This window comes from Paenibacillus sp. FSL R5-0473 (genome assembly GCF_038004565.1).
GTDB lineage: Bacteria > Bacillota > Bacilli > Paenibacillales > Paenibacillaceae > Paenibacillus > Paenibacillus amylolyticus.
In genome coordinates, this window is record NZ_JBBORL010000001.1 from 3,229,600 (window position 1) to 3,344,942 (window position 115,343).

Genomic DNA, 115,343 nt, shown 5'->3' on the forward strand with positions numbered 1-115,343 from the left:
TCGTCGTTGTTAAGGTTTGGATAATGAGTGCTCCAACGACGGTACCCATTAGATAGAAACGACCACCATTGAGCGAAGTACCCCCGATGACTACAGCAAGAATGGCATCAAGTTCATACCACAGACCTGCGTTATTGCCATCCGCGCTGGATACATTCGAGCTGAGAATAAGCCCGGCAATGCCGGCACACAGACCACAGAAGACATATACCGTGAGAATAACCGTTTTTGAACGAATACCTGCCAGTTGGCTCGCGTTTGCGTTACTTCCGACCGATTCAATAAACAGTCCCAGTGCCGTTTTTCTCGTCAACAGTGAGGCAACAAGCAGCACAGTTAATACGATGAAGATGGAAAAAGGCAATGCTGCAAGCGAACCTGCCCCGATATAGGCATAGTTTGCGTTGGATACAGTAATAATCTGTCCACTCGTAATCAATTGCGCAATCCCACGTCCAGCTACCATCAGAATAAGCGTTGCAATAATGGGTTGGATTCGGGCAACCGAAACCAGCGCCCCATTCCATATGCCCAAGATCAGTGAGAGACCTATAGATAATCCAAGTGCGCCCAACATAAGCCCGAGCGAATTCTGATCCACTCCTCTGCTGATGCTCATACAAGCCACGGCACCGGAGATCGCTACAATGGAGCCCACGGACAAATCGATACCTCCGGTCGCAATCACCAGTGTCATACCGATCGATACCAGAATTAAGGGCGCTCCAAAATTGAGAATATCAATCAAGCTGCCATACAGATTCCCTTCACGCATGACGAGGGAGAAGAAATCCGGAGAGTACAGCAAATTAAAGATTAAAAGTAAACCAAGCATACATAACGGCCAAAACAAATGATGTTTACGCATCTTGCCCGCCATCTCTTTAACCTCCTGCCATTGCTTTCATGATTTGCTGTTGATGGATCTGATCCCCGCTAAGTTCTTGCACTTTTTTGCGGTCCCGGATTACGGCAATCCGGTGGCTGACACGAATCACTTCTTCCAGCTCGGACGAAATGAACAGCACGGCCATGCCCTGCTTCGACAGAGAGAGCACCAGCTTCTGTATTTCAGTCTTGGCACCGATATCAATTCCACGTGTAGGTTCATCGAGAATCAACAGATCGGGGTTCATCAGCAGCCACCGTGCAAGCAACACCTTTTGCTGATTACCGCCGCTCAGATTTTTAATTAAATGCTCCGGGTTTTTCGGATGGATATTTAACAGGTTAATGTACTTTTCGGCGATCTCATCCTGTTTCTTGCGTGAGATTGGTTTGGACCAGCCTCGTGTCGCTTGTAAAGCCAGAATAATGTTCTCCCGAATGGTCAAATCATCGATTATGCCTTCGGTTTTACGGTTCTCGGAGCAAAAAGCAATATTCTGATCAATTGCATGACGCGGCGACTTGACCGTACTTCCTGTATCTACAACGAGCAGCTTGCCTACATCTGAACGATCTGCACCAAAGAAAAGGCGAGCGATCTCGGTACGACCAGACCCCAATAACCCAGCCAAGCCCACGACTTCTCCTTTGCGAATGTCCAGATCAAATGGCTCAATTGCTCCTTTGCGTCCAAGTGCCTTAGCGGTAATTAACAGTTCTCCCGACTCCGCCTGGGCAGCATCCGCTTCCTTCGGAAGCTCCTCAAGCACCTCGAGTTCCTTGCCGATCATCTTGAGAACCAGTTCCATGCGTGGAAGTTCTGCGGCTATGTACTCTCCTTCCAATTCCCCGTTACGGAGCACCGTTAGACGATCCGACATTTCGTATACCTGATCAAGAAAATGAGTAACAAAAAGAATTGCGAGACCTTCACTCTTTAATTTGTGCATAATACGAAACAGTTGCTGAACCTCGTTTTTGTCCAGACTGGATGTGGGTTCATCCAATATGAGCACTTTTGCCGAGATGCTGAGTGCTCTTGCTATTGCAATCAGTTGTTGCATCGCGACCGAGTAGGTCTGTAAAGGAGCCTTAACGTCGATGGACAGATGTAATCTATCTCGCAGAAGGTTCTCCGCATCTTTGTTCATTTGCTTCCAATTGATTTTGCCAAATCGCATCGGCTCCCGACCGATGAAAATATTCTCTGCAACCGTTAAGTTTGGACAGAGATTGACCTCTTGGTAAACGGTACTGATTCCCGCCTTTTGCGCTTCAAGCGGACCGGAGATCGAAAGATCCCGGTTATCCATGGTTACCGTTCCTTCGTCAATGGAATAAACGCCGGTCAGAACTTTAATAAGCGTCGACTTCCCCGCTCCGTTCTCACCCATCAAGGCATGAATCTCGCCCGGAAACAAGCGAAAGCTGACGCTGGATAGCGCTTTAACCCCGGGAAATTGTTTGGTGATGCCTGTCATTTTCAAAATGGGTGCTTGCTCGGCCATATAACCCTCTCCTTTGTTATGGAAAAAAGTCATTTAGCGACAGCCTGGTCGAAAAATGACTTTTCGGTGTTATACGAATCTGCTTTTAATATTCACGTGATGGCAATGCTTCTTTGGCTTGCTCCGATGTGAAGGTCGTCTCATCCGTAACGATTCGGGGTTCGATATCTTTCCCGTCCACTACCGATTGAACCGCTTCCATTAATTGAGGTCCTAACAACGGATTACATTCAACGATAAAGTTGATTTTGCCATCAGCAGCAGCCTGCATACCATCCTTCACGGCATCCACAGAGATAATGGTAATATCTACGCCTGGTTTCAATCCTGCCGCTTCAATGGCCTGGATTGCCCCAAGTGCCATATCGTCATTATGTGCATAGAGAACATCTATTTTTTTATGTGCTTTGAGGAAAGCTTGCATGACTTCTTTGCCTTTGGCACGTGTAAAGTCACCCGATTGTGAAGCAATCACTTTAAGCTTCGAATTGGAAGCAATCAATTCCATAAAGCCCTCTTGACGGTCATTCGCTGGTGCGGAGCCTGTTGTACCCTGCAGCTCAACGATATTGATCTCGTCTTGTGTGTCCTTGTATTGATCACTAAGCCACTGACCTGCTTTGCGTCCTTCTTCTACAAAGTCGGAGCCAATAAAGGTTTTGTAGAGGGTTTTATCCGGGGAATCCACAGCGCGGTCCGTCAAAATCACGGGAATGCCTGCATCCTTCGCTTCCTTCAATACGGTATCCCAACCGGATTCTACAACAGGGGAAAAAGCAATCACCGTCACCTTCTGTTGTATGAAGGATCGCAAAGCTTTAATTTGATTTTCCTGCTTCTGCTGCGCATCGGAGAATTTCAAATCATAACCCGCTTCTTTGGCTGAATCCTGAATCGACTTGGTATTCGCCGAACGCCAGCCACTCTCCGCACCAACCTGCGAAAAACCAAGCGTAATTGTTTTGGCGCTGGCAGGTGTACTGCCATTCCCACTCGTTGAAGTTTCATTATCGGAGCCTGCTCCTCCATTGGTACTGCTACATGCCGTGCTGACCAGCATCACCATAGCCAATGTTATGGCAAGTCCCCACTTTTTTTTGGTTCGCATGTTGTGATCCTCCCTTTTTTCGTTTCACCTTGTGGTGTGACCACATTATAGAACGCTTTCATTCCGAGCTTATATGGAGTCTCATACTTTATTTATGTAATAATTTAGTAATTTCAAGAAATGGAGTTTAAAAAGTGTAATTTCTTTGTTTAATTGTGTAGTATTTAGCGATTCTCTTACATATTAGAAAATCATGTTATACTAATGATACATTTTTGATCCCTTCAGATGGAGTGGAATACGTTGAAACTCATTCAATGGATTGCTTCAAGCCTCAGGCTTAAATTACTCAGCATGTTTATTATCCTCAGTTCAGTGCCACTGATCGTGGTTGGATTGATTTCTTACCACAAATCCTATACGGTCGTATCCAATCATAATAAGGCCTCGACACAGCTGGTTGCCGACCAGCTTGCCAGGAACATTGACATCTTGTTTGAGGATACGGAACGGCTGCTCGAACTGGGCAAGAACCCGCAAGTGCTTCAATACTTGTATTCTCAATCGGAGTCCTACCCAGAAGCCAAAGCCATCCTTCAGACATACAATCTTTATCGGGAAACCTACAAGTATGACAAGGTACTTAATATCTCGTTCGTGAATTTCTATGGAAAAGGCATAAGTGAACGAAAAGGCGTGTTCAAGCTGGAACGAAATCCGCTGCGTAACCCGTACTTCAAGTATCTGATACAGTATCCGGATGCCATTCTGCGCATCCCTCATTCTGCAGCCTATGCCGAATATAACAGGCTGGATGGGTTTGCTTACCCCAAACAGAATGCGCTTTCAATTATAACCACGGTCAAAGAGCGAATTACGCATGAGGTCATCGGGTTCATAGTAATTGATTTGAATGATTCATTCATTGATGATTTTTTGACGAATACCCCCATTAAGGATTCCGGTTTTTTCTATATTAGTGATCAATACGGAAATACACTCTTCAGGCCGGATGTCACCCCGGCATCCATAACCATGATGGATCAGATCCGATCGGTCCCTTTACATCTACAGCACGACAGCTTTATCCTGTCTGCAGGATCCAAACCCCAGTTTGTTGTATACAGCACCTCAAAACAGACCGGATGGAAAATGATCGGGGTAGCTCCTTATCAGGAAATCATTGCAGAGGCCAATAGCATTCGCCAATTGATCATCATTACCGTTTTGTTAAGTGCTTTCTTTGCGATATCGTTATATTTTTTCCTGAATAACCGACTGATTCTTCCCATCCGAATTCTGATGAACAAGATGCGTAAAGCTGCAAACGGTTACTTAGAAGCCAAAGTCACACCACACGGCTCGGACGAAATTGCTGATCTGGGCAAAAGTTTCAATGTGATGCTGGATAAGCTCAAAATGCTAATTGAAAAGAGCATTCGAGAGAATGAACAGGTGAAAATAGCTGAACTACGTACGTTGCAAGCTCAGATCAACCCTCATTTCCTGTATAACACGTTGGAGTCTATTCTGTGGATGGCTGAAGCAGAGAAAAAAGAAAATGTAATCAAACTTGTGAAAGCCCTCTCGAAGTTCTTTCGTTTGAGTCTGAACAAAGGATTCGACTGGGTATCCATTCAAACCGAGCTTGAACATGCGCGGAGTTACTTGGTTATTCAACAGATGAGGTACCACGATATTCTCACCTACGAGATCAGCGTTGATCGTGAGCTTCAGGATTATCCCATTTTGAAAATGACGCTACAGCCCCTGATTGAAAACGCGCTCTACCATGGGATCAAGAACAAACGCGGTCAAGGGCTAATATCCATACACGGATATGTAGAGGACAATAGCATCATTCTGACCGTACAGGATAACGGAATTGGAATGTCTGCGGATCGATTGGCACAATTACGTGAAGAGCTGGAGAAGCCGGCCGGTTCCCGTTCACCCCAAGATGACGAGCAGGAAGGCGGATTTGGTCTGCTCAATGTACATCACCGGATTCGACTCTATTTTGGACCAGCTTATGGCGTTGAAATGGAGAGTACCTATATGGAAGGCAGCACATTTATGATTCGTATCCCCAAAAGCAAGGAGGTTAACCGTTGAAAAAGGTGATGATTGTGGATGACGAAATTGGAATTCGGGAGAATATACGGAGCTGCATTGATTGGGAAAAGGAAGGTTTTCACTATTGCGGGGATGCACCCGACGGCGAGCTTGCGTTACCTTTAATTCATGAATGGGCTCCGGATATTCTGATTACGGATATCAAAATGCCATTTATGAACGGATTGGAACTGACCTCCATCGTTCGCACTCAACAACCTGATATCAAAATCATTATCATGAGCGGTCATGATGAATTCAGTTATGCCCAGGAGGCTATCCGACTTGGTGTGACCGAGTACTGTCTAAAGCCCATTAGTGCAGCAGAGCTAATCCAAATGCTTCATAAGGTCAGCAAACAAATGGATGAAGAACATCAACGCATGACAAACCGGACGATCACCAAAGAAAAACTGCTGGCCGATCTGTGCGGAGGACTCATCGGTACAACCGATGCGATTGAATCAGCCAAACAACTCTCACTTCCACTCTCGGCCCGGTATTATACAATTGTCATTATCGACGTTCGATTAACAGATGACTCCCGGGACCCGGAATCCCTGATGAAGAAGCTGCTTCCCATACTGGAGGAAACTCGTGATACCCACGTTGAACTTCTTCCTTATATTCGAAGCCGGACCGAGTTGGTGCTTCTGCTCAAGTATCACTCCGATGACAGCATATCCGTATATCTGGAGCAGCTTCGCGGGCGGGTTCGTATGGAACTTGAGCATACGTTCAAATGTAACATTATTCTGGGCATTGGCAGTCAACAGGAGCGGCTGCAAGGAATTCATGTCTCGTATCTGGAAGCGGAGGAGGATAAATATATTAATCGACTCACCCTTCAGAACAGAGCTTCTCTACATGACATTAACCTGGATGAGCAAACGACTCTTTTTCTCGACAGGAATTCGTTTCTTGAATTTCTCAAAATCGGCAGCCCCAATCTGCGTGACCATTTTGTGCAAGAGTTTGCCGCTCCATTACAGTCCTTCGACTGGAAGTCCTCCTCGTATGGCTTCTATTTGTTGAATGATCTTACGCTGGAGTCGTTTCGGCTCGCGAATCAGTTGTTCCGCATGAGTGACCATTCGGATGAGAACATTACTTCCCTGCAACAGACGATTCGGAAGATTACGTGCTGGGAGGATTGTACCCAATATCTGTGTTCCCTGCTTAACCTTTTATGGCAGAGAAGAGCAGCGTGCTCTGGAAAATACAGTGATGTCATTGATCAGGTGAAAGCCTATGTATCCCGTGAATACAATAACGAACAGGTCTCGTTGAAGATGATTTCTGCACACGTCAGAATCAGTCCAAGTCATCTAAGCAAGATTTTCAGTCAGGAAACTGGTCAAACGATAACGGAGTATCTAACCCAGATTCGAATCGGCAAAGCCAAGGAGCTGCTGAAAACAACCAACAACAAAACCTTTGAGATTGCTTACAAAGTTGGTTACAACGACTCTCATTACTTTTCTAATATATTCAAGAAAACAACCGGTTTTACGCCAAGAGAATACCGAACTCAAGGAACCGAGGAATCGCAGGCCAGACCATTAGATATGAGAAAAGAGTCAATGTATGAATAAAGCCAGATTTGCACTTTTACTTACACTAATCCTTCTGTTCCCGATGATCATTTCATCCGGTTCGGCACACATTCGCCCACAGCAGATGGATGCAACACTTCCTGCGACTCCACCTGTAGACAAAACTGCAGCGAGCAAAACTTTCGGTATTATCTATCCAATGACGTATCCAACCTATGAGATGATCACGAAGGATGCAACGGAGTATGCAGGGAAACACAATATCACGTTAATTGTAAACGCACCTGATGAAGCCAATACCGAACAACAGATCCGTATCATGGAGAATATGATCAAACAGCATGTGGACGGGATCGCTATATCTCCTGTGGATGCTGCTGCACTTGCACCCGTTATTGATGCAGCCCAAGCTGCGGGTATTCCTGTCATTACATTTGAGTCAGATGTCCCATCCAGTCATCGAATCGCTTATGTGGGCGCCGATAACTATCGCACTGGCCAGCAGTTCGCGATGACGACTACAAGACTTCTGCATAATCAAGGCATGATTCTTGTCGAGAATGGTTTGGAGGAGATGCAAGGTTTGCAACAGCGGCTTAATGGATTCATTGATTATATCCGCAGTGAAACAGACATCGAAATCTTGGAAGTTCGTTATCATCAAGGGAATGAAGATCAAGCCATGTCCGATATGGAGAACATGATTCAGGCTCACCCTCACTTCAATGCCATTATCGGGCTCGATTTTGTTTCTGTCTCTGCCTCTACCCTGATCTGGAAAGCAAAAGGCCTTAACCGGCATTTAATCGCGTTCGGTGATAGCCCGACTAGTGAAAACGGGTTGCTCAACGGTCAATTGTCTGCCGTTATTTCGCAGAATGAAGGAGTCTGGGGTACCAAAATGATGGAGACCCTGTTACTCGCTAGCGATGGTGTGCCTGTGAAGGAATTTATTGATACGGGGATCATTGAAATAAACCAGGAAGGAAGTAATTAAGGGGAGGTCCTACTGTCATTCTGATGACAGTAGGACCTCCCCTTTTAAATTTTCGTACACGTAGTTATTACATCCGTTCATCGAAGTGTTTCTCAAGAAAGATGATTCTCAAGTATGATGATCCTTTTGAGAAGTCATTTTTTCCATTCGTTTTCTAATATGCTCATCTCGATAAGATTCCAGAATGTATCTTCATATCTTCTCGCATCACGAATAAGTCCTTCTTGTACAAAGCCCGCTTTTTCATAACATCGGATGGCTGAGACATTAAAATCAAATACGCCCAGACTGATCCGGTGCAACTTCTCCTCTTCAAATCCAATTCGAAGTGCCTCATCGATCATTTGCTTTCCATAACCTTTACCCTGATATGGCTTGCCAAGTAGCACCTTACCGATACGCCCTGAACGATTATATCGATCGATACCGCCAAGAGCAATATGACCCACAATCTCCTGAGTTGATTCATCCATCGCTTTATAAATGAACTTATTTGAAGTGTTCTTATCATTGGCACCCTGCAAATAATCCGATAGTTGCTCTCTGGAAAGTGGATATTGGAACTGAGGGCCGGCCCACTGGAGCAAAAATGCTTCATCCCCACTCCATTCGATCAGTTGATCAAAATCTTCCGGTTCAAAGTATTGAAATGTAATAATGTGTATCCGCCCCTTCTTTTTTTATGTCATATCATAACCTATTTCAGTTCTCTTGTATCGTCATAATTATGAGTTTCATCAAACGCTCTGTTTCTTATATTCATTTCACGAATGTAGTTTCTGACAACATTCATTGTACTAATTAAACAGATAACTCCACCCAAAATACATATCGCGGCTATCCAATAATTCAGTACAAGATTCACTTGATAAGCACTCGAATCATAACTGCCAGCTGCTGCTGCTGACTGGAATGCTGCATACCCTAGCTTAGGAATCACCTCTTCAATCATTTTCGAGATTGTAATAATCACAATTCCCAGCACGATAAAGAGTAATTAGAAAATAATGTGTATATGCTTCAAAGACAAGCTACCTCCTTTACAATCCAAATCGCGTGTGTTTTGGCACTACTTGCATCTTAGAAGCCGAACGACTTCGCCATCAATCAGCCCTTCACTTACGCTGTGAAAACCAAATGATTCATACAGATTTCCGGCGATACCATTTTCCGGCCTGTGTCCAATCATGATGCGTTTGCAATTCAGCGATTCTTTCATTAGATCAATCAACTTCCTAAGCGCTTCTCTTCCATAACCTCTGCCCTGATATTTTGTATCTATCATTAGAGCAAGAAGCCAGTAGTTATCCTCATGATCGGGCTTATCTGAGTACACAGCAAAACCAACCAGATCCGAATCATAATAGATGGCCATGGGTCGAAAATCGGTCACGACCTTGGATTCAGCAATCCAATATACAACTGGCGCGGGAAAACTTTTTCTCTGCTCTTCAGTTACATCCAGTTGGGTGCAAGCATACCAATTATCCACCGACACACGTTTTAAATGAATCATAAATTGAAATTCCTCCTAGTGAAAATTACACAGAGGAATCCCTCGGAACCCTTCCCCTGGGTCCTCTGCGCTAGACAAAAACACCTCTGGCAACTTCATTTCTTCTACTCGGATTTGTAATGTTTCTCATATCACATCACTCCTTTCATGTTGTTGTGCAGGCCTATTGCGACTTAAATCACCTCATGCTAAACCTTTGATCTCTAATAATTTAGGAGTATGTTTCACAAGGTCCGCTATTTCATAAGATGCATTAGCTGCTAATGCATCTTTAACTGCCTTAGCCCCTCTTGTCTTCCAGATCGAATATATACATTTGGAAAAACCATATGCATTCACGTGGTGACCCCGTTCCTGTATCTGCATAAACAATTTAACACTTTCCTCATACCTTTCGATATCCGTTAAAATACAGGCCAAATTGTTTAACGCAATGTTGATATCTCTCTGCGAATTTCTGGAGGCATTAATATCCTCCCAGCTGCCTACCACTTCATCTTTTCTTGAAATGCTCAGTGCTCCATCATTGATTTCATCAATCCAGTCCATCGTTTCGTTCAAAAGAGCTTCGACTCCCGCAACCTCCCCGGCATGATACAGATAGGCCAGACGCTGTTTGTTGTATGTAATTCGGGCAAAAAGAATATTGGACCATGTCTCATCTTCTTGTATAAGCTGGTTCATATTTTCAAGCACACTGTCCATTTCACTGTATCTCTCCAAAACCCAAAGCGAACCACCCAAAGCCCGATGACTCTCGAACCGAACACCTCGGTTGGTATCCAACTTCGGGGCATGATCACAAGCATACTGGTACCAATCCATCCAATGATCAAAGTAGTTCCCCAGAGATAATGACAACGCTTGTGTCGAATCCGAAACGATCCAGTGTAACTGCTCCGGGGCGAGGTTTTTTCTCCCCCATTCGAAGAATTCCCGGTGATTGGCATAAAGCGGTTCCGGCTCTCTTAACAAGGCATAACCATCTGAAATATTCCAGTAGACCCAGCCTCGTTCATGGACAGACAATTTCCTGGATTGTTCGAAGTTTTTCAGTAACTCAATCGTACCCTGATGATCCCCTCGAACTACTAATTCCTGAAAAGAATGAACGATATTCATCCCCATCCTCCGTCCTTAATTAGTTTCAATTCAGCTATTCAGCTATGTCAATGGCTTTGTGCCGCAAGCTGTAATGAAATTCATCATGGCATAGGCTTCCGGCGAATGATTTATCGCTTCAGAAGCTTGTTGCAGCTGAGCAAATTCCTCCGAACTGATCACACCTTTTTCAGCAAAATGTACAAAACGATTAAGATTAAACTGGTGCTTAAACCCTTCTATGCCTAACAGATCACTATGTTGAAGGACAGAATCAATGTCAACATCGATGTATCCGCTCTCAGAAAGGAGACGCGGCAGACTTCTACCAATTAAACGATTACCGCCGTGTTGTGCTACATAGTTCGAAATTTTCATTAATACCGTATGCAAAGCAGGAACATCAGGATTCACTGCTCCAAAAACGCCGTCATCCACATCAATAATAGCAAGACGGCCACCAGGCTTCAGTACACGATATATCTCTTGTGCAGCTTCGTCAGGATTGTTCAAATGAAGAAAGATAAGTCTTGCCACGACAAAATCAAAAGAATCATCAGGCAGATCCATCTGGTAGATGGAAGACTCTACAAATTGTAATCGCTTGGAAGGAATATCTTTCAGCCGTTCTTTGGCTTGTCCTTGCAGCGAATGATCAATCTCAAGCGAGGTAAGCTCGCTGTCCGGCAGGCTGTTCAATAATTGCTCTGTAATGTAACCTGGTCCGCTTCCGACCTCCAATAGACGCATTCCATTTTTCAAACCATACCATTCTAGATTTCGGAATTCTTTGGACCACCCCATTATCGCCTGCATCTTTAACCTCTCTAATTCCTCTTGTAAGCTTAACACTGCCGTTTGGATACTGTATGTTGAACGCGGATCACTCATATATTCTCTCCTGTTCTTAAGTAGAATAATAAAAACATATATTCTTAGACCTTTTTCTTCCCTAGAAAAAGCGCAACCTTATGTTGTTTCTCTATCGTTCCACCTGCAGCATCAATGGAATGTTTGATTCGCTCTAGAAGTGAACGCCGAACATCAATAGAAAGCTGCTGATGTTTGGAGTTGGTATTTAATAAAGCGACATATTCTTCGCTGGAGCAAGTCTGTATCCAGTTATACTCCTTAACCTCAATATCCGTGAACAAGCCGGATTTTTCTGTTATTTCTTTACGCTCCTGGATAACTTCATCTGGCGAAGGATAGTGCGAATCATCGAGATGAGGGGATAATGCTGTGTAGTGGGAACGAATTTCATTGTGCAGCTGGTCATAGACCGGTACATGAATCGTCCAGAAAAGTCCAATGCCGCCTGTATTCTCTAGCAATTCCCAAGCCCGGTGGTAACCGACCTCCGGATCAATGAAGTGAAAGGCCGTTCCTGACACAATCAATTGAAATCGCTTTCCTTCGTTATTCCAGTCCTCAAAGGAAGTGTTGATTACTTGAATCGATGGATATGATTTGAATTTGTCTGCGGTGAACTGTGCCAAGTTGTTGCCTAATTCAATACACGTGATGTTTGTATAATCCTTGCTCACCAATCCGCCTGTGGCCTGCCCCGTTCCGCAGCCAATCTCAAGAATGGAACCCTCTTTACTAAGATTCAGGTATGTAAAAATCTCATCAAACATTTCACTCGGATAAAGGGGTCTATATCGTTCATATTCATGTGTTACGAGATTAAACGTTTCCTTATTTTCCAAGTTCGCATCCTCCGATTTCAATTGTGATTTTCCTATAACACATTGACTAAACTTACCATATCTTATTATTCTTGATAGTAAGAGGATAAACCTTTCAATAAGAGAATGATGATAGTTTAAGTTCAAATTTTATATCCTGGAGGAATGAGGTGTTCTTGTGAAAAGTATATTTGATACGATGAATGCTGCTGAAATTACAGAGCGCATGGATCAACTTAGTGAAAAATCCATCCCTGAATGGGGCACGATGCAGGTCTCTCAAATGCTGGCTCACTGTTCAGCATTTCATGATCTCCCCTTAGGAAATGCTTTTCCACCTAGAGGATTACTTGGAAGACTTATAGGACGGTTCGCAAAACCAATGTTTTATAATGACAAGCCCTTGCCCCATAATATGTCTACGATCCCGACAATCATTATTGATGACCAACGACAGTTTATGGCAGAAAAAGAAAAGCTTGAGCAGCAGATTAATATCTTTCAACAAGGTGCTTCAGAAAATTTCTCCCGCCACCCCCATCCCTTCTTCGGAAAATTAACAGCCGAGCAATGGGGTAAGGGCATATACAAGCATTTAGATCATCATCTAAAGCAATTTGGAGTTTAGCGGTTATGCACGGTGTGCCAGTTATGCATGCTGTTCTATTACTGTTTCTGGATTACATTCTAAATTAGCAATGACTCAACTTCATTAACCCAATCTCCTTCTTCGTCAGCCAGTAAAGTCTTCCAACCAAGTAGCTTAGCAGAATGTAAATTTTTCTCTTGATCATCTATAAATAGAACCTCTTCTCCAGCTGCCAGGAGGGTTTTGACCCGTTGGTATATCTCAATCTCAGGTTTGCATAAACCCACTTGATTAGAGATGGTTACACTTTTGGTAAATGAGCTTAAACAGCTCAGATTCGGCTCAATCCATTCCTTACAATGATTGCTGAGTAGATGGATATCTGCGAACTCACTCCATCGCTCAAGGTATTGAGCGGCTGGTAAGGGAACAATTGAATTGTATAGTCACTTAAAAGCGTCATGCGGAAGGACAGCATGTACACCCTTAACGCCATTCACAATTTGGGTGATACGCAGGTCAATTACCGCGCTTCCAAGTGCAATCGCTTCCACTCGATCTAGTCCGTACAACTCACCCATCAGATTGAGCATCCCGTCTAATGCTTGAACCGTAGCCTCATTAAGATCTTCATGAAAACCGAAGGTAAGCCAGCCGGATGGCGTATGTGCACGAGGATTGGTCAAAATCATATCATCAATCACGTTGATCGTGATATCCACAACCTCCATTGGACATTCGATGGCCTGACAGCTGACTTCACCGTCTCCCTGCCGTGCATGACCATCACCAATCGCGAGATAACCTCCGTCTACGGGGATAAGTAAATATAATTTACTTCCCTGCACCAGTTCCTTGCAGTCGATGTTTCCTCCACAATAGCGAGGCGGCCAAGTCGTATGAATTCCACCTGACTCTGGCGGCATACCCACTACACCCATAAACGGCGAGAGAGATACCGTGAAGGATTTCCCGTGTACTTCACAGGTTCCATTCATCGTTTGGCGATCAAGTGTCCAGTTCAGCGACAGTTCTTCAACCTCTGTTAGATGTAACTTATGGTTCTGCCAGTTGGGATATCCGCCAGCGGAAGTAAACCCGTAAGTCCCGGGTACGATCTCATTGAAAATAATCTCCAACGTCTGTCCTTGCTTCGCCTCATCGATATAGATCGGACCGATTAAGGCATGACCTCCATCTTTTTCACCTTGACGCTCAAAAGGTTTCATGCGTTCCACATAACTCACACCCGTTCCCCAGCCCGCATCCAGCGTCTGAAAACGAATAGAGTCACCAGATTTCACGCTCAAAATGGGGGTTACCTCATTAGTAAATGAACCGATCAGATTTTCCTGAGTTAATTCAATCGTATGACTACTCACTACAATCCCTCCCTGGTTTGGGATACATATTATATTCAGAGCAAGCAACATGCTGTATTCCGTGTCACCCCCTGCCTGCTAAATCCTTTACGCTTCAAGGTTGGCAAGATATTTCTTCAACGGTTCCATATGATGCTGGTCATGCCATATAAAATCTTTAAGGTATTGGGGAATATAAAATACGTTCCCCTCTGCGTCCAAATACGTCTGATGAAGCTGTTCCTCCGATAACCCTCGAATGTCATTCATAATTTTATGGCGGTACGTGATAGCCTTGTTTACGATTTCGGACGTCTCTGTGCGGTTACCAAATTCAATAGCTTTGCGATTAAACTCTTCAAAATTCATATGTTTCAACGTAACTGGCTGCTTCAGAGCAATCTTCTCAATCGCTTCCTTGTAAAAATATCGGTCCCATAACATGATATGAGTGACGATGGATTTTATCGTCCATTTCCCTTCTTCCATGCTGGAATTCCAGGTCTTCTCTTCAAGATGATTCATCGTCTTGACAAACACCGTCCATTCTTCAAAAGTTTGAAGCAAATGTTCAATCTCTTTAGTCATGATTACATTTCCCCCTTCTATCTTTTTTGAAATGATTCACTGCTCGATATGTTCTCTTCGGTTACGATTCATCCATCCCAAAGCATAATCAATCATCTCTCTTTGGGGTATCAGATAACTCACAGATTCCCCTACCATTCCTTCGGTAACAGCGTTAGTCTGGATCTTAAACTCATTAAAAATCAATTCAAAATCATCTGATTCATTGTTAATATCATCGTATGTAGTCCATTGCTCAATTCCATCCACCAGCATTTTTACTCCCCAGACTTTTGGCTTAACAAATGAATTCTGCTGTTTATATTCGGCCAGGTGCAAGGAGGTGTTACTATTTGTAGGCGCACCAAGTAACAGAATGTATCCACTCAAATCATAGATTTTTCCTAACGGAGATTTCTCATTTAATGCATAATGCAAGTTGTGATCTTCCATTATCCGTTTGGCCTCTTTCCCCCAGGCAGCAAAAGACATGTGCGGATGTGAGCTTCGAAACACACCATCTTGCCTCCGAAACACCTCAGGAATGATGCCCATATACGAGGTTGGTGTTAAATCAGGATAATAAATAGGCATGTTGTCTTTGATGAACTCAATTTCATCTGAAGACAGGTTCGCGTCATGCTCTGAAGGTTCACAAAGATGTTCTGTTTGAGTGGGCATGACAATGGTTCCATTGGTTCCAACGGCTTCTTCCAGAGCTAAAATAACACTTACCGGGCCACCTATAACCTTACCTATTGCTTTGAAGGAGGAATGAACAGTTATCGTCATGCCCTTCTTAACACCTAAGCCTCTTAAATCATTAATGAGCGTACTTTTTGTAATTCCACCTGTTATCATATGAACTTTTCATCCCATGCTGTATTGATAATTCCCAGTCTAACATTCCATTCTTTCAGCTTTTTTCGTTTTACGGCAGCCCGCTCTCCTATGGCCAATTCCAAAAACCGCATATCATTTTGGATCATCATTATTCACCTCTCTAATAAGTACTGCATAAGCGATTCTCTCGTCATTGGATGCAGAATAACATCTTCCGAGTTCATCATACGTTCTGCCAAATTGGAATCTTTGACTCTGCGGCCCCATTTTCTTGAAAAAGATCTCCAGTCACATACCATTTCTATAAAATATTTTTTTGGCATAGGCAAAGCTTCTTTTGTAGTTCTGTTTACAATCCAATACTCCCAATGATGTTTATTATGATTCTGGTGATGTAACCATGCGTTCTTCCATCTTAGTTCTGTATCTTCATCTTTACGGCCCCCATAAAACTTGATTGCATAAGGGATAAATTCTTGAGGACAAAACTTGGATAAATCATGAAGCAGCCCTTGTACATATAAACCTTCATGCCAGCACTCGATTAAAACATTCAATTTATGTTCAGTTACATATAAAAAGTACCTCCAATATGAAGAAACCAATGTCATCCACACCCCCAGCTTCTTTTTACATTCTCTTTAATTCATACAGTGAACCCCTATTCACTTTTAAACAGCGTATTTATAATCATCTCGGCACATTCTTCAGGTGTATGCACACTCGTATCCACCGAGAAACTATACTGAATGTCGGAAGCCATGATTTGATGCTGCTCATCCGATTGCTCTTCTCTTCGATCCCCACGTTCAATGTTCCGCTGACGGCATATGTCGAGGGGGCAATATAACTCAACGATATCCAGTGGATACCCTTCAAAAATCTGTTTGACTTGTTCATAATGCGGCGCGAGCTCCGGTCTTTCCACAAGAATACCATCAATCAGAACATGCTTTCCATGGTCTGAAAATACTTTTGCCGTATGATACATCATTACAATCGCTTCACTCAGATACTTCCAGTAATCCGTCTGAAGATGTTTATCACCAATCGTATTTTCAAATAAATCATTAGCCACAACATAGAAAAACGGATCATCGTATGATTGCATCGCCTCTACAATTGAAGTTTTACCAGAGCTGGTTACACCGTTCAAAAATATAATTTTGCCTTTTTCCATGATAGTCATCTTCCTTTGCTTAAGTATAATTTCATAAATGTAATACAGCGTGTACTACGTGTGTTTCATTGATTTTTTGAGCAGCATGATTTGGCCAATATGATAGGCATTATGAATACATAGGTTTGATACAACTCCCCACCATGGCGCGTTGAAATAGGCAGGGATTTCACGGGTCAATTTATGTTCTTCACTATCTTCGAGTGCCCTGTTCCAATCACTAAACACGGTTTTCAGTCTATGTAATGTCTTGCGCCACTCCACATCATTCAGGTTAGACGTATCTATGTCGAATGTATCCTCATTATTCACTGAATTCTGCCCGTTGACCTGTTCGGCAATATATCTCTCAAGCCACTTCTCATTCCAGAAAATAAGATGATTGACGATCGCCCAAATGGAATGCTCTCCCTCATTCTTTACATAAGCGGCCTCCGCCGCATTGAGGTCTGTCAAAATATCATGAAGCGGAATAAACCAGCTCTTGTCATGATAACAGGCGTTTAATTGGTCTATGAGTATAGCTTTGTAACTCATCGTTGCACCTCACTCAGATTAATATCATCATTTATCAGTTCATTGACTTCGCAATCTTCATCACAAGATCTTCTGACATGTTTCCGCCAATGATCTCGTATTGCAGCGCCTTCCCATGCACATCCTCTTCGATCCATACCAATTGGGAAGTTTCGTTATTGAAAATATAAAATGCTTGGACGCCACGTATGGCTGCTTGCGTAACCGTAGTACCATCATGATCAGGCAATGCGATCCGGCTCTTTGTTGTCCCAAAAATATTAAGTTTATAACCACCGTATTCTTTATACGTGATGCTGATACCCACAACCTTCTTATTGGGCTTCAAGTCTCGAATCACTGCATTTCGGCCTGACCTGTTACTTTCTTCAATCATTTCATCGATTTCTTGCGGAGTTAAATTATCAAATCCATAAAATACATGAATGGCATCTATATCAGAATCAATCGGAAATTTCGGCTGCCATGGAGAATAATGTTTCTGCAATTGTTCCAAACCGTCTTCCCATGAAATGGGTGCATAATTGGTCTGTTGCGTGAATTGGTTCTCTATAACATCTGCGGTGTAAATCGCCTTCCCCTCACCAGGCTTTAAGTCAATGACGATTCGGTCAATCGCATTATCATTGCGCAAGGATTCAATTTGAATTTTTCCAAGCACATCTCCGCTTTTGTTTTTGATATCCATTGGTCTTTCACTCCTTTGTTTTAAAAATACCTTTCTGATCTTCATGCTATAGAAAGCTGAGACCTACAGAAGATAAAACGATGATGAGGACTCCAAATATGCAAATCGTCGGCAAGATATCCTCGTAACCATAACTTATCGTTTATTCTTCTGAGATAAAAACCTTTTGGACAATCATTATCCTCCGTAAGGGCTGCAGATGCTATCGTAATGGAGCCGGACGGAGCTTTGTTACCCTCTGAAATATTGGTAGAACATATCTCAGGCTGATCCAAATATTGCATTCTTAGATAAGGACCTAACTCAACCGGACAACATTCCAACCCAAGATCATTTGCTCTTCGAAAGAGCTGAAAAGTCGTAGCACCATCCGAAAATCCAAGTTGCCTGACGGTCAACTCAACCGTTTGCAAACTTTGTTTTGTACTGGAAACTATAAATCTTTCATCATATAACAACTGTTCTCCATATCTATTCAATAAAATAGAGTGTTGCTCCAGTTTCTGTATAAGCTGTGGTTTTGTTAAACCGCCAACGTCGACAGTTCTTATTTCAACTGCGCAATCAGGGTATACTTTTTCATCTTCAATTAACATTTGTATCTCCCTAATCAAGATTTACTTCTATTTGATTTTATATCTCAAGTGCAGTCACTCATCTAGTTCTGAATCCGTTTACATACAGATCCTAGGTGATTGATAGTAGCAGACCAAGGCTCCTCATTAGAAATTCAATTCACTTTTACACATATGTTACCTCCACACTTGAGATATGTATAAGACCTACCACCTCTGCGATGTTATACAAGATTTAATTTGAGCAATATGATGCTGCCCGTGCCATACAAATCTTTGAAGGGCAATATCCAATGCAATTGTACCTAACACTTCTGTTCGGAGTGTTCGTCTAAACTGATCGGGATGTAAACCATACAACAGCGTGAGAAATCGCCTGTGCAGTATCTCCATCAGCAAAATTGAATCTTCTATGGGCGTATTCCTGTAATCATGTAATGATGCCCATAAATCCTCTCGATATGAGCTTGCCATCGGTTCATCTTCAGTCAAGGCTCTCTTAAATCTGATATAAGCGTTCATGTCATTGTCCGCAAGGTGGTGCACAATCTGTGTGATTGTCCAACCGCCATCACGATAAGGAGTACAAAGTTGATCATCATTGAGATGTTGTGTAATCTCTCTTAAGGTCTTCGTAATTCCGGAAATTTGACCTATGATGTGGATACGGTCCTCATTAGAGAATTTAAAACTTGGCTCAAAGTGTCCTATCGGAAAGCGTATATTTTTATCCAAAGTTGATCACCTCTCCATTTCTCTACTATAGAACCAAATCATATCCAATATAACCCACAATGTTCCATTTGCGAAGTGTAAAGCAAAAAAAGAAGCAACCTTTGTTCTCGGGCTGCTCCTTATATTAAACTACTCTCGTATCTGTATTTTGATTAGAAAACTAGCGCAATTAAACCTGAGTTACGAAGGTAAAATCATATAAAAAGCGCCCCGATCATGGGTCGAATGGTGTTTGTCTAGAACATCACCAACCAAGATAGGAGCAACTTTAAGGTGGAGTCTATCATAATGAGTGCCCTTATTCTGAAAATTCAATCAAAAAAGGATGGCTTTTCTCATCTAATGCATTATGAATTCTGTCATAGAAATTTCCCCATGTTATCATTTGTTGAGCCTCTTCTAAAGTAAAGTAGCCTACCTCTTCACTTTCATCACTGGTAGTTAAAGCTCCACCAATCGGTTTTCCAGTAAATATATTGTTGCATACACCGCGCGTTATGTTCTGATACAATCCACAAAATTTAATTAATTCAATGTCAATCCCTGTTTCCTCTTTCACTTCTCGAACCGCTGCCTGCCTAATAGTCTCTCCTTCTTCAACACAACCTTGAGGCATTTCCCAACCTCTTCGACCTTTCATGAGCAAAATCTCATTATGTTCATTGAGAACGATTACACTAGCAGAAACGATAAATTTCATTTTAATTCCTCCTATGGTGGTTTAAATAACCACTCTTCCTCGAATGGAATAGCTAAATGCCTAGAACTGAAACAAAATCTTGAGTTGTTAATTGCTTTTCAACCCATACAACAAACTCTATGATTAATTCACGAAGTCTCTGAACACTATTGAGAAAATCTTGTTGAAACTCATCTTTAGAACTGCCAAAGAAGAAATATACATGTTCATTTATTAATTCCATTGTTACTTTTTCATCAAGGAGATTAGCAAGCGTTTTCAAATCCTCAAGGATCACCTCCCACGTTTTTCGATGTATTTCATTAAATGCATAATGATCATATCCAGAAAATATATTTTCTATTGTTTTCTCTACAAAGCCGAATACTTCCTCATCAAAGTAAATTGAGTCCTCATTCCAACATTGCCCAAGGTACTTTCCGGGTAAAACTTCAATATAACCAGTTCCTTCAAGTTCTTCCCTATCTCTTATTATCTTCATCGTTCACCCTCATTAAATAGTTTCGTCGATTTCACATACTTATCTGTATATAAGACCCAGCGTAGGCTGGGTGTACTGCTTATTGGGCCCAAGGATCAATGTCCACCGTTTAATTGTTATATTACCTTCTGGTCCTCTACCAAAACTTCTGCTGACAGAGGGACGTATATCCCGATGTGTAAATACGGAGTTATGTGATTTCACTGCCTTCATTGAGTAAACTTATCATTTGCCTGTTGGTTTTTAAGATTATCACTTTGTCTTTATAAGGGGACAAGAAACTACAGATTTCTTTCCGATTTGTACTATTAAATTTATGATTCCAGATAAGCATTTCAATTAGTCCTTTTAATGTTTGCTTGTATATAGATCTTTCGGCGCCTATTCTTTGTTTAACAAATCTCATGATAATTCTAAAATGTCGAATCAATACATTAGTATCTAGGTAATAAATTACATCTGCTCTTGAAAAGCTATCAGAAAGCCATTTATAATATACTCCCTCTACAATCCAACTATCATTATCAATTATTTTATGTAGTAATTTATCTCTCATGTCTGGAGAATTCTTTCCTGAAAACTCCACTTTACTGCTCCACATGACTGTATCTAGTTCGTGAATTTTTATATTTAACTTCTCTGACAAAACTTGACCAAGGTATGTTTTTCCGCTACCAGTTGAACCTATAATATGAATTCTTAAAGGTCTAGACATAATTAGCTTCTCCTCTTTAATTTATTGCAGTGATTTCTAATCACCTTCCTTTTTTTATGCAGTTCAACAAACTCTCGGAGGTGTCTGCCAAAATATCAACTTCGAAATCCATTTAGCAGACCAAGGCTCCGTTAGGAGCCGTTGCTTTATGTCATACGACGGAATCTCAATTTTGGTTAACAGCAGATGTTATCATCCCATCATTGATCTGCTATATGCTCCAATAGATCTCCAGGCTGGCATCCCAATGCCGTACATAATTTATCAATTACTTCTAAAGATACATACTCATTCGTATTGAGTTTTGCCATCGTTGCCGATGAGATCCCCGGGATTTTTAATAATTCCTGCTTCTTAATCTCCCTGTCAATCAATAATTTTTGAAATGGTTTATAACTTATCATCTGGTATCCCTTCATATCCGAATTGAAGCTTTATATAGGACCTTCTCAAAAACAAATTCATCTAATCAATTCTCATCTGATCGGAATCTTTACTTCAATGCTATACCATATCTGAAATAAACATGGCTTTAGTTCCTTCTTCTGGCTTAAATCCAAATATTCCATAGAATTTTTCTGCACTATCATAGGATATAAGTACTTTTGTTTTGACATTAGAATATCGACTAAGCATTTGTTCCATCATTCTCTTTCCAATTCCTAATGATTGATATTCTTTGTGTACTAACATGTAATGAAATATACTGTCATCACGCCGTCAGACAATGCATTTATTAAACCAACTAATTTGTTATCATCCCATGCAGTAATAACCGTATGCGAGTTGTTTATTGCTTGTCTAAGATCTTCTGGGAAATCTCCTGATTTCCAGTCAACCGAGTGAAACAGTTCTTGAATTGCTTGTGTATCAATGTCTTTTACTTCTTTGAAAATGATTGTCATAATATTGCTCCTATGCTTGTTGTTTTGATTGGGAGTATTGGATAACGTTTCTGTATTCTTGAACCCAAAGGGGGAGCTGCTGAAATTCCTTCTCAAAATCTATCCACAGACCAAGGCTCCGGACCTTCACTATTTATTTTTCTCCTGGTACGTATTCGATCAAATCAGATAATTTACAATTAAATGTATCGCATAGCTTGAATAAAGTTTCCAGCTTTGTTGTTTCTATATTTGTTTCCCTATAGAGTTTATTGATCGAATTCCGGCTTAAGCCCGATTTTGCCATCAATTCTGTTATATCATCTATTCGATGTTCTGCCATGAGTTCTCGTATATTACACTTGATTATGTTCATCTTTTCCCCTCCGTAATTCTATCTTATCTTTCATATTAGCAATCATCAACTGAAAGCGAAGTTTTAACTCTACAAAGTCAAATATTCACCTTGCAATTAACTCTAAGAGGTCATATAATAACTTTATAGAGTTAATTAAAGGAGGAACTAAATATGATTAATACTGTAGAATCATTAACAGAACCACTGATAAGAATACGTTTAGATTTGCTCTATACTAAGCTTCTGGAGTGTCATAGAGAGTACACTCAGCTTTCTGCTGAGACAGATGAATATTTTAAAACACTTCGTGATGCTTTGCCCGATCAACTTCAACATACAGTTTTTCTTTACGAAGACGCACAAATCTCACTCCAATCCATCCTAGAAAGAAGTATCTACATACAAGGTTTCAAAGATGCCCTACAACTATTTAGTGAATTGCAGAATTCTAGTATTTAGAGGGTTTTATGACCCTCTTTTTCTAATTTCTTGTACTAAATTCTTGTATATATATTTTTCGATCTTGTGCATAGTGTTCAGTGTAGTTAGTTCCTTTAAAACTTTCTATTACACTTCTCCAAAATGTCCTTGCCGGAAGATTGCTCTCCATTTGCGAAATCTTCCAATTCGCTTTGTACATCTTAAATGCTTCTATTGCTGCTTTACGACCTATGCCCGATCTTCTGTATTTCTGTAAAACCATGAAATCGTATATCACATGCGTCGGATCTGGATCAGTATCCATATTCTCAAAAAGGACTACTATAAAACCAACGAGTTTACCTGCTACTTCTATAAAAAATGGATTCCATCTTTCGTCGCCTTCCCAATAATAATTTATGTTTACTTCGAATTTTCCGTTTCTATCTATATCTCGACCTGTATATTTACTGAAGTCATACTCGTACAATTCATATAAATTGATTAGTATACTTTTATCTTCAGAATTTACTCGGACAAGTTTTAATTCCATGTTTGCATCTAACTCCTTTTTTTCAATGCACTTCGCGGTTTCACCTAACGTATGTCAATTCCTGACTTTGATTCCCCTTAGATAGCTCTTATCTTAAGTAAAATTAAAGTGTCGTATGGATTCATTTCATCGAAACTTCGCAGGCGACCAAGGCGTGGTATCCCCCCAGCTTGAATACATTGTTATGTGCCGTTACTGCTTCGAGGCATCACCTAAAAACCTTTGATCCAGATTCCAACTTTATTTTTTACTTTGGTATAAAAACTCAACTTCACCATCTAGCAAATATCGATATTCAAATAATTGCATTGTTCTTTCCCTAATTCTCTCCCGTATAACCATGCCTAGGCTTACCGATCCTTGTGTTCCAAGGTAACCATTATTAATAAATGTCTTCTCTACAAATTTTGTTTCCTTTAAGTGATACTGTAACCATTCTTTCTGCGATTCGATTAGTGCTTCTCTTGGTTCTCTATCCAACTTAGAAAGAAGTTTTTTATATATTTGATTCAACTCTTTATCCCAAATCTCTGTATATTTGCTTTCCAACGCCCCCCATCCCATTGTTGTAATAATCTCTTTTGAATTTTGAGCCTCATCAAATTCCACTTCATAATCATGATCTATAGGATTTCGAAGCATTTCATCATAAAATTCTCCTTTCAATTCATAGTTCCCAATGCTAATGGATAACACTTCATTGTTAGAAGCATCTGATCGACCTTCAGTTATTTCTTTCGGTTCTGTTCCATTACCTGTACTCACTTCATCAGGAGACAGTTCAGAATTCATTTTTGATTTAGTTTCGCTGTTCAAGGTAGTCGAATGACTACTATTTTGGCAAGATGAAAACACTATTGTAATAAAAACTAATAAGAGTATCTTACCTTTCATAAGTTTTCTCCTTAAATATTATCTTTAATATTTACAGGTAATGGCGCATAACGCTCTCCGCATTCACGAACCCGAGAGGCTTAAGGTTGCCGCGGCGATAAAACGAAGTAATCGCCTTGCTGGGTCGAAGACTTAGCCTCGCAGGTGTTATCGCTGGATAAGCTTCCTCGAAATGCCTCTAACGGACCGAGGGAGCGACAGCGACCGAAGCGTTGAATGTGTTGTTATATGCTTCCCGGGCTTCCTGAGTCATCTCTCAGTTCTTTAAGTTCATGTTTTAATTTTTCTATCTCTTCATCTTTACTAGCTATTATACCGCTAAATTTATCATCGATATTTTTCAATCTATTTTCTACGTCTTCAAAGACCTCTAGTACGTTATCTATTTCTTGGTCTGATTTTAGTCCGATTAGGAAAACAACAATACCTAAACCTAAAAGAACAATTGCATCATTTAATTTCAAAATTAATTCCTGTTCCCAACCAAGTGTGAGATGAGGCAATGCTACTATAGAAAATGCAGTTAAGAATAGTAGAGAGAGTTTTAAAAATCTAAGAATCTTCCCTTTCCAACTATAGTATTTTTCTTTTTCCCTTTTTAATTGCTCAAAATGGTGAGTTGTTAAATCAAATAATATGAAAAAGAAGCCAGCAATAGAGAAACTAAAAGTAAATACCGGATTTAAAATTACAAAATCAGTTAATCTCCAATAGCCTAAGAACATAAAACATAAACCTATAAATTTTGTTATTGCGTTTGTATTGAACAACTAAACCTCTCCTCGGGGTGTAAATTCTTGCCTGATTGTATATAACGTTGTTGTATGTAATTTATCGTCTTTAAGTATATTTTGTTTTATTCGATTCCAAATTCTGATCTCTTCAGTTCCTATTCCCTCGGAAAGATAATCATCAAATGAAGATATTATAACTATCATCAGCATAAATTTCTCTTTGTTGTTAAATTTATTATTTTCATAATATGTAATAAATTCATTTACTTTCGAAGAATCAGCCAACGTATATTCCCAGTCCTGTGAAAACGGAGTAAGTGGCGGTAAATGTAATTTCTTTATAATACTTCAATTAATTCTTTATCAGCAAACTTAGGACTAGTCTGCCCCATTTGTCCGCACCTCTTATTTATTTCTTATTACAGCAATTTTCTAACGTTTTGTATTGACGACGTCCTGGCCCCTTAGAGTCGCTACTTATAGTTGTGAGGCTTGCCGAACACCTAATGAAGTAACGTCCCGACTGACTTAGGGGGCTGGATAGGGTCACTCGCTTCTCAGAGTGACCCCGAGCGTCAATATGGTGTCAGTTGAATGAATTTCTGGAAGCAGCCATTGTATTTAGAGCGTTCTCAAAATAGCGATATACTTCATCTGCAATTCTCAAAAACTCTTCAACAAGTACATTGCTGCAATCCAAGTAACAAGCATATAGATACTCAACTAAAGCGGCGTTAATCTCACAATAGTTTAATATGGCATTCTTCATCTTAATGATTTCATCTTCCCATACCCCTGTATCTTCTAAAACCAAAGAGTATAATGCACGAATTAATCTCTTAGAGTAACCTTTAATATATCTAGTTTTCATTGAGTGATCACTAACATTAGAAAGTGATCGATGTACACGATCTACTTCCTCCTTGGTATCTGTATTTAAGTCTAAAATGAATTCTGGAGAAATTATGATCGGGGGTACTTTTTCACCAATGTCCTCCCCATGTATGCACACACAAATGATCTTAACCCAAAAACCCCAATCGTTCGGTCTACTTAATACATCATCAATCGAGCAAATGATCGTATCCATCTTAGTGACGAATGAATATTCTTCCAAAAGCCTGTCTTTAATCATTGACAATCTTTCGTAATCAATATCTTCGGGATTTGCACATACAATAGTAAAGTCTGCATCTGACTTAAAAGGTTGAGCCGTTCCTTTGGGAATCGAGCCACACATATAAATGCTATGAATCTTATCTTTGAATTCGTTAAGAATATGATCCACATACTTATCAACCAAATCCTTATATTCACTTTGTATTGTAATTCTATTTATAACTTTTTCTAATATCATATAGACTCCTCCTAAAAAAAGAACTTCTTTCGGCTAACGTTTTTGTATTCCTGACGTTCAAGCAGCTTAACGTAGGGAACGGGTCAATAGACTTAACTGATTGAATGTGTCGCCTTAATCAACTTCTCCGATATCCTTCTTGGCGACCGAGGAGCAAGTGCGATGGTGTATGAATGTACTGTGAGATAAAGTAACCTTGAGTTACCCACAAAATCTTTCTAGACTTACAGCAACACCGTTTTCATCATTATTAACGGTTATTTCATCAGCGATTTCCTTCAATTCCCTAATCGCATTTCCCATAGCAATAGAATATCCCGCCATCTTAAAGAGGCCTACATCATTATGATCATCACCAAATACAATAATGGAATCCAATTCTACATTATATAATTCACAGAGTTTAGTAATTGCCATTTCCTTAGATGCCAGAAGAGGCATGATTTGTACTAATTTATTATTATCCGTAATTAGTATATTCACTCTACCCTCGAATTTTTCAAACAATCCAGAATTGTGATTATTGCCAGTCAGAAGTATCTTCGTGGCATCATATTGCTTTAATTCTTTTAAGGGTTTTACTATGGGGTTTGATTGTGTGTTCATTGAGCTCATATAATCAAGCTCTCTTAAACTAAACCACTCATCCTTCACTTCCATAGTCAGTTCAATTTGAGGGTCACACTTCAAACAGTAATCAAGAATTTCTGTAGTTACATTAGCAGGGATTGATTCATTAATTTCTATCTTGGTTTCCTTACATATCACTTGAGCTCCGTTGTAATATACAAAAGCCCCGATATCTACTAATCCTTGTGGAAGCAAACAATTAACCGCCCTGGGCGGTCGAGCTGTTGCAAATATTATTCTCATTCCTTTCTGATAACAAGATAAGACCGCATCTACGTTTCTCTTAGATACTTCTTTTTTTGAATTTAATAATGTTCCGTCCAAGTCAAGAACTACAGTTGAATACTTCAATGAATCAACTCCCAATATAAACTGCTTCGTTATTTTATTTACCGTTGTTGTATTTACGAACCCGAGAGACTTAAAGGAGCGACTGGGTCGAAGACTTATCCTCACAGGAGTTGTCTGCTGGATACTACTTCCTCGAAACCCCACTGACAGCCCAAGGGGCGTAGCCCCAGCGTGAATACGGTGTTTGCAAGATTTCAGGGGCTTCTTCGATTCAATGTGCTTGGTTCATTAAGATTGAGATATATTCTTCATCTTTAAGCCTTGTCACCTTACAGTTCTCATTGGATTCAAATTCTACTATTCTCTCTTCAATTGTTTTATTAGTACTATCTTTAAATATGTCCTCTCGATCATAGTGAGGAAAAATAAGCTTGTCGGTTACTCCTAATGCCTTAAAATCCGTTAAATTCATTGTGTTCATTTGTGGAGTAAAGAAATCGACAATGTTAATATTCGGCCCCAGTAATAACGTTCCTGCACTTACTCCAACTATAATTACATTCTGTGCGGCCAGTGTTCTGATAATTTCATCAGCACCACTTTTCTTAGCGTAATACAATAGTGTAAATGGATTCCCACCATTAATATATATAACATCTCTATGTAAGAGTATTTGCGGGTCATCAAATTCAATATCTACAAAATTGATATGCTGAAATCCCATGTCCTTAAACTCTTGCATTGCTCTTTGTGCATATCTATTAGTTTCTTTTCTAGGGGATGCTGTTGTAATAATTGAGACTTTTAATTGAGAAATATCTCCATCAATAAAATCCAGAAATTGATTTTTAATATCTTCAGTATAAAAACCACAAGAGGTTAGTAACAAGCTACTTATTGAAATCACCGTCCTTAACTAATGATTTATCTAATCTTTATAATTTATTTAGGCTTTCTCTTGATTTCCTATAACGTTCTTGTATTCACGAACACTCACTGGCTTAAGCGCGACAGCACGGGTCCGACGGACTTAGTCAGTGCAGGATTGTCGCCTGACCCATCTCCCTCGATATCCCTCCCAGCGACCTAGGGCGAATACCAGATGCGTTAATATGATATTAGATGATTCACCTTATTTTTTCGAATTACTACATAGAAGTCCTGCTTGCTTTATAAGATCAGTTTTGCGAAAATATCGCCGTCTTCATCTAACTCCCCTGTTTCTACAAAACCAAGAGAAGAATAAAGTTTCCTTGCTACCTTATTCTCGGGCGAATAAAGAATCACGACTTCTGAGGCCTTTCCATGCGGCAAAGTTCGAAGTAACTCAATTGACTTTTCTATTGCTTTTTTGCCATATCCTTTGCGCTGATATCGTTTATCTATCATAAATCTATATATGTCATAATAATTTTCAGAATCTTCACTCTCAGAAATAACATATGACATTGCGATAAATCCAACCATCTTATCATTACAATAAATCGCATATGGCATTGGAATAAAACTGCTTTTATTTGTTATAACAACATATAATTCCGCAAGAGTATAAATAATAGATGCTACAAATCTGCCTTGCTCTTCCTCAACTCTTAAGTCCAGACATTCTGAAAAATTATCAAATGTTATTTTCCTAAGTTCTATCATTTATGTTTCCCCCTTAAAAATGAAATGCACTCAAAAGTATTAGTCTTTATTGATTGGGGATTTCATCTAACGTTCCTGTATTCATGAACCCCAACGGTTGTCTGCTGAATTGCCTCTCTGAATTCCTTCCCGCAGACCAAGACTCCATCGGAGCCACAGCTTGAATATTATGTTATCTGATGGATTGACTTTCTTCGAGCAGAAATAACACGTTGAATTATAACTTATTTATTGATAATCATAATATTTCTTATTAACATTTTGTGAACAAGTCCACTTAATCCTATTTTCCATCTGATTTGAATTTGATAGGTTTCAGCGATTTACAATTAACAATAAACCTTTATTTTCTTTTGTGATTATTATTTCTCTATTTTTTACGGATATCTCTCACTTCATTAATTAACACATCTAATCTTTCAATAATTCTTTTATCATTTTCAAGTTTCTTTTTTAATCTCCCATCTATAATTGCTACTCCCATAACAATAATTATAAGCAGGATCAAAATTAGCACCTTGATCACTTCCCCCTCTAGCAACAGAACGTTGCAATTGAATTAACTCTATAATTAGATAATATATACTTTTTCTTTTTACAGTTTTAATCATTTTTCAATCTTACAGATAACGTTCTTGTATTCACGAACCCTCACTGGCTTAAGGGCTACAGCCGGGTCTGACGGACTTAGCTAGTGCAGGGTTGTCCGGCTGCTCCCAATTCCCCTGCCTGACCCAGGGCCGAATGGCCCGAGGCGTGAATATATTGTTATTTGCAGTGCCCTCTTCTGTGACTAAGCTATGGGCTATCTGTTATTTAGCTTTTCCAATAATTCTACCTCCTCTTCCTCTGAAAGTTGTTCTTCCGCTCTTGTTTTTGTTTCATCTATCTTTCGTACTTTTAATCCTCTTTTTATGAGCCATTCTTCACCAGGTTTCATGGTAGTTGCTGGATGTGGATATACATCCTCACTTATAATTTCCTCATCAATTATGTAAATGTATCCACATAACTTACCATTATGAAATCTTGCGCCACTCTCATTAAAAGAAACAATAGATGGTTTCTGCGAAAAGATTCTCGCTAACTCTCGATCTTGAGTTATTGTGCTTCCGACTAGTAATTCATTTAGAAATAATGGCGAGCCATGGAACCAAGGCTTACTGTAGTCCCAATCTTTCATAATTATCACCTTCAATTAAGTTTTATTATGTTTCTTCTTTTATTGTTCTTTAGTTTCTTCTTAATTTCAGGGTATTGCGTATAACGTTGCGCATTTCTGACGTCCAAACGTCTTAAGGACCGGAGGTCCGGGTGGCTTTGCCACTTAGCCGGTTGGATGTGTCGCCTGATTCCACTTCTCCGAAATCCCTCTTGAAGACCGAGGAGCGTCAGCGACGAAGCAATAATGCATTGTTATACGCTGCCCTTTCTTCTTCGATTCCACATCCTTATATGTCTTGTGTGTTTTATATATTTAATATGTCTTTACGTATTTTATCTTTTGGATTCTATCTTTTGCTCCTATCAAATCCGTTTCCGCATAGGAAAGATGCCCTCATTTACTCTCGTACGCCTTCAGCAGTATCAACTTTGGTTTGTGTAGTAACTTCATCCAATGAACGCTAGCCTTATAAGAGGCTTGTGTTCCTCGGACCGGAGATTTGCCGATGGCTTCATTCAGATTACTGCTCACGTTGGACACCCCTGCCTTAAGCTATGGCTTACTTCTAACCTCACCATTCGGGACTTAATCCTTGATATAGAATACATGCTGAACGAACAATCAAAATTTAAGAGGATTGTTGTCCTCCCTTTAATTCGCAATAGACAAATATGTATTAATGACATGCACAATACCAAAAAGTACTGTTGGTATAATAGCCAGATAATTTTGAAGCCAAATCTCAGCTAATATAAAATATACTACCGGGAGAACGGCCATCCCCAAAAAAATAATCGAGTTTGCGTTGCCTGTAAAATACAATATCCATAGCCCATAATAAAAAATCAACATTATTGCCATACCAATTATATACGGACATCGCATTTCAGATGCTTGTTTTCTTACAACAAATATCAGAAGAAAGAAAAATATCGCCTGACTTCCGTGCTCCAAAACATCTAAAATCAAATAGCTATTTGCATTGTTTCCTGATATATCTGACGCAGGAATTAAAAAATAAAATATATTTGGTATCATTGGTAATAAAAAGATGATCAGACCCTTCCATGAAAAACCAAAATGATAATTCATTTGATCCTCTCTTTCGCATAATAGAAATATTCTTTAGTTTGCACTTTATTATGAATCCGCTTTCTGGTATTCCTCTTGATGACCAAGGAGCATAACTAACGATGTGGAAATTTATTGTTATATGGTACACCTTCTAATATTCCGTTCATCCTGGTTTTCAACTGCTACGTTGTAAATGTATTCTTTCACCTATATTTATTATATTAATTGGTTGCATGGTTTAACATTCTTAAGGGGTTGCGTATAACGTTCTGTATTCACGAACTTGCGCAGCAAGTTGTCACATGAATCAACTCCCCTGCCAAAAACATCATTTTGAACAAGGGGTAACCGCAGCTTAAATATGGTGTTATAGGATTTCAGCGTCTTCTTCGATATAATTACAAAATCATTCTATTTTCCCTGATGTTTAAATATATTTTTTAATTCAAGTAAGTCGTCAATAATAAAATCCGCTTGTGCAAGCTCCCCTTCTTGGGCAAAATCAAATCGACAACCAATAGCCTTCAACCCATTGTTTTTTGCGGCATTGAAATCAGAAATCCTGTCCCCAACTACAGTTGCATTGCTGATGTGATGTTTTTTAAGAATATGACCGACTAAGTCATCCTTATTTTGAGTTCCTATTTGTTGGATGCTATAAGTTTCTGCCACCCACTTATCTAATTTGTAGCAGTTAACGATGGCATTGAGGTATTCGTTTAGTCCATTACTTGCAATAAAAATGAAATAGCCTTCATGTTTCAAGTAATCAAAGATTTCGTTGACATGAGGATATAGGGCGCCATTGCCATTATTAATATTTGTAATTAGCTTCTCTAGGAAGATCTCGTCCACAATTCGTCTGATTTCAGTTGAATGATTCGGTAATAACGTTTCCCAAACTACTGGTAGAGGAACTCCCATTATTTCACGATATTTTTGGGTTGGAGCTTCACTCGACCATTCATTTAGAGACCTTAAGATAGTAAATGTTTCTTCTAACGATAACTCTAAGATTTTGTTTGTTTGAAATAGTGTACCATCCATATCGAAAATAACCGCTTCCAGCATGATTTCACTCCTATTCAAAATAAAATAATGAATTGTTATACTGTTTTTACGCTGATCACCTATAAAGTTCTGTATTCACGACGTCCCACCGAATTAAGGCTCCGTCAAAAGACGGCCGCGATGCGGTTAGTCGGTGCGGATGTGTCCGCCAGATTCCACTTCCCTGCCAATTCCCTTCGGGCTGACCGAGGGAGCGTCAGGACCCAAAGCTTGGATATAATGTTATCTGACGTAAACCTCTACTGTGAATTAGCTATAATCTTCTTCGTTAAGTTAAACTCATGATGGCATTCATAGTAATAACTTTTGAGTTTATATCCCCCAGCTTTAAATACTGGCTTATGTTGATACCACACTATAATTAGCGTTCCTTCAAAAAGGATTCTACGAAGGATATGAACTATTCTGTTAAAGAGAACGCTTCTATTTTGAGCAAATTTATGAAGTGTTTCAGATTGAAACTGAACATGTTTCTCCTCATCACTTAAAATCTGATTACATAAATCGATTAATACTTCTGACTTTGTAGATTTTTGCAAGGCTTTATAGTACAACTTAGCAATAATCTCAGCAGTTAATAGAACAATGACTGATTGTTCTAAACTCGCATATCGACGTAATCTTCTAAATACATTGTCCACCCAATGTCTACGAAGGAGTGGGATTCCCTGTACCTTCATAAATCTGCCTAGATCTCTAGCGTGCCTCTGTTCTTCTTTAATGAATTCTATAAGCGCTTCATAGTAATCCTGATCTTGCGTCTGATGTACATATTCTTGCGCACGTTTAATTAGATATTTACCTTCAGAGTTTTCTCCTAATTGAAACTGTTGAATTGACTTAATGATTATTTCTCTTTCATTAGTTGTTAATTTATAGTTGTCATCCCAATGAATATATTTGAGATTCTGATTATTTCTTCGATAATATTGCACCCATTTCGAAAAAGTGATATTCATTATTTGCTCCTAAAATGTAATAGTTTATGTCAGATAACGTTCATGTATTCACGAACCCCGAAGGGGTTGTCTGCTGAAAAGCCTCTTCGAAATCCACCTCGCAGACCAAGGCTCCGAAGGGCCGCTGCTTGAATATTATGTTAGGCGATGCCAGCCTAAATTTCCCCTCACAATTAATTCCTTGTCCATGTTGCCCGGGTATATCCAATTCTCATGCCCACTCTTTCCATATTCCGATGGCTTTGCGAGCAAAATGAGCACTGACTCACAACGAGATTACAATTGTTGTAGGTATCATGAATTCGTCTAAGTAATAAATTTGTTTGAAATCCTTTATTTCGATATTCAGGTAGTGTTGTCGCAAATGTTAATGAAGCAACATTGTTCTCTATATACATTACAGCTACTGCAACTGGATAGCCCTGATCCAACCCCAAATAATAGTGCCATCCAGGACGGGAAAACAGTACTCGGTTATTTGCAGCCACGTGTTTTTTCCCATCAAGAGATAATCCTGTACCTAAACAATGAATTTCTGCATATGTATCGAACTCATCTTCGAGTAGTTCACGAATTTCCAGTTTATGATGATCAAACGAATTTAGATTTCCAGGTTCACAAAAAAGCGTTGTATGAAATCCTGATTGATAAAAGCCTTTATTATGGAGTTTTTTCATAACTTCTTGATTTATATTACCCGGGATGACTTGAATCTCAAAATTCCTTTCCCGCTCATTATAAAAGTCTAGGATATCTTCAATGACATCATCAGAAATCCTTCCCTTTACATTATTAAAAAGACCCCATGGCATGGTTTTACTATAAAACGCTGTGCTCTCCCCGAATCGTTTTATTTCAATTCCCTCAGGGTTTCCTTCTCGTTCTCTGATTGCAGTCATTCGATCAACCATATAATTAATTTCAGATTTTTCTAAAATATCCGCAAGTTCCAAATTCAATATCATTCAATTTATCCCCTTCCTTGATCCGCATACAATTACTCCTGGGTGGTTGCGTATAACGTTCCTGTATTCACGACCCGACGTATGTCGGGTGTCCGGCGAAAGCCGGACCAAGAGCGAATTCTCGCAGCGTGAATATTATGTTATCCGAAGAAACAGGCTTCTTTGAAACAGCTATACTTCTTTGTTCAAGGTCTAAAACCAATTCTTGTCCAGTGATGTTCTAAATAATCAGTGTTAACGCATGTTTGCGCTTGCTTGATAGGATAACCATTAAATTCTTTTATTCGATTTATTGGATTACCATAATTGGCTAAGCGCTCAGTATTTATTGATACTAGCAAATCACTATCTAAAGTAAATAAGCCCATTTCAAAAGCTTTATCGTGCATTAAACAAAGACACAAACCGTTATCTATTTCTCCTCTTAATTCCGGTCTGTCCGACCATCGTGCTATATGTGACCCTATCAAAAAGTTTTTATCGCTAATTTCGCAACTAGGAAAGCAACATTTATTGTGAAAGTTTTCTTTAACATTTTTCGAAAATTCATTTTGTCCGATTCGAATTGCTAAACTTGATTGACTTTCATATGCTTTTACCTGTTTTCTGATATTAGTTTCTTTAACGTTTGTATAGCTTGTAATTTCATCAAATAGAATATCACTTAATATCCTATCTAACTCTGACAAATAAGCTCCATTCTGCCTACGTAAACTATCGTTTTGAACTACATAAAACAAAAGTTTTTTTTCATTGCCTTTCTTGATTTTATTTATATTGAAATAGTATCTAAGCTGACTTTCCTTTTGACTGAATAATTTACTGAGCAAAATTTTTTCAGTAAATAATTCAAAGTCTTTTAAATTTACTCTGTTAAACTTTTCTGCATAATCCCATTGGCTTCCGGGATTAGGCGGTCTGAGATCTGTAACAAAGCCATCAGCTTCAGCAATAGAATATCCTACAAATCCAGGCTCTGCATTACCTTTAAGATGTAAAATAACGTCTCCCTCTTTAACACGTATCAAGCTATTCCAATACGGCCAAGGTCTTCTAGAGTTCTTAACGATCTTATATGCTGGAGACCATAGACATTGAGAAAATCCCCATCCTTTTCCTCCATGTGTTTCGTCTGTTGACATTTCAATCCACATCATAATCTTCTGCTCCTAATCCAAGCTGATATAGCTTTCGCTTCACTTTTGTTATTAATAAGTATTTAAGTTTTTTCGGATAACATCATATCTACGAACTTCGTAAATACCTCTCTTTTCAAACATCATCCGAACTACATATAATATAACCCATAATAATCCATCTGCGAAGTCACAAACGTACTCAAAAAAGCAGCCCGAGTAAACTGTCCTATATGTTAGCCATAACTAACACGTAGGATGCAGTTTACACCCGGGCTGCTCTTTCCTCACTGAACAATAGAAGAATGCCGATAACCTTCAGTGATCAAACTTTTCTCCCCTTGCGCTCCTTCACCTAACATTTACTTCGCTCCGCTGCTCCACACCACGCGCTCACTCATCGCTTTATGCTGTGCAATCAGGCAGAGTTCTGCCGCTTTGAATGCATGTTCCTGTGTCATAGCGGTCTCGGTCCGGTCCAGACAATCGCGAATGAGTTGACCAAAGAAAGGATAACCAACCTTGCCTTTTACATTGTAGCGGTACTCCCCTTCATGATTGACCAGGTACACCTGATCCCCCTGAGGTTCCCTTGCGATGTCGATATACTTCCGCAGCTCAATATAACCGTCCGTTCCCAGAATAACTGTACGCCCATCGCCCCATGTGCCCAGACCATCCGGTGTGAACCAGTCCACTCGGAAGTAACCGGACGCTCCGTTGTCACCAATCAGAGAAGCTTCACCGAAGTCTTCCAGTTCCGGGAACTGTGGGTGATTGAAGTTATGCACACGACTGAACCCTACCTCAGCGTCCGTACATGATGCAAACGTCAGGAATTGTTCGATCTGGTGACTCCCGATATCACATAGAATGCCGCCATACTGCTCATGCTTGAAGAACCAGTCGGGTCTTCCTCCGGCATTTAAGCGATGTGGGCCTGTACCCATAACTTGCACTACTTTGCCGATTGCCCCTTGTTCAATGAGCTGTCCGGCATAAATCGCACTTTCCACATGCAGCCGTTCACTGTAATACACCATGTACTTCTTGCCCGTTCGCTTCACTTCTTCTCGTGCAAGGTTTAATTGCTCCAGCGTGGTGAACGGGGCTTTGTCTGTAAAATAATCCTTGCCCGCGGCCAGAACCCTCATGCCAAGCGGCGCACGATCTGAAGGGATCGCTGCACTTGCCACCAACAACACCTCATCGTCTGCAAGCACCTCCGCTTCAGATCCAGCGACTTGAGCCTGTGGGAACTGCTTCCGAAATGCCTCTACCTTCGCCGGGTCCGGATCATACACCCACTTGAGGGTAGCACCAGCCTCCAACAATGCCCCAACCATGCCGTAGATGTGTCCGTGATCCAGCGCAACAGCAGCAATCGTGAACTCACCCGGACCACATACGACCTCTTTTGTAACACTTTTTGGTGCATAAAACATTCCGTCTTTAGCCATGTCATCCCATCCTTATTATAAAATGTTGATTACAATGAACTCGTCTTACATAACAAATCGTCTTCATTTAAACGTCTGACTCAAATCAGCAGGTTGACTGCCACTGAATGCCTTGTCTTTCTTCGTTGTTGATCCAGCAATACGTTCCTGCAGATGTTCATAGAACAGATCCTCGTTGATCGGCAGATCCACCCAGTTATCCGTCCAGGTGGACAGCAACATAGCGTTCGATAACGTCAATCCGTGTATACCATCCTCACCGGGAGCAATAAGTGGTACGCCTGTACGAATCGCATCAACCCAGTTACGAATCAGACCCGGGTGACCCGTTTCCACACCTGTAATCGGAATCTCGCATTTCCAGCATTCTGGCTGTCCAAAACCTCCGGTAAACCGCTGATTGAATTCAGGCTCAGATTCCTGAAGTCGCCAGAACGTAAGTTTTCCATCTTCGATCACGATTTTACCCCGGTCTCCGTTGACCTCGAATCGATTGGTACCCGGTGCTTCTCCAGTAGTCGTTACGAAGACACCTGTTGCTCCATTTTCATACTCCACATAAGCTGTTACATCATCTTCCACTTCAATGTTCCGATACTTGCCAAACGAACAGAACGCACGCATTCGTACCGGCATCATGCCGATGGTCCACTGCCACAGATCCAGTTGATGGGGGTCCTGGTTAATCAGTACACCGCCCCCTTCACCTGCCCATGTTGCCCGCCAGCCGCCGGAATCATAGTAACTTTGGGATCGATACCAGTTCGTAATAATCCAGTTGGTACGCCGTACTTCACCCAGTTCGCCCGAAGCAATCAAGTCTCTCAGCTTAATGTAGAGTGGATTGGTTCGCTGGTTGTACATCATGGAAAAGACTTTGCCACTGGCTGCGGCCGCTTCATTCATCTTGCGTACCTGTTTTGTATACACACCGGCCGGCTTCTCGATCATGACATGCAAGCCATGCTTGAAAGCCTGAATGGCCTGTTCCGGATGATCATAATGCGGCGTTGCAATAATGACTGCATCAATCGTACCCGAAGCCATCATCTGCTCTGCATCCTGCCAATAGGTGACCGTTGCCGGAAGGTGACTGGATACCCAGCTCTCCATCTCTCTTCTTACATCACATACGGCGACCAGCTCTGCACCGGGTACTTCTCCAGCCACCAACGTTCTGGCATGTGCTGCTCCCATGTTTCCTATACCAATCACCGCTACTCGTACGATACTCATGACTGCTCCTCCTCGTCCACACGACGCTCAATTTCGGCGAAAACGTCTGCAAAATGCTGTAACATCGCCTTGGATTCCAAGGCACCACTAAAGTCCTCAATTCCGTAGTATCCGTCATACCCAACGGCACGAAGATCCCGCACCATCTGTACCCAATCGACCATGCCTTCAGTCAGCGGCGTCCAGTGACATTTCCAGGCTGTATTCAGAGCCACTCCGCTACTCTTCTCAGTCACATTAGCCTTTTGTGAATCTTTCCCTTCTGGTTCAAACCACCCGGCATTTTTTACATGTACATGAGCCAGATAAGGCCCCAGCAACTCAAGTCCCATCCGATGATTCTCATATCCTTCATGCACCATATTGCCTGGATCGTACAATACACCAACATGCTGCGGGTCGAGCGATTGCACAAGCCGATAGGCCAGCGATGCCGTCGGTGCTATCGTCTGATGATGCGTCTCTACAATCGCCTTGATGTTGTACTGTTTGGCCAGATCTTGTACTTCACTCAGGTAATCAACGGCTTTACGATACAACTCAGGATAACTGGTCTTGCGATCATATCCAGGAACACCCACACGCATCATAGATGCTCCTAAACCAGCCGCAGCCTGAAACGCTTGCTTGGTGGCAGACAGATCTTCACAGTTCAGATACGGTACAAGTGCGATCGATTTTCTACCTTTCCCTAACGCTGCTTCACGAAAAACAGGAACCTGTTCCTCCCAGCGGCTCGGATCTACCGAGCATCGATTATTTCTCCAGTAAGAAGGCTCTTCAGATATAGCATCTTCAGGAATTCCACGGAATCTCCACTCAATTCCATCAATTCCCGCTGCTGCCGCAGCCGATGCCAGTTCTTCTGCATTCAGATCAGGGGTAGCCACCGTGAATACAGACAGTTTCATCATGATCCATCTCCTTATGTAAACGTATTCATTTCATGTCGTAAAGGCATTGTATCACTCCACTGAACGTCACCATAGGGGAAAACGCCAACAGATGAATGACAGATAACGAACAGAGCACATTCCCCATTCAGAGATAACTTCTTAAGAGAATGATGTGATCAGAAATCAAAAAAGACATCCCTGGAACAGATTTGAAATCTGCTCAAAGATGCCTTGTACAATAATCATATATATAAGATGAAATTTAAGGAAAAGGTTCCCTGTCCGTTATCAAGTCGCCACTTCAGTAGCTGGTTCTGGTTCTTGCACTCGTCCAACTTGCAACCAGCGCATATCTCTCTAATCCCGATCAAAGAACACATGTTCAGCCTGTATTTTCCCCTGATCTATTGTCATGATGCCAAATGAGTATTGTTTCTGAAAACGCCGATCCGTAGGCGACCCCGGATTAAATACCAGTGTGTTGTCCACGGTATGCATCACCGGGATATGTGAGTGTCCGTAGATCACAGCATCCACATGCTGGCCTGCAAAGGTATGAATTGCATTCTGTTCCGTACCCTTTGATCCCAGATGACCGTGCACTAGCCCCAGACGAAGCCCTTCCACTTCAACAATACGGGAATATCCCAGTTTTTCAGCGATTTCGGACGGGTCTGTATTACCCGCTACCCCTTCAACTGGTGCATACTCACTAAGCAATGGGTACACACTCCAATCCGACCAGTCACCGGCATGAAGAATGAGCTCTGCACTCGGCAATACATCCAGGAGCCTAGTCGGTAACTTCCGTGATTTACGTGAACAATGCGTGTCAGAAATGACTACAATTTTCATATAACAACCCACCTTTCCTTTAAGAGGTTGTTCAAAAAGTCCGCTTTTGATTACGAAGGATGCCTAACGGCATCGCAACATCGAATATGGAATTCAGCCGAAATAAGCATATGCTTACGAAGGTTGTTTCCTTAGGAAACATTGTAGTTGCTCACGTAGTTTCCTACGCTCCGCTACTCCATTTCTAACTTCATCCCATCTTCTCGGTACTGAAAACCACCCTTTTTGAACATGCACTTTAAGTCTTGTTACAATCTACTCTGTCTGTGATGGAACAGCTTGCATCTGAGTACAGGAACGTTCCATATCTTCGAGTGTAATGGATGCAAAGAACTGCTCCACCTTCGCCTCGGCAACCTGATACAGATTGGTCAGCAAGCTGTCTATATGCAAGCCCACTTCACAATCCGGGTTACAATTGCCGTGAATCGGGAACAATGGACCTTCGTCCTTGGCAGCCTGATAGATCATGGCTAATGTGATTTCACTTGATGGCTTCGCTAAGTAAAAACCTCTTGTTCCAGGAGAGGAGTTCACCAATCCCGCCTTTTTCAGCCCGCCCAGAATACGTCTGACGACGACAGGGTTGGTATTCACGCTACCTGCAATGTGTGCAGACGTGATTCGTTCAGGCGCGCTGAGTGACAATAACAACAAACAATGCACACTGACCGAAAAATGAGTACTCATGATTAACCACCTTTATTTAATATAATCCAGGACATGCCGACCTTATTCAGAGAACAGATCCTTTTCGGGACGTGCTCTGATCTTGAGCTGTCGCACACTGTATTCCAGTTGTTTCACAATATCATCCAGTTGTTTGCGATCAATCTTAGTTGGATCTTCCACCGGTTTCGCGGACGACTTGAGATCGCGGATCGTTAACTGCTGTTCTTGCCATTTGTCCATTAGATCTGCAATATTGGCATAGAAACGTTCGTAATCTTTGATGACTAGGTCAAGATAAGCATCTACCTCATCCGGATCATAACCACGAAGTTTATAATTAAATTGTTTTTCATGTATCGATAACGCATCTAGCTGCACACCCAATTGTTTGAACAATTGTCTTTGTTTATCCAATCTTCGTTTCATATGTTCATCCATATTGACAACCTCCATTATAAGCCAAGCCGTAGTTCTATTTCCTGGGAAGAACACACGGCAATTTCTCTCTCTATTTTTTATAACACATAATCCGTCAGATATAAAACGATACAGCCCTATTCCTCACGAAAATGATTGCTTTTCATCCAATTCGGGTAAAGACTCACTACACCCCACAACGGGAAAGGAGCATGTCCTTATGAGTACATTAACTAAAGATCAACATCAAATACTGAAAAACGCCCTTTTGGAGCAACGTGAAAACTTGCAGCGTCATTTTGAATCCAGCATGGAAGACGGTGCTCCAGTCGAGTCGCTGAAAGATTCAACCGGTGAGCTGTCCTCCTACGATAATCATCCGGCAGATGCCGGTACGGAAACATTTGAACGCAGCCGTGATCTGGCGATTGACGATACATTAACAGACGAATTCAATCAAGTGAACGACGCATTGGAACGTATGGAGCAAGGTACATACGGAACCTGTGTAACGTGCGGAGAAGATATTCCTTTCGAACGACTTGAGGCTATCCCCTACACCGCTTACTGTATTGACGACACACCTAATCGGGAGATCAGCAACGATCGGCCCGTTGAAGAAGAAGTGATGACCATGCCTCCGAGTGGTGCTGGAGAAGGTAGACAGCAGCGGGCCGGCAAGTTCGACAACGCAGATGCCTGGGAAGCAGTCGAAGAATATGGCACATCCAACTCCCCCGCAACCGCAGCCAAACGTGATGTGAAGGGCTACGATGAGAACATGTAACTTTGTTATGAACTGAAACGTTAAGCGTCAAAATTGATTGATTCCATAGACTGCTCCACCATTAGCCTTCCTTATCACACATTAAAAAGCCGCCATTGGGCGGCTTTTTCTAGTTTTCTCCATAGCAGTCTCTCACGTTTGCGGTTACTTGCTTCCATCAATAAGGCTGAACCCATGTATTCCATCCGTTTATTCTTCCGACTCACTACCAGATGATGCAGATTCCTGCCGCTTAGACACAGATCGAGACGTTTTCGGAGTTGCTTTACCCTTATCAGACGTAGCTTTCTTTTTCTCTTTTGCATCTGTCTTAGAAACAGGTATTTTCACTATAGGTTTAGAGAGAGCAGAGAATAACTGAAAGACCTCATGTTCCCCTTGTCGATTCTCTTTTGTTGTATAGGGTTCACAGAGTTTTATGATGTTTTTATACAACTGCTCTACTTCCTCACGTGTTGCATAGAGCGTGATGTCCGAGAGAAACATCCGATCTTCGTTTTCCGCCTGATGCATGAATCGCTGACGACTCTGTTCGAACATCTCATTTAATAATTTGAGCGTCTCGGACCGAAACACCTGTTTCAATGGAGAGTTTTCCTTGTCTTCATCTTCGTGACGGAGATGGATCTCTCCGGTGAATGGTTCGTAGTATTTTGCGATAATCCCATTAATCTCACGTGTGGAAACGATCGTCAGCAGACCGATTTTCTCCAGCTTTTTTACATGATAGTGAACTTTGGCTGGTACCTCACCCATCTGGTCGGCGATCTCTTTGACAGTGGATGGTCTGCCCTGCTTGTTAAACATATTCATAATCTGTATCCGATACGGATCGGAGTAGATTTTAATTTCTTCAATTGTTGAAAGAACCTTGTGCGCCATCCCTGTATCCTCATTTCCGGGGTACCTGTTGTCCATCGATATCTCTATTATAACGTTGCGTCAGGACTTCGGTCAAAACGAGCGAGAAATGACTTGATACAGAAAATTGGCTAATGATCACTTCTGAATATCTTCACAGGGCACTTCGAAAACTTTTGCTAAACAACAGCATACCTGCTGACATGGCAAGCATAATACCAAAAACGATAAAAAGAACAGGCATGGTCATCCAATCTGCAAGTGCTCCCGAAACCAGACTGCCAAGTGGTGCAACACTCAAGACGAGCATACTCTGAAGGGCATACACTCTACCCAGCATCTCCGAAGGGGTAACTTCCATAAGATAGGTGGCCAGCGGTGTTGTAGCCAGCGGAATCCCCATACCCATCAGTAGACAAAAGGCCGCTGCAACCGGCAGTTGGAAGGAAGTCATGTAAGCGGGTAGTGCCGTCATCGCATAACTGAGACCCAACATGACAATACCGCTGATGACCAGCACACTTTTACGATAATTCGCTCCCCTTTGTGTCAACCATACACCACTGAGCAACATACCTCCCACCATCAGCCCACTAAGCAGACTTAATCCCCCAGCGCCAGCATGCAGCGTTTCAATGACATAGGGTGTACGAAGAACATTAAACGGCATCAGGCAGAAATTAACGAAAGCAAACAGGATGGAGACAATTAACAGTAAGGCATGTTTACGAAGAAAATGAAAAGCTTCCGCCATTTCGGAGAATATACTACTTTTGTCGGATGAAAGAGAATTCATTTCAGCTAATGTTTTATCTTCATTGTTAGCAGATGTTGAGACTTCAGGGTAGCCTACTCGGCTCATCATTAAAGCACTTAGCGCAAACAACCCCGCATCAATCAGGATCGTCCAGGCAATGCCTATTGTAGCAATAAGGGCACCCGCCACTGCAAGTCCTGCGAGTTCGGCCACTCTGGTTGCGGAAGAGGACATCGCATTACCCGAAAGCAGCATCGATGGGGGAAGCAATCGGGGGACACTGGACACTTCCGCAGGACTAGTGAAGCATTCCAGCAAAGAATTCAGAATCGTCATGACAAACAGATGCCAGACTTCAAGTTGGCCCAATCCAAACAGTAAAGCTGTAATACCCACCAACAACCCGCGACCCGTATTCGTAATCACAATCACTTTTTTGGGAGACATGCGATCAACCAAAGCCCCGGCGAACAGACCCAGAAGGATATTGGGCAAAAAATTCACCGCCAGTAACGTACCCATCAGCACTTTCGAACCGGTTAGAATGTACACCATCCAACTGTAGGCAATCGAGTCAATCGAATCACCAAATCTGGATACAACTTTACTAAGCATAAATTGCATGTACGGTCTGATTCGTATTAACTCACCCATACCTTGCTTGCCAACTGCTGTGTTATCACTCATCCCTTTTCACTCCTCAACGTTAAAATATTTTTCATGTTAATTTTATTTTAACGTAAGTTATGCAGAAATCAATACCTCCGTGAAAATAATTTTAACGACAAGTAAGTAAAGTAAAAAATCCGCTATTCTTTCAGAGAATTCGTAATCAACACAGGGACTTTTGGGACAACCTTTTTGAACAACCTCCTATAACACAAAAAAACAGACCACATGTGGTCTGCTCGGCTGGACGTATTGTATTTGAACTCTCTTTATTTGCTACCTACTTCTCAACAAGCAATTGAAATCCAGCCTGTTCAGCCTGTACCTCCAACATCAAATCACGTACCCGGTTTGCTTCATTTCCCAAGCGTTCTTCGCTGATTTTGTAGTTGGTCCATTTTAGCTCAAGTGGAAGTTCAATCGTACCCGTCAGACAATCCCACAATGCATCAAGATTACCGCCATAAAAATCCGGCAGTTTAAGCTTAACCTTTAATTGTTGATGAAGTTCAACGCTACTAGCAAAGTCTTCTCCATCCAGAATCACGGTATTCATGGCTGCTCCTTCCTCTATTTCAAACGTGTAAATGATGCATAGTGATCTGTCGTTTTGTAGATGAGTCCATCATTGGAGTACACAATCCGATCCGAATTACGGAAGCCGGAAGTATAGTTAATATCCGCTTCGCGCCATGTACGTCCGCTGGCCGAAGGCAGAAGCCCCTCCCGATTGCCAAATGTATCCCCACCGATGCTTTTGCCAGGAGCAACTACAGCCAAGTTTCCTTTTGACGCTACCCAGCCAAGTCCTGTTGCCTGTGATTTGGTAATAAAGTTACATGGCAACGTTCCGTTTGCACTCAAATAGTTTGCTACACCCGTAAACGTATTGATGATGGTACATGTTGCAGCAGATGCCTTCTGCTGTGCGACTGGAGTTAACTGTGAACCTGTGAGGAAAACAAACGTTAACAACAATGCCAGTAATGCGGTGGATATCAACTTTTTCATCAATCCGGCCTCCCGATCCCTCAAAGTAGATGAACGTTGTCACGATATGCGTTCTGCAAGCTGTAACGGTCTAGTTGTATGTTCTGCTAGATTATAGTAAACAAGTCATCTCATGACTATTTATATCACATCATTTTGGTAGAAATATCAAATAAAGACGTTGAATTTGTAAAATATTATAATGGTAACATTTTAAGACAGAAAAAAGACTCTCATCCCTGAAGATGGAGTCTGCATTTACTACTATGTTTAAACTGACCTGACCTAATCTAACCGATCAATTTCACACGTTGACGAGTTCGAGCCGATTCCAGGCACGCATCAATAACGCGCATGTTTTGAATGGTATTTTCCGGACTGAAAGGTAAGGCCTCTCCTTCAAACACAGCCGTTGCAAACGTCTCCACCTGAAGCACATAGGAATTCGACACGGATACACGTTCCTCACGGCTGACCGAATCGGTGTGCACAATAATCTGAGGTGGAATATCACTGTTCTCCCAGCCAAACACTTTTGGTAGTTCAATCCGCCCTTCCGTCCCGAGAATCTCCATCTCCGCTCGACCTGAAGCCCACATGCCACAGTCAAAAGTTAAAGCTACCGAATTCGGAAATTCTACCAGTCCCGACGCCATCATATCCACGCCATCATGCTCGTCCGAGAATAGAGCGTGAACTGTCACCGCTTCCGGTTCCTGTCCCAGATACATCCGGGCCGCCGAGATCGGATACACGCCAAGATCGAATAATGATCCGCCGCCCATCTCTCTTTTGAACCTTACATTCTCCTTGTCATCAGCGGTATTACAGGTAAAGTTACCATGGATGGCTCTGACGATACCAATCTCTCCACTAGCTATAATCTCTTGCACACGTCTGTGCTTGGGATGATATCGATACATAATTGCTTCTGCAAAAAGAACACCTTGCTGATGACATACCTCGATCATTTCTGCCGATTCATCTGCATTCAAGGCAGCAGGCTTCTCACACAACACGTGTTTACCAGCCTGTGCCGCTTTGATGGTCCATTCTTTGTGCATATGGTTAGGCAAAGGAATATAGACGGCTTCAATGTCCGGATCAGCGATGAGCTCTTCATAACTGCCATACGATCTGGCAATGCCGAGTTCTTCGGCAAGGGTTTCCGCTTTTTCCTTGCTACGGCTGGCAATCGCCAACACCTCACCACGTTCAGACTGCTGGATCGCCGGAATGACTGCATTTTTGGCAATGGTTGACGTACCGAGTACACCCCACTGTAACTGTCTGTTCATGCTCATCTTCCTTTCGTACCGTAGTTGTCCTCTTCTGCCTTGTGTAACATGCCGAGACAACGATCCAGATCCGTTTTGACCTGTTTCTTGTATAACTCAGCTTTTTCCGCACCATCATCCGTGAAATGATATAAAACGATTTCCTGAAAATCGACCTTTGGATCGTTACCCTTCAGCTTCTTCGTTCGATAAAATACACCCTGTTGTACCAATTCATGTAATGCCCGATATACCTCGCTCTGTGGTGGTACATAACCGTAGTCTTTGAATTCCTGCTTCATCGCCTCCAGCATCTCGTAACCATACCCTCTGTGCTGTTCAACCATCGTAATCAGATACAGCTTGATAAATGCCCGCTGTGCAATCATAAAAGCCACGTTCTTTCCCCTCCTGTCAGAACCTATATATCTAGTATTATAAAACTTATGTTCGGGTTCTGCCATCTTTCTCCGCTTTGCCTCCCTTTTATCTATCTTCAAGGAGGGCGAGCAAGAAATCGTGTGAATACGCGTTAACCTGGGGGAAGCACGGAAAAAGGTTTTCTGTTGTGAATTTTTCATGTAATGAAATTTTATTTTTTATTCAAAAGAATCAATTTCATAATACCTTTAGCTGCTTCAATCAAGGCTGGATATAGATCGAAACGGTTCAATTTGTCTATATCCAGTTACAGAAATTCATTTTTAGTGAGTTATGAAATTGTTCAAAAGTTGTTTATTTCAGGGCTCAGGGAGTCGTGAGATCGAATTTTAATGACAAGAAAGTCTGTGCAGAATCTGTAAAAGCTGTAATACCTGTGCTCTGTATCTTGTGTTCGTATACTCTCGTACTCCCGTACACTTCTGTGCGGCTGTGGTGATCTATTGTGAATTTTTCATATGTTGATGTTTTCATTTATTGCGGACAGATTTCGGTACGGCTCCCACAATCCATTTGCCCCAGCTTACACGCGAGATAAGCCATGTCACTACACAGGATAATGTAAGAGCCAACAACCAGGTGATGATCATTCGGACGACAGGGTTCCAACCCATAGCAACGTAAAACAACTCATCCGGAATGTAGCTATACCGCAGCATCAACATATGCATCAGATAACCGCCATACGATACACCACCAATCCATCCCAGCAATCGTGTAGCCCTGAGGTTGTGAAGTTTTCCGGCCAGCTGGTACATGACCATAATGGAAGCGATCAGAAAGAGTGCCATATCAGGGCGGATCAAGCTGACTGTGTAGAACGTAATTTTGATTCCCTCCGGCTTTTGAAACTCCAGCATTAATAAATAAGTAAACCGCAGACCCAGAACAATAAACACTGTCCAGTATATCCAGCGCAATCGATGAATCCATTCATTCCAGTGCTGGACGGATAACCCCGCTGCTGCACCAAGTATAAAATAAATAAAGAAATAGAGGAAATTACGGTCTGCATACGTTGTAAAAGCATCTGTCAGCACCGGGATATTCAGCCGTTCCATGAACTTGGCGATGTTTCTTAATTGATCCGCAAGTACAAGATACACCACACCAGAAATCAATAATGCGATCAAGCGCCCCTTGGCCTCATATCGGTTATATACATAACGAATGGCTCGCAAAAAGAGCGGAAATAACAGATAAAACTGAATCAACATAATGATGTACCAAAAGTGTGAAGTCGTTTTGCCCGTAAGCAACTTCAGGCCTAGGTCCGGGATGTCATTCCATCCAAATCCGGTCCAGCCCCGCGGTGCAAGTGTAAAATAAATGAGTGACCAGATCAGGTAAGGCACGATCACGTCGTTTACTCTTTTTCTCATAAACTTGCCGTAATGCAGCTTGTCTCCCGTGTTATAAAACAGCACCATCCCTGTTATGAATATGAATAAAGGAACTGCAAATTTGGAGAGCATCAGCAGTATGGCCAGTAACACGCCATCCTCCAGTCTCGTTTCCGGGACTAAAGAGTAATGTGCGATGGAATGCTGGAGAACCACCGCTCCAAAGGCAATTCCCCTTAAGCTCTCTATTTCTGTAATTCGTTCTTTGCGAGGCATACATTCAGCCATCCTTTCTTGGTTTTGCGATAAAAACAAAGTACAATGAAGCCGTATATTTAATGAACGGAGTTGATTCACATTTCTTTAACAGACAAAGACATAACCACTACCGATTCCAAGTATGTCCAGCAACATCTGGCTAACGAGCGAACTTTTCTGGCCTGGGTACGCACCGGTATTGCCATGGCGGGCATCGGCTTTCTTGCTGCCGGATTTGGCTTCAATTCGTCGGCGTATGATCGGCTTGCACATATTGCGGCGATTATTACGGGTATCACTTCTCTGATTGGCGGCATATCCATCATTGTGTATTCGGCAGCAGCGTATCATCGGAAGCGTACACAAATCAATGAACAGACGTTTCAGGCATCGACCGGATTAATCCGGTTTCTTACCATGATGTTACTGGTGATTGGACTCGCTTTGGCTGTACTGTTATATGTATTGTTATTCCCTGCTTAACTGGGTAAAAACACCATCCAACATTATTGACACCCACCCATATGCAACACAGGGACAAAAGCCGGCTTCCCTTAAGGAAACCGGCTAATGACCATCTGGTGGATCATATATGTCATTCCATTTTGCAGATAATAAGTCATTGGGTTCTATTTCATATCGATTAAATTCGCGGCAAGATTACAGGAATGTATTGTTACCGAATCGCGCTGCCTTGTTTTGGGCTTCCAATCTGCGTTCTTCCATATCCAGATCCGGACGTTCGGCTGGCACATCTCCGCGATGAGCTGCTTCGGCTCTGTCTCGGTTAAGCTGGCTGTTGCCACTGAACACATCGTACACATCGGAGTCCCGATCCGTAGAATCTACGAGCAACAGGATTTTACCATTCTGTACATACTCCTCATACTGTTTAGCGTCCTCTTCCGGAATACCAAGACCCACAAGTCCACCCACCAATCCGCCAGCTCCTGCGCCCACAGCTGCACCGGTAAATGCTGCTGCGATAGGGCCTGCGGCCAGAATCGGTCCTATGCCGGGTATGGCTAGTGCACCGATACCTGCGAGCAGACCGGCTACACCACCAAGTACACCACCTGTTGCTGCACCAGCAGCCACGCCCTCAGGGGCTTTGGTACCTGTCTCTTCCCGAATTGCCTTCAGTTCGTCCCGATCTTGTGTAACAACGGAGATTTCGTCTGAAGTGAATCCTTGTGCTTTCAGACCCTCGATAGCCTGCGATGCTTCACGTTCTGTATTAAACACACCTACGATTTTCTTCTGCATAGTGAATCCCTCCTCATATTATTGAGTGGTTCGCTATGTTATTACCCGCCTAAGTTTCTTTTAAACGTTTGCAAGTCAATATACTATGTGTTGATAGTAAAAAATTGCTGAAGTTCATTCCTTATTAATCCTCATCAGGGTGTGCCTTCAAACTCAGGTATGTGATACGTTATTAGGCATGTTCTACGTTGAAGCACGTCGGCGTCCAGAACATCTTGAAGTCTAGGCTGGCTGATCCTGGCGGATTGTCCCAGGCAATTTTCTAAGGAACCGAGGACGTCTTATTTATCCTTCGGGCCCTCCTAATATTTTGTAAGGAACATGAGACACGTTATTTACCAAAATCACCTGACAAACCCGTTGTAAATGGATGGTTATTCAAATATAGCGTGTTTCAGATTCCTTAGGTTACTGTGGGCGCTTCAAATCGCTGAATAAGACGTCACAAGTTCGTTAGCGCTCCGCTCCATGTTGTTTGGCTCCACGCACGTCCATTTACGCTCCGGCATTCGGCAGGTTTGAAGGCACGCTCAATGGTGTCTTCAAACTTCGAAGGAAGCAGATTGGGCATAATTCTCATCCGATTTTGCTGAATTCTCCTTCCGTGCCGGAAGTTCTCAGCAGGCGTGTCGGGGCACGTCAGGGGAAAGTGACGCAGCATGGGACAAAAAGGCAAAGTGACGTAACATGGAGCGAAAAGGTAGTAGAAGATGCACGTTAGCGTGTTTTGAGACACGTCCTAGATAAAGGGTGATTCTTTAAGGAAGAGAATGATTCGATCAGCTCCAAAACTGAAGGTTGTTCAGGAGAGTCTGAGCCTGATGAAGAGCGCCCTTGGGGAGCCAAATAGTTGATGTCTTAAAAAACGAAATAATTCATCTATTTCCCCCGTGGTTTAGCCCGATTTGTGGCGACCGCTTCAAGTGGATTATCCGGCCAGTAATGCTTCGGATAACGACCTTTCAGATCTTTTTTGACGTCAAAGTACGTCTCTCGCCAGAAATTCGCCAAGTCTCGTGTGACCTGTACAGGTCGCTGAGCGGGTGATAATAGGTGGATGGTCAACGGGACTCGCCCACCCGCTATACGCGGTGTCTCCTGTTGTCCAAACATCTCCTGTAATCTTACTGCAAGCGCCGGGTCCTCTGGACGACTGTAGTCCACAGGAATACGTGAGCCACTGGGCACCTGTATATGCGTCGGAGCTTCATCGTCCAGTTGTTGTCGTTGCGCCCAGCTCAATCCACCCAGTAATACATCCTGCATCGACAATCTCTTCAGGTCGGCTGCCGATCGCATGCCTGTCAGATAAGGGGTAAGATGTTCTGCCAGCTCTTCGGTCAGATCATCTTCGATCAGGTCAGGCCACTCAGGTAGATGGAGATGCAGGAAACGTAGCCTGTCCGCAAGTTGTTTGGACGTTTTTGTCCAGGGCAGACAATCCAGCCCTTCCATCCGTATCCCGTTTAACAGTGCTTCCAGCACCTGATCTTCAGGTGGCTGTGCAATACTGCTCTCTTTAATCACAAGGGCTCCAATACGAAGTCTCTTATGTGCCCGCACACTGCGGGTATTGGAATCCCAGGCCACTTGCACTTCATTGTGCAGCAAGTGCTGACCTGCCTGCAACAATGTCTGCTCCTGCAACGGCGCAGCCAGCAGGATGCGCGCATCTGCGCCCTGGTCGTCTGCCTCGGCTGCGACCAGATACGCTGAACGGCTCAGCGATTCTGTCGCTGCGAGCCGTACGCCGCGGCCGCTGCTCAGCAGATAGCGGCCGTCCTCCCGGCGTTGCCCGATCCGGTCCGGATAGGCGAAGGACAGCAGCAATCCGCAGCTGTCCTCATCCGGCCGCACCGGATCGGCCGCCGGGCCGAGCGCCGAGCGCAGCTGGCGGCTCTCCTGGAGCATGCGCCGCACGGCCGCGCCGTCTGCGACAGCCGCTGCCGCTTGCGGCATGGCGCTGCTGTCCGCGGTCAGCAGCGCCTCTACGCGCGGGCGGAGGTCCGTGCCCGCGCCTGCACTACCACTGCTGCGGAGGCCGGCAGGCTCCTGCAGCAGTGCCGCCAGCATGCTGGCGTAGCTGGCCAGCCCAAGCTCCGCCGCGCGGAGCAACATGCTGGCCAGTCGCGGATGCACGCCAAGCGTGTTCATCCGCCGCCCGAAGGGCGTGATGCGGCCTGCGTCGTCCAGGCCGCCTAGCTGGCGCAGCAGCGCCTGTGCCTGGCCGTAGGCGGCGTCAGGCGGGGTGTCCAGCCATTGCAGCTCTGCTGGGGACTGGACACCCCAGACGGCAAGCTCCAGCGCCAGCGGCGCAAGATCCGCGGAGGTGATCTCCGGGCGAGCTGCCTCAGGCAGTCCCCCGTGAACCTCTTCGCTCCATAGCCGGTAACATACCCCTGGGGCAATTCGCCCTGCACGCCCCCGCCGTTGATCGGCTGACGCCTTGGACACCGGCAGGGTGACAAGTCGGCTCATGCCCGTGCGCGGCGAAAATGCCGATGCACGACTCAGCCCCGCATCCACCACAATCTTGACTCCAGTTAGTGTAAGGCTGGATTCCGCAATGGAGGTGGACAACACAACTTTGCGCGAGCCCTCAGCCGCCGGGCGTATGGCCTCATCCTGTTGTTCCACCGGCATACTGCCATACAGGGAATGAACTTTCACATGTCCAGGAAGAGAACCGTTTAATAACTCTCGCTCTGTACGGTGTATCTCTCTTGCGCCAGGAAGGAAAACAAGCACGTCTCCCTCCTGTTCAGCTAATGCCCTGGTCACCGTCTGAGCCGTGAATTGTTCCAGTGGCATGGCTGCCGGTCTTGGCACATATCGTGTTTCCACCGGAAACGTGCGGCCCGGACAGTGAATTGATTGTGTGCCTTCACCTAGCAATGCACAGACCGGAACAGGATCAAGGGTCGCCGACATCACCAGCAATTTCAGATCTGGACGTAACATCGCTCGCGATTCCAAGGCCAAAGCCAGGCCCAAATCCCCGTGTAGATGCCGCTCATGGAATTCATCAAATATAATCATCGCCGTATCCTCAAGACCCTGGTCCTGTTGCAACATCCGGGTCAATACCCCTTCCGTCACAACTTCAATTCGCGTCGCCTGACTCACCCGGGTATCCATGCGTACACGATATCCTACGGTCTGACCCGCTTTTTCTCCAAGCGTAGCCGCCAGTCGCGATGCAGCCGAACGCGCAGCCAGCCTTCGGGGTTCCAGCATAATGATTTTCCGTCCAGCAATCCACGGCTCCTCCAGCAAAGCCAGCGGTACAACAGTCGTTTTTCCCGCTCCTGGCTCTGCAATTAACACACCTGTATCTTGATCCCGAAATAACTGTCTTAACTCAGGAATAACCTCTTGTATCGGTAACTCTATATGCATATAATCGCTCCTAATGAATGTACCCTACTGCTCTTCAGTATCTCTATTCGAATGTTAGCATTATAACAAAAAAAGCCGTTCCAGAGGAACGACTATCGCAGACACACCCTAAGACACACCTAAGTAAAAATGAAATTTATCCAGAATACTCACTTAGCTGAGCAATGATTCGGCACCATCAATAACGATCTCTGCTCCGGTAATATGTCTGGATTCGGACGATGCGAGGAAACTTACCAGATCGGCAACATGTTCCGGCTGACCCGGCCCGTCCGCAAGTGGCTGCTGTCCTTCCGGGAACTCCATCGGAATAATGATCTGCTGTAGATCATCCGTTTTGACCGTACTTTGATCGATATTTGTTGCAATCGCTCCTGGACAGATCACGTTCACACGTATCTTGAACTTCGCCAGCTCAAGCGCAGCCATCTTGGCAAAAGCAACCTGTCCTGCCTTGGACGTGCTGTATGCCGACATGCCAAAGCTTGAGAAGCGTTGATTGCCATTAATCGAACTCGTGATGATAATACTGCCGCCACCCCGTTTTTTCACGTGAGGCAATGCATATTTAATCGTGAAAAACGTACCATTCAGGTTGGTTGTAATAATCTGTTGCCAATCTTCAACCTGAATTTCCTCAATCGGTGCCGATACACCGTTAATGCCCGCATTGGCAAAAACAATATCCAAACCGCCGAATAACTCAACAGTTTCCAGTACCGCCTTTTCCACACGTGCCGGATCGGAAATGTCTACATCAAATGCTCTTGCCGCACCGGGGTACAGTGCATTAATCTCTGCTTCCGTTTCCGAGATCCGATCATTCACCAGATCAAACAATGCAACATGTGCACCCTCTTTAGCCAGCTTGACCGCAGTGGCCTTCCCAATTCCGGAGCCTGCTCCGGTAATAATCGCAACCTTGCCTTGGAACCGTGACTTGCCGTTATGTTGTGTCATTATCCATTCCACTCCTTCATTTTAGCAATTATGTAAGAATGTACGTTCATACTCATCGTGAAAGCCAATTCTTCACAAGATTACCCAAAAAGAGTGTCTTTTAAATCAACACCAGCAAGTTTTTTCACAGTTGATCTTCGCCGCTGTCACAGCTTCATCAGGATCGATCCACATCTTGATATCCGGCACTCACCATTCCAGCTCAATGAAAGCGGCATCATCTTCAAGACCGCCGGTATGTGTCGCATCCAGCAGTACCTGAATGTGTTCATCCGGGACATAGGCTTGAATGGCATCCAGGTCGTTCAGTCCATCCGTATATAACTGAAGACGCAGTGAATCTCCTGCGGACCCTTTCATCTCGCAGATGTGCGGCTTACCACCAACAGGTCCTTCAAGGGTAGACCAACGCTCATTTGTCTTGCAGTGAGTCTGAAATAATTCAGACTGTTCCTGACCATTACGCCACAGGCGAATACGGGAATCTCCTTGCCACGCAAGCCATACCCGACTTTTGCAGCCGCCTCCCGTGAGCTCAATCCGCCCACAGACATACATGGCCTGACTGCCCCGACTTCGCTTTTCCATCAACACTTCACGCAGCAACAAAGGGGAACTTTCCAGTGGCTGTAATTTCTCCAATTGCTCCGATGCGGGAAGGGTAAGATCATGGAGAAGACGCTCAACACCCTCTACCGTTGTGTGTTGCGTCGTTTCCAACCAATCCAGCAAAGCATTCCCTAGAAAACGCGCTGCAAAATCGCCCAGGTAACTCATGCCTACGCCATCACACAAAACAAAATTGCAGATATTCCCTTTCATACGTACCGCAGCAAAGTCCTGTCCGGTATCTCCCTGATGTACCGTCTCAGCCGCTCTGCCATAACCATATCTGCACTTAAATGTACCCTGATAGCGAGTTAGCGGCTGTTCCCCGGTCTGTACACTCACATAGCGAAAGTTGCCATGCCGTTGCTCGGCATGGCCCCCCTTATCTCCAGCAGACAATGTTGCCAAACGCATCGATCTCATGATTCCCCTCCTATCTCACAGGCGTAGCAGCGGACATCTGGAACCCGATTGATACCAATTCTGCACATGTACCTGGCAGCATCATGAGTGCACCGGGTGCAAGCAAATAATCAGCTTCAACAAGCATTTCCCGATAACTTTCGGGCAGGACGGATGACATATTCCGCAGCTTCTCTCCATGCTCATCCTGTAGATTCGTTTCCGAAGAGATTCCCTTCCATCTTCTAGGTTCAGCAATTGGTCCTTCCAGCAGATGATCCGATATAAAAATATTCTCCACCAGTACATTGCCGTCAGGTACACTCATACCCATGATTCTTTTGGCAATCGGTTCGGGATCTTCACCTGTAGCTACCCCGTCGGTCATATGGCATACAAGTGGCGCAGGACAATCCTGCATATTCGGAATTTCAGCCTGTAGAATCTTTTCCGCCTGCAGGAAAGCCTTCGCAGAATCTGAAAACCGTCTCGGTGTCAGGTCAGGCAAAGAACCAACTGCAGCGATCTCGTCAATCCCTTTGATTCCGTTCAACAAGTCATATACATCATCGCTGTAAGCCAATATGGCTATACGATAGCGAGGTGTCAGACGATTTCCCTTGGTAGAGCGAAATACCATTTGGCGGATCGCGAGAGATAAGGCATCATAGACGACGTCAATCCGTCGACGATTTTCCAGAACCATGTTCATGGAGGCGCTAATATCAATTAAATAGATAATAAGTGCAGGTGTACGCTGTGATGCTTGAATCGTGTAGTTCATCTAGGGTGAGTCACCTCCATCATTCACATTAATTTATAAGTTGGGCAACGTGTAGCTATTATTGCTCAGAAATTTGTTAATGGCACTCATTCGAGCGGCCACTTTTCCGACACCTTTGAAATAGGAAGCATCGGTATTGTAAAGATTTTTGAAATCACGGGCATATGATTCCGCATTTTCAATTTTTCTGCCTTTTTGCGCGTTATACGTTTTATTGTAATGAGCAATCAGCGTGACCACATTCTGGGCACGTTTTTTCTTCAGAGCTGCTTTCTGAGCAATCTCCTGTTGACGTTTAACTTCAGCTGCCGCTTTACGCTCCGCTTCCTGTTTTGCAAGTTTGGCATCATTCTCTTTTTTCCAGACCAGATAAGCTTCATATTTTGCCTGTTTATCGTACTTTTCCTGCTGCGCTCTCTTGGCGGCTTCTTTCTTCTGCTGTTCCTGCTTCACCAGAAAGGCCTCATATTTCGCCTGTTTGTCGTACTTGGCCTGTAACGCCTTACGTTCTTCTTCTTTTTTCTTTGCTTCAGCTGCCTTCTGCTTGGCTTCAGCGAGCTTTTTCTTTTCCTCTGCGTCCAGTTTTGCAGCATCTGCGGCCTTTTGCTTCTCTTGTTCTTCCTGCTGTTTGAGCGCAGCTGCCTTTGCTGCTTCAGCCTCTTCCGCAGCTTTGATATCTGCCAGTCGTGTGGCTTCCTGCTGTTCTTTCTGTTTCACCTCTGCCTGATCGGCGAGTATTTTGACCGTTGGCACGCCACCTGCCAGCAATACAATAAGCACAGCGGAGGAAATCATGAACTTTTTGGATCTGTAGAATGGCACAGGTACGGGCTTGTCTGTGTCTTCTTTTGGATTAAGCTTGGCATCCAGTTCCTTGATTGCAGCCTCGACTTCCATCTGCATCGCGCTGTTATGAGGAATAAAATGATAAAGCGAGCGGTACACTTCCAGTGCTGCAGCCGGTTTATCTTCATCCTCCAGGGCTCTTGCTTGAAGGAACAGACGGTTCACAACCGCTTCCTGATCGGGAGAGTGCGGCGTTTGAGGACGGTTCCCGTCTTGCGTATTCACCGGTTCACTTACTGGTTCTGAGCTCTTTTTCAGATTCACATCAGCTTCGGACGAATTGGCAGCTTCTTCTTCCGCTGTCACAGCAGCCGCCGCATTGGCCTGATCCACGTCTACCGCAGCCAATGCAACATACCACTCACCAAACGTCGGACAGCTGCTCAGATCGTGACTTTCCCAAGCTCGAATAAACAGATCGGACAGTTTGGAACCCCAACGCTTCTCAAGGGACTCCCGCATCGCAAAATACCGTTCACTCACCGTTTGCATTTCATGCTGATCAAAATAACTTTCGCCCCACGCTTTCTCTACAATCACAGGGTCGGACCAGCTTAACATTTCAGCAATGATAACAGCTCCGGCAAATCGGTCAGCATATGAACTCCACAAACCGCTGTGCACTGTTCGATGGGCTGCATAACCGGGTGACCCGGCAAGCAGGGCATCCGGACGATCCATCTTGGAACCGTACATCTGCTCGACATCCACCAGTTCTACCGCAGACATCTTCCCCAGGTTCTCCACTTCGGAAAAAAACGGAATCATTACATTGGGAGCGGACATATCGCAATGAGCCAGTCCACGTTGTTCCATAGCCGAACCTGTTCCAGCAAGCGCTCTAGCCAGCTTCAGGCTCTCCTCAGCCGTCAACTGTCTCTGATCACTGATCACATCGAACCAGGTCTGACCTTGCACCCATGGCATCAACACCGCATATAACAGATCGGGATGTTTTCCAATGAGCGCTCCGTTTCTTTCCGGAGTGAGCACATCACGCTTGCATACCTGCAAACCTGGCAGTTCACTATAAGACTCCATATGCTCAGACTGATATACCATAGCCGGAATACGGAACTTAGGAAAAAATACTTTTAGTGCTTTGGCCCCATGAATGGAACCATTTCGGGGTAACAACTGATAAACAATCCCCTGCCTTCCGGCTTGGGCATAAGCCAGACCCGGCGCAGCCGGATGTTGCCCAATCGTATAGGCAATGTCGTTAATCACCACTTCATCCCCGGGATTTGGTTGAAAAGACATGCTTATCCCTCTCTCTGTCCTAGTGTCATAGTTGCAACAAAAACCGGGTGTTGTGACAACGCCCGGTTTTTGCTGTAGTTGTACATCTTCAGCTTGCTATCCACCTATAATTCAGGACGAATTCAGACTTCACATCGGCCTGATCTATGTAAAGCAGATTAACGAGCTTGGTCAGCTGTACGGAATTTGTTAGCAATAGCTGTAAGTTCAGCGCTGATGCTGTTCAGCGTTTGAACGAATGATTGCATTTGTTTGCTAGCTTCTTGGAACTCTTGGAAGAAGCGTTGCTTTGTCATACCTTCCCATTGTCCTTCCATGCTTGTGATGGATTGAGTCAATGTAGATACGATTTGCTGACTTTGCTCACCGCTTTGTTTAAATTGGTTGGAAACCTGATCAAGCTGCTCTGGGGTAACTAAAATACGTCCTGCCATTTGTAAATTCCTCCTTGGTTTGTGCAATTAAATTTTTACTTGTTCAAATTGTACTATACCAGGATCGATCGGACAAAAGCCGAAGGACCTAATCCTATTTACCCCATTTTCAGCACTTGAAACTTCTCCTAACAGCCTATTTACAAAAAAATATTCACTTTCTGCTGTTACTTTTATTCACCCTGTTCAGGAAACAACAGGCTCGGTCCCTCTTCTTCCCCGAAAGGAAGGATCTGTGAATCTCCATGCTACAGGCTCAGGCTGCATAGCCTGCACCAGTGTAGCCGGGGAGCCATCAGGCGGAGCGGCATCCTGTACACGATATACGGCCGCCATTGCGGAAAGGGGATCGGATACTACAGCTACAGTTGCAGAATGTGCAGGCATGATTTCTCCTGTACGATTGTTCTGAAGAACATTCAGCATATTGACCGCATTACCATAGGCTGTGTTCACATGACTCAGCACGGAACGATACTCCATGTCTGCCTGCTGGAATAACAACGCTTTGCGTCCCAGCTGTACGCTTAAGTCCGTTAATCGACGTAGCGCATCCTCGCCCAGTCGTTTACTGTGATTCCATTCATTCATCACCGCTGCGCGGGATTCAACCTCCCACTCCAGCGAATGAATCGCCTGATCCAACACTGTCATCTTTTGCTGTATTTGCTCCGCTGCATACTGAATCTGCTTGCTCAGTGCCCGAAGCACATCCGGTTCCACACGAATGCGCATTTACCATCACCTTTCCTCTTCCCCTGCAGGCTGTTTAAGCCAGTCCAGCAGCATCTCGTGAAACTGTTCTCTAGTCGTTAGTGCTGCAACAAGCCAATCATCTGAAGCCGCAGTGCTCATCCGGAACAACCAGTTGGATACCGCACTTGCAGCAAATGCTGCCGACTGCGACTTCCAACCGTCTTCATTCCATACAAGCAACCTGAGCTCCCCGTCTGACTCCTTACCCACCAGACAGCGTGCCAGTGCAAGTGAGCCCTCAGGATCACTTGTCTCCTGTTCGAGTTCCGCTGCTACGGTCTGTACTCCGCTGTTTTCGAGCTCATTCATGACATCATAAAATTTTTTCTTGGAGCACATTAGGGCCGGTTTCTCCGCAGGAGAATGGCCGCTCCATTTCATCCGCTCTATCAGAACATCAATGGCTTCACGAACACTTCCCAGATCGCTGAGCCGGAACGAGTCCGGTACGTCGTCAACACGGGAAACTTCAACGACCCGCTCATCCGTGCAATGTATATAACTCTCATACGACTTGCCGTTGATCGTGTAGCGAATCCAACAAGCTCTGTCGGACAATCCGGCAATGGCTACCCTGGAGAAAACGGTCGGTGTCATGATCAGCTCATCGGTATCCTGATCCCGAATCAGATATCCTTTGTCAAGCAGGGAGGTTTTGACACGCTCCCACTCCATCGCGATATCCTCCGCCATATAGCCGCGAAACGGATCTTCCACACCAAGCAGTCGGTCTGAACCGAGAATACCAGCCAGGAAAAAAAGTTCCTTTGTTTGCAACGTGACTACCTTTTGCTTAGAATCATGAACCGTCAACATTATGAGCCACCTCCCCTCAAACTACAACATGCCATCGGTCACGAATTTCAGAAATCCAATCGGTCATTTTCCAGCTGTCATCACATGGAACTGCACCTTTAACCCTGGAATATTTACGTTTTACATAATAACCTTGACCCGGAGGCAGTACCTTCAGCCCACCTGAACTACCTCCAGATTCGGAATAAGGTATACGGAAGAACGAGAGATCGTTAGGGTCTAAAGTCCCGAACAGCATTCCGCTCTGGGAAGCCTTCACATCCGTTACCCAGTCAGAACCAAAGGTTGGGAAGTCTGCCGGAACCCCGGAAAGAATCACATGTACACCGCGATCCCTTCCTTGACGAACAATCGCTCCCAAATGATCTTTTACATTAAAATCGTTTAGCTGCTTGGACAAGGTGTCCGCATCGTCGATGACGAGCACAAGTTCCGGTCCACCGGAAATCTCGCCTCTTTTCAGAACTTCATCGTACAACTGTTGAATGACAGGTGCAAGCTGTTCTTCTCGCGATACATGTCCACGGACATGGGGCAAACTGCTGATTTCCCCCAGCCCACCTGAGCCATAACGCATATCTACTGTGTATATTTGCACATCTTCCGGAGAAGCATGATAAGCCAGTGATAACATCCATGTCAATAAAAATGTCGTTTTGCCGCCTTCCATCGGACTCGTTACCATGAAATGCGGACCTTCACGCAGATTAAGCTCGAATGGTTCCAGATCATCCGTAAGCAGTCCCACAGGGACAGTTACAGACGATGTATCCCAAGCCTGACCATATGATCCTGTCCGAATGAGCAGATCCTTGAGTTTGATTTCTTCCGGAAGTGGAGCAATCCGCGGCGCTTCTTCTCCTGTCCAGCCTTGGCGAATCTCAGCAATCGTACGGCGCAGTGCCGATGAACGCTTGCCCTCATCTGCCCCTGAAGAAGGTAATGCCGCCTGGAACATTAACGGAGGCACTTGCCCTTTGACCAGACCTCTTCCTGGCGGAAGTTGGCTTGGCGCCTTGGAAGGTCTTCCCACGGCATAATAATAATCGCTTGGATCGGATAACTCAAATGAAACCGCATTGGGAATATTGCTTCTGAATTTTTCAAATACATCTGTTACCCGATTGGCGGTGAGCACAAAGGTAATACCCAGACTTCCGCCTTCACGCAGGATCGTCTCCAGAAGTTCATTTTCTTCCGGATAGGCATTGCGGAATGAAAGATAACCATCAATAACGACCACAACCTGCGGGACAGCCGCGTGAGCTGTCCGGCGGTAGGCCGAAATCGTTTTAACGCCCGCCTCCGAGATGATATCTTTACGTTGTGCTGACAGCTTGAGAATATAACGGAATAACCGCTTGATCCGGTCTTCCTCTTCAGCCATCATCACACCACCGATCTGAGGTAATGCTGCAAAGTCTTTCATCATACGGCCCATATCGATAATGTAACCATGCCAAGGTTCAGTTCTATGGGAACGGGCCAAAGACATAAGCAAGGTCTGAACAAATGTTGTTTTGCCCAGTCCTGGCATACCGTACACGACCAGATGGCCTTGATCCACAGGCAATGCGAGCGGTTGTTGGCGCTGATTAGGGAGATCATCCAGCAAACCAACCAGTGGTTTCAGACCACTCGCTCCGCCATCAAGCAGCAGATCCCGATTCTCTTCTTCCTGCCATTCCTGAAGACCTTCCCATTCCAGTGTCTCTGGTAAAGGTGGCAACCATGGTCCTGGCAAACGACGGATACCCGCATCCGCTGCAGACTGCGCAACATAATCAATAAATACCTGAAGCTGTTTCGGAACATCTTCACCTTTGAGAACGGCTCTGCGCTCTCCAGTTAACAGAGGCTCCCGCTTACCGTTCAGGCGCACTTCCATAACAGGCAATACCGTTGTTGAATCCTCCTGCTGGTTATACGGTGCACCACTCCAAGCGAATTGCATTTCTTCAAACACTTCATCACTACCAACCTGGAAATATCCACGACCAGGCTTTGTAATCCAGGCAGCATTTGGAATCTTGATCATATCCCTGCTATCTCCCTCACTCTGTACGCGAAGGCAGATCCGGAAGCGCGAATTACTCCATATTTTATCGTCCACAACACCGGCTGGCTTTTGGGTTGCCAGAATTAGATGAACCCCAAGTGTCCGGCCAATGGCCGCGATACTGATCAATTCATCCATGAACTCCGGCTGGTCCCGCTTCAATTGAGCAAACTCGTCAATGATAATAACCAGATGTGGAAGTGGCTGTTCATGTCTGGAACGCAGAATCTTGTAATATTCATCAATATGCTGGAGGTTTCCCGCATCATTTAATATTTTTTGCCTTCTGACCAGTTCGGCACGAAGTGAAATATTCGCCCGCTCGATCAAATTCCCATCCAGATTGGTGATTGTCCCTACCACATGAGGCAGATCAACAAATGTATTGGACATCCCGCCACCTTTATAGTCAATCAGCATGAAGGCCAGATCATGTGGATGGAATTCTGCAGCGAGTGAAGCTACGATGGACTGGATAACTTCACTTTTACCTGAACCAGTTGTACCTGCAATCAGACCATGGGGACCATGACCCTGACGTTCAATTTTGTCATGCAGGTTTATCGCAATTTTTTTGCCACCAGCGCGTACACCCATTGGTACAGGCAGCGTATCAGGATATCTCGTCTGTCCCCACCTGGACACCACATCCAGATCTTCCACGCGTGATGTACTCAGCATATCGAATAACGGAAGCACTTGCGGGATATCTGAAGCAGATGACCGCTTCAACCGGATCGGTGACATATAACGGGAAAGCGCCTCTGCCATCTCCTTCGAGATCACATCAGGCTTGTACGTTTGTTGAATAACATCCGCATCTTCCGTTTTTTTGATATACACCCCTTTGCCTTTGGAGGCATCCATGATCAACTGACAATGCATCGGTAGAGACTCCTTGCGATTAGCCAGTATGATGGTGCATACATCAATCTCGTGAGCCGACTCCAGCAGCAGCGGAAGCAACGGTTCTTCTTCAATTAATTGCGTATCGGAGAGAATTACAACGTAGCACGGCGTTTGAACGCTTTTCTTGTAGCGGTCTTCCTTATTGTTACGACGCCGATTCAACACGGAAAACAAGCTGTCCGCCAATTGATGCGCACCGCTGTGCCTGTCGGCCATATAGCGTTGTCCTTGGTCTTCATCCCAGATATGGGGCATCCAGCGAAGCCAGTCCCATTCTTTGCTGTCCTTTTCTTCATAGAAAGCAGCAAGCTTCAGTTCATCCGGGGAATGGCGTACCGTCAGTTGTGAGATGATGACTCGCAGGGAAGCAAGTACTTCCTCCCGATCACCGACAAGTCCCATAACCTTCGATTGGAACAAAGGCAATGTAATGGAAGCATCCGGTACCGTCTGGAATTCAGCCGCAAGTTCATGGGCCGCTTCAATCAGCTCATCCTTCTCATAACCATCAATCCGCGGAACCTGAAGTTTGATTCGGAATGGAATCTCTCCCGTACCAATGCGCACCTGAAGGAAATCATCATCCTCTGGTGAACGCTCCCACAAGGAACTGTTCCGGTTCTTCACCACTTGAAGACACACACCCGGATCACCATGAATTTCGTACAGGCTCTTCACTTGCTCCGCCTGAGCTTCTTTCAGTTCTTCCCGGTGTTTGTCCAGTTGGGCAAGATACATTATTTTTCGTTCTTCCAATTTTTTGCGATATGATTTCTTGTTGCTCAGATACACGAAGAATGGAATGGTGTAAGAAGTAAGCATCATCATGACCGTCATCATCTGAAACATCATATAATTGCTGTTATTCATTTTGCCGGTCATATTGATATATACGTAGAAACCAATGCTGACCATGGTCATCATGATCGGCACAATAATGGATATCATGGAAAACGTGGGTTTGCTCGGTTCTGTTGGAGGCCTGAGTATTTCGAGTCTCTCTTCCTTGAGAACCGGTGTCATTCTTGGAGAACGCTGATATAACACATTCACGAAGAGAAGACCTCCTTTAGTTCGTTCAATAATGAATGTATACGTTCAAAAGCCCTATTCGTTGCTGTCCTGCTGAAACAATGAACGTCTTCCATATACAGGCGCTTCTTCCGAAGTCGTTGAAAAAGCCCGCTGGACACGTACGCAACTGCCTTGTCGCAGCCCCGTTTCCATTAACTGCTGTGCGTTCTGCGGAGAGAACCACAGACCTTCCGGAAACTTGGCTTCAAGGATGTACTGAATGCCGTCTCCCGGTGCCTGTCCAAAAATGCGAACGCCGAGTAATGTCTTCAAATGTTCAATGGTACATTCGTCCGGAACATCGATGTCGAACCATTCTCCTTCCTCGCGGCCGGAATACACGGTTAGAATCATCCGAATCCCTCCCATGGTCTCATATGTAAATTGTCCTAATGTCAGATTAAATCAAAAAAAAGAGAATGAATCGTTATATCAACCCTATTTTCTTACATAAACACCCTGTTTGCAATGTACCACTTGTAATTTTGTTACATATGACCCACGTATATATTAAAATATCGTACATTCGACTCAGAACTTTTGTGGCAGTTATGCAATTTAATATTGCGAGGATACGAAAATTATCGTTTTTCGTTCCATTTAAATGGTAATTAAGTTACGTTTTTCAGGACTTTTATTCCTTCGCTCACAATTGAATTGTGAACACTTTTCAAACATTACCCACCTTTATGTTTTCATAAGCTGATTTTAAGGTAATTTTAAGCATTGGAATTTAATATTAGCTGTATGAAATAACAACCGTGAGGTGATTTCAAGTGAGAACCCTAATAACCTTTCAAAACAAATCAATCCCTGTATATTTTAATCAAGAAAACAAACAACCTATGCAGAAGACATTAAGATTGCTTAGCAGTGCTCTTGAGCATAAAATTAGCAACGGTAAACGCGCCATTCAAAAATGTCTGCATTCTTTAATTAGTATTGAGATTGTTAATGGAGAAGCTATTCTCCACAGTCGAAGTGAAAACGACTCCCTTGCTTTATCGTTATATTAAAAGGAGTCAACCAAGACACATTCATTACAAGACATGAAAAAGGAAGCTGTCGTTATAGACAAGCTTCCTTTTTTGAGTTGTATACACGTTAACAGCGGTTCGCAATTATTATCAGCCATCGCTCAGTGCAGTTTGCTCAGGACATAGGCGGCATCATGTTCTTCCGCAATCTCGGCTTTACGAATACGAATGACAAACAGCCGAACCAAATTGGCACGTGTATGTTCTTCCTGACAGGTATTCAATTTCCTCAGAATAAAGCGGTCAATGGACATGAATTTAAGCCCCTTTGCCATTGGATTTACGGATCGATTCTTCCGTGTATCCATAAATAACCAGATAGCGTCACCCCCAAACAGCTTTTCCACTCTTATATTAAGCCGTACTTTGCCGAGGTGTAATATTGTGCAAAAAGCCCGTCCCACCAAGCTGGAGACGGACTTTCGCATGATTTGTCGATCTTTTTATAACCCACTCTAATCATTCATAAATGCCCCTGCTAATTTACTCTTTTTCGACTTATTTCACTCCCGGATATTCCCGATATTGGTGCTGAATGCTGATCCAACGAGTACGTGTAAACTTCTCAATCGCCCAATCCCCACCGAAACGTCCAATCCCTGAAGCTTTTTCACCGCCAAACATCACATGCGCTTCATCGTTCACAGACTGATCATTTACATGCACCATACCCGATTCAATGCGCTGGGCAACCTGATATCCTCGATTCAGATCTTTGGTGAATACGGAACCACTAAGTCCATAAGGAGTATCATTCGCCAGCCGTACAGCTTCCTGCTCATCATGAGCCTTCATGATCACTGCCACTGGGCCAAACAATTCCTGCTGCACGATATCCTGTTCAGGTTTAACATCGGCAAGTACAGTAGGAGACAGCACACTGCCTTTACTGGTCCCTCCGAGCAATAACCGTGCACCTTCGGCCTTGGTTTTGTTCACAAGCTCCAGCAATCGTTCTACCTCTTTTTCCCGAATGAGAGGACCCACGAGTGTGTTAACATCCGCCGGATCACCTGCCTGAACATTCTTCGTCTTGGCCACAAATGATTCGACGAATTGGTCGTAAATATCGGCATGCACAATGATACGATTCAGCGCCATGCAGATCTGTCCCTGATGCAGAAACTTGCCAAAGACCGCCGCTTCAGCAGCACGTTCAATGTCCGCATCTTCCAGCACAACCATGGCGTTGTTGCCACCCAGTTCCAGTGCCGTTTCTTTTAAATGTTCACCCGCCAGTTTACCGATCCCTTGTCCAACTTCGGTGGAACCCGTGAATGAAATTACTTTGGGAACCGGATGAGCGACAAAGTAATCCCCGATCTCGCTGCCACTTCCCGCAACGACATTCAGCACGCCCTCAGGCAGACCGGCTTGTTCAAACAAATCGGCAATGAGCCAACCTGCCGTAATCGGAGTGTCTGATGCTGGTTTAATCACCACACCATTACCAAGAGCAATCGCTGGAGCTACAGATCGCAGGCATAGATGCAAAGGGAAGTTCCATGGCCCGATAACACCAATCACTCCCTTCGGCTCACGAACCACACGGTTCTCTTTGCCAGGGGTATTGGACGGAATAATCTCACCCTTCATTCGATAAGGAAAAGATGCTGCTTCATCCACAATGCGTTTAGCCGCTGCAAACTCCGCCTCCGATTTGATCCGGGTACTCCCGGATTCCGTGATCAACAGTTGAATGATCTCCTCTTTTCGCTCTACCATCAGGGATGAAACTTTACGCAATACCTCTTCTTTCGCAGCAGGCAATGACTTCGCCCATTCAATCGAATTTTTCTGAGCTGACTCATAAGCCTTATCTATGTCTTTCTTATTGGAAGAGCGCCATGTGGCAATTACTTCTCCCGAATAAGGATTGATATTCTCCATTGTTTTCTCACCGGAGCCATCTACCCAGCTGCCATTAATATATTGTTTCGTCCATGTTGTATGTTCAGTGTCCATTAAAGTCATGTGAATACGCCTCCTGATCAAGATTAAATGTCACACCTGCATCACGGTGTAATACATCATTAACCTTGTTCAGAATTACGCAAACGTGAAGATCTGAATTAACTCTTCCATTCTTTAAACTTAAGGAAACAATACAACCCACACTATTCTCTCAGCATCTGGACGTCTTTCAACAGTCGGGCAGGCTCTTCTCTCCAAAGAGGCTCAAGTCTTCCCATCCGTAGCCAACTTCGATCAGATCTTGACCACCAATGCGGAGGGACTGTGTCTGGACTGGAGTGCCTCCCATCTTTTCATAGAAGCGGCAAGCTGAATTACGCTCCAAAGCCCATATGATCAAACGTTTCATATTGTGGGTCTGCAGATGATGAACGACATGTGTCGCCAGTTGCTGACCTATCCCCTTTTGTTGTACTTCCTTCAGCAAATATATAGCATACAACTCTCCATCATAAGGTAATTTTCCTTCACGCTCCTTACCCCCACAAGCAAATCCGACAATGTTCCCATCATCCTGTTCAGCTACCACCAAGATCTGATCCTTTTCGCCAGAACGAATGGTCTTCTCCCACTGGGGCAATCTTGATTCTATAGTCAAATGATCCAAAAAATCGTCAGGCACAATTCCCCGATACGTTGTTTTCCAACTCTCCGTATGTACATGGGCTATCCCCTGCGCATCCCCTTCACGCGCCCGCCTGATCAGCATAGCTATCACTCACTTTCTCTCGAAACTGCCGTAGCTTTACCATATTATATGTTCTTCTTTCTATAATTCCAAATTCATCCACTAAACTACCTCTTATAAAAGTAAAATCCGGCCCTACGGCCGGATCGTTACCCTAGTGCCTACAGATACCTTGGAAGACAGATCCAGTACATCCGAGTTGTACATGCGTATACAACCGTGGGAGACAGATTTGCCAATAGACCAGGGCTCATTGGTTCCGTGTATGCCATAATGGGGAGCAGACAGCCCCATCCAGAGCACGCCAAATGGCCCACCTGGATTCGATTGTTTGTTAATAATAGTGAACTCCCCGTTTGGAGTCTGCGTGAGCATCTTGCCGGTGGCAACGGGATAGCCCTTAATCACCTGATTGCCATCCAGAAGATATAACATGTGGTCAGACAGATCTACAATAATCCTGTAATCTGGCATAATGACATCCCTCCTGACCTATCTTATGCAAGATACCGGATGATGCCCGCCTGATTTCAGGCTTCCTCCCACTCTTTCACACTACGGGAGTGCTTGGGTTTGCGACTATTGGCCGGTTTGCTGGAAGCGGTACGCCTTCTGGATGCCACTTCTTCCTTGCGCTGCTGATATTGCAATTCCTTCTGCATTTTCAGATAATTATTCAGTCTTTTTTCATCCAATGAACCATCCTGTATGGCCTCTTTCACTGCACATCCTGCTTCCCGCGTATGACTGCAATCCAGAAATCTGCACGTGGCCGCAAGTTCTTCAATTTCTCCAAATGCATGCGACAGCCCATCATTGCCCTCATCCCAGAGATTAAGCTCGCGCATTCCTGGAGTATCGATCAATACGGCTCCCTGTGGAAGTACAAACATCTCCCGGTGTGTTGTCGTATGTCTCCCACGACTATCTCCCTCGCGGACGGATTGCGTAAGCTGCACATCCTCACCCATCATCCAGTTCACCAGCGTAGACTTGCCACTGCCAGAAGATCCTGTGAGCGCAACAGTCAGCCCTGACTGCAAGTATCGTTCCAGTAAGGATTTACCTTGACCCTCCACTGCAGATATCGCAAGCACTTCAACGCCTGGAGCAATCCCTTCTACACTTCGGATCTGTTCTTCCACATTGTTGCACAGATCACTTTTGCTCAAGACAATGACTGGCCTTACGCCACCATTCCAAGCCATCATCACGTACCTTTCGAGTCGTCTAAGGTTGAAATCATGATTAAGTGCAGCCACGATTAACAGTGTATCTACGTTTGCGGCGATTAATTGTTCCTTGGTCACTGGACCTGCCGCCTGTCTTGATACCCTGCTCCGACGGGGCACCAGATTGTGAATAATTGCTTCTTCACCTGCCTGACCTGTAATGGCCACCCAATCTCCAACCGCTGGTGCCAAGCTGGTCTCCAGACTATCATGACGCATTCGGCCCGAAATTCTTCCCCAGCATTCGCCCTCTTCTGTGATCAAACGTTGCAGATGTCCATGGTCTGCGATAATTCTGGCTGGCTTTTTCTCCTGTTCTTCCATCCCTGTCTCTTGCCACAGTTCCTGCCACTTTGCAGACCAGCCGTACTTCTCAATATGGTTATCTAAAATAAAAATTCCTCCCAAAATAAGTTGTTTACTTCATTCAAGCCGAGTGAACAATCATCTCCGGTTCAGATCAAAACAAAAAACCACGAGTAGAAATACACCCGTGGCAATAGGTAGTTAGCCGAACCAAAGATCATCCCTTCTTGTAGATCTACCGGATAAAACACTTAATCCTCCGATATAAACAATTCAGGAACACCCTTTTATCGGCAAACAAAAAAGCCACGGGTGCGTCACCCGTGGCTTCATCTGAGCATGCGATACTTCACGTTACAATGGATACTGCTATCCAGCTAACGCAAAATTACATGCTTTGATCCGTTCCGGAGACGCTGTTCATATTCAAATTAACGTATACTGCATTTAAATTTGTCATAAACAATCGCCTCCCTTGTAGAATTATCCATTATGTTACACACTGAGCTTTACAGTTGTCAAGCCCAAACTTTTTTTACCACCAGCTACTCTATTTGACCTGATCCCAGCGTGTCCACATTTCCTTCGGATTCAATTCATAGATATCCTCTTCCCGATACATGAACTGATGCATGATAAATTCCCGACGAATCGTGGCAAAGTCTTCATGGTATTGCTGTATAAATGTATTGATTTCTTTTTCTGTATACTTCCGACCAAATTCAAGCTGCTCGACCAGATGACCAAGTACAATCAGTTTTTTCTTGTATTGAGCCGGAATCTGACGCAGTCGTCCATCTTTGGAGAAAAAATTTCTCATGACCGACGCTTTCAATGTTTCGTTCACATCACTCATATCCGTAACCTCCTCTCGATCAAAGATAAAATCAACCGAAGCCTGTGCATTCTCGCGGATAAACGAAGGATTGAGTGTGAAATACACTGTATTTTTCTCCCGTCGTTCCTTAATCAGCGCCGCCTCTCTCAGCTTGGATGCATGATGTGTCACGGTTGGCTGTGACAGATTCAGCCGCTCGGCAAGTGCCTGTCCGTGTAGTTCACCCTGTGCCAACAACAGCAGCATGCGAAGCCGGGTCGGGTCAGCCAACGCTTTATGATAAGCCACAATTTTCTCCAGCTGCATCATCGTTCATCTCGCTTTCAATTAGATATATATCTAATTTGATATTAGTCTTTTCTTCTCTACACGTCAACTCCTTTGGTTTCAAGTAAGCTTGTCTAATTAAACTCCACGCTCGAACTGGCATTGGCTCGTTATTTACGGTAGGATTATATTGCTTGAAATAAGGAGGATTAAGAACATGGAAGATGTCATTATTATCGGCGGAGGCCCATGCGGTCTGTCTGCTGCCATTGAATGTGAGCGGCTGGGACTGTCCGCTGTGATCGTTGAGAAATACAATATCGTTCAATCTATTTATCTGTATCCAACCCATATGCAGTTTTTCAGCACAGCCCCGCTGCTTGAGATCGGAAACGTTCCGTTCAGCACACCTAATGATAAACCGTTTCGTTATGAAGCACTTGCCTATTATCGTAGGGTAGCCGAACATTTTGGTCTGCGTGTTCATAACTATGAGGAAGCCCGTGAAATTAAACGCAAGGATGATGGTACGTTTGAGGTACATACGCTCAATCGCCGCGGGGAAGCCATCGTACATGTTGGACGCAATGTAGTTGTAGCTACCGGTTATTTTGACCATCCTAACTATCTCGGCATCCCTGGAGAAGATAAAGATAAGGTAACCCACTACTTCCGGGAAGCCCACCCGTATACCCGTACACGTGTCGCCATTATTGGCGGAAGCAACTCAGCCGTGGATGCGGCCATGGAACTGGTTCGGGTCGGAGCACATATTGATATGGTTTATCGCGGCAGTGGTCTGTCCCAGCATATTAAACCATGGGTACGTCCGCTATTCGAGAGCATGGTGACAAAAGGTCATATCACACTCCACCTGGAATCACGCGTGAATGAAATACTGGATGATTCGATTCGCCTGATACACGCGGATGGTTCCACTCGGGAACTGGATAATGACTTCGTACTGGCAATGACCGGTTTCCGTCCAGATCGTCAACTACTCACGTCGGTAGGTGTGGAGATGTCTGATGATATGGATAAACCTCTATATGATGCACAAACGATGGAAAGCAGCGTACCTGGTGTATATGTGGGCGGAGTCATCGCTTCGGGGCGTAATGCCAATGAAGTCTTTATTGAATCCGGGCGCTGGCATGGACGTTACATTGCGGAACATATCGTTAGCAAACAACGTGGACAGACTGAAGGGAAATGAAAACAATGGATATGACTTCCCTGCTGTTGCTCGTATTTGCGGCTCTCGGGATTATCAGCAGCAACACACCTGTGACCGTAGCGATGGTATTTCTGTTGTTGCTACGAGTCCTGAACCTGAATCAGGTATTTCCATGGCTTGAAAAATACGGACTTACACTGGGCATTATCATTCTGACCATTGGCGTGATGGCACCTCTTGCCAGTGGAAAGATGAGTCTGCAGACGATCGGTGAGTCTTTCCTGCACTGGAAATCGCTGCTCGCCATTGGCGTAGGATTACTGGTGGCATATCTCGGAGGACGTGGTGCTACGTTGATGGGTACACAGCCAACTGTCGTTGCAGGGCTGTTAATCGGAACGGTACTTGGGGTTGCCCTATTCAAGGGTGTACCTGTGGGTCCATTGATTGCGGCGGGAATTTTATCATTGCTGCTGGGCAAATCCTGAATCAAATTGTGAAGCTTGTGACCTTACATGCTATGCAGATTGGCTGTATTTCCCACCGTTGTGTGATATACTTCTATTCATGCAAATCATGTACACGAGTCTACAGCAGAATAATCCACATTAGAGGTTGTTCAAAAAGTCCGCTTTTGATTACGAAGGATGCCTAAAGGCATCATCAGCATCGAATATGGAATTCAGCCGAAATAAGCGGGAGGCTTACGAAGTATGTTTCCTTTGGAAACATTGCGGTTGCTCACGTAGTTTTCCCTACGCTCCGCTACTCCATTTCTAGCTTCATCCCATCTTCTCGGTACTGAAAACCGTCCTATTTGAACACGTACTATTATGGTTATGCTGTTGCATAAACGTATAGATTCACTTTGCAACTATTAATGGCGCAGGAGGATTAAGGAACCATGTCACGTCAGTTTATTACAGAAGCCGTGATGGTGGCGATTTACGGTCAATTGCTAGCGCCGCCCGCGCCTGTTGAATATATTGTTCCTTATACCACCATCCTTGAGCTATATGAATTCCAAACCAGTCCTGATCCCATGATGGATAACCCGGCAGATGATCAGCATGTGAAATCCAAAATCAATGAAATGATTTCTTATTTCGAGGAACCGCTGAATAAGAAAAAAATAGAGCGTGCGTTACTTGTTCCATGGGCCAAAAGCCCCTCCATTTTATTTGGTGACCAAGTATCCATTGCCATTATCAATGCAATAGATACGGCACAGTACGGGGAGTATTTCGATCCCATTGAGACCGAACTGCTGCTGACATCTCAGCGCCTGAGTATCCCGATTCTCACCGATCAGGTTGAACTGATTGCACGCATAATTGAGTCTGAATCACCTGTACAGGTATTCGATATTGATGATTTTGATTTTGCGATGGATGATGAACCACTGGATCAGGTGTAATTCATGCTCTGAGCACCAGAATCGGATTTTTTAAAAAATGACCTTGGCATCCACTTTATCGTGCATGCCAAGGTCATTTTTTTGCGGTCAACACTTATTTTATTCTGCAATCTCCCGCGCTAACAGGATTCGGCTAATCTGATTAAGAAGTGGTAACGACTCCAGCGCAAAAAACTTCAGACCTGCATCACTATTTACACGCGACTCCACAAGGTCATCCTGAATGATCACTGTCCGAAACATGGCAATGACATAATACTCTTCATCTCCGCTTGAATGCAGATACCGAAGGTCAGGCCCCGAATAGAGACCTTCCAGTGTCATGGTATCAGCAGTCCAACCTGTCTCTTCCCATAACTCCCGATGTGCAGCATCTTCAATAGCCTCACCCGGGCGCATCTCACCTGCTGGCAACCGCCAGTGACCATGTTCAGCATGCTGAATCAGCAGTAATTCACCTTGTTCGTTCTCAGCCCGCACCGCCGCTTTTACAACAATATGAGAGCGTTTTGCGATATACTGGGCCAAATCTCGTGGTGGCAGATTCACTGCTTATCCCCTCCTCCTACTCGGAAGCCGGTGGCGACCTGTAATCCATCTATTGCTTAGCAGAATACTTCAAGGATTAGACTTCGGTATAACGATATTCGATATCCTGACCTTCATCAACGATGTCCACATGCAGTTGGTGCCCTTTCAGATACCAATAATCGTGATCTTCCATGAAGAATTGAATCCCCGACACTTCGGTTTGATCCGCAGGATGTCTCGGTTTCTCTACAGCAATACCTAGCGAAAATCCAGGGTGAAGACCTCCGCCAGAGCTATAACGTGCAAAAAATCGAATGCTGTCTCCCTCGTTCAAATTCAGCTCTTCCTTGTACCAGCGAGCAGCTTGATCGGATACATGTATGGTACTCATTTGGTGTCAGCTCCTTCTGTATATATATGTTCCATCATATCTCGACAGGGACTTGAATACAAACCCGAGTGACCACATAAAGGCAAAATAAGTTGTGAAAAATGTTTGACAGATTGTAAAAGCCGGTGTTAAGATGCAAACATACGAGGTCTACATTGTATTTATTTCCAAAAAAAGAAAGGGTGATTACGGTGTTTAACAAACATATGATAGGTCAATTCAGCACACAACTAAATACCGGAGCACACCCGAAATCATTATTCCGTTCATAAGTCGGCATGACAGGCGATCTTTCATTAGAACCTCTGTGATGTATACTCACAATCGAACTTATATATGGTGACGGCTCTGTTCTCTGAGCCATGCTGCCGTATGATTATATGAAGACATACCGCCTGCGTGCGGTATGTCTTTTTTTGTGGGTACATTTCGGCATTCATGAACGGAATTTGCATTTCTCGGACATCGAAAGGAAGGGATAACACTTGTTCTCTGTACTTAAAAACCTGGCCTGGTTCTTCCGGCTGGAACGCAAACGATACCTAACCGGTGTCATTTTGCTTATTCTGGTGGGCATTGCCGAACTGCTGCCTCCTCGTCTTCTTGGTAATGCCATCGACGAGATTGTGCGCGGTTCCATTACCGGCACCTCACTTACGCGTTATATTTTGCTTATTCTAGGAACGGTCATCATTATCTATCTGGTTACATACGTTTGGATGCACAAACTGTTTGGTGGTGCCAACCTAGTGGAGCGGCTGCTTCGTTCACGCTTTATGGACCACTTGTTACGGATGACTCCTCCCTTTTTTGAGAAAAACAGAACAGGAGATCTAATGGCTCGGGCCACCAATGATCTTCGTTCCATTGCCACTACAGCAGGCTTCGGCATGCTGACCTTAACAGACTCTACAGCCTTTCTGGCCACCGTATTGTTCGCCATGGGTTTCCTGGTTAGTTGGAAACTGACCTTGGCGGCAATCCTGCCATTACCTTTTATCGCCATTGCCATGATGATCTATGGTAAAGCTGTACATCAACGTTACACCCTGGCACAGGATGCATTCGGAGATATGAACGATCAGGTGCTGGAATCCATCGCCGGGATTCGTGTCGTGCGTGCTTATGTGCAGGAACGTCTGGACGAGAAACGGTTCGCCGACGTGACCGAAGATGTGTATCGCAAAAACCTGGCTGTTGCCAGAATGGATGCCCTATTTGAACCCACCATCCGCCTCTTCGTTGGACTCAGTTATGTGATTGCACTTGCCTACGGCATATATCTTGTATTTCATAATGAAATTACCCTGGGGGATCTCGTATCGTTTAACATGTACCTGGGGATGATGATCTGGCCCATGTTTGCCATCGGCGAATTAATTAACCTGATGCAACGTGGTAGCGCTTCGCTTGATCGGGTCAACGAGACTTTATCAGTAGAACCTGCCGTACAAGATGTGGAGCAACCTGCTCACGTTACGAATCCGGAAGAAATTGCGATGCAGGATGTTACATTCCGTTACCCAAGTTCCACTGTCGACAATCTCAGTCATATCAGCTTTTCGCTACGACGGGGTCAAACATTGGGTGTTGTGGGTCGTACGGGTAGCGGTAAGTCTACTTTGCTCAAACAACTGCTTCATGAATACCCTGCCGGTTCGGGCACATTAAGCATCTCGGGTCATCCGATTCAGGATATCGCCAAAGATGACTTGCACAGCTGGATTGGGTACGTACCACAGGAACAAGTTCTGTTCTCCAAATCAGTTCGTCAAAACATTCAATTTGGTCAACCTGGGGCCAGTGATGAAGTCATCATGGAAGCCATTCGTACCGCTGCTTTTGACGGGGATCTGGGGACTTTGTCCGATGGACTGGATACACTCGTTGGTGAAAAAGGAATCTCTCTGTCAGGTGGACAGAAACAGCGGGTATCGCTGGCGCGTGCCTTTATTGCTAATCCTGATATTCTGATCCTGGATGATGCCTTATCTGCGGTCGATGCACGTACTGAAGCCAAAATCATTGAAAATATACGCAACAAACGCTCGGGCAAAACCACGCTGATCTCGACTCATCGCCTGTCTGCTATTGAACATGCTGACCGAATCATCGTACTGGAGCACGGGAAAATTACGGAAGAAGGCACTCACCAGGAATTGTTAGCCATGAACGGCTGGTACCGTGAACAGTATGAACGGCAACAGGTCGAGTCCAATCTGTCCACGTAGGAGGTCAATTCATTGAAGTCTAATACAGGCAAAAGGCTGCTTGATTACGCCTTGAAAGCCAAAGGAACATTTATCGCTGCATTAATTATGCTTACCATTGGTGTTGCGGCCGAGCTTGCCGGGCCGTTCATCGCCAAATCCATGATCGATAATCACTTGCTCGCGATTGAGCAGCCTTTCTATGAGACAACAGCTTCTGATGAAGCCGCAGTCTACAACGGTAAGAACTACAAACGCGAAGGCTTGTTCGAACCGGATGAAAACAAAGGTTCCGAAGTGCGGGTATTACAAGCCGGCAGAAGTTTTTATTTTGTAAACGAACCGGTAAGCGCACCTGACGGGGACCGCACATATACGGATGGAACCCTCACGGTTACACGCGCAGGTGAGGTAACAGGCCAATATGCGGCAACACCCCTGTCCGCGGGTGAACTGTTTGCTTTTTACAAACCAGAGATGCCCAGCATCTATCAATTAATTGTGTATTACATGATCTTCCTCGTGATCTCGGTCATTATGGAGTTTGGTAAAACTTTCTGGCTGCAATCCTCGGCCAACAAGGTCATTCAAAGACTGCGTAACGATGTGTATGCCCATATTCAGCGACTGCCGGTGCACTTTTTTGATAACCTGCCGGCAGGTAAAGTTGTATCTCGGGTCACAAACGACACAGAAGCCGTCAAGGATCTGTTCGTTGCTGTTCTTTCGAACTTTTTCTCAGGAATCATCACGATTACAGGTGTGTATGTCGCACTCTTCCTGCTTGATGTTCGCCTGGGTCTAATCTCATTATTCGTTGTGCCGATGCTCATTACGTGGATTGTGCTCTATCGCAAATTCGCCACTCGCTACAACACGATCATTCGATCCCGACTGAGTGAAATCAATGCAATCATTAACGAGTCCATTCAGGGGATGTCCATTATCCGCGTATTCCGCCATCAGAAACAAACCAAACAGGAATTCGAAGATCTGAATGATGACTATATGAAACACCAGAACAAAATGCTGAACCTGAATGCCTTCACCTCACACAATCTGGTTAACGTATTACGGAATATCGCCTTTGCGGTGGTCCTGTGGTACTTTGGTTCCAGTGTGCTGGATGGCACAAGTATTATCTCATTAGGTGTTCTGTATGCCTTCGTTGATGTTCTGGGTCGCTTGTTCCAGCCGATTACCGGTATGGTGAATCAGCTCGCCAACCTGGACTCCTCCCTCGTATCCGCTGGTCGCGTCTTTGAGCTGATGGATGAAAAGGGAGAAGCCGTAACCGATGGCTCTATGCCAAGATACAAAGGGAATGTTGTCTTCGACGATGTATCCTTTGCCTATAAAAAAGATTATGTGCTCAACAACATCACGTTCAAAGCATCCCAAGGTCAGACGGTCGCTCTGGTCGGTCATACCGGTTCGGGTAAAAGCTCAATCATCAACCTGCTGTTCCGGTTCTATGACCCGCAAAAAGGCAAGATCACGATTGACGGTCAGAACGTCAAAGATCTGCCTAAACAGTGGATTCGCGAGCATATGGGGATTGTATTGCAGGACCCGTATCTGTTCACAGGCACAATTGCTTCCAACGTCAGTCTCGGCGATGAGAAGATCTCCCGTGAACGAATTGAACAGGCGCTGCGTGATGTAGGCGCTGAACGTATCCTGGCTCATTTGCCTCAAGGCTTTGACGAACCTGTCATCGAAAAAGGAAGTACATTGTCTGCTGGACAGCGTCAGTTGATCTCCTTTGCTCGTGCACTGGCGTTTGATCCGGCCATCCTCATTCTGGATGAAGCGACAGCCAATATTGATACGGAAACGGAAGCATTAATTCAGAACGCACTCGAAGTCCTCAAAAAAGGACGTACCACCTTCATCATTGCTCACCGTCTCTCCACTATTCGTTCGGCAGATCAGATTCTGGTTCTGCATCGCGGGCGTATCGTTGAGCAAGGTGCACATGATGAACTGATGGAGCTTAAAGGCCGCTATTATAAGATGTATCAGCTTCAACAAGGTGCGCAAGCAGCAGCGAGTGCAACCAACGGAAATCCGTCGGGTGAGATCATTCCAACCTCAACCTCCTTTGCCGGAGGCAATGCATAACAGAGTAAAACAGAAAGCTCTTTAAGTAACCGATCAAAATGATGTACTCGACGGCAAAACAAAAACCGATCTACACAGCTACCTCAGGGTTTGCGGTGTAGATCGGTTTTTGTGTATTTTCATCTGGAGGCATGTTCCGTTACTGTTTATTTCGTCCAGACAAAAAAACAATCCGCGTGCAACCTCATGGCTGCTGCGGATTGTCTATCCATCCTTTGATCGTATATCCCATATACATCACGGTCTCTCTTGCGAGAAAAGGAAACTTGCTGCGCCAGGTTCGATAAGCCGTTGTTCGTGTCGGAGAAGGTACGGCATCCATACCCAGTCCGGCAGCCAGCTTCATGGCACGTTTCATATGTAATGGATCACTCACAATCGTATAGGTTTGATAACCGGCCTGTTCACCAATTGGAATTGAATTGACCAGATTCTCCTCGGTAATTCTGGATTTGGTCTCGATGCGAATGTCCGCAGGATCTACTCCATGTGCGATGGCATACTTCTGACCCACTTCAGCTTCCGTATGTTCTCCATCATCACCTGACCCGCCTGTGAAAAGCAGATTACGAACGGTACCCTGACGGTATAATTCAATCCCGTGTTCAATACGTTCGCGAAATACAGGTGAAGGGTTATCCCCCGCCACGGCTGCGCCCAGAATGATTGCTGCATCCGATATCCTGGATGAATCCTCATCCGTATATGTAGATATACGGATTGCGGTAACCACAGTCCACAGGATTCCAACCAATACTACAGCCAGAACCGTCTTTAATATCCAGCGTTTCGTTATCCGTTTGCTTGTCATTCATCCTCTTCCAAAGCCCTTGCTTGCATACTCTCGGTATGCATACGCTCCAGCGTTTGCAGAGCTGCTGCGGATTCGGCATCCAGACCAAGCTCTGCGATCCAGGCACCCGTATATTGCTGAAGACGGATCTCCAACTCCTGTGCACGGTCTTTGAAATCCTCCAATTCCTTAATCATGCGTGATCGTCCTTCCGGACTGAATGTCTCGTGAATTCGTTCCTTGAAATAATGATGTACGATACGGTTACGTTGCTGCCATAACTCATTCAACTGGCGAGTCTCTTCCTCAGAGAATGTAAAATGATGGCGCACTTCGTGAATGAGCTGCCCCAGTGAACTGCTCATCTTTCGTTCGTACAGATCTTCCAGATCCTCTTCAGACACGGCTTTGCCCTGAGACATTTTCATTAATAAAATCAGATTGACCAGCTGCTGTTCAAGCGCCTGCCCGTAGTACACTGCCAATCCGTAATAGGCAAACAATTCCCTGGAGTGTTCGCTGTCCAGCATGTCACCATTCTGGATATCTGTATTTTGCATATGCGAGCGCCCCCTTCAACCGTACAATGTTAACTATTCCATGTCCCTCTATCCTAACCAAACCAAGAGCAACATTCAAGTTATCGGGAAGCGCGTCTTCTAACTCCGCAGATCTCTTCTTCCGGACAGCCACACATGGATGATTAGTAACCCTAATGCATAGAGCACAGTCCACAGCATAACCGAAACAAAAGAGTCCATCTTTGATTCATCAAATAACATCATCTCACGAACCAGATAAAAAGCTGGCGGAAGAATGCGGCCAAGCCATTCTAACGATTCAGGCAAACGTTCACTTAAGGAACCTTGGATAAACGATAGTAATAATACAATAATGAGAGCAGGCATACTTCGACTAAGCAAGGGAATGTACGATTTTTGAAAGAATACACTAATGCCCAATCCCAGCAACGATAACCCCAGATGTCCTAACCAAGTCATCATCCACTCCTCACCTGTAGGTTGTTTCTCGAACATTCCCGCGAACACGGGATACAGCACAGTGATTGCGGTGAGCATGAATTGCATTATCCAGGCACAGATGAGTTGACTTGTTACCACCTTACGCCTGCTTCCTGCATGAAGGACGAGTAATTGATACTGCTTTGCAGGTTCGGTATTCATCACCATTACTCCGAGCCAAGCAGCTGCCAGAAATAACAGCATAGCCGTGACACTGTAACTGTCCGCAATAGGGTTGGGTTTGTAGGAATAGATCAGCAGCATGGCGATGATATAAAAGATAACCGGTGCAAAATATTTCTGTGAGCGAATGTGATGCCTTAACAAATATCGGGTCAGATAGATCATTTGGCTTCTCCCCCCGCATCATCCATGGAAGAGCTTAAGTCCACAGATTCTGTGACACCTCTACGACTCGCATGTACAGCTGGATGTTGTCCTTCCAGCAGACTTTCCATATGTAATTGACTTTCTTCCTGTTGTACAGACACAACCGAACCTCCGGATGCCAGAATCATTCTGAGGACATCATCTGTTGATTGTTGAACCACTTTCCAATCCCACAACCAGGAATTGGATTTCTCCGAGTTTGTATTACGAACTAAAGACAGCACTCCCGGTTGTTGTACAATAGATAGATCGTTAACCAGATCCTCTCCAGCTTTCGTCAGACTTTGAATACATACAACGGGTTCGCCAGCTTGAAGTATATCTTCACGACTCCAGTAGCGGAGCACGCTGCCTTTTTTCAACACAATCACCTGGTCTGCCAAACGTTCAATTAGCAACGGTTCATGACAAGCTGTAACGATGGATGTCCCTTCATCCTTCCATTGTCCCAATAAGGATACCACTGCCTCTTGAGCTGGAATATCCAAGCCTGATAAAGGTTCATCCAGCAACAAAAGACCACCCGGTCCAGGTAACAGGGCCTGAATCAAATTCACTTTTTGCAGTGTGCCCTTCGATAATAAGGGTAACTTCTGATCGATCGCGGTATCCAGATATAAAAGTTCACTAAGTTCTCTAATCCGCCCACGCAGTACTTCGGGGCTAATGCCCCGAATACGACCCATATCCCACAAGTACTCTCCAGAGGTAAAGGGTAAACGTGGCAGACCATCTACTGCATACCCATCAGAACCCTTCATTGTGCGCTGGATCGATCCTGTATCGGGTAACAAAATACCTGCCAACATACGTAGCAACGTACTTTTGCCAGAACCGTTTCTGCCAATAAGTACAGCACATTCTCCCTGCTTCACTTCCAGATTAATTTCATCAAGTACTTGAGCATTACCTAATCGCTTGCTCACTCGTTGAAGCAACATACCTCGACCTGATGAGTCTGGTACATCTTGATTGGCTTTCTTGAAAAGTCCACGTGTACTCCTTATCACCTGGGATCACATCCGCTCTGGAGCTTGCACACCTAGCAAATGTAAACTGTACGCGAGGCGTTCGGCAGTCCGTTTGGCCAATGCCACTCGGAAGGATCTTACATCAGATGACGCATCCGCAATGCGTTCGGCGTGATAGAAGCGGTTGAACGCTTGAGCGACATCTATTGTATATTTGGCAATGACCGAAGGCTCATTCCGATGAATTGCTTTTTCCAGATACTCGGGATAATCACCAAGCAGTTTCAGCAATGCCCATGAGGTATCTCCGATAGGGGGTAGAGTGGTTACTGTGTTATTCTCACCATCCGCAAGGCTGGGGTTAGGCAGAGGGTTTTCATTTTCCACGGGGATCGCCTCTTCTGCCTTGGCAAGCACACTTTGAATCCGGGCATGGGTATACTGCACATAAGGTCCGGTCTCTCCTTCAAAACTCACCGCATCCTCCAAGGAGAAGTCCACATCGTTTAACCGATTATTACGCAGATCACCGAAGACAATGGCCCCTACACCGACCGCCTCAGCCACCTTCTGAGGGTTCTCCAGATTCGGGTTTTTCTCCTGAATAATTTGCAAAGCACGAGCAACTGCCTCATCCAACACTTCCTGCAAAAAGACGACTTTACCGCGGCGGGTAGACATTTTCCGTCCCTCAAAACGCATTAATCCAAACGGGATATGTTCACAATTCGCAGACCATTCATGACCCATCCGGGATAGGACCGCAAATACCTGCCGGAAATGTAACTTCTGCTCGCCTCCGACCACGTATAACAACCGATCTGCCTTCATCACCTCATGACGATAGACTGCCGTAGCCAAATCCCGAGTAGGATAGATTGTTGTTCCATCTTTTTTGATAATCAGGCACGGGGGCATGTTCTCATCTTCCAGACGTACCACGAGTGCTCCATCACTCTCTTCAAGTAAACCTTTTGCCTTCAGTTCTTCAACCACTGCACCCATCTTGTCATTGTAAAAGCTCTCCCCCAGCGTATGGTCGAACTGCACATTCAGACGTTCATACATCCGGTTGAATTCCTTCATGCTCACTTCCACAAAGAACGCCCATAACCGCTGTGCTTCATCATCCCCTTGCTCCAGCTTGCGGAACCAGTCGCGTGCCTCAATCTCCAGAGAAGGATCGTTCTCCGCCTCATCGTGGAAGCGCACATACAGTTCCAGTGACGTACGGATCGGGTCTGCCTGCAACGCTTCATCATTGCCCCACCGTTTATACGCTGCGATCTGCTTGCCAAACTGGGTTCCCCAGTCTCCCAGATGATTCACACTTACAGAGGTATAACCCGCTTCGTTATACAACCGATACAGTGCTGCACCGATTACAGTAGAACGCAAATGTCCGATTCCGAAGGGTTTTGCGATGTTAGGGGAAGACATATCAATCACAACACGTGAACCTTGACCAAGCTGAAGCTTACCAAATGCCGCATTCCCCAGTTCTTTCAGCAGATTCGGCGCGAGCTTCTCCCGATTAAAACGGATATTTACATACGGCCCGGCGGGATTCGCTTCAATTCCAGATGCCTGCAATCCCGTTGCGAGCTCAGTTGCAATAACTGCCGGTGCTTTCTTTAATAACTTCGCTAATGCAAAACAAGGGAATGCTGCATCCCCCATCTCCGCCTGAGGTGGGACTTCCAATAATCTCAGAACCTCTTCTTCATTCAATCCCGTTAAAGGGGCAATATCGGCCGCAGCCTGCTTCATCAACATGCCAAACACTCCTTATCCATTCATTATTGGCTGAAAATAAACACAAAAAAAGCTCTCGTCTCTAAATAAGAGACGAGAGCTGACTTAACAGTTCCCGCGGTACCACTCTAGGTGAACAGCTTACTCTTAATATGCATCAACATGCATACCAGTAGAACCTGTTCCGCTCGATGCGTATAACGGTCGCAAGCCGGGTTACCCTCAGACAGATATGGCCTATCCCCAATCGGGGTACGTACCTCTTTTCGGATAACCATCTCACGGGTGCGGTTCACTCAGGTCATGTCATACCGGCTTCCACCTCTCCCGGCTCGCTGTCATGTATGGATCTGGCTACTCTCCCGATCATTGATATTCTTCGTTTCAATTCATTGCCATCATTATACATACCACGATCAGACTTGGCAACCTGCATTAAAAATCCCCTACTGAAAGGCAACACATAGGCACATCGTCTCAGATGCTTATGTTCACTGCCTTCCCTTAGGGGACAACGGTCATTATCGGTTTTAATTATATATTCCAGTGAAATAATATTTACGCCACTGCTGCCATAAACCGGCAAGCTTCTGCACATCTGCGGCAAGCCTCTGCACATGCTTGGCAGTGATCATGGTGGTGTTTGCCACACTCAGCGGCGCAAGCTTCACAAGCTTTCACACACAATTCGCATATTTCAGCAATGAAATCACTTCCCCGTGTCATCGCTTGTGCAGCAAAACTGCAGATCTCCGCACATTCCCGATTCAAACGAATGCAATCACGCAACATCGCCAGATCATATTCTTTCAGACTCGATATGTAACATACGTTGCATGCATTCATGCACTCCAGGCAAGCATCGATACATTGTTGATATTGTTGTTGTGTCATTTAAAGTTACCCCCCAGGCAAAGTTTGCTATGCATCTTAATACCCAGTTCGGAGGAATATTGAATCATCTAACCTACTTTATCGCTTCCAATTCCAGTAATTGGTCACGAATGACAGTTTGGTCAAAATGTTCACCTATAAACACAGCAACATTAGGGACCTCTCCCTGAGGTGTGATCTTCATGTAATCCGATTCACGGTAGGCATACTGGAACCAGAAACGGCTCGCCGTGTCACTAAACGATAAGATGCCTTTTGCTCGATATACATCTCGTGGCAAAGCAGATACAAATTGTTCAAATGCTTCGCTGTTCACCGGATGACTGAAATAATGCGTATACACCATGACATGTTCGTGTGATGCATGAGGCGCGGAATGTTCGTGACCAGGGTCATGGACATGGCTATGGGATGCGTCAGTATTTGTAGCATCGTCTTGGACCGTGTGATCTGTATGTTCATGACCATGATTGCAGCCATGTGTACCACAAGCTTCCGTATGCACATGATGCTCTTGGTGAGCCGGCTTACCTGCTTCAGAAGCTGAATCACGCACGTGTACGTCTGCCCCGCTGCGAAGCAACAGATCCATCTCCACCTCACATTTGACCGTAGGGATTACAGGTGCGAAGCCATTCCATTTTGCCAAAAGCTGCTCCAGATCTTGCAGTTCCTGTGCACTCACCTGATCCGTTTTGTTCAAGAGAAGCACAGACGCACAACGAATCTGCTCCTGCATTAGCTTGAAGGTCTGCCCCTTCTGCTCCTGATACAGACCAGACAGATGTGCTGCATCCACAACGGTAATGAGACTTTTCAGTTCCAGTCGCATGTAGAGTGAGGTCTCCGTTACCGCATCCAGAATCTCCATTGGATTCGCCGCACCGGTTGCTTCAATGATAATCACATCCGGTGATTCCTCCTGAACGAGATCGGCAAGTTGCAATCCCAAGTCACCACGTACGGTACAACAGATGCAGCCACCTAACATCTCTGTCATTGGAACGGTGGAATCCACAATCTGACCATCCAGATTGACTTCGCCCAACTCATTCATAACCACTGCGGGACGCAAACCCTGCTGTTGCCAATGTTCAATCAACTGAACAAGCAGTGTTGTTTTGCCACTCCCCAAAAAACCTGACAGTATATATACAGGTATGGATTGTTCTTTTATAATCGTTTCATTCATGCGTATACACCTCTCTGATTGTCCTTCTTGTAACCTGATCTATCTATATCTAGCGAGTGTACACCATCCCGCATTCGTTGTGCAATAACGTTCAACTCTTCCCCAGTACATTGCCTGATTCTAACGGATGGTCTATGCTATGAGGACATGTTGATTGAAGGAGGAAGTTTCATGACTAATTCAGTGGAACAACATCGCCAGGAAGCCCCTGACACGGTATCGTGCATGATTGTTACAGTGTCTGACACACGAACCAAAGACACGGATACCAGTGGCCAGCTCATGCACCAGCTTCTGAATGAAGCAGGTTATCAGATCGTTGAATACATCATCACACCAGATGAAACGGAGAACATTCGAAGCATCCTGCAAGATGCAGCTGTTCGTGATGATATTGAAGCCGTGCTGCTTAACGGCGGGACAGGGATTGCACCCCGAGATACAACCTACGAAGCAGTATCCTCACTACTGGACAAGGAACTACCGGGCTTTGGTGAGATCTTCCGTTTTCTCAGTTACACCGAAGATATCGGTTCCGCTGCCATCCTGAGCAGAGCCGTCGCTGGAACGATTGGACGCACAGCCGTATTCTCCATGCCGGGTTCCAAAGGAGCCGTCAAATTGGCCATGGAAAAACTCATTTTGCCCGAGCTGCGGCATGTGATGCGTGAAATATATAAACCCGTCTGAAAGATCAGACGGGTTTTTCGGGTTTATTTTCAGCTGTATGGTAAATTACGAAGGGGTTCTCGCTCAACTTACCTTAGTTGCCCCAGCACATGTTGGAACACCTGCATAACATCCTGTTCATACTTGTCCTTTTCCCCACCGGAAGCTGTATAAACGAGTGAGACGTACCCTTTGCTACGAATCGTTGTCCGGCCAAGCGCATTCTCCAAGACAGCCTCATCACGATTCTCACTATACATTTGTTTCATGCTGGCCGCCCGGGTTGTCGCATCACTGAAAATATGGACTTTCACGATGTGTCTGCCACTTCCATTCAACAAATACATATAAGAGATCCCGCCATGGTCGTCATCGGCAGACATGTTATTCATAAGTTGAATGCCTTTTGCTTCAAAACTCTTACTGATCTCACTCACCAATTCACCGTTTAATCCGTGTCCTTGACTCTGTGCCCGCACATTTCCTTCATCTGTCGCTTCACGGGTGTAGACCTTCCGCTCCTGTTCAATGGATGATCCCGAACAAGCCACCAGGGACCAGATACTCGTGATCAACACGCCACTTACAAGTACCGACTTCATTGTTCTTCCAACCAGACTTCGGCCTTTTCTACCAAACCACATACCAATCCTTCCTTTCCAGCCACGTGTACTGTGACCCAATCAGGTAGAATTAGCATGTCTAAGGACTTAGAATCTTATGCGGATGGCAGATCTGATATTGTATTGACCACCGTACGACCTACTGCACCACCTTGGAGTATCGTCTCCAGCGTATGAGGCAATTGATCTAGAGAGATCTCCCGGATTCCCAGTTCCAGCGCGCGCTCCGGTTTCCATTCTCCGCCGAGCAGTTTCCACAATCGTTCCCGACGTTCCATCGGACAATATACAGAGTCTATACCAATAAGCTGGATGCCACGCAAAATAAACGGAAGTACCGTAGATTCAAAAGCTGTGCCTCCAGTTAACCCGGATACCGCTACCGCACCTCCGTATTGAACCTGTTTCAATCGCTCCGCAAGAGCCGGTCCTCCTGTTGGATCAACAACTCCCGCCCATAGCTGTTTCCCCATCGCTCCTTTAGCTGGAGTATCAGCTTCTTCACGAGTAATGACCTCTGAGGCTCCCAAGTTTCTAAGCAATGGCTCCTCCTGCTCCTTCTTGCCTGTGCTGGCTGTTACTTCAAAGCCAAGCTTCGCCAGAATCGCTACTGCCATACTGCCAACACCACCCGTTGCACCCGTAACCAGAACCTTGCCCATCTCCGGTGTCACTCCAGCCTGTAACAGCGCATCTACCGAAAGTGCAGCCGTAAATCCTGCGGTTCCAATTGCCATGGCCTCTTTCTCACTGAGACCTGGTGGCAGAGGTACCAGCCATTCACTGCGCAGACGCGCATACTCGCTGTATCCTCCGTAATGGGATACGCCAGGTTCAAATCCTGTACTGATCACCCGATCTCCTGGTGCAAAACGTCCACTGACCGACTCCTCTACCGTTCCGGCCAGATCAATTCCCGGTACCATCGGGTACTCACGAACGACACCGCCTTTGTCAAGGGTAGCGAGTCCGTCTTTATAATTGACACTGGAATACTGCACCTGTACCGTTACATCTCCATTTGGCAGATCTTCCTTCTTCAATTGCTCTATAGTAGCTTTCACTCCGCCCTGTTCTTCTTTACGGACAACATATGCGTTAAAATGGTTTTTCATCTATAGCCACTCCTCTTTTGGATTTTATATATTTTTCCATTAAGCACATGAATTGTTCGCATTCAGGCTTAACGGCTCCGTTTACCTATGGAATTCTTCAAATATTGATGATCAAACTCTGTCTCTCCTGAGCGTCAACAGATAGATTAGTGGACCCACAATAGGGATGATGCCTGCTGCGGTCCAAGCTGCTGAACGTCGACTCACTTTAGTATCCCTGTATATCGCAATCATGGAAAGTAAGGTCAGCAGTACAAAATCAATCGTCATGATATGTACAAAGGCAGATTGCTTGAATGCTTCCATATAAACATCCGGATGACCTTGCGTCACGGCATAGAATGCCGTCCCCAGCGTCAATAGCAGAAGGACTACATGCGTCAGCTTGTGGGCTGCTACCCGTCCAATTCCCGACTCCCGCTGACGACCAAAATGTAAGTTTGCGTAACCCGAAGATCTATTCGCGGATGACGACCATGTATAATAGGGAAGCAGCGCAAAAGCACCCAGTCCAAAAGAAAGTATGACAAAAGGCCAAGCCGGTACACGGCCTCGTTCTTTCACAGATGTTCTTAACAGCATACAAGCATACACTGCCGGGAAAATACCTAACCACGAAAATACCGTAAGTAACCAAGGCTCTTCGCTTTGCAGGGTGATCAGTTCTTTGAATATCGGATCACTTCCAGGTGACTGCCCCGGTGCCAACAACAATGCATAGGCAATAAAAGCGATCCAGACCAGTCCTAATATCCATCTCATGTCTGCACCTCCTCTTACTTTCATCCCCTACAGCTACGGGATTGAAACAATGCGATGCAGAATTTGGCGTCTCGTGCGCTTTCCCGAGAAATAATTACTGCTTTTCCCCTACAACCTCTTGAATTGGGCATGACTATTATCCAGTATAGCCTGCTACCTTGGCAGTCTGTCCATGAGATTTCTTACATCACTGGTCCACCTCATCGGGATCATATAAGAATAACGTCTATCAACTATCGACGTACTTTCACAGAAGACAGAACGCGTATAGCGGAAATTTTGCTTGCAATCATCGAATCGTTCAACTCCGCTAAGAACGTATACATTCTATAGGCAGCAAAAAGGCATAAGCCAGTATACCTCACTGGTTATGCCTCTCTGTAATTCTTATGTGTGAATTATTCCTCTGTGGATTTCACATGTTCCGCAATGAGCTTCTGCTTCATATTCCATGCCGCAGGGCTGATGTTCACACGGTAGATCTCCGGGTTGAGCTTCCGTTGGTATTCAGGCCAGAAGAGGTTCATCTGTTCCCGGTGATACGCACGAATCTCATCCAGATTAGGCAGTTCATACACTTTACGTCCATTCACAAAGATTGGCTCCAGCATATTGACCGCTTCGTAGCGGGTAACCGTCTTTTTCAGGTAAGGGTGTAGCGGGTTGAACAGCTTGAGCGGTCCGCCCTGTAGCGGCTGCTCTTCCTCTGGATAGCAGATATAATCTGCAATCGCTTTGCCATGTTTCGGATCAATGATCCGGAACACTTCCTTTTTACCTGGAGTGGACACCTTTTCAGGATTGGCAGATATTTTAATCGTAGGCAGCATGGCACCGTCCACTTCACGCTCCACCAATTTGTACACTCCACCCAAAGATGGCTGGTCAGAAGCGGTAATCAACTGTGTACCAACACCCCATGTATCAATCCGTGCTCCTTGAGCCTTCAGGTTGAAAATCGTATTTTCATCCAAATCATTGGATGCTACAATTTTCACATAATCCAGCCCAGCCTCATCCAACATCTGACGTGCCTGAATCGACAAGTACGCTAGGTCACCACTGTCGAGACGAATCGCATTCATCTTTTTGCCTTGGCTCTCCAACTTCTTGGCTGTTTTGATGGCGTGAGGTACTCCACTGTTCAATGTGTCAAAGGTATCAACCAACAGTGTAACCTGATCAGGCAACACTTTGGCATACACGTCAAAGGCCTCCTGTTCGCTCATAAAGCTCTGTACCCAGGAATGGGCATGTGTACCTGCTGTTGGGATCCCAAAGCGCTCTCCGGCCAGCATATTAGACGTTGCATCGAAGCCTGCTACATACGAGGCACGTGCGCCCCAGATGGCAGCATCCGCTTCCTGCGCACGCCGTGTGCCGAATTCGAGCAACGTATCCTGTTGTGCTACCTGTTTGATCCGCGAAGCCTTGGTTGCAATCAACGTCTGATAATTCATGAAGTTAAGTATCGCCGTCTCCACCAATTGTGTCTCCATAATGGAGCCTTCTACCCGAATGAGCGGTTCGTCAGGGAAAACAATTGCACCCTCCTTCATGGAATGAATCGTCCCCTGAAATGAAAACTGGAGCAACTCTTCCAGAAAGACCGGATCGTAATTTTCCTCTTGTTTGGATAAAAATTTGATGTCGTCCATCGTAAACCGAAGCTGGCTGATATAGTTCACAATACGTTCCAATCCGGCAAATACCGCATATCCGTTGCCAAAAGGAAGCTTACGGAAATAGGCTTCAAATACCGCCTTCCGCTTGTGAGTACCATTCACCCAATGGGCGTACATCATATTGATCTGATATTTATCCGTATGTAAAGCCAGGCTAGTTGTCTGCATTTGTCTCATCCTCTCTGACTTCCGCTCGTGCCCCCAGATTTCATCTGTGAACACGGGTTAACATATGGAGACTCATTCTTCATGATTCTGTTCATCCGTATTAAACAAACAAGTCTCCCGTAAAAAACTCTATACACCATTCACCACATTCATCCGGTTCCTAACATGGAGTCAACCAAACATGACTATGGAGTAAATTAAGCCAAGACTGTCTCGCTCGCCTTAACCACCGAAGCACCAAGGCTGGAACGAAAATGTCCAAGTGCCCACTCATGCCCTGCCGGATTGAAGCTGGCAACGGCATCTTCGTATACCGTAATATGAAAACCTTTATTGTAAGCGTCCACTGCGGTATGCAATATGCAAATATCCGTGCATACCCCAATCAGTGCAATATCCGTAATACCACGTGCACGCAGTCTGAGTTCCAGATCGGTCCCACAGAATGCACTATATCTCGTCTTATCCATCCACTGTATATCTGTTTTCCGTTCTTCCATCACTTGGGCAAGACGACCATATAACTGTCTTCCCTCCGTATTTCTGATGTTATGAGGTGGGAAAAGTACAGTCTCCGGGTGATACGGATCATTCTCTTCGTGCAGATCCACAGCCATGATTACCTCATGTTTGTTCTTACAATAGGCCTCGGTTACAGCTGCAATCGTCTCTTCGATCTCTACTGCTGGCTGACCTACAGGCAAAGAACCTGTCACAAAATCCTTCGTAAAATCAATGACAATCAGTGCTTTCATCGTCAACACTCCCTTAGCCCAGAAATGGTTGATCCTGATTCAATCAGATTGGCACATCTACACCTTATTACGTGTAGATGGACAGGCGTGGTACGAGTTCTGTAAAACGATATAACTGCGCCGGACGCTGCGAGTACTGGTTGGAACTCACCAGGTTCCCCTCTTCATCTCTTACTTCTTCCACAATGCCTTTACGGCTGCGGGTTGACGTAATCTTGCGAATGAAGTTTGGTTCTTCAAAATCCGGTACAACACTTTGAATAACCTGATATAATTCACTTAATGTAAAATCACGTGGCAGGAACTGACGAGCAATCGTCGTTTCCAGCATCTGCTGTTGAATACGTCGATAAGCATCTTCAATGATTGTTCTGTGATCAAAGGCCAGTTCCAGTTCTTGCAGCGCCTCCTGAATCGTGAACAACCCAACATCCTCAGCATCATCTGCCGCTTGGCGTTGATCCAGCATCCATTCTTCTACAAGCGCGAAAAATGCGTGTGAGATAATCCAGCCCCTCGGGTCACGACCCGGCTGACTGTATACATTCAAGTATTCCAGATGTCCACCGTCTACACCTGTCTCTTCCATCAACTCACGCTTAGCTGCACCGTAGATGGATTCATTCTCCTGACAAAATCCACCGGGTAATGCCCATCTACCTGCAAAAGGCCAGCCTTTGCGCTTGATCAGCATCACTTTCAGTTCCCGAATGGGAAGTGTCTTCGTCACCGTCTTGCGCTCCCGCTTGGTTAAGGTGAACATAACGATATCCGCAGGAACACCATCGGGGGTACGATATTTTTGGGAACTATAAGCACGTGCTGCTTGTTCGTCGCTCTCTGCATTGAAGTGTTCGTAGTTTTCGCTCATGGGCACCACCGACTATTTTCATTTTGATAATTTCATTATGACATAATAATATCTTTTGTCAACCGCAGGATTCATGCATTACGTTCTCGGGCGTGCTATGCGGAATGTCGCCGTAGCCATACATCCCAACGTGCCCGATGCATCACGAACCTCCGATTGAGTCGTAACACTGCGTCCTGCTTGATGCAGTACCGTAGATGTCACCGTTAATTCCCCTTGTTTCATTGGTGCAAGAAAATGTACGTTCAGATTTGTTGTCACACAGCCGTCTACTTCCATTGCTGCTGTTGCAACCATACCCATCGCCTGGTCCATCAGTGAAGTCAATACACCCCCATGAATAATCCCCATGGAGTTGGTATGATGTTCGCCTGCTGTCAACGCAATCTGTACTTCTTTTCCGTCTCCTTTAATATAACGACAGCCGAGAAATCCCCAGAATCGTCCGTCTCCGTCTTCCACCATTTTGTCCAAAATACTCATTATTCATTTCTCCTTTATTCACTGTACGTATCAAGCTCTCTTGATGTCATGTGCCTTTACCATTAAAGATCAGCCGCGCCACACAAAATAACCCCACAGCGTGGAGCTTTGCTTGGAATTATATTCCGAGTACTTGGCGATAGCCACTCCACATTAACGGTTATGTAATGTCAAAAAAGGCGCGGACAGCGTCCGCACCCTTCCGTCATTTAACCGCAACTGGTCGGAGGTGAATCCGTTCCAGCCTCCACGTTTACTTTTTCAGAAACCGTATCCCGGATTACAGAGATCACTAGTTGAAGCAAGTAGTTGATGTCGCTCTGGCTCTGCTGGAATTCCGTAACCAATGGAATACTGTCCAGTTCGCTTTGCAGATCTTCAATTTCCTGTTCAATTTTGCTGACCATCTCCACATTTTTGAAGCTTTCAAAAGCAACAATCTCTTTTTGTTTTTTCTTGATCGTTGCAATCAACTGCTGGATGCGCTCATGATCCCGAATTTTGGTTTCAGCCTGTTGAAACTGTCTAACTTCCTCACTCGTTCCGAGCATATCAGCCAATTCTTTGGCTTTTCCCATAATGTCGTCGCGTATGACCAGATTGCGCGTATCGTAGGTTGGCATTCCATAATGGTTGTACTGCACTTCTTCCTGCGCCACTGAAATCGCTCCATTCTATGAGATGATATAAGATGAGAACCTGGGCTCAAATGAGTTCAAACGTCTGCTCCATGACCGCTGCGGTTACGGATCGTTCTTTTGATCGCTGTTGTCTCCGGATTTTTCTGATTACAACTGTTCAAGGTTAAAATCCGGAGAAAAAGGCGAACGCTTCGCTTCTACAGACCGATTCCGTCCCCTCCGCTACTCGCGCAAATGTCCGAACCTGATATTGAACCCCAAAATTCTCATCTTATTGGTGTGTGTATTACTGATTGGCAGCTACCGGCTCGGAGAGCAGGTTGCCCCGAATATAAAAAGTCATCGGATCGGTAATTTCCACTTGTACGAAAGTACCGATCAAATCTTTAGGTCCTTCAAAATGCACCAGCTTATTGCTGCGTGTACGTCCTGCCAGAACTTCGGAATTCCGTTTACTCTCGCCTTCAACGAGCACTTCAACGATTTTGCCGCGTTGCTCTTCATTGCTTCGGTGGCTGTATTCGTTGATCGTTTCGTTCAAGCGCTTCAAACGTTCCTTCTTCACTTCCATCGGTACGTTGTCTTCCATCACCGCAGCCGGTGTACCTTCACGCGGGGAATAAATAAAGGTATAGGCAAAATCATACCCTACTTCACGGACAAGGGAAAGTGTATCTTCAAACTGTTCTTCCGTTTCCCCCGGAAAACCAACAATAATATCCGTTGTCAACACAACATCCGGGATGGCCTTTTTAATTTTGTCAGCCAGTTTCAGATAGTGTTCCCGGTTATACTTGCGGCTCATACGTTTGAGTACTTCCGAACTGCCAGATTGCACCGGAAGATGGATGTGCTCCACCAGATTTCCGCCCTTGGCCAGCACTTCAATCAAGTGGTCATCAAAGTCACGTGGGTGACTGGTTGTAAAACGTACCCGCGGAATATCAATTTGGCGAATGGCATCCATCAAGTCACCAAAACTGTAGTTCAGGTCGGTGAAGTCCTTGCCGTACGCATTCACATTTTGACCAAGCAGCGTGATCTCCTTAAAGCCTTGTCGTGCCAAATCCCTAACTTCGGCAATGACATCTTCAGGACGACGGCTGCGTTCTTTGCCCCGCGTAAACGGAACGATGCAATATGTACAGAACTTGTCGCAGCCATACATAATATTCACCCAGCCGCGCATACCCTCACGTTTCTTCGGCAGGTTCTCAATAATGTCGCCTTCCTTGGACCATACCTCAACAACCATTTCTTTGCTGAACAACGCTTCCTGGATTAGATGTGGCAGTCGATGCACGTTATGTGTACCAAAGATCATATCCACAAAGCCATGCTTCTGCATGATTCGGTTGACGACGCCTTCTTCTTGGGACATACAACCGCATACGCCAAGTAACAATCCCGGACGTTCGAGTTTTAGCGTTTTGAGGTGACCGAGCTCACCAAATACTTTATCTTCCGCATTTTCCCGTATGGCACACGTATTGAGCAGAATAATATCAGCTTCTTTGCGATTCTCTGTAGCCTGATATCCCATAGACTCAAGGAGTCCTTTGATGGTCTCCGAGTCATGCTCGTTCATCTGACATCCATACGTATATACAATATAGTGTTTACCTTTCCCTATGTTTTTCAGTTCATCGGGAACGGCATTTTCGTAAAGCACCTGGACGTCTTCCTTGCCCCGCTGTTTCTCCTGACGATGATTGGGTTCCGATTTGATGTTAATCTCACGGCCCCGGATTCTTATCTTTTTGCTGAATTCATCTTGCGAAATTACTTTGGCATCGGAGAAATCAAAATATTGGGAGTAATCCTTTTTTGAGTCTTTAGCCATTTCCTTCGGTCACTCCTTACAGCCTCTATTAATAAAAAATCGTTCATTCATCCCTGTTCCACATGAATATCTTGCTTGGAACATTAAAAGAGCATTACAGCAAATTATAGCATGAATTGGGCTGTAGTTCCACATCCAAAGCGCATCTCCCTTCGTCTAATCCGAAACATGCCATGCTCAGAAGAACACTCAGAAAACACAAAAACCTGAGCCTTGCCATCAAGGCTGGTAATAACCGGCCCCTGTTGGCTGTGCTCAGGTTTATATGTTATTCAGACCGCCATAATTGGGGGCTGAGGCTATTACATGTAATTAATCGATGATTTCAGCAGTGTCGCCATTACGAGCGCCAGCAGCGTTAGCTTCATCTGTATCAATATGCATGTCCAGTGCGAAAGAATCGGATACACGAGCCAGTACATTTTCCAGTACCAGACCACGATCTCCACCCAGACGAACTTTCAACATTTGTTTGTCCTCGATACCCCATTTAGCAGCATCAGAAGTATGGAAGTGAATGTGACGAGCAGCAACGATAACACCTTTATCAATCGTTACTTCGCCAGCAGGACCTTTAATTGTGATTCCTGGTGTACCTTCAATGCTTCCAGATTCACGTACAGGTGCTTTAACACCAATCGCAAATGAATCTGTCATGGAGATCTCCAGTTGCGTTTCAGGGCGAACAGGTCCAAGGATACGCACTTTATCAAACTGTCCTTTCGAACCAATTACCGCTACAGTTTCGTTAGCAGCGTATTGGCCAGGCTGGGACAGAGGTTTAAATTCAGTCAGTTCATAACCTTTGCCAAACAAAATTTCAACGTGCTCTTGGGATACATGAATGTGACGGGCAGATACGCCCACAGGTACTGTTTTACTCATTGTAAATTCACTCCTTGTTTATCTATGGCCTGTACTCAGGCTCTTAACAATCCAATGGTATTATACCCCTTTTTGGAGTGAAATGAAAACGAACTGGTGAAAATTCATGAAATACACTTATTTCACCATCATTCCCCTCCTTTATTTGGAAACAAGTTTCAATTCAACACATTCAACGCACACACCAGTTCACTATTTCATGGAATTCCCATTCATCTGCATCTTCGGATTGCTCTCTGGCAAGTGTTCCCCCAGATAACTCATCGCATTCCCCCACAACCAGCCGCGCACTAAATGTTCATCATAATGCTTGAGCAGGATTTCCGTCAGTCTCGGATAATGTCCTGAATGTTCAAGTCTCTGAATATACGTTGAAATTCCATCAAAATCAGACCCCATCATCAGATGCTGCTGCCCGCCGAGAGAACAGATCTCCTCAATATGAGGCAGCAGATCTTTTATACGTACCTCACCCTCCTGCTTCACAAACCAGGGTACAAACGTCAGTCCGATCCGCCCTTCCCGGGCAATGATAGCCTGAATCTGATCATCTTTCAGATTACGCACATGGGGACATACGCTGTAGCTGTTGGAGTGGGAGGCGATAAAAGGACGTTTACTCAAGTCAGCCAGTTCCCAGAACCCTTTCTCTGTCAGATGTGACACGTCGAGCAGCATTCCGATTTCATTACACTGGCGCACCAGTTCCTTCCCCTTCTCGGTCAGACCTGCTCCACGCTTCTCCATTACTCCGTCAGCCGCCCAATTGGCATAATTCCACGTTAGTCCAATAATTCGAACGCCCATCTGATAACATAACTCCAGATAGAACAGGTTGCCCTCCAGGCCATCCACACCCTCCAGTGTGATTAATCCCCACAGACCCTCTGTTTGCCCCACCTGAGCCACCTGTTCACGCCATAACAACGTCTGTGTGCCGTCAGGCCGCTCCTGACTTCTCTCCACACGTCTACGATAGATCTCCAACTGCCCCATCACATGTTCAAACTTGCCTCTGCCAAGTACTTCGGGTAAATAGATGGCGAATGCCTGCAACCCTACATCCCCCTCTTTCAAACGTTGCAAGTTCACATCCAGTTGTGGGGCATCTTGGAATGAAAGAGCTGGCTGCATCAAAATTTTGCTCAGTGCATCACAGTGAAAATCAGCTACACGCCAATCAGACATGGACATCTTAAACCCTCCTCAATATGTGATTGCAAAAAAACGCAAAAAAACCTGTCTACATCGTAAACAGGTTCAATGCATACTGCATGTATTATCTGGGCTCCACAATCAGCTTAATGGCCGTTCGGTCCTCGCCGTCGATCACAATGTCTGTAAAAGCTGGAATACAAATCAGGTCAACTCCGCTTGGTGCTACAAATCCCCGGGCTATCGCTACCGCTTTAATGGCTTGGTTCAGTGCTCCCGCTCCAATTGCCTGCAGTTCAGCATTTCCACGTTCACGAAGAACCCCTGCAAGAGCGCCGGCTACAGAATTAGGATTGGACTTTGCTGAAACTTTTAATACATCCATGGTAAGTACCTCCCTGGGAATGTTGAAAGTTTGTTTCCACTTACTAGATGTTATTCGCGGGAGGCAAAAAAATTCCTTCTTTTTAGACGGGTTTCCCTGCAAATTGGGACAATACCCCTATTCCATGCGCCACTCGTCCTCCGTCAGACGAATTTTTTCGATGCGTGTTGCCGCACCTGTGGCTTCATCAATTTCAACAAAAACACCATGGAAGTGCCATTTGCCATCATCCACAACAAAACGTACAGGTAGCTGGGTGTAGAACTTACGCAGCACGGCCTCACGCTCCATACCCAATATACCGTCACGAGGCCCTACCATGCCTGCATCCGTCAAGTAAGCTGTTCCTCCAGGCAAAATCCGATCATCATTACTCTGTACATGCGTATGTGTACCTACAACGAGAGACGCACGTCCATCCAGATGCCATCCCATGGCAATCTTTTCTGACGTTGCTTCAGCATGCATATCAACTAAAATACATTTATGGTCTTGGAGCAGCTCATCTACAATTTCATCAGCTACACGGAATGGACAATCCAGAGCAGGCAGGAACGTTCTTCCTTGAAGATTGACAATCGCTAGCTCTTTCCCTTCGCCCTTGACAACCGTGTACCCTCGTCCTGGTGTGCCTGGTGGAAAGTTCGCTGGACGAATCATGCGGGGCTCATCATCTATAAAATCAAAAATATCCTTATTGTCCCAAGTATGATTACCAAGTGTAATACCATGTACACCCCAGTTGAAAAACTCATTTGCGATTGCGCCGGTAATGCCGCGACCTGCTGCCGCATTTTCACCATTCACAATCACTACATGTGGCTTATACTTCGATTTCAGATACGGTAAATTTTCCTTTAATGCCTTACGTCCCACGTTACCTACAATGTCACCAATAAACAAAACTTTCATTGATTACTGCCTCCTCAATTCCTGCAAAGTCCTCTTACTTCAAATGTTGAACCTTTGCAGGACTCTATCTCATGCTCCATGATGTGTAGTTGCCTTTAACAGGCTATCAACAGGAAAAGTGGCCCACTACTGCGGCCACTTTTCCGTAATGCTCTATTTTGCGTATTCAACCGCACGGGTTTCCCGGATGACGGTGACTTTGATGTGACCCGGATAGTCGAGTTCATTCTCAATCATCTTCGTGATGTCACGGGCTAAGCGGAATGCTTCAGCATCATCGATCTTCTCAGGCTGTACCATAACGCGAACTTCGCGTCCGGCCTGAATGGCGTACGATTTCTCGACACCTTCGAAGGATTCTGAGATTTCTTCCAGCTTCTCCAGTCGTTTGATATACGTTTCCAGCGTTTCGCGGCGTGCGCCTGGTCTTGCTGCGGAGAGCGCATCTGCTGCGCCAACCAACATGGCAATGACCGAAGTCGCTTCGCAATCTCCGTGATGGGACGCGATACTGTTGATTACAACCGGATGTTCTTTGTATTTCTTCGCCAGTTCCACGCCAATTTCGACGTGTGATCCTTCCACTTCGTGATCCAGCGCTTTACCGATGTCATGCAATAGACCTGCACGTCTTGCCAGAGTTACGTCTTCTCCCAGTTCGCCAGCCATCAGTCCAGCCAGATAAGCGACTTCCATGGAATGTTTCAAGACGTTCTGACCGTAACTTGTACGGAACTTCAACCGGCCCAAAATTTTGATCAGATCCGGATGCAGACCATGCACGCCCACTTCAAAGGTAGCTTGCTCACCGTATTCACGGATGCGCTCATCCACTTCTTTGCGGGATTTCTCAACCATCTCTTCAATCCGTGCCGGGTGAATACGTCCATCAGCCACCAGTTTCTCCAGGGCAGTACGGGCGATTTCACGGCGAATCGGGTCAAAGCCCGACAGAATAACAGCTTCTGGCGTATCATCGATAATGAGGTCAATCCCTGTAAGGGTTTCAAGCGCACGGATGTTACGTCCTTCACGACCGATAATCCGGCCTTTCATTTCTTCATTTGGCAGGGTAACAACAGATACCGTTGTTTCCGCTACGTGGTCAGCCGCACAGCGTTGGATGGCGAGTGTAATAATCTCGCGGGACTTTTTGTCCGCTTCTTCCTTCGCTTGTTGTTCAATGTCCTTGATCATTTGAGCCGTCTCATGACGAACTTCCTGTTCTACGTTGGACAGTATGATACTGCGTGCATCTTCCATGGTGAGGTTGGATATACGTTCCAACTCTGTCACCTGGTTTTTGTAAATCATTTCGATCTGCTGCTGAGTCTCATCAATTCGTTTCTCTTTGTTAGCCACTTGCTCTTCTTTACGTTCGAGTGATTCCAATTTTTTATCCAGCGACTCTTCTTTTTGCAACAATCGTCTTTCTTGTCGTTGAATTTCATTCCGACGTTCACGAGTGTCTTTTTCAGCTTCAGCGCGAATGCGATGGATTTCATCCTTCGCCTCCAGCACCGTTTCTTTCTTCAGTGCTTCTGCCTCTTTCTTCGCGTTCTCCACGATTTGTACGGCAGCTTGTTCCGCACTAGAGATTTTAGCCTCTGCAAGAGATTTGCGAATAAAATATCCTACTCCGAACCCAATGAATAGCGCGGCTGCAACGAGAGCGATCGTGATTGCAATTTCCATACTGTTCACCTCCTCGTTGGTTCCTCCAAGGCATTCCTTGGGTCAATTTGCAGTTTTCAAACCTTACATATGTTTGGGAATAACGAATACTCACGGCGATCCCCCGCCGATTTTCATTTCACATGTACATGTTTCCACGTACTATTCACTGTTTCCAGCGAACCCATAATTAAGAATGGTATAAATCTTAAGAAACCGAAACCGCTTTTTTGGAAGGAAAAAGGGTTGTCCATTTCTTACAGACTCATGTCCATTTTAGTATTTGACGAAAGAAATTGTCAAGAGAATGCAGTATAGAGACTCTAGTCTGCTAATCCCATAACAACGCTTCGTCATCTTCAGGGTCCCCAGCCTCATCTTCTTCAATTAAACAATTCACGACCCGGCGCACCATATCCATTGAAAAACCACGTCTCATTAGGAAGGGAAGCGTTTTATTTTTCTTCTCTTTGACGTCCCCTTTGACCTGATTCCATTTTTTGCGTCCGGCACTCAAGGCAGTCTCAAATTCCGCATCTGTACTGATCCCTTCTAGTGCCTCAACAATGAGATCATTGGCAATGCCCTTTTGACGCAGCTCTTGCCTTATCCACAGTTTTCCCTTCCGCTTGCCCTCCATACGCTGTCTTGTCCATTCCTTCGCAAATAGATCGTCATCCACCAGGTTCTCCCGCTCAAGCCGATCCAGCGCCTCTTCAATCAAAGGTGCAGCAAACTCCTTCTGACGAAGTTTCTGACTTAATTCATGGCGCGTACGTGGCTTATGCTCCAAAAAACGCAGAGACTGTGCATACGTCCGCTGTCGCTCATCAGCTAGAATGATATCTTCCAGATCCTTCTTCATAAACGTATTACCTTGAGTCATCCTGTATTTAATCATCACATCTTCAAGAACCGTAATGGAGTGGATGCCAAAAGTGATTCGATAACGAGCTTGCCTGCTCTTCGTTCGTTCTACACGTGTAATAATAAGTTCTTCGTTGTCCGGAAATTGGGATAGGCCGTCCTGTTCTGCTTCTTCATATAAATCCTCGTCATGTTGATCCATTCTGGTCTCCCCTTTCATAACATTTTCATTCTGACTACGCCAAGCACATCTTCACATAAGACAAAGAACACCAATAATACAAAAGACCGGGAACTCTGCCCGGCCTTTACTCCACAGTTAGCGTGCTAACAGCCCCTGTCCATTGGGACAGGGGCTGTTAGACAGCACGAGTACTCCCACTACAATCCATTATCCAGATTGATCCAAGCTCAATCAGATAAGTTTACGGAGTCCAGTGGGGAACACCCTCAGGGTCCTCCCTACAAGGGAGGTTTTGAGAGATTACTCGTTGATTTCAAACAGTTCTTGTTCTTCTGCTGCTTCTTTTTGTTGCTCTTCACTCGTTGGCGCAGGAACTGCAGTAACCAAGTTACTGGCTACACGAATTTTTTGTTCAATGATGTCAGCAATATCTTTATGCTCTTTCATGAACTGCTTTGCGTTCTCACGACCTTGTCCTAAACGCTCGCCTTCGTAGGAGTACCAAGCACCACTTTTATTAACGATGTCCAGCTCTGTACCAATGTCAATGATACTGCCTTCTCTCGAAATACCCTCGCCATACATGATATCCACTTCCGCTTGTTTAAACGGAGGTGCCACTTTGTTTTTCACAACTTTAATACGAGTACGGTTACCAATCATGTCATTGCCTGATTTGATACTCTCAATACGACGCACATCCAGACGTACTGTGGAATAAAACTTCAGAGCACGACCACCAGGTGTTGTTTCCGGGTTACCAAACATAACGCCGACTTTCTCACGAAGCTGGTTAATGAAGATTGCGATTGTTTTGGATTTGCTGATTGCACCAGACAGTTTACGCAGCGCCTGAGACATCAAACGCGCTTGCAAACCAACGTGTGAATCGCCCATTTCGCCTTCAATCTCTGCTTTTGGAACCAATGCGGCTACAGAGTCAATAACGACGATATCTACTGCACCACTGCGTACAAGAGCTTCTGCAATTTCCAGCCCTTGCTCACCCGTATCTGGCTGAGACAGAAGCAATTCATCAATATTAACACCGAGTTTGCTTGCATATTGTGGGTCAAGAGCATGCTCGGCATCGATAAATGCAGCTTGTCCACCCGCTCTTTGTACTTCAGCGATAGCATGCAATGCTACGGTTGTTTTACCAGAAGATTCAGGTCCATATATTTCAACAATACGGCCTTTAGGCAAGCCGCCTGTTCCTAATGCAATATCCAAAGCCAAGGAACCACTGGGAATAATTTCCACATTCATATGAGTGGACTCACCCAGTTTCATGATGGATCCTTTACCAAATTGCTTCTCTATTTGACGGAGCGCCATATCAAGCGCGGCACGACGGTCTGACAATAAGCTCACACCCTTTACTGTTTATAAGATAATGATACCTTGTTTTAACACGTTTGCCAAGCTTTTTTTCGAACATACATTCGTTTTTTTTGTAAAGGCCGAGGCGCCTCTTCCTCAAGGAAACTTTCCATTAAACAGAAAAAAGAACCGTAAACAAGGCTGTAAAGCCTAATTCTACGGTTCTTCCGTCTTCCTTAATTATACTTGCTTGGAACTGTAAATGCAATCGAAGCTATTAACTAATCAATCCATCGCCACAAGTTTTTGCCATAAGCGATAGAGAATCGCTTTGGCTGAACGAATGCGAACCGTCTCGCGATTACCATTAATACGCAGCTCATGAATTTCCGTCTCTTTTCCACGTTCAGCAAGAGCGATGAAGACAAGTCCGGGTGGTTTGCGTTCCGAATATCCCGGTCCAGCTACACCGGTAACAGCCAAGCCAAAATCAGCATCGCCAATCATGCGAATCTGCTCAGCAAGCACTTTTGCAACCTCAGGACTTACCGCCCCAGGTGCATCTTCACCTTCCAGATAATCATGAGGCACATTCAGCAGCTTTTCTTTAATTTCATTGGAGTAACAAACAATTCCACCTTTGAGCATTGACGCACTTCCGGGTATAGAGGTCAGACTTTGCATGACAAGCCCTCCTGTACAGCTCTCAGCAGCGCTGAGCGTCAGCCCCATGTCAGACATCATGGTTACAATCGTGTACTCTATAGGCACATCCTCGTTCGCGTAGAGATGTTCTGTCAAACGCTCCCGAATCTGAACCTCCATCGCATCCAGCTTCAGCTTCGCCTCTCCCTCACTCGCAGCCTTTGTGGAGACGCGTACCGTAACTTCGCCTTCGCTCGCGTAAGGAGCAATCGTAGGGTCTGTCTGCGCGTCAATCAGATCCAGAAGTCGATCTTCCAGAGCAGATTCACCAATACCTGCGAATTTGAGCATTCGGGAATAGATCGGCATCTCTTCTGTGAGTACATGCTGGAACAGCCAAGGTTTGACTTCCTGTTCAAACATTGGAATCAACTCTTTAGGTGGTCCAGGCATCACAACATAATATTTGTCATTGTCAGAAATCGCATTTCCTGCCGCGAGGCCCGTTTCATTGGCCAGAGGTGTTCCGCCATCAATAACGATCGCCTGACGTCGGTTATTCTCTGTCATATCCACATTACGATCTCTGAAAAAGCTCTCAATTTTGTCCATTGCCATTCGATCTGTATGCAGTTTCCGGTTAAGAACAGCTGCGAGCGCATCCTTGGTCAGATCATCTTGTGTAGGTCCGATGCCACCGGAAAATAAAATAACGTCTGCACGGCTCTGCGCAATGCGAATAGCTTCACTAAGTCGGTTCAGGTTATCCCCAACCACCGTTTGGAAATATACATCGATCCCCATCGCAGCCAATTCACGGGATAGGTATCTGGCATTGGTATTGACGATTTGTCCAAGCAGTAGCTCTGTGCCAACTGCAATGATTTCTGCCTTCATTGAGCATCCTCCTGTACACGTGGTGAGTGATCAAAGGGCAATAGGATAATTTCCTATTGCCCCTGACCCAATGCTTCCTTCATGATTACCCATTTAAGAACAAACCATTATGCTTTTGTTAAATGAAGCAAATTTTTGTTTTTGATAAAGTAATCGATACCCGACCAGATGGTAATAAGCGCTGCTGCCCATACCGCGATAATATCGACGTGAATACCCGTGTATGAAAACGGGAAATTGTTCAACAGCAACAGCACAATCGCCACAATCTGCACTACAGTCTTCAGCTTGCCCCAAGCACTAGCGGCAACAACCGAACCATCCAGCAATGCAATTTGACGCAAGCCGGTAACTGCGAATTCACGACTAATAATCACAACTGCAATCCAGGAATCCAGCTTGCCCATCTCCACAAGCGAGATCAAAACTGCAGTAACCAGCAACTTGTCTGCGAGTGGATCGAGCAGTTTCCCCAGATTGGTAACCATGTTATTTTTCCGCGCAAGGTATCCGTCAATTCCATCTGTGCTTGCGGCGATGATAAAAATAACAGCAGCAATCAGTTGATTATACGGAAGCGACAAGCTTCCAAGCTGCAACGGCTCTGGATAAAATGGAAAATCCACGAGCAGGAACACCATCAAAAAAGGGATTAAGCAAATTCGTGCAAGCGTAATCCGGTTGGGTAAATTCACAAGACGCCCTCCCTCATATCCTCCATTACTCCAAACAATCATCATAATCCCGTTATCATCATCCGGAACATGAAATGTACAGTTTCAATGTCAATCCATATTAACATGATCCCACTATGTAGAAACGCAAAAAATAAAGTCAACCGCTCAAAAGCAAAACGCTTTAAACGTTCCGGTGACTTCCAGAAGATGTACTGCTTTTCACAAAGTCAGCAAACGATGAGGACTGGACTTGATGCTTGACTGCCAGCAATGCACACTTAGTATAATATACGCCCAATACCGTGTCAAAAAACACTTTTGCTACAAAAAGGCCTTATTACTTGAAATTTGTATATTGCAAATCCAGAGGCAGGTTAGCACCATTTAGCAACTGCATGACAGCTTGCAAATCATTTTTACTCTTACCAGTTACCCGAAGTTGATCTCCCTGAATCTGACTCTTCACCTTCATCTTGGAATCCCGAATCAGGATATTGATTTTCTTGGCGATGTCCTGATCAATCCCCTGTTTAAAATTCAAACGCTGGCGGACTGTACCAGAAGACGCTGGCTCTACCTTTGCGTAATCAATGTTTTTCAATGGTAGACCACGCTTCGCCATTTTGGATTGCAGCACTTCAATGACAGCCTTGAGTTTGGTCTCATCATCAGATACGATCGTTAACGCATCCTTATCCAGCTTCAGGCTGCTCTTGCTGCCCTTGAAGTCATAACGAGCGCCAATTTCTTTCTCGGTTTGTGTAACGGCATTTGTCAGTTCTTGCAAGTCCATTTTGGACACGATATCAAATGAATTTTCTGAGCTCAAACCAGTCACCCTTTCAGTTAATCGTATGTTCTGTAACATTATAGAGGATACCTTAAGCAAAAGTCTAATTTCAAGCTGTTTTACACAAAGAAAAAAGCATTTTTGGCTTCCACTTCAAGTGGCTGCCAAAAATGCTCGCTGGTCCAGCTTCCAACCTAATAGCGGCTGCGGTTGGGCTGTCTGAACATATCGAGCACACCCAAAAGTACATGTGCAAGTCCAAAACCCAATATTCCGTAACCCCAAGCACTTGGAGTCAGGTAATAACCCAGGAGGCTGACAATGATCCCTAAACCTGTTACGATCCAGCTGACTGTCACAGCCATCCACCTCACTTCACCAAAAGTTAACTGCAAGTTAAGACACGATTATTGTCTCCTGCAGTTGACCCGGTTATTCGCTACCCGTGGTACCCCCTGTACCGTCCGTTGATCCATTTTCAACACCTGTGGAAGAAGTAGTGCCACTACTATCTTCACCAAGCTTCAAACGGATCCGATTGGTCGCCTTGCCATCCGTTACAACCTGCCCGCCAACCTCAATCGTGGTCGCTGCAGCGTAACCGGACTTAATATACATGCCTGTACTATCAAGCTCAAAGGTATAGCTGTCACCTTCGGCTGTGTTACCATACTCCAACTTCTCTCCACTGGAGTTTTCGCCTTTGTACACTTCCAGCCAGCTATGACCTGTGGCTTTGATCGTAACCGTTACAGGTTGCCCTGTACTACCGTTAACTTTAAAGTTCGTAATATTTCCTGATTTCCCATCTTCTGAAACACTCACATTAGATGGTGAATTATCAGTTGGTTTTTCCTCAGTTTCATCCGTCTGTCCGTCCGTTTGGCCATCAGTTTGACCGTCCGTCTGTCCTTCCGTGTCTGTACCGCCACCGTTACCGCCAGCGTCTCCCTCACCAGTACCGTCAGTACCTGAGTCTGTCGCAGGCGGATTAGATGCCTGTCCGTTGTCGGCAGGTTGATCCGGTTTGTCCTCAGGCTGTTGTTGACTGTCTGTAATTTTGACCTGATCAAGACCCGGATTATCTGATTCATCACCATTGTTATACACCACGTATACATACAACAGTACTACGATCAAAACAGGGAATGTCCACATCAACGCGACAGACATCCACCGATTACTACGCTCAACCGGACGGCTGGAACGCTTCTGAATAACCGGTTCCATCGTTGCTTCCGTCTCTTCTTCGGGTACGTCTTTTTTGTGTCCCTCCAGCAGCTCATCAGGGTTCAGTCCCACGGTCTCCGCATAGGTTTTGATGAAAGCACGCACATAGAAGCTACCCGGCAGCACTTTATAGTCTCCTGCTTCTATGGCCTCCAGATACCTCTTGCGAATTTTTGTCATTTCCTGTACATCGTCAAGACTCATCCCTTTTTGCAGCCGGGCCTCCCTTAACTGCTGACCCAGTTCAGACATGCCATCTCCTCCTTATGTTTATCTCTTGAGTTGTTGCTAATCTATTCCATGATTCCGTACGGTTCCTTACAATTCATCGGTGTAGCTAGCCGTAAACGTATCATAAATAATCTCTTCATTGGGAATGTTACGCAATTCAATAATAATATCAAAATCATTAAAATCATATTCGGATTCCTGTACAAAAATATCCGGATGTTCAATAACTTTGGTGCTAGGCATGGACATAATATCCTGCAACAGGTTGTAATGCCGCTCACTGGAACGAATCGTACTTACAATTCCGTCAATGATGAAGACATTGTTCGGGTTCAATTCGTCTTCGGACATTTGACTCCTTATCGTCTGACGAAGAAGTGTGGAGGAAACAAACGTCCATCGCTTCATTGCACATACGCTGCCCGCAATAATAGACTCCGTTTTGCCAACACGAGGCATTCCGCGCAAACCGATGACCTGATTGCCTTCCCTCTTAAATACTTCACCCAAAAAGTCCACAAGTAACCCAAGTTCATCTCGTGTGAAACGAAATGTCTTGCGATCATCCGAGTCACGGTCAATGTATCTGCCATGACGTACGGCCAAAATATCCACCAATTTAGGTTGCCGCAAAGCCGATACGGTGATGCTGTTTACTTTGCCAAGCATTTCACCAAGCAAACGGATTTTTTCATCATCATCCGATTCAAGCAACATGCCTCGAGTTTTGCCTTCAACACCGTTAATGGTCAATATATTCACTTCAAGCATCCCCAGCATAGAGGCAATATCGCCTAACAAACCGGGTCTGTTCTTATGTATTTTATATTCCATGTACCATTGTTTAGATTCCATTTCAACACCCCGTAATGCATTATTCCCCATTATTCGACAGCAACAGAACATATCCACTGGACAACAATCTGAGACATCTTCTAAAAATGGGTCACGTTAATGATATATAAAATGAAAATGAATTACAAGAACAGCTCTGTAATCCGTTTGTAATCATTAGAGAAAAGCCCCCTTGCGGGAGCTCTTCATCTGTAATCTTATGCGTTTTGTTTGGCCAATTTGACCATCAGGCACGCAATCGTACGACGCTCATCAGCATCGCCGACATCCCATAACTCTTTCAATGCCCGGTTGGAATGGTTCGCCGGATCGACTTTCTCATCAAGGAAGTCGCCGATTTCATACGCAAGTTTGTTGATGGTTTCTTCACTCATCCCCATCTTCTCTGCTTGCAGTACGCGGTCACCCAGAAACTTCTTCCATGTGTCAAAACTGGAGAGCACTGTTTTTTCTGTTGACATGATAAATCCTCCTTAGATGACGCATGAGATTTAAAATCAACAGTTGTAATATGTGCTTTCGAGGCATTTTATATACGAGCATTTTGAAAATAATCCGGAAGACGACTGCTTCTCAGCAACCTTCACCTGGTTCGTTCACAGCCAGTCAAGTTTTCTTGCTTTTTTTACGTTAACCAACCGCCATTTGGACTGATGATCTGCCCATTGATATAACCCGATTCAGGGAGAGCCAAAAAATAAACCAATGATGAGATTTCATCAGGTTGAGCAAGTCTTCCTGCCGGAATTTCCTCTTCCAGCATCTTCAGTTCACTCTGATCCAGATGGCTCAGCATGGATGTCTGAACGGCACCAGGAGCAACCGCATTTACGGTTACTCCGGAAGGCGCGAGTTCTTTCGCAAGCGCTTTGGTGAATGCATTCACCCCACCCTTGGTTGTGGAATACAGCACCTCACAAGAAGCACCAGACAGCCCCCAGATCGACGATACATTAATGATCCGGCCATACCTTTGGGAGATCATGTGAGGCATCATTTCCTGTGTACACATAAACGTGCCTTTGAGGTTAATCGCCATCACTTCATCCCAGATCTCCTCTGTAACATCAGCCAACATCCCATAGTGCGAGATTCCTGCATTGTTCACAAGGATATCTGGCATGAGATTGTGCGACTCCAGCTTCTCACGCATACGCTCAATCTGTTCCCGGCTGCGAAGATCCGCAGACACGGTCATGATTTTTCCGCTGCCTTGTTCCATGCACCGTCTGGCGGCTTCATTCGCTGCTTCATGCGATTTCATATAGTGTATAACAACATTCATTCCCACTCTGGCAAAGCGTTCTGCGATAGCCGCTCCGATGCCACCGCTTGCGCCAGTTACCAGTACAGTCATTTCCCCGATTGCCTTCAATTGTCCCGTTCCCCTCTCCATATCAAGGACTCACGACTAGCGATACAGCCAGATGATCCCACCGAATATGCTCTCTCAGTCTGAGATTTACATCTTCCAGTGTAATCGATTCATAGAGCGGCAGCATATTGAAAAAATCACCGCCACGGAATTGCTGACGTGTAAATTCATGCGCAATGTTCTCCGGAGAATTGAGCATACGCAAATATCCGCCTATTTTCTTTTTGCGTGCACGTTCAAAATCCGTGGAATCGAACCCTTTTTCTACAATGGCATCCACTTCTTCACGTATACGCGCGAGCAGTTGATCCGGGTCTTTTGTATCACCACCAATGGCTGAAAACGCATATTGCGGCGAACTGTTATACTCATGTCCAAAGCTGTCCGAGATCAGATCTTCATCGTAGAGCTTCTGAAATAATCGTGTGCTTGAGCCAAACAAAAGATCCATCATCAGCTGCGTTGTCATATCTCGCCGTAACAATTGTTCCCCCGTGAGTCCAACGTCCGTCTCCTTGAATCCAAACAGACATTTGGGCAGTGAAACAGCCAGTTTCGCTTCCCGTCTGGCTTCTCCTACCTGCTCAGGCTCCGGTTCGAAGAAACGTTGAATGCTCCCCTGTGGCTTATAGTCCTTCTGCTCCTGGTTCGATCGAACCATATCAATGACTTCTTGTGGATCTACACCACCCACCACAAACAAGAGCATATTACTCGGGTGATAGAAGGTGTTATAACACTCATATAACATCTCTTTGGTAATCGTACGGATGGATTCCACCGTTCCTGCAATATCGATATGCACCGGATGTTTCTGATACATGGCTTCGATCAATCCAAAATAAACACGCCAATCCGGATTATCAGCATACATGTCAATTTCCTGTCCAATAATGCCTTTTTCCTTTTCCACATTTTGATCCGTGAAGTAAGGATTTTGCACAAAGTTGACTAATGTTTGTATATTTTCATTCACATATTCAGTCGCTGAAAACAAATAAACCGTCTGATCAAAGCTCGTAAACGCATTAGCTGAGGCACCGTGAGACGCAAATGTTGCAAAAATATCGCCTGTTGGTTCTTCAAACATTTTATGCTCCAGGAAATGAGCAATCCCATCCGGGACCTTCACTTCTTCCTGCCCCTCAACCTGAAAATGATTATCCACCGATCCATACTTGGTTGCAAACGTAGCATACGTTTTCTGGAACCCCGGTTTAGGCAAAATATAGACATGCAGTCCGTTATCCATTACTTCGTAATATAGTGTCTCCTGCAAATGCTCATACCGAATGCTCTCCACCGATTATTCCTCCTTCTCATCCCGCAAGAAATAAATCGTATCCAGACGGAATTGTTCTGCCGCCTCACGTACATCTTCCTTGCTAATATGTTCTACCTGAGCCAAAAGTTCTTCAGCCGTTCTTTCTTTGCCAGACAACTGTCGATTGAAGTCATAAGCGATCATCTCAAAAGCAGAATCCTGCATTTCCTTAAGCAGGTTACGGATCATTGCTTTGGTCTGAGACATTTCCAGATCACTGATTGTACCGCTTTTCATTTCTTCCAGCTGCTGCTTGATAATGGTGACAGCCTTCTCATAATTAGGGATTTCAATCCCGGATTGAATCGTTGCAATGCCCTTATGTCCGTCATATCGCGATGACGCGTAATACGCCAGGCTTTCTTTTTCACGAACATTGACAAACAGTTTGGAATGAGGATAACCACCGAGAATCCCGTTGTACATTAGTGCTGCGGCATACTGAGGATCTCCATAAGTGATAGATGTACGGAGTCCCATATTGAGTTTTCCCTGACTCACATTCAGTCGCTCAACAACGGTCTCCACTTCCTTATTTCCTCGAACCGCTGCTTGTGTCTGGTAATCAGAGGAGGACGTTCGATCTACATTGAAATGACGCTGAACAAGGTTCTCGACCTCCTCCAGTGTCGTATCCCCTACCACGTACAGATCCATACTCGCCTGCTGCAGCCACTCCTGATAAGACGCAGTCAGTGTGTCGGGCTCGATCCCAGGCAGATCCTTTCGCTCACCCAGTGGATGAAGACGGTACGGCTCGTTCTTGCACATTTCCTCAATACTGCGTTCAGCGGCATAGCGCATTTTATCATTCACGATAGACTCCAGCTTTTTACGAACAGTCTCTCGCTCTGCTTGTACATAAGACGTCCTGAAATGTCCATTCTCCTGTGCAGGTCGGGTAAGAACCTCTCCTAAGAAGGCAAATGAACGATCCAGTAGCTGTTCATCCCCTCCAACAAAGGAATCATTAATGGTATCCATTCGGAACTGTACAATCTGGTAATCCCCGCGTTTATAGACGTCAAAACCAAAACCTGCTCCATACAGATGCTCCAGTTGCTCACGAAATTGCGTTGTTTCCGGATAGGACTCCGTGCCGCGTCGCAGAACAAAAGGTGTCAGTGCTACTTTGGTTACTGTATCTTCCCGTAAAGGAACTCCTGCATATAGCGATATAGCAAACGTTTTAAAACGTTTAGTGGGAAGCACATGTATACGAAACTGTCTCTTGCTACCTCGTTCGAATCCTGATGTATTCAAATGTCAAAACCCCTTTACGGCGTCATTTATCATGCAATCGTATTAAGCTAAACGTAACAACCATTTTAACCCATTCAAAAGGCAAGAAGCAACCGAAGTCACGCCTTCTGGTTGCTTCCAACATCATCACATACAAAAGATATGCTGTCCGATTGTTTTCACTTGTGGGCGGGTCCAGATCCATTTGGATGTTGCTGTCTTCGGGTTAAAATAATAGAGACATCCACCGGACGGATCCCATCCATTCAAGGCCTGCTCAACTGCCTTTTTGGCTTGTGCGTTTGGTTCCAAATAGATCTGTCCGTCCGCTACAGCCGTAAATGCACCTGGTTGAAAAATCACGCCAGAAGGCGTATTTGGAAAGCTTGGTGATTTCACGCGATTCATAATTACTGCTGCTACTGCGACTTGACCTTCAAACGGTTCACCCCGGGCTTCACCATATACAGCGTTAGCCATAATCTTGAGTTCATTCTCTGAGAGACCAAGGGCATTGGCAGATCCCATATTGTCTTGCTCTTTATCTGCCGTATTGTTACTACTATCACTTCCACCTGAAGGTTTTTCCTTGTGCAATGGCGTTTCCGTTGGCGACCATTTGGTTGAAGCATTATACAATTTCAGTTTGGTTTCAGCTCCAACGACACCATCGGCTTTCATACCAAATTCGGATTGAAACCATTTGACGGATTTCAGCGTGCTGTTGCCAAAATTGCTATCGATTTTACCATTGTAAAATCCCAAATACTTGAGCCGGCCTTGAAGCTCATACACATCCTGACCGTAACTTCCATATTTCACAGCGTTGCTGCTGAAAGTAGGCAAGGCTTTCTCTTCAACTTGTGGTGTGCTTTGATTCGAACTTTCGGTTGCTGCATTCTCAGGAAGCAAATAGCGGATTCCCAATGCGGACATCAGCAAAATAGCAGTGAAAAGCCATATGTTCATTTTTCGCATCGACTGTGCTCTACCTTTCTCTTGTGGGATTAACAGAATCGCTAAGGTTATTATGACAAGCCTGCTTGCTTCCTATGCACCAAATCATCCGATCATTGGACATCATGGTAAAACTTCAGTCAAATTGTATGAAAAAAGCCCCCAACCATTAAGGTTGAGGGCTCGAATCGCCTGAATATTCATGTGCATTACAAGCTACGAGCTTATTTTGTTTTGTTGGTACTCTTCAAGCGAGACCAACACTTCCCGTGGTTTGCTACCCTCGTAAGGACCAATCACGCCCCGGGATTCCATGGAGTCAATCAAACGTGCGGCACGGGTGTATCCTACTCGCATTCGACGTTGTAGCAGAGAAACAGACGCTTGCTTGGCCTCCAGAATAATCTGCACTGCCTTTTCGTATAACTCGTCCTGTACTTCATCTTCAGCCTGGATAGAGTCGTCCACCTCAGGTACAAGGGACTCATCATACTGTGCTTCACCTTGACCACGTACATAATTCACAATATTTTCCACTTCTTCATCACTCATAAAAGCACCTTGTACACGAACCGGTTTCGATGCGCCCATTGGCATGAATAACATGTCTCCGCGACCCAACAGTTTCTCGGCCCCACCCATATCCAGAATGGTTCGAGAATCCACCTGTGAGGATACACCGAAGGCGATACGAGAAGGTATGTTGGCTTTGATTACGCCAGTAATAACATCCACAGAAGGCCGCTGTGTAGCAATAATCAGATGGATACCAGCTGCACGAGCCATCTGGGCAAGCCGAGCAATCGCATCTTCAACATCTCCGGCTGCAACCATCATGAGATCTGCAAGCTCATCCACAATGACAACAATATAAGGCAGAACAGCCGCAGGATTATCTTTCATCAGATTATTGTAACCTTCAACGTTACGAGTGCCTGATTTGGAGAACAGTTCATATCGTTTCTCCATCTCAACCACAATCTTTTTGAGAGCAAGTGACGCTCTCTTAGGATCAGTTACTACCGGTGCCAGCAAATGGGGAATCCCGTTATATACGTTCAACTCAACCATCTTGGGATCGACCATCAGGAACTTCACTTCATCCGGCTTGGCTTTGTACAATATGCTGGTAATAATTCCGTTAATACACACCGACTTACCGGAACCTGTAGCACCCGCAACCAGCAAATGGGGCATACGAGCCAAGTTACCAATAATCGTCTGTCCCGAGATATCTCGGCCAAATGCAATGGTCACTTTGGATTCTGCATCCTGGAACGTTGCTGTCTCCATTACTTCACGCATCGTTACAACCGATACTTCACCATTAGGTACTTCGATACCAATCGCAGACTTTCCGGGAATCGGTGCTTCCATCCGAATATCTTTTGCCGCCAGAGCCAACGCGATATCATCAGTTAGGCTGACAATTCTGCTGACCTTGACACCAATGTCAGGTTGAATTTCATATCTTGTAACGGCAGGACCCCGAACCACTTCAAGTACTTTGGCACGAACACCGAAGCTTTCCAGTGTGGCTTCCAGCTTGCGTGCTGTCTGCATATAATCCTTCTGGTCACCCGCCTTGCCCCCATTGTTTGGCTTGGCAAGTAGACGGAATGATGGCAGCTTGTACGGCTTAGGAGGTGGCGGTGGTGGTTTCACCGGTTGTGTGTCCTGCCCTTCAGGAGTTGGAGTATCTGTTCCCTGCATTGCATCATTAGGTACTTCTTCTCCACTCTGAATCTCATCCACAGCATTCATCCCGTTTGTACCTGCATCGGATGCAGACCACTCTGTCTCTACCAGTTCATCCGTTATTTTAATGGTATGCTCGCCCTGTTGTACTACGTTTGGATCGGCCAGATTATCCGGGAAAGGATAAGCATCGTCCAGATCATCTTCAATGCTTGCCTCTTCTGTTCTGACGTGCTCGAAAAAGTCTCGAATGATCGGCGCTGAGTTAGGTTTAGCCTGAACAGGAACACGTGACGAAGCTGATCTGTTAGTTACGTCTTCGGTTGCATCCTGCCACGCCTCTAGATTGTGATCTTGTTCGGCGCGGTACACAATCTGTTCTGTTTCTGCCGAATCGACCTCATCCATTTCACGTCCTGATGTCGCCTGTTCCCGTTTAGCTCCCCATTTTCCGAAAAGTTGGAAGAATATGGGCGAGTTTCGTTTTGGCAGATGCTGTTCCTCTAATTCATCCTCATACTCGTCTTCGTCATCTTCAACAGGAACAGGTACCACTTTACGGGCGTTACCTTTCTTCCTGGCATCAGAAGTTGAAGCAGAACGTGCAGAGGGTCTCGACTCCAGCTTTTTGTACATCGAACTCCCGGCATCCCAAATCTTTGTTCGGAATATTCGTATCAAATCCACATAAGATAGACTCGTAATCAGCATAAAACTGATGATAAACATGACAATCATGATGAGTCTCGCCCCAAGACTGCCAAACAGCCACAGGAAAAGAGCAAATTGCCCAGCTCCGAGATAACCACCGCTGATGTCCTTGTTAAGCATGGAGTCCCTCTCACCTGGCGCAGCAGGGGTTAGCAACTCGGTTTGCATATCATTATGTACCTGCGTAATCACAGCACCAGGCTCAAGCGCACCAACCGGAATGAGCTTCTGGTGCATTGCAGAGACAGTACTCATCAAGGTTAAGGCAAAGACCAGCAAAACAAGTCCTGTCTTGCGTGTGGTCCAACCACTCGGCCATTTCCGGTGAATCATCACCATGAGACCATAATAAATACCAACAAGTGGAATCGCAAAATAAAACTTACCAAGCATCAGTCCGAACATCTTGGAAAGCGAACGTCCAACGGTGGCTTCACCCGATAATGCTATGACAGCAAGGGTAATAAGCACAATCCC

At 44.7% G+C, this 115,343-nt stretch carries 123 protein-coding genes and 1 other annotated feature (2 of these 124 only partly in view); of the genes, 15 read left to right on the forward strand and 108 right to left on the reverse strand.

Annotated features, from left to right (window positions below; all coding sequences use genetic code 11):
- From MKY28_RS13870 to MKY28_RS13880, 3 genes are all read right to left on the reverse strand, one after another.
- Window positions 1-880: the 5' portion of an ABC transporter permease gene (locus tag MKY28_RS13870; protein WP_081745908.1), read on the reverse strand. 164 nt of this gene lie to the left of the window's left edge; the window shows 880 of its 1,044 coding nt (coding positions 1-880); its start codon is at window positions 878-880; its stop codon lies beyond the left edge, outside the window.
- A 4-nt stretch (window positions 881-884) separates the two neighbouring features.
- Complete coding sequence (locus MKY28_RS13875) at window positions 885-2,396, reverse strand: sugar ABC transporter ATP-binding protein (RefSeq protein ID WP_340936226.1); 1,512 nt, start codon at window positions 2,394-2,396, stop codon at window positions 885-887.
- Between the two features lie 85 nt (window positions 2,397-2,481).
- Entirely contained in the window at window positions 2,482-3,504 is a 1,023-nt protein-coding gene (locus tag MKY28_RS13880) for an ABC transporter substrate-binding protein (protein ID WP_100528760.1), read from the reverse strand.
- Between the two features lie 243 nt (window positions 3,505-3,747).
- On the opposite strand from MKY28_RS13880, the gene MKY28_RS13885 reads away from it, so the two are divergent.
- From MKY28_RS13885 to MKY28_RS13895, 3 genes are read left to right on the forward strand one after another with little or no spacing between them, the layout of a single operon-like run.
- The gene (locus MKY28_RS13885; RefSeq protein WP_340936227.1) at window positions 3,748-5,559 is read left to right on the forward strand and encodes a cache domain-containing sensor histidine kinase; all 1,812 of its coding nucleotides are present in this window, start codon (window positions 3,748-3,750) and stop codon (window positions 5,557-5,559) included.
- Between the two features lie 5 nt (window positions 5,560-5,564).
- Window positions 5,565-7,154 carry a response regulator gene (locus tag MKY28_RS13890; RefSeq protein WP_340937928.1) on the forward strand — a complete coding sequence of 530 codons (1,590 nt, stop codon included), beginning with the start codon at window positions 5,565-5,567 and terminating at the stop codon, window positions 7,152-7,154.
- A complete protein-coding gene (locus MKY28_RS13895) occupies window positions 7,147-8,112 on the forward strand; it encodes a sugar ABC transporter substrate-binding protein (protein WP_340936228.1) in 966 nt (321 codons plus the stop codon). Before MKY28_RS13890 ends, MKY28_RS13895 begins: the two co-directional genes overlap by 8 nt.
- Before the next feature lie 134 nt (window positions 8,113-8,246).
- Here MKY28_RS13895 and MKY28_RS13900 read toward each other — a convergent pair whose 3' ends face one another.
- The 6 genes from MKY28_RS13900 to MKY28_RS13925 form a co-directional block, all read right to left on the reverse strand.
- Window positions 8,247-8,771, reverse strand: coding sequence for a GNAT family N-acetyltransferase (locus MKY28_RS13900; RefSeq protein WP_340937929.1), 525 nt, complete (start codon window positions 8,769-8,771; stop codon window positions 8,247-8,249).
- Between the two features lie 38 nt (window positions 8,772-8,809).
- Complete coding sequence (locus MKY28_RS13905; protein ID WP_340936229.1) at window positions 8,810-9,064, reverse strand: hypothetical protein; 255 nt, start codon at window positions 9,062-9,064, stop codon at window positions 8,810-8,812.
- A 117-nt stretch (window positions 9,065-9,181) separates the two neighbouring features.
- Window positions 9,182-9,628: a GNAT family N-acetyltransferase gene (locus MKY28_RS13910; RefSeq protein WP_100528754.1), complete on the reverse strand. Its 447-nt coding sequence runs from the start codon at window positions 9,626-9,628 to the stop codon at window positions 9,182-9,184.
- Between the two features lie 183 nt (window positions 9,629-9,811).
- Window positions 9,812-10,750 carry a hypothetical protein gene (locus MKY28_RS13915; RefSeq protein ID WP_340936230.1) on the reverse strand — a complete coding sequence of 313 codons (939 nt, stop codon included), beginning with the start codon at window positions 10,748-10,750 and terminating at the stop codon, window positions 9,812-9,814.
- A gap of 42 nt (window positions 10,751-10,792) precedes the next feature.
- Window positions 10,793-11,620: a methyltransferase domain-containing protein gene (locus MKY28_RS13920; protein WP_340936231.1), complete on the reverse strand. Its 828-nt coding sequence runs from the start codon at window positions 11,618-11,620 to the stop codon at window positions 10,793-10,795.
- Between the two features lie 44 nt (window positions 11,621-11,664).
- A complete protein-coding gene (locus MKY28_RS13925) occupies window positions 11,665-12,441 on the reverse strand; it encodes a class I SAM-dependent methyltransferase (protein ID WP_340936232.1) in 777 nt (258 codons plus the stop codon).
- A 157-nt stretch (window positions 12,442-12,598) separates the two neighbouring features.
- On the opposite strand from MKY28_RS13925, the gene MKY28_RS13930 reads away from it, so the two are divergent.
- Entirely contained in the window at window positions 12,599-13,048 is a 450-nt protein-coding gene (locus MKY28_RS13930) for a DUF1569 domain-containing protein (protein WP_340936233.1), read from the forward strand.
- Between the two features lie 59 nt (window positions 13,049-13,107).
- Here the strand turns inward: MKY28_RS13930 and MKY28_RS31725 are convergent, their stop codons facing one another.
- From MKY28_RS31725 to MKY28_RS14010, 17 genes are all read right to left on the reverse strand, one after another.
- Complete coding sequence (locus MKY28_RS31725; protein ID WP_445670922.1) at window positions 13,108-13,443, reverse strand: HAD-IA family hydrolase; 336 nt, start codon at window positions 13,441-13,443, stop codon at window positions 13,108-13,110.
- A gap of 12 nt (window positions 13,444-13,455) precedes the next feature.
- A complete protein-coding gene (locus MKY28_RS13935; RefSeq protein WP_340936234.1) occupies window positions 13,456-14,391 on the reverse strand; it encodes an acetamidase/formamidase family protein in 936 nt (311 codons plus the stop codon).
- 87 nt (window positions 14,392-14,478) lie between these two features.
- Window positions 14,479-14,958 (reverse strand): DinB family protein, encoded by a 480-nt coding sequence (locus MKY28_RS13940; protein WP_340936236.1) that lies wholly within the window; start codon window positions 14,956-14,958, stop codon window positions 14,479-14,481.
- A 36-nt stretch (window positions 14,959-14,994) separates the two neighbouring features.
- Complete coding sequence (locus MKY28_RS13945) at window positions 14,995-15,798, reverse strand: aminoglycoside N(3)-acetyltransferase (RefSeq protein WP_340936237.1); 804 nt, start codon at window positions 15,796-15,798, stop codon at window positions 14,995-14,997.
- Window positions 15,799-15,932: 134 nt separating this feature from the next.
- A complete protein-coding gene (locus MKY28_RS13950; protein WP_340936238.1) occupies window positions 15,933-16,391 on the reverse strand; it encodes a DUF5662 family protein in 459 nt (152 codons plus the stop codon).
- Window positions 16,392-16,441: 50 nt separating this feature from the next.
- A complete protein-coding gene (locus MKY28_RS13955; RefSeq protein WP_340936239.1) occupies window positions 16,442-16,960 on the reverse strand; it encodes a phosphotransferase-like protein in 519 nt (172 codons plus the stop codon).
- Window positions 16,961-17,014: 54 nt separating this feature from the next.
- Window positions 17,015-17,497: a DinB family protein gene (locus tag MKY28_RS13960; protein ID WP_340936240.1), complete on the reverse strand. Its 483-nt coding sequence runs from the start codon at window positions 17,495-17,497 to the stop codon at window positions 17,015-17,017.
- Between the two features lie 34 nt (window positions 17,498-17,531).
- A complete protein-coding gene (locus MKY28_RS13965; RefSeq protein ID WP_340936241.1) occupies window positions 17,532-18,185 on the reverse strand; it encodes a DUF4367 domain-containing protein in 654 nt (217 codons plus the stop codon).
- 41 nt (window positions 18,186-18,226) lie between these two features.
- Window positions 18,227-18,781, reverse strand: a complete 555-nt coding sequence (locus MKY28_RS13970; RefSeq protein WP_340936242.1) for a helicase — start codon at window positions 18,779-18,781, stop codon at window positions 18,227-18,229.
- Between the two features lie 186 nt (window positions 18,782-18,967).
- Window positions 18,968-19,495, reverse strand: a complete 528-nt coding sequence (locus tag MKY28_RS13975; RefSeq protein WP_340936243.1) for a YfiT family bacillithiol transferase — start codon at window positions 19,493-19,495, stop codon at window positions 18,968-18,970.
- A 298-nt stretch (window positions 19,496-19,793) separates the two neighbouring features.
- Complete coding sequence (locus MKY28_RS13980; protein ID WP_340936244.1) at window positions 19,794-20,195, reverse strand: NUDIX hydrolase; 402 nt, start codon at window positions 20,193-20,195, stop codon at window positions 19,794-19,796.
- 52 nt (window positions 20,196-20,247) lie between these two features.
- Window positions 20,248-20,676 (reverse strand): hypothetical protein, encoded by a 429-nt coding sequence (locus tag MKY28_RS13985; RefSeq protein WP_338708535.1) that lies wholly within the window; start codon window positions 20,674-20,676, stop codon window positions 20,248-20,250.
- 190 nt (window positions 20,677-20,866) lie between these two features.
- A complete protein-coding gene (locus MKY28_RS13990; RefSeq protein ID WP_338708534.1) occupies window positions 20,867-21,391 on the reverse strand; it encodes a DNA topology modulation protein FlaR in 525 nt (174 codons plus the stop codon).
- 200 nt (window positions 21,392-21,591) lie between these two features.
- Complete coding sequence (locus MKY28_RS13995; protein WP_338708533.1) at window positions 21,592-21,795, reverse strand: helix-turn-helix domain-containing protein; 204 nt, start codon at window positions 21,793-21,795, stop codon at window positions 21,592-21,594.
- 100 nt (window positions 21,796-21,895) lie between these two features.
- The gene (locus tag MKY28_RS14000; RefSeq protein ID WP_340936245.1) at window positions 21,896-22,084 is read right to left on the reverse strand and encodes a GNAT family N-acetyltransferase; all 189 of its coding nucleotides are present in this window, start codon (window positions 22,082-22,084) and stop codon (window positions 21,896-21,898) included.
- Entirely contained in the window at window positions 22,078-22,296 is a 219-nt protein-coding gene (locus MKY28_RS14005) for a hypothetical protein (RefSeq protein WP_340936246.1), read from the reverse strand. The genes MKY28_RS14000 and MKY28_RS14005 overlap by 7 nt, the downstream gene beginning before the upstream one ends.
- A 133-nt stretch (window positions 22,297-22,429) precedes the next feature.
- On the reverse strand, window positions 22,430-22,651 hold the full coding sequence (locus tag MKY28_RS14010; RefSeq protein ID WP_179086413.1) for a helix-turn-helix domain-containing protein: 222 nt from the start codon (window positions 22,649-22,651) through the stop codon (window positions 22,430-22,432).
- A gap of 153 nt (window positions 22,652-22,804) precedes the next feature.
- On the opposite strand from MKY28_RS14010, the gene MKY28_RS14015 reads away from it, so the two are divergent.
- Window positions 22,805-23,092, forward strand: coding sequence for a hypothetical protein (locus tag MKY28_RS14015; protein WP_036609138.1), 288 nt, complete (start codon window positions 22,805-22,807; stop codon window positions 23,090-23,092).
- Window positions 23,093-23,114: 22 nt separating this feature from the next.
- Here MKY28_RS14015 and MKY28_RS14020 read toward each other — a convergent pair whose 3' ends face one another.
- From MKY28_RS14020 to MKY28_RS14115, 20 genes are all read right to left on the reverse strand, one after another.
- The gene (locus MKY28_RS14020) at window positions 23,115-23,606 is read right to left on the reverse strand and encodes a GNAT family N-acetyltransferase (protein WP_340029838.1); all 492 of its coding nucleotides are present in this window, start codon (window positions 23,604-23,606) and stop codon (window positions 23,115-23,117) included.
- Window positions 23,607-23,846: 240 nt separating this feature from the next.
- Entirely contained in the window at window positions 23,847-24,500 is a 654-nt protein-coding gene (locus tag MKY28_RS14025) for a lysozyme inhibitor LprI family protein (RefSeq protein ID WP_338708531.1), read from the reverse strand.
- Window positions 24,501-24,724: 224 nt separating this feature from the next.
- Complete coding sequence (locus MKY28_RS14030) at window positions 24,725-25,270, reverse strand: hypothetical protein (protein WP_036670465.1); 546 nt, start codon at window positions 25,268-25,270, stop codon at window positions 24,725-24,727.
- Window positions 25,271-25,820: 550 nt separating this feature from the next.
- Window positions 25,821-26,591 (reverse strand): nucleotidyltransferase domain-containing protein, encoded by a 771-nt coding sequence (locus MKY28_RS14035; protein WP_338708530.1) that lies wholly within the window; start codon window positions 26,589-26,591, stop codon window positions 25,821-25,823.
- Window positions 26,592-26,792: 201 nt separating this feature from the next.
- Complete coding sequence (locus MKY28_RS14040; RefSeq protein ID WP_338708529.1) at window positions 26,793-27,572, reverse strand: Cof-type HAD-IIB family hydrolase; 780 nt, start codon at window positions 27,570-27,572, stop codon at window positions 26,793-26,795.
- 211 nt (window positions 27,573-27,783) lie between these two features.
- On the reverse strand, window positions 27,784-28,401 hold the full coding sequence (locus tag MKY28_RS14045) for a Type 1 glutamine amidotransferase-like domain-containing protein (protein WP_340936247.1): 618 nt from the start codon (window positions 28,399-28,401) through the stop codon (window positions 27,784-27,786).
- 281 nt (window positions 28,402-28,682) lie between these two features.
- Window positions 28,683-29,159 (reverse strand): GNAT family N-acetyltransferase, encoded by a 477-nt coding sequence (locus tag MKY28_RS14050; protein ID WP_036670460.1) that lies wholly within the window; start codon window positions 29,157-29,159, stop codon window positions 28,683-28,685.
- A gap of 370 nt (window positions 29,160-29,529) precedes the next feature.
- Window positions 29,530-29,676, reverse strand: coding sequence for a hypothetical protein (locus tag MKY28_RS14055; RefSeq protein ID WP_156946107.1), 147 nt, complete (start codon window positions 29,674-29,676; stop codon window positions 29,530-29,532).
- Window positions 29,677-29,964: 288 nt separating this feature from the next.
- On the reverse strand, window positions 29,965-30,342 hold the full coding sequence (locus MKY28_RS14060; protein ID WP_036670459.1) for a hypothetical protein: 378 nt from the start codon (window positions 30,340-30,342) through the stop codon (window positions 29,965-29,967).
- Between the two features lie 633 nt (window positions 30,343-30,975).
- A complete protein-coding gene (locus MKY28_RS14065) occupies window positions 30,976-31,416 on the reverse strand; it encodes a hypothetical protein (RefSeq protein WP_076326795.1) in 441 nt (146 codons plus the stop codon).
- A gap of 393 nt (window positions 31,417-31,809) precedes the next feature.
- The gene (locus MKY28_RS14070; RefSeq protein WP_340032711.1) at window positions 31,810-32,469 is read right to left on the reverse strand and encodes an HAD hydrolase-like protein; all 660 of its coding nucleotides are present in this window, start codon (window positions 32,467-32,469) and stop codon (window positions 31,810-31,812) included.
- 239 nt (window positions 32,470-32,708) lie between these two features.
- Window positions 32,709-33,428 (reverse strand): ferritin-like domain-containing protein, encoded by a 720-nt coding sequence (locus MKY28_RS14075; protein WP_340032710.1) that lies wholly within the window; start codon window positions 33,426-33,428, stop codon window positions 32,709-32,711.
- Between the two features lie 173 nt (window positions 33,429-33,601).
- Window positions 33,602-34,393 (reverse strand): GCN5 family acetyltransferase, encoded by a 792-nt coding sequence (locus MKY28_RS14080; protein ID WP_051449698.1) that lies wholly within the window; start codon window positions 34,391-34,393, stop codon window positions 33,602-33,604.
- Between the two features lie 185 nt (window positions 34,394-34,578).
- The gene (locus MKY28_RS14085) at window positions 34,579-35,550 is read right to left on the reverse strand and encodes an HNH endonuclease (protein ID WP_051449697.1); all 972 of its coding nucleotides are present in this window, start codon (window positions 35,548-35,550) and stop codon (window positions 34,579-34,581) included.
- A 341-nt stretch (window positions 35,551-35,891) separates the two neighbouring features.
- Window positions 35,892-36,989, reverse strand: coding sequence for a Gfo/Idh/MocA family protein (locus tag MKY28_RS14090; RefSeq protein ID WP_036670455.1), 1,098 nt, complete (start codon window positions 36,987-36,989; stop codon window positions 35,892-35,894).
- A 63-nt stretch (window positions 36,990-37,052) separates the two neighbouring features.
- Window positions 37,053-38,225 (reverse strand): Gfo/Idh/MocA family protein, encoded by a 1,173-nt coding sequence (locus MKY28_RS14095; RefSeq protein WP_340936248.1) that lies wholly within the window; start codon window positions 38,223-38,225, stop codon window positions 37,053-37,055.
- Window positions 38,222-39,136, reverse strand: coding sequence for a sugar phosphate isomerase/epimerase family protein (locus tag MKY28_RS14100; protein ID WP_338708929.1), 915 nt, complete (start codon window positions 39,134-39,136; stop codon window positions 38,222-38,224). Before MKY28_RS14100 ends, MKY28_RS14095 begins: the two co-directional genes overlap by 4 nt.
- Before the next feature lie 342 nt (window positions 39,137-39,478).
- Window positions 39,479-39,976: a metallophosphoesterase family protein gene (locus MKY28_RS14105; protein ID WP_340936249.1), complete on the reverse strand. Its 498-nt coding sequence runs from the start codon at window positions 39,974-39,976 to the stop codon at window positions 39,479-39,481.
- Window positions 39,977-40,231: 255 nt separating this feature from the next.
- A complete protein-coding gene (locus tag MKY28_RS14110) occupies window positions 40,232-40,666 on the reverse strand; it encodes an Rrf2 family transcriptional regulator (protein WP_017689053.1) in 435 nt (144 codons plus the stop codon).
- A 42-nt stretch (window positions 40,667-40,708) separates the two neighbouring features.
- Window positions 40,709-41,086, reverse strand: coding sequence for a DivIVA domain-containing protein (locus MKY28_RS14115; protein ID WP_017689054.1), 378 nt, complete (start codon window positions 41,084-41,086; stop codon window positions 40,709-40,711).
- A gap of 199 nt (window positions 41,087-41,285) precedes the next feature.
- On the opposite strand from MKY28_RS14115, the gene MKY28_RS14120 reads away from it, so the two are divergent.
- Entirely contained in the window at window positions 41,286-41,852 is a 567-nt protein-coding gene (locus MKY28_RS14120; protein ID WP_036609176.1) for a TraR/DksA C4-type zinc finger protein, read from the forward strand.
- A 189-nt stretch (window positions 41,853-42,041) separates the two neighbouring features.
- Here MKY28_RS14120 and MKY28_RS14125 read toward each other — a convergent pair whose 3' ends face one another.
- From MKY28_RS14125 to MKY28_RS14155, 7 genes are all read right to left on the reverse strand, one after another.
- Window positions 42,042-42,734 (reverse strand): ArsR/SmtB family transcription factor, encoded by a 693-nt coding sequence (locus tag MKY28_RS14125; RefSeq protein ID WP_340936250.1) that lies wholly within the window; start codon window positions 42,732-42,734, stop codon window positions 42,042-42,044.
- A gap of 133 nt (window positions 42,735-42,867) precedes the next feature.
- Window positions 42,868-44,157, reverse strand: coding sequence for an MFS transporter (locus MKY28_RS14130; RefSeq protein WP_047842545.1), 1,290 nt, complete (start codon window positions 44,155-44,157; stop codon window positions 42,868-42,870).
- A 262-nt stretch (window positions 44,158-44,419) separates the two neighbouring features.
- The gene (locus MKY28_RS14135; RefSeq protein ID WP_047842544.1) at window positions 44,420-44,695 is read right to left on the reverse strand and encodes a barstar family protein; all 276 of its coding nucleotides are present in this window, start codon (window positions 44,693-44,695) and stop codon (window positions 44,420-44,422) included.
- 14 nt (window positions 44,696-44,709) lie between these two features.
- Window positions 44,710-45,150 (reverse strand): ribonuclease, encoded by a 441-nt coding sequence (locus MKY28_RS14140; RefSeq protein ID WP_047842543.1) that lies wholly within the window; start codon window positions 45,148-45,150, stop codon window positions 44,710-44,712.
- A 269-nt stretch (window positions 45,151-45,419) separates the two neighbouring features.
- Window positions 45,420-46,427: a Gfo/Idh/MocA family protein gene (locus MKY28_RS14145; protein WP_047842542.1), complete on the reverse strand. Its 1,008-nt coding sequence runs from the start codon at window positions 46,425-46,427 to the stop codon at window positions 45,420-45,422.
- A gap of 2 nt (window positions 46,428-46,429) precedes the next feature.
- Window positions 46,430-46,804: a helix-turn-helix transcriptional regulator gene (locus MKY28_RS14150; RefSeq protein WP_036609188.1), complete on the reverse strand. Its 375-nt coding sequence runs from the start codon at window positions 46,802-46,804 to the stop codon at window positions 46,430-46,432.
- A gap of 513 nt (window positions 46,805-47,317) precedes the next feature.
- A complete protein-coding gene (locus MKY28_RS14155; protein WP_047842541.1) occupies window positions 47,318-48,466 on the reverse strand; it encodes an acyltransferase in 1,149 nt (382 codons plus the stop codon).
- 72 nt (window positions 48,467-48,538) lie between these two features.
- Between MKY28_RS14155 and MKY28_RS14160 the strand changes: the two genes are divergently transcribed.
- Entirely contained in the window at window positions 48,539-48,931 is a 393-nt protein-coding gene (locus tag MKY28_RS14160) for a YidH family protein (RefSeq protein ID WP_235431543.1), read from the forward strand.
- Window positions 48,932-49,108: 177 nt separating this feature from the next.
- Here the strand turns inward: MKY28_RS14160 and MKY28_RS14165 are convergent, their stop codons facing one another.
- Both MKY28_RS14165 and MKY28_RS14170 read right to left on the reverse strand, forming a co-directional pair.
- Window positions 49,109-49,714 (reverse strand): general stress protein, encoded by a 606-nt coding sequence (locus MKY28_RS14165; RefSeq protein WP_017689064.1) that lies wholly within the window; start codon window positions 49,712-49,714, stop codon window positions 49,109-49,111.
- 442 nt (window positions 49,715-50,156) lie between these two features.
- On the reverse strand, window positions 50,157-50,294 hold the full coding sequence (locus MKY28_RS14170; RefSeq protein WP_340936251.1) for a hypothetical protein: 138 nt from the start codon (window positions 50,292-50,294) through the stop codon (window positions 50,157-50,159).
- A gap of 6 nt (window positions 50,295-50,300) precedes the next feature.
- On the opposite strand from MKY28_RS14170, the gene MKY28_RS14175 reads away from it, so the two are divergent.
- Window positions 50,301-50,435 carry a hypothetical protein gene (locus tag MKY28_RS14175; RefSeq protein ID WP_340936252.1) on the forward strand — a complete coding sequence of 45 codons (135 nt, stop codon included), beginning with the start codon at window positions 50,301-50,303 and terminating at the stop codon, window positions 50,433-50,435.
- A gap of 158 nt (window positions 50,436-50,593) precedes the next feature.
- Here MKY28_RS14175 and hrpB read toward each other — a convergent pair whose 3' ends face one another.
- The 10 genes from hrpB to MKY28_RS14225 all read right to left on the reverse strand — a co-directional run bounded on the left by hrpB (window position 50,594) and on the right by MKY28_RS14225 (window position 64,379).
- Window positions 50,594-53,113 (reverse strand): ATP-dependent helicase HrpB, encoded by a 2,520-nt coding sequence (hrpB, locus tag MKY28_RS14180; protein ID WP_047842540.1) that lies wholly within the window; start codon window positions 53,111-53,113, stop codon window positions 50,594-50,596.
- 153 nt (window positions 53,114-53,266) lie between these two features.
- The gene (locus tag MKY28_RS14185) at window positions 53,267-54,073 is read right to left on the reverse strand and encodes an SDR family oxidoreductase (RefSeq protein WP_047842539.1); all 807 of its coding nucleotides are present in this window, start codon (window positions 54,071-54,073) and stop codon (window positions 53,267-53,269) included.
- Between the two features lie 189 nt (window positions 54,074-54,262).
- Entirely contained in the window at window positions 54,263-55,105 is an 843-nt protein-coding gene (locus MKY28_RS14190) for a protein phosphatase 2C domain-containing protein (RefSeq protein WP_053061522.1), read from the reverse strand.
- A gap of 10 nt (window positions 55,106-55,115) precedes the next feature.
- Window positions 55,116-55,868 carry a vWA domain-containing protein gene (locus MKY28_RS14195; RefSeq protein WP_017689069.1) on the reverse strand — a complete coding sequence of 251 codons (753 nt, stop codon included), beginning with the start codon at window positions 55,866-55,868 and terminating at the stop codon, window positions 55,116-55,118.
- A gap of 33 nt (window positions 55,869-55,901) precedes the next feature.
- Complete coding sequence (locus MKY28_RS14200; protein ID WP_047842538.1) at window positions 55,902-57,977, reverse strand: membrane protein; 2,076 nt, start codon at window positions 57,975-57,977, stop codon at window positions 55,902-55,904.
- Window positions 57,978-58,135: 158 nt separating this feature from the next.
- On the reverse strand, window positions 58,136-58,411 hold the full coding sequence (locus tag MKY28_RS14205) for a WXG100 family type VII secretion target (protein WP_017689071.1): 276 nt from the start codon (window positions 58,409-58,411) through the stop codon (window positions 58,136-58,138).
- Window positions 58,412-58,597: 186 nt separating this feature from the next.
- Window positions 58,598-59,146 carry a WXG100 family type VII secretion target gene (locus tag MKY28_RS14210; protein ID WP_340936253.1) on the reverse strand — a complete coding sequence of 183 codons (549 nt, stop codon included), beginning with the start codon at window positions 59,144-59,146 and terminating at the stop codon, window positions 58,598-58,600.
- Between the two features lie 6 nt (window positions 59,147-59,152).
- Window positions 59,153-59,983: a hypothetical protein gene (locus MKY28_RS14215; RefSeq protein ID WP_047842537.1), complete on the reverse strand. Its 831-nt coding sequence runs from the start codon at window positions 59,981-59,983 to the stop codon at window positions 59,153-59,155.
- Window positions 59,984-59,999: 16 nt separating this feature from the next.
- Window positions 60,000-64,004: a type VII secretion protein EssC gene (gene essC, locus MKY28_RS14220; protein ID WP_340936254.1), complete on the reverse strand. Its 4,005-nt coding sequence runs from the start codon at window positions 64,002-64,004 to the stop codon at window positions 60,000-60,002.
- Between the two features lie 54 nt (window positions 64,005-64,058).
- Window positions 64,059-64,379 (reverse strand): hypothetical protein, encoded by a 321-nt coding sequence (locus MKY28_RS14225; RefSeq protein WP_074094613.1) that lies wholly within the window; start codon window positions 64,377-64,379, stop codon window positions 64,059-64,061.
- 422 nt (window positions 64,380-64,801) lie between these two features.
- Between MKY28_RS14225 and MKY28_RS14230 the strand changes: the two genes are divergently transcribed.
- Window positions 64,802-65,041, forward strand: coding sequence for a hypothetical protein (locus MKY28_RS14230; protein WP_074094612.1), 240 nt, complete (start codon window positions 64,802-64,804; stop codon window positions 65,039-65,041).
- A gap of 122 nt (window positions 65,042-65,163) precedes the next feature.
- Here MKY28_RS14230 and MKY28_RS14235 read toward each other — a convergent pair whose 3' ends face one another.
- The 6 genes from MKY28_RS14235 to MKY28_RS14260 form a co-directional block, all read right to left on the reverse strand.
- Window positions 65,164-65,490, reverse strand: a complete 327-nt coding sequence (locus MKY28_RS14235) for a hypothetical protein (RefSeq protein ID WP_340938078.1) — start codon at window positions 65,488-65,490, stop codon at window positions 65,164-65,166.
- Window positions 65,491-65,560: 70 nt separating this feature from the next.
- Entirely contained in the window at window positions 65,561-67,036 is a 1,476-nt protein-coding gene (locus MKY28_RS14240) for an aldehyde dehydrogenase family protein (RefSeq protein WP_047842535.1), read from the reverse strand.
- Between the two features lie 169 nt (window positions 67,037-67,205).
- Complete coding sequence (locus tag MKY28_RS14245) at window positions 67,206-67,745, reverse strand: GNAT family N-acetyltransferase (RefSeq protein ID WP_047842534.1); 540 nt, start codon at window positions 67,743-67,745, stop codon at window positions 67,206-67,208.
- Window positions 67,746-67,859: 114 nt separating this feature from the next.
- A complete protein-coding gene (locus MKY28_RS14250) occupies window positions 67,860-68,198 on the reverse strand; it encodes a L,D-transpeptidase (RefSeq protein ID WP_076318547.1) in 339 nt (112 codons plus the stop codon).
- Between the two features lie 56 nt (window positions 68,199-68,254).
- Window positions 68,255-69,364: a ribosome small subunit-dependent GTPase A gene (gene rsgA / locus MKY28_RS14255; RefSeq protein WP_053061521.1), complete on the reverse strand. Its 1,110-nt coding sequence runs from the start codon at window positions 69,362-69,364 to the stop codon at window positions 68,255-68,257.
- A gap of 448 nt (window positions 69,365-69,812) precedes the next feature.
- Window positions 69,813-70,406, reverse strand: a complete 594-nt coding sequence (locus MKY28_RS14260; protein WP_047844253.1) for a DUF2087 domain-containing protein — start codon at window positions 70,404-70,406, stop codon at window positions 69,813-69,815.
- A gap of 178 nt (window positions 70,407-70,584) precedes the next feature.
- Here MKY28_RS14260 and MKY28_RS14265 point away from each other — a divergent pair, with 178 nt between their 5' ends.
- The 3 genes from MKY28_RS14265 (at window position 70,585) to MKY28_RS14275 (ending at window position 72,961) form a co-directional block, all read left to right on the forward strand.
- Entirely contained in the window at window positions 70,585-71,583 is a 999-nt protein-coding gene (locus MKY28_RS14265) for a YpdA family putative bacillithiol disulfide reductase (protein ID WP_036609210.1), read from the forward strand.
- 5 nt (window positions 71,584-71,588) lie between these two features.
- Window positions 71,589-72,032, forward strand: coding sequence for a DUF441 domain-containing protein (locus MKY28_RS14270; protein ID WP_047842532.1), 444 nt, complete (start codon window positions 71,589-71,591; stop codon window positions 72,030-72,032).
- Between the two features lie 416 nt (window positions 72,033-72,448).
- The gene (locus MKY28_RS14275) at window positions 72,449-72,961 is read left to right on the forward strand and encodes a hypothetical protein (RefSeq protein ID WP_036609214.1); all 513 of its coding nucleotides are present in this window, start codon (window positions 72,449-72,451) and stop codon (window positions 72,959-72,961) included.
- A 99-nt stretch (window positions 72,962-73,060) separates the two neighbouring features.
- On the opposite strand, the gene MKY28_RS14280 is transcribed toward MKY28_RS14275, so the two are convergent.
- Both MKY28_RS14280 and MKY28_RS14285 read right to left on the reverse strand, forming a co-directional pair.
- Window positions 73,061-73,510 carry an NUDIX domain-containing protein gene (locus MKY28_RS14280; RefSeq protein WP_047842531.1) on the reverse strand — a complete coding sequence of 150 codons (450 nt, stop codon included), beginning with the start codon at window positions 73,508-73,510 and terminating at the stop codon, window positions 73,061-73,063.
- A gap of 76 nt (window positions 73,511-73,586) precedes the next feature.
- Window positions 73,587-73,883, reverse strand: coding sequence for a HesB/YadR/YfhF family protein (locus MKY28_RS14285; RefSeq protein ID WP_036609218.1), 297 nt, complete (start codon window positions 73,881-73,883; stop codon window positions 73,587-73,589).
- A gap of 485 nt (window positions 73,884-74,368) precedes the next feature.
- Between MKY28_RS14285 and MKY28_RS14290 the strand changes: the two genes are divergently transcribed.
- Both MKY28_RS14290 and MKY28_RS14295 read left to right on the forward strand, forming a co-directional pair.
- Window positions 74,369-76,114 carry an ABC transporter ATP-binding protein gene (locus MKY28_RS14290; RefSeq protein ID WP_036609220.1) on the forward strand — a complete coding sequence of 582 codons (1,746 nt, stop codon included), beginning with the start codon at window positions 74,369-74,371 and terminating at the stop codon, window positions 76,112-76,114.
- 12 nt (window positions 76,115-76,126) lie between these two features.
- On the forward strand, window positions 76,127-78,217 hold the full coding sequence (locus tag MKY28_RS14295; RefSeq protein WP_047842530.1) for an ABC transporter ATP-binding protein: 2,091 nt from the start codon (window positions 76,127-76,129) through the stop codon (window positions 78,215-78,217).
- 184 nt (window positions 78,218-78,401) lie between these two features.
- Here the strand turns inward: MKY28_RS14295 and MKY28_RS14300 are convergent, their stop codons facing one another.
- From MKY28_RS14300 to MKY28_RS14340, 7 genes are all read right to left on the reverse strand, one after another.
- On the reverse strand, window positions 78,402-79,028 hold the full coding sequence (locus tag MKY28_RS14300; protein WP_047842529.1) for a YdcF family protein: 627 nt from the start codon (window positions 79,026-79,028) through the stop codon (window positions 78,402-78,404).
- Window positions 79,025-79,570 (reverse strand): hypothetical protein, encoded by a 546-nt coding sequence (locus tag MKY28_RS14305; RefSeq protein ID WP_053061520.1) that lies wholly within the window; start codon window positions 79,568-79,570, stop codon window positions 79,025-79,027. The genes MKY28_RS14300 and MKY28_RS14305 overlap by 4 nt, the downstream gene beginning before the upstream one ends.
- Window positions 79,571-79,669: 99 nt before the next feature.
- Complete coding sequence (locus MKY28_RS14310; protein ID WP_047842528.1) at window positions 79,670-80,380, reverse strand: hypothetical protein; 711 nt, start codon at window positions 80,378-80,380, stop codon at window positions 79,670-79,672.
- Complete coding sequence (locus MKY28_RS14315; RefSeq protein WP_053061519.1) at window positions 80,377-81,432, reverse strand: ATP-binding cassette domain-containing protein; 1,056 nt, start codon at window positions 81,430-81,432, stop codon at window positions 80,377-80,379. The genes MKY28_RS14310 and MKY28_RS14315 overlap by 4 nt, the downstream gene beginning before the upstream one ends.
- A 6-nt stretch (window positions 81,433-81,438) precedes the next feature.
- Window positions 81,439-83,169, reverse strand: coding sequence for an arginine--tRNA ligase (gene argS, locus MKY28_RS14320; protein ID WP_047842527.1), 1,731 nt, complete (start codon window positions 83,167-83,169; stop codon window positions 81,439-81,441).
- Between the two features lie 65 nt (window positions 83,170-83,234).
- Window positions 83,235-83,527, reverse strand: a binding site (T-box leader).
- A 179-nt stretch (window positions 83,528-83,706) separates the two neighbouring features.
- Complete coding sequence (locus MKY28_RS14335; RefSeq protein WP_047842526.1) at window positions 83,707-84,042, reverse strand: four-helix bundle copper-binding protein; 336 nt, start codon at window positions 84,040-84,042, stop codon at window positions 83,707-83,709.
- Between the two features lie 73 nt (window positions 84,043-84,115).
- Window positions 84,116-85,234 (reverse strand): CobW family GTP-binding protein, encoded by a 1,119-nt coding sequence (locus MKY28_RS14340; RefSeq protein WP_340936261.1) that lies wholly within the window; start codon window positions 85,232-85,234, stop codon window positions 84,116-84,118.
- A gap of 171 nt (window positions 85,235-85,405) precedes the next feature.
- Between MKY28_RS14340 and MKY28_RS14345 the strand changes: the two genes are divergently transcribed.
- The gene (locus MKY28_RS14345; protein ID WP_340936262.1) at window positions 85,406-85,924 is read left to right on the forward strand and encodes a MogA/MoaB family molybdenum cofactor biosynthesis protein; all 519 of its coding nucleotides are present in this window, start codon (window positions 85,406-85,408) and stop codon (window positions 85,922-85,924) included.
- A gap of 68 nt (window positions 85,925-85,992) precedes the next feature.
- Here the strand turns inward: MKY28_RS14345 and MKY28_RS14350 are convergent, their stop codons facing one another.
- The 28 genes from MKY28_RS14350 to MKY28_RS14485 form a co-directional block, all read right to left on the reverse strand.
- Window positions 85,993-86,547, reverse strand: a complete 555-nt coding sequence (locus MKY28_RS14350; RefSeq protein WP_036609236.1) for a hypothetical protein — start codon at window positions 86,545-86,547, stop codon at window positions 85,993-85,995.
- A 74-nt stretch (window positions 86,548-86,621) separates the two neighbouring features.
- Window positions 86,622-87,641 carry an oxidoreductase gene (locus tag MKY28_RS14355; RefSeq protein WP_340936263.1) on the reverse strand — a complete coding sequence of 340 codons (1,020 nt, stop codon included), beginning with the start codon at window positions 87,639-87,641 and terminating at the stop codon, window positions 86,622-86,624.
- Window positions 87,642-87,752: 111 nt separating this feature from the next.
- A complete protein-coding gene (locus MKY28_RS14360) occupies window positions 87,753-88,403 on the reverse strand; it encodes a hypothetical protein (protein ID WP_340936264.1) in 651 nt (216 codons plus the stop codon).
- 398 nt (window positions 88,404-88,801) lie between these two features.
- On the reverse strand, window positions 88,802-90,256 hold the full coding sequence (locus MKY28_RS14365) for a nicotinate phosphoribosyltransferase (protein ID WP_036609243.1): 1,455 nt from the start codon (window positions 90,254-90,256) through the stop codon (window positions 88,802-88,804).
- Between the two features lie 197 nt (window positions 90,257-90,453).
- Window positions 90,454-91,011, reverse strand: a complete 558-nt coding sequence (locus tag MKY28_RS14370) for a cysteine hydrolase family protein (RefSeq protein WP_036609245.1) — start codon at window positions 91,009-91,011, stop codon at window positions 90,454-90,456.
- 67 nt (window positions 91,012-91,078) lie between these two features.
- The gene (locus MKY28_RS14375) at window positions 91,079-91,882 is read right to left on the reverse strand and encodes an NUDIX hydrolase (protein WP_036609248.1); all 804 of its coding nucleotides are present in this window, start codon (window positions 91,880-91,882) and stop codon (window positions 91,079-91,081) included.
- A gap of 78 nt (window positions 91,883-91,960) precedes the next feature.
- Window positions 91,961-92,365 carry a PaaI family thioesterase gene (locus MKY28_RS14380; protein WP_340936265.1) on the reverse strand — a complete coding sequence of 135 codons (405 nt, stop codon included), beginning with the start codon at window positions 92,363-92,365 and terminating at the stop codon, window positions 91,961-91,963.
- Between the two features lie 209 nt (window positions 92,366-92,574).
- Entirely contained in the window at window positions 92,575-92,988 is a 414-nt protein-coding gene (locus MKY28_RS14385) for a RicAFT regulatory complex protein RicA family protein (RefSeq protein ID WP_197997748.1), read from the reverse strand.
- A gap of 304 nt (window positions 92,989-93,292) precedes the next feature.
- Complete coding sequence (miaB, locus tag MKY28_RS14390) at window positions 93,293-94,849, reverse strand: tRNA (N6-isopentenyl adenosine(37)-C2)-methylthiotransferase MiaB (protein WP_036609253.1); 1,557 nt, start codon at window positions 94,847-94,849, stop codon at window positions 93,293-93,295.
- Window positions 94,850-95,161: 312 nt separating this feature from the next.
- On the reverse strand, window positions 95,162-95,734 hold the full coding sequence (gene pduL, locus MKY28_RS14395; protein ID WP_017689107.1) for a phosphate propanoyltransferase: 573 nt from the start codon (window positions 95,732-95,734) through the stop codon (window positions 95,162-95,164).
- Between the two features lie 192 nt (window positions 95,735-95,926).
- Window positions 95,927-96,928 (reverse strand): dipeptidase, encoded by a 1,002-nt coding sequence (locus tag MKY28_RS14400; protein WP_340936266.1) that lies wholly within the window; start codon window positions 96,926-96,928, stop codon window positions 95,927-95,929.
- Window positions 96,929-97,013: 85 nt separating this feature from the next.
- Complete coding sequence (locus MKY28_RS14405; RefSeq protein WP_007430104.1) at window positions 97,014-97,274, reverse strand: stage V sporulation protein S; 261 nt, start codon at window positions 97,272-97,274, stop codon at window positions 97,014-97,016.
- A gap of 117 nt (window positions 97,275-97,391) precedes the next feature.
- On the reverse strand, window positions 97,392-98,186 hold the full coding sequence (locus MKY28_RS14410) for a TIGR00282 family metallophosphoesterase (protein WP_340936267.1): 795 nt from the start codon (window positions 98,184-98,186) through the stop codon (window positions 97,392-97,394).
- 153 nt (window positions 98,187-98,339) lie between these two features.
- On the reverse strand, window positions 98,340-99,881 hold the full coding sequence (gene rny, locus MKY28_RS14415) for a ribonuclease Y (protein WP_036670418.1): 1,542 nt from the start codon (window positions 99,879-99,881) through the stop codon (window positions 98,340-98,342).
- Between the two features lie 310 nt (window positions 99,882-100,191).
- On the reverse strand, window positions 100,192-100,929 hold the full coding sequence (locus MKY28_RS14420) for a regulatory protein RecX (RefSeq protein WP_074094594.1): 738 nt from the start codon (window positions 100,927-100,929) through the stop codon (window positions 100,192-100,194).
- Window positions 100,930-101,211: 282 nt separating this feature from the next.
- Window positions 101,212-102,276, reverse strand: coding sequence for a recombinase RecA (recA, locus tag MKY28_RS14425; protein WP_036609261.1), 1,065 nt, complete (start codon window positions 102,274-102,276; stop codon window positions 101,212-101,214).
- Window positions 102,277-102,519: 243 nt separating this feature from the next.
- On the reverse strand, window positions 102,520-103,776 hold the full coding sequence (locus tag MKY28_RS14430; protein ID WP_076249792.1) for a competence/damage-inducible protein A: 1,257 nt from the start codon (window positions 103,774-103,776) through the stop codon (window positions 102,520-102,522).
- Window positions 103,777-103,883: 107 nt separating this feature from the next.
- Window positions 103,884-104,471: a CDP-diacylglycerol--glycerol-3-phosphate 3-phosphatidyltransferase gene (gene pgsA / locus MKY28_RS14435; RefSeq protein WP_017689114.1), complete on the reverse strand. Its 588-nt coding sequence runs from the start codon at window positions 104,469-104,471 to the stop codon at window positions 103,884-103,886.
- Between the two features lie 319 nt (window positions 104,472-104,790).
- Window positions 104,791-105,282 carry a YajQ family cyclic di-GMP-binding protein gene (locus MKY28_RS14440; protein WP_036609266.1) on the reverse strand — a complete coding sequence of 164 codons (492 nt, stop codon included), beginning with the start codon at window positions 105,280-105,282 and terminating at the stop codon, window positions 104,791-104,793.
- 155 nt (window positions 105,283-105,437) lie between these two features.
- Window positions 105,438-105,602, reverse strand: a complete 165-nt coding sequence (locus MKY28_RS14445) for a hypothetical protein (protein WP_167350848.1) — start codon at window positions 105,600-105,602, stop codon at window positions 105,438-105,440.
- A gap of 73 nt (window positions 105,603-105,675) precedes the next feature.
- Window positions 105,676-106,725 carry a helix-turn-helix domain-containing protein gene (locus tag MKY28_RS14450; RefSeq protein ID WP_340936268.1) on the reverse strand — a complete coding sequence of 350 codons (1,050 nt, stop codon included), beginning with the start codon at window positions 106,723-106,725 and terminating at the stop codon, window positions 105,676-105,678.
- Window positions 106,726-106,791: 66 nt separating this feature from the next.
- The gene (locus MKY28_RS14455) at window positions 106,792-107,559 is read right to left on the reverse strand and encodes a DUF3388 domain-containing protein (protein WP_036609270.1); all 768 of its coding nucleotides are present in this window, start codon (window positions 107,557-107,559) and stop codon (window positions 106,792-106,794) included.
- Window positions 107,560-107,756: 197 nt separating this feature from the next.
- A complete protein-coding gene (locus MKY28_RS14460; RefSeq protein WP_017689119.1) occupies window positions 107,757-108,020 on the reverse strand; it encodes a DUF3243 domain-containing protein in 264 nt (87 codons plus the stop codon).
- A 164-nt stretch (window positions 108,021-108,184) separates the two neighbouring features.
- A complete protein-coding gene (ymfI, locus tag MKY28_RS14465) occupies window positions 108,185-108,955 on the reverse strand; it encodes an elongation factor P 5-aminopentanone reductase (RefSeq protein WP_036670413.1) in 771 nt (256 codons plus the stop codon).
- A gap of 1 nt (window position 108,956) precedes the next feature.
- Complete coding sequence (gene yfmH, locus MKY28_RS14470) at window positions 108,957-110,237, reverse strand: EF-P 5-aminopentanol modification-associated protein YfmH (RefSeq protein ID WP_076318533.1); 1,281 nt, start codon at window positions 110,235-110,237, stop codon at window positions 108,957-108,959.
- 3 nt (window positions 110,238-110,240) lie between these two features.
- Window positions 110,241-111,521, reverse strand: coding sequence for an EF-P 5-aminopentanol modification-associated protein YfmF (yfmF, locus tag MKY28_RS14475; protein WP_340936269.1), 1,281 nt, complete (start codon window positions 111,519-111,521; stop codon window positions 110,241-110,243).
- Between the two features lie 126 nt (window positions 111,522-111,647).
- The gene (sleB, locus tag MKY28_RS14480; protein WP_036609278.1) at window positions 111,648-112,478 is read right to left on the reverse strand and encodes a spore cortex-lytic enzyme; all 831 of its coding nucleotides are present in this window, start codon (window positions 112,476-112,478) and stop codon (window positions 111,648-111,650) included.
- Window positions 112,479-112,673: 195 nt separating this feature from the next.
- Window positions 112,674-115,343: the 3' portion of an FtsK/SpoIIIE family DNA translocase gene (locus tag MKY28_RS14485; RefSeq protein WP_340936270.1), read on the reverse strand. It continues 69 nt past the right edge of the window; the window shows 2,670 of its 2,739 coding nt (coding positions 70-2,739); its start codon lies off the right edge, out of view; the stop codon is at window positions 112,674-112,676.

What these genes read in the sequence shown, in the direction of transcription:
- MKY28_RS14350 (WP_036609236.1), bottom strand. Translation starts at nt 86,547, where the DNA reads ATGTGGTTTGGTAGAAAAGGCCGAAGTCTGGTTGGAAGAACAATGAAG.
- MKY28_RS14270 (WP_047842532.1), top strand. Translation starts at nt 71,589, where the DNA reads ATGGATATGACTTCCCTGCTGTTGCTCGTATTTGCGGCTCTCGGGATT.
- MKY28_RS14050 (WP_036670460.1), bottom strand. Translation starts at nt 29,159, where the DNA reads ATGATAGAACTTAGGAAAATAACATTTGATAATTTTTCAGAATGTCTG.
- MKY28_RS14200 (WP_047842538.1), bottom strand. Translation starts at nt 57,977, where the DNA reads ATGTCTTTTCAACCAAATCCCGGGGATGAAGTGGTGATTAACGACATT.
- MKY28_RS13950 (WP_340936238.1), bottom strand. Translation starts at nt 16,391, where the DNA reads ATGACATTGGTTTCTTCATATTGGAGGTACTTTTTATATGTAACTGAA.
- MKY28_RS13905 (WP_340936229.1), bottom strand. Translation starts at nt 9,064, where the DNA reads ATGATTGAAGAGGTGATTCCTAAGCTAGGGTATGCAGCATTCCAGTCA.
- MKY28_RS14345 (WP_340936262.1), top strand. Translation starts at nt 85,406, where the DNA reads ATGACTAATTCAGTGGAACAACATCGCCAGGAAGCCCCTGACACGGTA.
- MKY28_RS14075 (WP_340032710.1), bottom strand. Translation starts at nt 33,428, where the DNA reads ATGAATATCACTTTTTCGAAATGGGTGCAATATTATCGAAGAAATAAT.
- MKY28_RS14020 (WP_340029838.1), bottom strand. Translation starts at nt 23,606, where the DNA reads ATGGAATTAAAACTTGTCCGAGTAAATTCTGAAGATAAAAGTATACTA.
- MKY28_RS14400 (WP_340936266.1), bottom strand. Translation starts at nt 96,928, where the DNA reads ATGTCCATGTCTGATTGGCGTGTAGCTGATTTTCACTGTGATGCACTG.
- MKY28_RS14115 (WP_017689054.1), bottom strand. Translation starts at nt 41,086, where the DNA reads ATGGATGAACATATGAAACGAAGATTGGATAAACAAAGACAATTGTTC.
- MKY28_RS14410 (WP_340936267.1), bottom strand. Translation starts at nt 98,186, where the DNA reads ATGAAAGTTTTGTTTATTGGTGACATTGTAGGTAACGTGGGACGTAAG.
- MKY28_RS14100 (WP_338708929.1), bottom strand. Translation starts at nt 39,136, where the DNA reads ATGAAACTGTCTGTATTCACGGTGGCTACCCCTGATCTGAATGCAGAA.
- MKY28_RS14070 (WP_340032711.1), bottom strand. Translation starts at nt 32,469, where the DNA reads ATGCTGGAAGCGGTTATTTTCGATATGGATGGTACACTATTTCAAACA.
- MKY28_RS14450 (WP_340936268.1), bottom strand. Translation starts at nt 106,725, where the DNA reads ATGTCTGAACTGGGTCAGCAGTTAAGGGAGGCCCGGCTGCAAAAAGGG.
- MKY28_RS14365 (WP_036609243.1), bottom strand. Translation starts at nt 90,256, where the DNA reads ATGCAGACAACTAGCCTGGCTTTACATACGGATAAATATCAGATCAAT.
- MKY28_RS14360 (WP_340936264.1), bottom strand. Translation starts at nt 88,403, where the DNA reads ATGAGATGGATATTAGGACTGGTCTGGATCGCTTTTATTGCCTATGCA.
- MKY28_RS14195 (WP_017689069.1), bottom strand. Translation starts at nt 55,868, where the DNA reads ATGAACTACACGATTCAAGCATCACAGCGTACACCTGCACTTATTATC.
- MKY28_RS13920 (WP_340936231.1), bottom strand. Translation starts at nt 11,620, where the DNA reads ATGAGTGATCCGCGTTCAACATACAGTATCCAAACGGCAGTGTTAAGC.
- MKY28_RS13965 (WP_340936241.1), bottom strand. Translation starts at nt 18,185, where the DNA reads ATGGATATCAAAAACAAAAGCGGAGATGTGCTTGGAAAAATTCAAATT.
- MKY28_RS14370 (WP_036609245.1), bottom strand. Translation starts at nt 91,011, where the DNA reads ATGAAAGCACTGATTGTCATTGATTTTACGAAGGATTTTGTGACAGGT.
- MKY28_RS14015 (WP_036609138.1), top strand. Translation starts at nt 22,805, where the DNA reads ATGATTAATACTGTAGAATCATTAACAGAACCACTGATAAGAATACGT.
- MKY28_RS14190 (WP_053061522.1), bottom strand. Translation starts at nt 55,105, where the DNA reads ATGAGATCGATGCGTTTGGCAACATTGTCTGCTGGAGATAAGGGGGGC.
- MKY28_RS14205 (WP_017689071.1), bottom strand. Translation starts at nt 58,411, where the DNA reads ATGGCAGGACGTATTTTAGTTACCCCAGAGCAGCTTGATCAGGTTTCC.
- MKY28_RS13895 (WP_340936228.1), top strand. Translation starts at nt 7,147, where the DNA reads ATGAATAAAGCCAGATTTGCACTTTTACTTACACTAATCCTTCTGTTC.
- MKY28_RS13990 (WP_338708534.1), bottom strand. Translation starts at nt 21,391, where the DNA reads ATGTCTAGACCTTTAAGAATTCATATTATAGGTTCAACTGGTAGCGGA.
- MKY28_RS14140 (WP_047842543.1), bottom strand. Translation starts at nt 45,150, where the DNA reads ATGAAAAAGTTGATATCCACCGCATTACTGGCATTGTTGTTAACGTTT.
- MKY28_RS14405 (WP_007430104.1), bottom strand. Translation starts at nt 97,274, where the DNA reads ATGGATGTATTAAAAGTTTCAGCAAAGTCCAATCCTAATTCTGTAGCC.
- MKY28_RS14130 (WP_047842545.1), bottom strand. Translation starts at nt 44,157, where the DNA reads ATGAGTGATAACACAGCAGTTGGCAAGCAAGGTATGGGTGAGTTAATA.
- pduL (WP_017689107.1), bottom strand. Translation starts at nt 95,734, where the DNA reads ATGAGTAAAACAGTACCTGTGGGCGTATCTGCCCGTCACATTCATGTA.
- MKY28_RS14430 (WP_076249792.1), bottom strand. Translation starts at nt 103,776, where the DNA reads ATGAAGGCAGAAATCATTGCAGTTGGCACAGAGCTACTGCTTGGACAA.
- MKY28_RS14380 (WP_340936265.1), bottom strand. Translation starts at nt 92,365, where the DNA reads ATGAGTATTTTGGACAAAATGGTGGAAGACGGAGACGGACGATTCTGG.
- MKY28_RS13980 (WP_340936244.1), bottom strand. Translation starts at nt 20,195, where the DNA reads ATGAAATTTATCGTTTCTGCTAGTGTAATCGTTCTCAATGAACATAAT.
- MKY28_RS14225 (WP_074094613.1), bottom strand. Translation starts at nt 64,379, where the DNA reads ATGATTCTAACCGTGTATTCCGGCCGCGAGGAAGGAGAATGGTTCGAC.
- MKY28_RS13995 (WP_338708533.1), bottom strand. Translation starts at nt 21,795, where the DNA reads ATGATAAGTTATAAACCATTTCAAAAATTATTGATTGACAGGGAGATT.
- MKY28_RS14300 (WP_047842529.1), bottom strand. Translation starts at nt 79,028, where the DNA reads ATGACAAGCAAACGGATAACGAAACGCTGGATATTAAAGACGGTTCTG.
- MKY28_RS14305 (WP_053061520.1), bottom strand. Translation starts at nt 79,570, where the DNA reads ATGCAAAATACAGATATCCAGAATGGTGACATGCTGGACAGCGAACAC.
- MKY28_RS14210 (WP_340936253.1), bottom strand. Translation starts at nt 59,146, where the DNA reads ATGCGCATTCGTGTGGAACCGGATGTGCTTCGGGCACTGAGCAAGCAG.
- MKY28_RS13970 (WP_340936242.1), bottom strand. Translation starts at nt 18,781, where the DNA reads ATGTTAATTGAAGATGAAAAAGTATACCCTGATTGCGCAGTTGAAATA.
- MKY28_RS14245 (WP_047842534.1), bottom strand. Translation starts at nt 67,745, where the DNA reads ATGCTGATCAGGCGGGCGCGTGAAGGGGATGCGCAGGGGATAGCCCAT.
- hrpB (WP_047842540.1), bottom strand. Translation starts at nt 53,113, where the DNA reads ATGCATATAGAGTTACCGATACAAGAGGTTATTCCTGAGTTAAGACAG.
- MKY28_RS14105 (WP_340936249.1), bottom strand. Translation starts at nt 39,976, where the DNA reads ATGAAAATTGTAGTCATTTCTGACACGCATTGTTCACGTAAATCACGG.
- MKY28_RS14060 (WP_036670459.1), bottom strand. Translation starts at nt 30,342, where the DNA reads ATGAAAGATTGGGACTACAGTAAGCCTTGGTTCCATGGCTCGCCATTA.
- ymfI (WP_036670413.1), bottom strand. Translation starts at nt 108,955, where the DNA reads ATGGAGAGGGGAACGGGACAATTGAAGGCAATCGGGGAAATGACTGTA.
- argS (WP_047842527.1), bottom strand. Translation starts at nt 83,169, where the DNA reads ATGTTGATGAAGCAGGCTGCGGCCGATATTGCCCCTTTAACGGGATTG.
- MKY28_RS14165 (WP_017689064.1), bottom strand. Translation starts at nt 49,714, where the DNA reads ATGCAGAAGAAAATCGTAGGTGTGTTTAATACAGAACGTGAAGCATCG.
- miaB (WP_036609253.1), bottom strand. Translation starts at nt 94,849, where the DNA reads ATGGCTAAAGACTCAAAAAAGGATTACTCCCAATATTTTGATTTCTCC.
- MKY28_RS14155 (WP_047842541.1), bottom strand. Translation starts at nt 48,466, where the DNA reads ATGCCTCGCAAAGAACGAATTACAGAAATAGAGAGCTTAAGGGGAATT.
- MKY28_RS14420 (WP_074094594.1), bottom strand. Translation starts at nt 100,929, where the DNA reads ATGGATCAACATGACGAGGATTTATATGAAGAAGCAGAACAGGACGGC.
- MKY28_RS13915 (WP_340936230.1), bottom strand. Translation starts at nt 10,750, where the DNA reads ATGAATATCGTTCATTCTTTTCAGGAATTAGTAGTTCGAGGGGATCAT.
- MKY28_RS14085 (WP_051449697.1), bottom strand. Translation starts at nt 35,550, where the DNA reads ATGATGTGGATTGAAATGTCAACAGACGAAACACATGGAGGAAAAGGA.
- MKY28_RS14335 (WP_047842526.1), bottom strand. Translation starts at nt 84,042, where the DNA reads ATGACACAACAACAATATCAACAATGTATCGATGCTTGCCTGGAGTGC.
- MKY28_RS13960 (WP_340936240.1), bottom strand. Translation starts at nt 17,497, where the DNA reads ATGAGTTACAAAGCTATACTCATAGACCAATTAAACGCCTGTTATCAT.
- sleB (WP_036609278.1), bottom strand. Translation starts at nt 112,478, where the DNA reads ATGCGAAAAATGAACATATGGCTTTTCACTGCTATTTTGCTGATGTCC.
- MKY28_RS14035 (WP_338708530.1), bottom strand. Translation starts at nt 26,591, where the DNA reads ATGATATTAGAAAAAGTTATAAATAGAATTACAATACAAAGTGAATAT.
- MKY28_RS14110 (WP_017689053.1), bottom strand. Translation starts at nt 40,666, where the DNA reads ATGAGTACTCATTTTTCGGTCAGTGTGCATTGTTTGTTGTTATTGTCA.
- MKY28_RS14145 (WP_047842542.1), bottom strand. Translation starts at nt 46,427, where the DNA reads ATGAACAGACAGTTACAGTGGGGTGTACTCGGTACGTCAACCATTGCC.
- MKY28_RS14000 (WP_340936245.1), bottom strand. Translation starts at nt 22,084, where the DNA reads ATGTTAGTACACAAAGAATATCAATCATTAGGAATTGGAAAGAGAATG.
- MKY28_RS13945 (WP_340936237.1), bottom strand. Translation starts at nt 15,798, where the DNA reads ATGATAACAGGTGGAATTACAAAAAGTACGCTCATTAATGATTTAAGA.
- MKY28_RS14235 (WP_340938078.1), bottom strand. Translation starts at nt 65,490, where the DNA reads ATGCGAAAGTCCGTCTCCAGCTTGGTGGGACGGGCTTTTTGCACAATA.
- MKY28_RS14275 (WP_036609214.1), top strand. Translation starts at nt 72,449, where the DNA reads ATGTCACGTCAGTTTATTACAGAAGCCGTGATGGTGGCGATTTACGGT.
- MKY28_RS13910 (WP_100528754.1), bottom strand. Translation starts at nt 9,628, where the DNA reads ATGATTCATTTAAAACGTGTGTCGGTGGATAATTGGTATGCTTGCACC.
- MKY28_RS14125 (WP_340936250.1), bottom strand. Translation starts at nt 42,734, where the DNA reads ATGGCGCACAAGGTTCTTTCAACAATTGAAGAAATTAAAATCTACTCC.
- rny (WP_036670418.1), bottom strand. Translation starts at nt 99,881, where the DNA reads ATGGAAATTGCAATCACGATCGCTCTCGTTGCAGCCGCGCTATTCATT.
- MKY28_RS13940 (WP_340936236.1), bottom strand. Translation starts at nt 14,958, where the DNA reads ATGACTAAAGAGATTGAACATTTGCTTCAAACTTTTGAAGAATGGACG.
- MKY28_RS14310 (WP_047842528.1), bottom strand. Translation starts at nt 80,380, where the DNA reads ATGATCTATCTGACCCGATATTTGTTAAGGCATCACATTCGCTCACAG.
- MKY28_RS13875 (WP_340936226.1), bottom strand. Translation starts at nt 2,396, where the DNA reads ATGGCCGAGCAAGCACCCATTTTGAAAATGACAGGCATCACCAAACAA.
- MKY28_RS14340 (WP_340936261.1), bottom strand. Translation starts at nt 85,234, where the DNA reads ATGAATGAAACGATTATAAAAGAACAATCCATACCTGTATATATACTG.
- MKY28_RS13955 (WP_340936239.1), bottom strand. Translation starts at nt 16,960, where the DNA reads ATGGAAAAAGGCAAAATTATATTTTTGAACGGTGTAACCAGCTCTGGT.
- MKY28_RS14090 (WP_036670455.1), bottom strand. Translation starts at nt 36,989, where the DNA reads ATGGCTAAAGACGGAATGTTTTATGCACCAAAAAGTGTTACAAAAGAG.
- MKY28_RS14005 (WP_340936246.1), bottom strand. Translation starts at nt 22,296, where the DNA reads ATGACAATCATTTTCAAAGAAGTAAAAGACATTGATACACAAGCAATT.
- MKY28_RS14250 (WP_076318547.1), bottom strand. Translation starts at nt 68,198, where the DNA reads ATGCCAGATTACAGGATTATTGTAGATCTGTCTGACCACATGTTATAT.
- MKY28_RS14285 (WP_036609218.1), bottom strand. Translation starts at nt 73,883, where the DNA reads ATGAGTACCATACATGTATCCGATCAAGCTGCTCGCTGGTACAAGGAA.
- MKY28_RS14240 (WP_047842535.1), bottom strand. Translation starts at nt 67,036, where the DNA reads ATGACTTTAATGGACACTGAACATACAACATGGACGAAACAATATATT.
- MKY28_RS14455 (WP_036609270.1), bottom strand. Translation starts at nt 107,559, where the DNA reads ATGGAATCTAAACAATGGTACATGGAATATAAAATACATAAGAACAGA.
- MKY28_RS14215 (WP_047842537.1), bottom strand. Translation starts at nt 59,983, where the DNA reads ATGTTGACGGTTCATGATTCTAAGCAAAAGGTAGTCACGTTGCAAACA.
- MKY28_RS14265 (WP_036609210.1), top strand. Translation starts at nt 70,585, where the DNA reads ATGGAAGATGTCATTATTATCGGCGGAGGCCCATGCGGTCTGTCTGCT.
- MKY28_RS14385 (WP_197997748.1), bottom strand. Translation starts at nt 92,988, where the DNA reads ATGCCAACCTACGATACGCGCAATCTGGTCATACGCGACGACATTATG.
- MKY28_RS13880 (WP_100528760.1), bottom strand. Translation starts at nt 3,504, where the DNA reads ATGCGAACCAAAAAAAAGTGGGGACTTGCCATAACATTGGCTATGGTG.
- MKY28_RS14080 (WP_051449698.1), bottom strand. Translation starts at nt 34,393, where the DNA reads ATGATATTGAATTTGGAACTTGCGGATATTTTAGAAAAATCTGAAATT.
- MKY28_RS14065 (WP_076326795.1), bottom strand. Translation starts at nt 31,416, where the DNA reads ATGAATTATCATTTTGGTTTTTCATGGAAGGGTCTGATCATCTTTTTA.
- MKY28_RS14135 (WP_047842544.1), bottom strand. Translation starts at nt 44,695, where the DNA reads ATGAATACCGTGATTCTGGATGGAGAAGACTTTGCTAGTAGCGTTGAA.
- MKY28_RS14170 (WP_340936251.1), bottom strand. Translation starts at nt 50,294, where the DNA reads ATGAGAATTATGCCCAATCTGCTTCCTTCGAAGTTTGAAGACACCATT.
- MKY28_RS14025 (WP_338708531.1), bottom strand. Translation starts at nt 24,500, where the DNA reads ATGAAAGGTAAGATACTCTTATTAGTTTTTATTACAATAGTGTTTTCA.
- MKY28_RS13985 (WP_338708535.1), bottom strand. Translation starts at nt 20,676, where the DNA reads ATGAAGATAATAAGAGATAGGGAAGAACTTGAAGGAACTGGTTATATT.
- MKY28_RS14260 (WP_047844253.1), bottom strand. Translation starts at nt 70,406, where the DNA reads ATGCAGCTGGAGAAAATTGTGGCTTATCATAAAGCGTTGGCTGACCCG.
- MKY28_RS14355 (WP_340936263.1), bottom strand. Translation starts at nt 87,641, where the DNA reads ATGAAAAACCATTTTAACGCATATGTTGTCCGTAAAGAAGAACAGGGC.
- MKY28_RS14185 (WP_047842539.1), bottom strand. Translation starts at nt 54,073, where the DNA reads ATGACACAACATAACGGCAAGTCACGGTTCCAAGGCAAGGTTGCGATT.
- MKY28_RS14010 (WP_179086413.1), bottom strand. Translation starts at nt 22,651, where the DNA reads ATGAACATAATCAAGTGTAATATACGAGAACTCATGGCAGAACATCGA.
- MKY28_RS14375 (WP_036609248.1), bottom strand. Translation starts at nt 91,882, where the DNA reads ATGAGCGAAAACTACGAACACTTCAATGCAGAGAGCGACGAACAAGCA.
- MKY28_RS14460 (WP_017689119.1), bottom strand. Translation starts at nt 108,020, where the DNA reads ATGTCAACAGAAAAAACAGTGCTCTCCAGTTTTGACACATGGAAGAAG.
- MKY28_RS14095 (WP_340936248.1), bottom strand. Translation starts at nt 38,225, where the DNA reads ATGAGTATCGTACGAGTAGCGGTGATTGGTATAGGAAACATGGGAGCA.
- MKY28_RS14120 (WP_036609176.1), top strand. Translation starts at nt 41,286, where the DNA reads ATGAGTACATTAACTAAAGATCAACATCAAATACTGAAAAACGCCCTT.